93 protein-coding genes, 1 pseudogene and 1 riboswitch (2 of these 95 cut by a window edge) are annotated in these 115,343 nt (G+C 68.1%); of the genes and pseudogenes, 63 read left to right on the plus strand and 31 right to left on the minus strand.

Annotated elements, in window-relative coordinates; genetic code table 11:
* On the plus strand, nt 1–1,781 hold the 3' portion of the coding sequence (locus tag B5F79_RS03855) for a carbon starvation CstA family protein (RefSeq protein WP_087217687.1). 19 nt of this gene lie to the left of the window's left edge; 1,781 of the gene's 1,800 nt are visible here — the last part of the coding sequence; its start codon lies off the left edge, out of view; the stop codon is at nt 1,779–1,781.
* Between the two features lie 398 nt (nt 1,782–2,179).
* Here B5F79_RS03855 and B5F79_RS03860 read toward each other — a convergent pair whose 3' ends face one another.
* The 3 genes from B5F79_RS03860 to B5F79_RS03870 all read right to left on the minus strand — a co-directional run bounded on the left by B5F79_RS03860 (nt 2,180) and on the right by B5F79_RS03870 (nt 5,033).
* On the minus strand, nt 2,180–3,565 hold the full coding sequence (locus B5F79_RS03860; protein ID WP_087217689.1) for a TrpB-like pyridoxal phosphate-dependent enzyme: 1,386 nt from the start codon (nt 3,563–3,565) through the stop codon (nt 2,180–2,182).
* Between the two features lie 222 nt (nt 3,566–3,787).
* Nucleotides 3,788–4,354, minus strand: a complete 567-nt coding sequence (locus tag B5F79_RS03865) for a YgjP-like metallopeptidase domain-containing protein (RefSeq protein ID WP_143786237.1) — start codon at nt 4,352–4,354, stop codon at nt 3,788–3,790.
* Nucleotides 4,355–4,445: 91 nt separating this feature from the next.
* Nucleotides 4,446–5,033, minus strand: coding sequence for a helix-turn-helix domain-containing protein (locus B5F79_RS03870; protein ID WP_206391022.1), 588 nt, complete (start codon nt 5,031–5,033; stop codon nt 4,446–4,448).
* A 197-nt stretch (nt 5,034–5,230) separates the two neighbouring features.
* Here B5F79_RS03870 and B5F79_RS03875 point away from each other — a divergent pair, with 197 nt between their 5' ends.
* The 4 genes from B5F79_RS03875 (at nt 5,231) to B5F79_RS03890 (ending at nt 11,379) form a co-directional block, all read left to right on the plus strand.
* On the plus strand, nt 5,231–8,446 hold the full coding sequence (locus B5F79_RS03875) for an ABC transporter ATP-binding protein/permease (RefSeq protein WP_087217693.1): 3,216 nt from the start codon (nt 5,231–5,233) through the stop codon (nt 8,444–8,446).
* 54 nt (nt 8,447–8,500) lie between these two features.
* Nucleotides 8,501–8,893 (plus strand): hypothetical protein, encoded by a 393-nt coding sequence (locus B5F79_RS03880; RefSeq protein ID WP_087217695.1) that lies wholly within the window; start codon nt 8,501–8,503, stop codon nt 8,891–8,893.
* A 257-nt stretch (nt 8,894–9,150) separates the two neighbouring features.
* Nucleotides 9,151–10,338, plus strand: coding sequence for an IS110 family transposase (locus B5F79_RS03885; protein ID WP_087217697.1), 1,188 nt, complete (start codon nt 9,151–9,153; stop codon nt 10,336–10,338).
* A 177-nt stretch (nt 10,339–10,515) separates the two neighbouring features.
* Nucleotides 10,516–11,379 carry a protein phosphatase 2C domain-containing protein gene (locus tag B5F79_RS03890; RefSeq protein WP_087217699.1) on the plus strand — a complete coding sequence of 288 codons (864 nt, stop codon included), beginning with the start codon at nt 10,516–10,518 and terminating at the stop codon, nt 11,377–11,379.
* A 78-nt stretch (nt 11,380–11,457) separates the two neighbouring features.
* Here B5F79_RS03890 and B5F79_RS03895 read toward each other — a convergent pair whose 3' ends face one another.
* Nucleotides 11,458–11,943: a type II toxin-antitoxin system HicB family antitoxin gene (locus B5F79_RS03895; protein ID WP_342632973.1), complete on the minus strand. Its 486-nt coding sequence runs from the start codon at nt 11,941–11,943 to the stop codon at nt 11,458–11,460.
* Complete coding sequence (locus tag B5F79_RS03900; RefSeq protein WP_342632974.1) at nt 11,913–12,137, minus strand: type II toxin-antitoxin system HicA family toxin; 225 nt, start codon at nt 12,135–12,137, stop codon at nt 11,913–11,915. Before B5F79_RS03900 ends, B5F79_RS03895 begins: the two co-directional genes overlap by 31 nt.
* Before the next feature lie 312 nt (nt 12,138–12,449).
* Here B5F79_RS03900 and B5F79_RS03905 point away from each other — a divergent pair, with 312 nt between their 5' ends.
* From B5F79_RS03905 to B5F79_RS03925, 5 genes are all read left to right on the plus strand, one after another.
* On the plus strand, nt 12,450–13,430 hold the full coding sequence (locus tag B5F79_RS03905) for a hypothetical protein (RefSeq protein ID WP_087217705.1): 981 nt from the start codon (nt 12,450–12,452) through the stop codon (nt 13,428–13,430).
* Between the two features lie 109 nt (nt 13,431–13,539).
* Complete coding sequence (gene priA, locus B5F79_RS03910; protein WP_087217707.1) at nt 13,540–15,846, plus strand: replication restart helicase PriA; 2,307 nt, start codon at nt 13,540–13,542, stop codon at nt 15,844–15,846.
* Between the two features lie 47 nt (nt 15,847–15,893).
* Complete coding sequence (def, locus tag B5F79_RS03915) at nt 15,894–16,439, plus strand: peptide deformylase (RefSeq protein WP_087217709.1); 546 nt, start codon at nt 15,894–15,896, stop codon at nt 16,437–16,439.
* 10 nt (nt 16,440–16,449) lie between these two features.
* On the plus strand, nt 16,450–17,409 hold the full coding sequence (fmt, locus tag B5F79_RS03920) for a methionyl-tRNA formyltransferase (RefSeq protein WP_087217711.1): 960 nt from the start codon (nt 16,450–16,452) through the stop codon (nt 17,407–17,409).
* Nucleotides 17,409–18,743 (plus strand): transcription antitermination factor NusB, encoded by a 1,335-nt coding sequence (locus B5F79_RS03925; protein ID WP_158094835.1) that lies wholly within the window; start codon nt 17,409–17,411, stop codon nt 18,741–18,743. Before fmt ends, B5F79_RS03925 begins: the two co-directional genes overlap by 1 nt.
* A 482-nt stretch (nt 18,744–19,225) precedes the next feature.
* Here B5F79_RS03925 and B5F79_RS03930 read toward each other — a convergent pair whose 3' ends face one another.
* From B5F79_RS03930 to B5F79_RS03940, 3 genes are read right to left on the minus strand one after another with little or no spacing between them, the layout of a single operon-like run.
* Nucleotides 19,226–19,909, minus strand: a complete 684-nt coding sequence (locus tag B5F79_RS03930; protein ID WP_087217715.1) for an HAD family hydrolase — start codon at nt 19,907–19,909, stop codon at nt 19,226–19,228.
* A complete protein-coding gene (locus B5F79_RS03935; RefSeq protein ID WP_087217717.1) occupies nt 19,906–22,134 on the minus strand; it encodes a tetratricopeptide repeat protein in 2,229 nt (742 codons plus the stop codon). The genes B5F79_RS03930 and B5F79_RS03935 overlap by 4 nt, the downstream gene beginning before the upstream one ends.
* 44 nt (nt 22,135–22,178) lie before the next feature.
* A complete protein-coding gene (locus B5F79_RS03940; protein WP_087217719.1) occupies nt 22,179–23,465 on the minus strand; it encodes a DUF1015 domain-containing protein in 1,287 nt (428 codons plus the stop codon).
* 153 nt (nt 23,466–23,618) lie between these two features.
* On the opposite strand from B5F79_RS03940, the gene B5F79_RS03945 reads away from it, so the two are divergent.
* The 6 genes from B5F79_RS03945 (at nt 23,619) to B5F79_RS03970 (ending at nt 28,854) form a co-directional block, all read left to right on the plus strand.
* Nucleotides 23,619–24,296: an HAD family hydrolase gene (locus B5F79_RS03945; RefSeq protein WP_087217721.1), complete on the plus strand. Its 678-nt coding sequence runs from the start codon at nt 23,619–23,621 to the stop codon at nt 24,294–24,296.
* Nucleotides 24,297–24,409: 113 nt separating this feature from the next.
* A complete protein-coding gene (locus B5F79_RS03950) occupies nt 24,410–24,760 on the plus strand; it encodes a phasin family protein (RefSeq protein WP_087217723.1) in 351 nt (116 codons plus the stop codon).
* Nucleotides 24,761–24,776: 16 nt separating this feature from the next.
* Nucleotides 24,777–26,831, plus strand: coding sequence for an AarF/UbiB family protein (locus B5F79_RS03955; protein ID WP_241147245.1), 2,055 nt, complete (start codon nt 24,777–24,779; stop codon nt 26,829–26,831).
* A 342-nt stretch (nt 26,832–27,173) separates the two neighbouring features.
* Entirely contained in the window at nt 27,174–27,500 is a 327-nt protein-coding gene (locus B5F79_RS03960; protein WP_087217725.1) for a hypothetical protein, read from the plus strand.
* Between the two features lie 32 nt (nt 27,501–27,532).
* Entirely contained in the window at nt 27,533–28,018 is a 486-nt protein-coding gene (locus tag B5F79_RS03965; RefSeq protein WP_206391024.1) for an RNA polymerase sigma factor, read from the plus strand.
* The gene (locus B5F79_RS03970; RefSeq protein WP_087217726.1) at nt 28,015–28,854 is read left to right on the plus strand and encodes an anti-sigma-I factor RsgI family protein; all 840 of its coding nucleotides are present in this window, start codon (nt 28,015–28,017) and stop codon (nt 28,852–28,854) included. The genes B5F79_RS03965 and B5F79_RS03970 overlap by 4 nt, the downstream gene beginning before the upstream one ends.
* Nucleotides 28,855–28,889: 35 nt before the next feature.
* Here the strand turns inward: B5F79_RS03970 and B5F79_RS03975 are convergent, their stop codons facing one another.
* Complete coding sequence (locus B5F79_RS03975; RefSeq protein WP_087217728.1) at nt 28,890–29,660, minus strand: GntR family transcriptional regulator; 771 nt, start codon at nt 29,658–29,660, stop codon at nt 28,890–28,892.
* A 321-nt stretch (nt 29,661–29,981) separates the two neighbouring features.
* Here B5F79_RS03975 and B5F79_RS03980 point away from each other — a divergent pair, with 321 nt between their 5' ends.
* The 5 genes from B5F79_RS03980 to B5F79_RS04000 all read left to right on the plus strand — a co-directional run bounded on the left by B5F79_RS03980 (nt 29,982) and on the right by B5F79_RS04000 (nt 35,238).
* Complete coding sequence (locus tag B5F79_RS03980; protein ID WP_087217730.1) at nt 29,982–31,388, plus strand: glycoside hydrolase family 1 protein; 1,407 nt, start codon at nt 29,982–29,984, stop codon at nt 31,386–31,388.
* A gap of 173 nt (nt 31,389–31,561) precedes the next feature.
* Nucleotides 31,562–32,938, plus strand: a complete 1,377-nt coding sequence (locus tag B5F79_RS03985; protein WP_087217732.1) for a PTS sugar transporter subunit IIC — start codon at nt 31,562–31,564, stop codon at nt 32,936–32,938.
* Between the two features lie 150 nt (nt 32,939–33,088).
* Nucleotides 33,089–33,388 (plus strand): PTS sugar transporter subunit IIB, encoded by a 300-nt coding sequence (locus B5F79_RS03990; protein WP_087217734.1) that lies wholly within the window; start codon nt 33,089–33,091, stop codon nt 33,386–33,388.
* Between the two features lie 39 nt (nt 33,389–33,427).
* Nucleotides 33,428–33,763, plus strand: a complete 336-nt coding sequence (locus B5F79_RS03995; protein WP_087217736.1) for a PTS lactose/cellobiose transporter subunit IIA — start codon at nt 33,428–33,430, stop codon at nt 33,761–33,763.
* A 128-nt stretch (nt 33,764–33,891) separates the two neighbouring features.
* The gene (locus B5F79_RS04000) at nt 33,892–35,238 is read left to right on the plus strand and encodes a 6-phospho-beta-glucosidase (protein WP_087217738.1); all 1,347 of its coding nucleotides are present in this window, start codon (nt 33,892–33,894) and stop codon (nt 35,236–35,238) included.
* 226 nt (nt 35,239–35,464) lie between these two features.
* On the opposite strand, the gene B5F79_RS04005 is transcribed toward B5F79_RS04000, so the two are convergent.
* The gene (locus tag B5F79_RS04005) at nt 35,465–40,357 is read right to left on the minus strand and encodes an isopeptide-forming domain-containing fimbrial protein (RefSeq protein WP_143786239.1); all 4,893 of its coding nucleotides are present in this window, start codon (nt 40,355–40,357) and stop codon (nt 35,465–35,467) included.
* A 409-nt stretch (nt 40,358–40,766) separates the two neighbouring features.
* Between B5F79_RS04005 and B5F79_RS04010 the strand changes: the two genes are divergently transcribed.
* From B5F79_RS04010 to B5F79_RS04060, 11 genes are all read left to right on the plus strand, one after another.
* Complete coding sequence (locus B5F79_RS04010; RefSeq protein ID WP_087217742.1) at nt 40,767–41,765, plus strand: macro domain-containing protein; 999 nt, start codon at nt 40,767–40,769, stop codon at nt 41,763–41,765.
* A gap of 109 nt (nt 41,766–41,874) precedes the next feature.
* Nucleotides 41,875–42,534: a vWA domain-containing protein gene (locus B5F79_RS04015; protein WP_087217744.1), complete on the plus strand. Its 660-nt coding sequence runs from the start codon at nt 41,875–41,877 to the stop codon at nt 42,532–42,534.
* An 89-nt stretch (nt 42,535–42,623) separates the two neighbouring features.
* Entirely contained in the window at nt 42,624–42,992 is a 369-nt protein-coding gene (locus B5F79_RS04020) for a YccF domain-containing protein (protein WP_241147246.1), read from the plus strand.
* 84 nt (nt 42,993–43,076) lie between these two features.
* Nucleotides 43,077–43,673, plus strand: a complete 597-nt coding sequence (locus tag B5F79_RS11260; RefSeq protein WP_087217747.1) for a sugar O-acetyltransferase — start codon at nt 43,077–43,079, stop codon at nt 43,671–43,673.
* Between the two features lie 5 nt (nt 43,674–43,678).
* Nucleotides 43,679–44,308, plus strand: coding sequence for a DUF1294 domain-containing protein (locus B5F79_RS04030; RefSeq protein WP_087217750.1), 630 nt, complete (start codon nt 43,679–43,681; stop codon nt 44,306–44,308).
* A gap of 94 nt (nt 44,309–44,402) precedes the next feature.
* Nucleotides 44,403–44,503: riboswitch (TPP riboswitch) on the plus strand.
* A 93-nt stretch (nt 44,504–44,596) separates the two neighbouring features.
* Nucleotides 44,597–45,235 (plus strand): YkoF family thiamine/hydroxymethylpyrimidine-binding protein, encoded by a 639-nt coding sequence (locus tag B5F79_RS04035; RefSeq protein ID WP_087217752.1) that lies wholly within the window; start codon nt 44,597–44,599, stop codon nt 45,233–45,235.
* 2 nt (nt 45,236–45,237) lie between these two features.
* Nucleotides 45,238–45,846: an ECF transporter S component gene (locus tag B5F79_RS04040; RefSeq protein ID WP_087217754.1), complete on the plus strand. Its 609-nt coding sequence runs from the start codon at nt 45,238–45,240 to the stop codon at nt 45,844–45,846.
* Nucleotides 45,839–47,353 carry an ABC transporter ATP-binding protein gene (locus B5F79_RS04045; RefSeq protein WP_087217756.1) on the plus strand — a complete coding sequence of 505 codons (1,515 nt, stop codon included), beginning with the start codon at nt 45,839–45,841 and terminating at the stop codon, nt 47,351–47,353. The genes B5F79_RS04040 and B5F79_RS04045 overlap by 8 nt, the downstream gene beginning before the upstream one ends.
* Nucleotides 47,341–48,060, plus strand: coding sequence for an energy-coupling factor transporter transmembrane component T family protein (locus B5F79_RS04050; RefSeq protein WP_087217758.1), 720 nt, complete (start codon nt 47,341–47,343; stop codon nt 48,058–48,060). Before B5F79_RS04045 ends, B5F79_RS04050 begins: the two co-directional genes overlap by 13 nt.
* A 10-nt stretch (nt 48,061–48,070) precedes the next feature.
* Nucleotides 48,071–49,366, plus strand: coding sequence for a radical SAM protein (locus tag B5F79_RS04055; RefSeq protein WP_087217760.1), 1,296 nt, complete (start codon nt 48,071–48,073; stop codon nt 49,364–49,366).
* Entirely contained in the window at nt 49,354–49,863 is a 510-nt protein-coding gene (locus tag B5F79_RS04060; protein WP_087217762.1) for a hypothetical protein, read from the plus strand. The genes B5F79_RS04055 and B5F79_RS04060 overlap by 13 nt, the downstream gene beginning before the upstream one ends.
* Here the strand turns inward: B5F79_RS04060 and B5F79_RS04065 are convergent.
* Nucleotides 49,860–51,320 carry a C69 family dipeptidase gene (locus B5F79_RS04065; RefSeq protein WP_087217764.1) on the minus strand — a complete coding sequence of 487 codons (1,461 nt, stop codon included), beginning with the start codon at nt 51,318–51,320 and terminating at the stop codon, nt 49,860–49,862. The genes B5F79_RS04060 and B5F79_RS04065 overlap by 4 nt on opposite strands.
* Before the next feature lie 484 nt (nt 51,321–51,804).
* Between B5F79_RS04065 and B5F79_RS04070 the strand changes: the two genes are divergently transcribed.
* Entirely contained in the window at nt 51,805–52,833 is a 1,029-nt protein-coding gene (locus tag B5F79_RS04070; RefSeq protein ID WP_087217766.1) for a 3-deoxy-7-phosphoheptulonate synthase, read from the plus strand.
* A gap of 159 nt (nt 52,834–52,992) precedes the next feature.
* Here the strand turns inward: B5F79_RS04070 and pflA are convergent, their stop codons facing one another.
* The 6 genes from pflA to B5F79_RS04100 all read right to left on the minus strand — a co-directional run bounded on the left by pflA (nt 52,993) and on the right by B5F79_RS04100 (nt 60,425).
* Nucleotides 52,993–53,805: a pyruvate formate-lyase-activating protein gene (gene pflA, locus B5F79_RS04075; RefSeq protein WP_087217768.1), complete on the minus strand. Its 813-nt coding sequence runs from the start codon at nt 53,803–53,805 to the stop codon at nt 52,993–52,995.
* A 149-nt stretch (nt 53,806–53,954) separates the two neighbouring features.
* Nucleotides 53,955–54,197, minus strand: a complete 243-nt coding sequence (gene grcA3 / locus B5F79_RS04080; RefSeq protein ID WP_072369518.1) for an autonomous glycyl radical cofactor GrcA3 — start codon at nt 54,195–54,197, stop codon at nt 53,955–53,957.
* A gap of 131 nt (nt 54,198–54,328) precedes the next feature.
* Nucleotides 54,329–56,419 carry a formate C-acetyltransferase gene (gene pflB, locus B5F79_RS04085; protein ID WP_087217772.1) on the minus strand — a complete coding sequence of 697 codons (2,091 nt, stop codon included), beginning with the start codon at nt 56,417–56,419 and terminating at the stop codon, nt 54,329–54,331.
* 246 nt (nt 56,420–56,665) lie between these two features.
* Nucleotides 56,666–57,157: a GtrA family protein gene (locus tag B5F79_RS04090; RefSeq protein ID WP_087217774.1), complete on the minus strand. Its 492-nt coding sequence runs from the start codon at nt 57,155–57,157 to the stop codon at nt 56,666–56,668.
* A gap of 62 nt (nt 57,158–57,219) precedes the next feature.
* Nucleotides 57,220–59,706: a glycoside hydrolase family 3 C-terminal domain-containing protein gene (locus B5F79_RS04095; protein ID WP_087217776.1), complete on the minus strand. Its 2,487-nt coding sequence runs from the start codon at nt 59,704–59,706 to the stop codon at nt 57,220–57,222.
* A 53-nt stretch (nt 59,707–59,759) separates the two neighbouring features.
* A complete protein-coding gene (locus B5F79_RS04100; RefSeq protein ID WP_087217778.1) occupies nt 59,760–60,425 on the minus strand; it encodes a TetR/AcrR family transcriptional regulator in 666 nt (221 codons plus the stop codon).
* A gap of 189 nt (nt 60,426–60,614) precedes the next feature.
* Between B5F79_RS04100 and B5F79_RS04105 the strand changes: the two genes are divergently transcribed.
* The 4 genes from B5F79_RS04105 (at nt 60,615) to B5F79_RS04120 (ending at nt 66,372) form a co-directional block, all read left to right on the plus strand.
* Nucleotides 60,615–63,491, plus strand: a complete 2,877-nt coding sequence (locus B5F79_RS04105; protein WP_087217780.1) for a glycoside hydrolase family 3 C-terminal domain-containing protein — start codon at nt 60,615–60,617, stop codon at nt 63,489–63,491.
* Nucleotides 63,492–63,812: 321 nt separating this feature from the next.
* A complete protein-coding gene (locus B5F79_RS04110; protein ID WP_143786240.1) occupies nt 63,813–64,463 on the plus strand; it encodes a hypothetical protein in 651 nt (216 codons plus the stop codon).
* Nucleotides 64,460–65,410, plus strand: a complete 951-nt coding sequence (locus tag B5F79_RS04115; RefSeq protein WP_087217784.1) for a hypothetical protein — start codon at nt 64,460–64,462, stop codon at nt 65,408–65,410. The genes B5F79_RS04110 and B5F79_RS04115 overlap by 4 nt, the downstream gene beginning before the upstream one ends.
* Nucleotides 65,407–66,372, plus strand: coding sequence for an NAD-dependent protein deacetylase (locus tag B5F79_RS04120; protein WP_087217786.1), 966 nt, complete (start codon nt 65,407–65,409; stop codon nt 66,370–66,372). Before B5F79_RS04115 ends, B5F79_RS04120 begins: the two co-directional genes overlap by 4 nt.
* A 503-nt stretch (nt 66,373–66,875) precedes the next feature.
* On the opposite strand, the gene B5F79_RS04125 is transcribed toward B5F79_RS04120, so the two are convergent.
* The 4 genes from B5F79_RS04125 to B5F79_RS04145 all read right to left on the minus strand — a co-directional run bounded on the left by B5F79_RS04125 (nt 66,876) and on the right by B5F79_RS04145 (nt 71,166).
* Entirely contained in the window at nt 66,876–67,520 is a 645-nt protein-coding gene (locus B5F79_RS04125) for a DedA family protein (protein WP_087217788.1), read from the minus strand.
* Nucleotides 67,521–67,803: 283 nt separating this feature from the next.
* Complete coding sequence (locus B5F79_RS04130; protein WP_087217790.1) at nt 67,804–69,039, minus strand: iron-containing alcohol dehydrogenase; 1,236 nt, start codon at nt 69,037–69,039, stop codon at nt 67,804–67,806.
* Nucleotides 69,040–69,134: 95 nt separating this feature from the next.
* Nucleotides 69,135–69,593: a type II toxin-antitoxin system HicB family antitoxin gene (locus B5F79_RS04135; protein ID WP_087217792.1), complete on the minus strand. Its 459-nt coding sequence runs from the start codon at nt 69,591–69,593 to the stop codon at nt 69,135–69,137.
* A gap of 301 nt (nt 69,594–69,894) precedes the next feature.
* Nucleotides 69,895–71,166 (minus strand): IS1096 element passenger TnpR family protein, encoded by a 1,272-nt coding sequence (locus B5F79_RS04145; RefSeq protein ID WP_087217796.1) that lies wholly within the window; start codon nt 71,164–71,166, stop codon nt 69,895–69,897.
* Nucleotides 71,167–71,454: 288 nt separating this feature from the next.
* On the opposite strand from B5F79_RS04145, the gene B5F79_RS04150 reads away from it, so the two are divergent.
* The 9 genes and pseudogenes from B5F79_RS04150 (at nt 71,455) to B5F79_RS04185 (ending at nt 82,506) form a co-directional block, all read left to right on the plus strand.
* Entirely contained in the window at nt 71,455–71,649 is a 195-nt protein-coding gene (locus B5F79_RS04150; protein ID WP_087217798.1) for a hypothetical protein, read from the plus strand.
* A 142-nt stretch (nt 71,650–71,791) separates the two neighbouring features.
* Nucleotides 71,792–71,857, plus strand: a pseudogene (locus tag B5F79_RS11315) (zinc-ribbon domain-containing protein); the annotation flags it as partial.
* 126 nt (nt 71,858–71,983) lie between these two features.
* Nucleotides 71,984–73,900: an RsiV family protein gene (locus tag B5F79_RS04155; RefSeq protein ID WP_241147247.1), complete on the plus strand. Its 1,917-nt coding sequence runs from the start codon at nt 71,984–71,986 to the stop codon at nt 73,898–73,900.
* A 179-nt stretch (nt 73,901–74,079) separates the two neighbouring features.
* Nucleotides 74,080–74,403, plus strand: coding sequence for a metal-sensing transcriptional repressor (locus tag B5F79_RS04160; RefSeq protein ID WP_087217802.1), 324 nt, complete (start codon nt 74,080–74,082; stop codon nt 74,401–74,403).
* 89 nt (nt 74,404–74,492) lie between these two features.
* A complete protein-coding gene (locus B5F79_RS04165) occupies nt 74,493–77,072 on the plus strand; it encodes a heavy metal translocating P-type ATPase (protein WP_087217804.1) in 2,580 nt (859 codons plus the stop codon).
* A gap of 191 nt (nt 77,073–77,263) precedes the next feature.
* The gene (locus tag B5F79_RS04170; protein ID WP_158094836.1) at nt 77,264–78,508 is read left to right on the plus strand and encodes an MFS transporter; all 1,245 of its coding nucleotides are present in this window, start codon (nt 77,264–77,266) and stop codon (nt 78,506–78,508) included.
* Between the two features lie 126 nt (nt 78,509–78,634).
* Nucleotides 78,635–80,812 carry an NAD-dependent DNA ligase LigA gene (ligA, locus tag B5F79_RS04175; protein WP_087217808.1) on the plus strand — a complete coding sequence of 726 codons (2,178 nt, stop codon included), beginning with the start codon at nt 78,635–78,637 and terminating at the stop codon, nt 80,810–80,812.
* 63 nt (nt 80,813–80,875) lie between these two features.
* Entirely contained in the window at nt 80,876–81,643 is a 768-nt protein-coding gene (locus B5F79_RS04180; protein ID WP_087217810.1) for a tyrosine-protein phosphatase, read from the plus strand.
* Entirely contained in the window at nt 81,640–82,506 is an 867-nt protein-coding gene (locus B5F79_RS04185) for a MurR/RpiR family transcriptional regulator (RefSeq protein ID WP_087217812.1), read from the plus strand. Before B5F79_RS04180 ends, B5F79_RS04185 begins: the two co-directional genes overlap by 4 nt.
* 316 nt (nt 82,507–82,822) lie before the next feature.
* Here the strand turns inward: B5F79_RS04185 and B5F79_RS04190 are convergent, their stop codons facing one another.
* Both B5F79_RS04190 and gpmA read right to left on the minus strand, forming a co-directional pair.
* Nucleotides 82,823–83,659, minus strand: coding sequence for a histidinol-phosphatase HisJ family protein (locus tag B5F79_RS04190; RefSeq protein ID WP_087217814.1), 837 nt, complete (start codon nt 83,657–83,659; stop codon nt 82,823–82,825).
* Between the two features lie 292 nt (nt 83,660–83,951).
* Entirely contained in the window at nt 83,952–84,716 is a 765-nt protein-coding gene (gene gpmA / locus B5F79_RS04195; protein WP_087217816.1) for a 2,3-diphosphoglycerate-dependent phosphoglycerate mutase, read from the minus strand.
* A gap of 127 nt (nt 84,717–84,843) precedes the next feature.
* Between gpmA and B5F79_RS04200 the strand changes: the two genes are divergently transcribed.
* The 9 genes from B5F79_RS04200 (at nt 84,844) to B5F79_RS04240 (ending at nt 95,308) form a co-directional block, all read left to right on the plus strand.
* A complete protein-coding gene (locus B5F79_RS04200) occupies nt 84,844–85,044 on the plus strand; it encodes a hypothetical protein (RefSeq protein WP_087217818.1) in 201 nt (66 codons plus the stop codon).
* Between the two features lie 156 nt (nt 85,045–85,200).
* Complete coding sequence (locus B5F79_RS04205; RefSeq protein WP_087217820.1) at nt 85,201–86,541, plus strand: glutamine synthetase family protein; 1,341 nt, start codon at nt 85,201–85,203, stop codon at nt 86,539–86,541.
* A 626-nt stretch (nt 86,542–87,167) separates the two neighbouring features.
* Nucleotides 87,168–87,998, plus strand: coding sequence for an ABC transporter substrate-binding protein (locus B5F79_RS04210; protein WP_087217822.1), 831 nt, complete (start codon nt 87,168–87,170; stop codon nt 87,996–87,998).
* Nucleotides 87,999–88,066: 68 nt separating this feature from the next.
* On the plus strand, nt 88,067–88,909 hold the full coding sequence (locus B5F79_RS04215) for an ABC transporter substrate-binding protein (protein ID WP_087217824.1): 843 nt from the start codon (nt 88,067–88,069) through the stop codon (nt 88,907–88,909).
* A gap of 124 nt (nt 88,910–89,033) precedes the next feature.
* On the plus strand, nt 89,034–90,368 hold the full coding sequence (locus tag B5F79_RS04220; protein WP_241147248.1) for an ABC transporter permease subunit: 1,335 nt from the start codon (nt 89,034–89,036) through the stop codon (nt 90,366–90,368).
* Entirely contained in the window at nt 90,358–91,221 is an 864-nt protein-coding gene (locus tag B5F79_RS04225) for an amino acid ABC transporter ATP-binding protein (RefSeq protein WP_087217828.1), read from the plus strand. The genes B5F79_RS04220 and B5F79_RS04225 overlap by 11 nt, the downstream gene beginning before the upstream one ends.
* A gap of 174 nt (nt 91,222–91,395) precedes the next feature.
* A complete protein-coding gene (locus B5F79_RS04230; protein ID WP_087217830.1) occupies nt 91,396–92,070 on the plus strand; it encodes a response regulator transcription factor in 675 nt (224 codons plus the stop codon).
* A gap of 173 nt (nt 92,071–92,243) precedes the next feature.
* Nucleotides 92,244–93,746: a S1C family serine protease gene (locus tag B5F79_RS04235; RefSeq protein ID WP_087217832.1), complete on the plus strand. Its 1,503-nt coding sequence runs from the start codon at nt 92,244–92,246 to the stop codon at nt 93,744–93,746.
* Nucleotides 93,747–93,841: 95 nt separating this feature from the next.
* Complete coding sequence (locus tag B5F79_RS04240) at nt 93,842–95,308, plus strand: DUF2130 domain-containing protein (RefSeq protein ID WP_087217834.1); 1,467 nt, start codon at nt 93,842–93,844, stop codon at nt 95,306–95,308.
* Nucleotides 95,309–95,310: 2 nt separating this feature from the next.
* On the opposite strand, the gene B5F79_RS04245 is transcribed toward B5F79_RS04240, so the two are convergent.
* Nucleotides 95,311–97,068, minus strand: a complete 1,758-nt coding sequence (locus tag B5F79_RS04245) for a 1-deoxy-D-xylulose-5-phosphate synthase (RefSeq protein ID WP_087217836.1) — start codon at nt 97,066–97,068, stop codon at nt 95,311–95,313.
* Nucleotides 97,069–97,267: 199 nt separating this feature from the next.
* Here B5F79_RS04245 and B5F79_RS04250 point away from each other — a divergent pair, with 199 nt between their 5' ends.
* Nucleotides 97,268–98,122, plus strand: coding sequence for a DegV family protein (locus B5F79_RS04250; RefSeq protein ID WP_087217839.1), 855 nt, complete (start codon nt 97,268–97,270; stop codon nt 98,120–98,122).
* A gap of 9 nt (nt 98,123–98,131) precedes the next feature.
* Here the strand turns inward: B5F79_RS04250 and B5F79_RS04255 are convergent, their stop codons facing one another.
* On the minus strand, nt 98,132–99,067 hold the full coding sequence (locus B5F79_RS04255; protein ID WP_087217841.1) for a D-2-hydroxyacid dehydrogenase: 936 nt from the start codon (nt 99,065–99,067) through the stop codon (nt 98,132–98,134).
* A 166-nt stretch (nt 99,068–99,233) separates the two neighbouring features.
* Here B5F79_RS04255 and feoB point away from each other — a divergent pair, with 166 nt between their 5' ends.
* The 4 genes from feoB (at nt 99,234) to B5F79_RS04270 (ending at nt 103,736) form a co-directional block, all read left to right on the plus strand.
* On the plus strand, nt 99,234–101,588 hold the full coding sequence (gene feoB / locus B5F79_RS04260) for a ferrous iron transport protein B (RefSeq protein WP_087217843.1): 2,355 nt from the start codon (nt 99,234–99,236) through the stop codon (nt 101,586–101,588).
* 98 nt (nt 101,589–101,686) lie between these two features.
* Nucleotides 101,687–102,460 carry an LOG family protein gene (locus tag B5F79_RS04265; protein WP_087217845.1) on the plus strand — a complete coding sequence of 258 codons (774 nt, stop codon included), beginning with the start codon at nt 101,687–101,689 and terminating at the stop codon, nt 102,458–102,460.
* A 293-nt stretch (nt 102,461–102,753) separates the two neighbouring features.
* On the plus strand, nt 102,754–102,891 hold the full coding sequence (locus tag B5F79_RS10970; protein WP_158094837.1) for a hypothetical protein: 138 nt from the start codon (nt 102,754–102,756) through the stop codon (nt 102,889–102,891).
* A 77-nt stretch (nt 102,892–102,968) separates the two neighbouring features.
* Nucleotides 102,969–103,736, plus strand: coding sequence for a TVP38/TMEM64 family protein (locus B5F79_RS04270; protein ID WP_241147249.1), 768 nt, complete (start codon nt 102,969–102,971; stop codon nt 103,734–103,736).
* 48 nt (nt 103,737–103,784) lie between these two features.
* Here the strand turns inward: B5F79_RS04270 and B5F79_RS04275 are convergent, their stop codons facing one another.
* Entirely contained in the window at nt 103,785–104,039 is a 255-nt protein-coding gene (locus B5F79_RS04275) for an HPr family phosphocarrier protein (protein ID WP_087217847.1), read from the minus strand.
* 144 nt (nt 104,040–104,183) lie between these two features.
* Here B5F79_RS04275 and B5F79_RS04280 point away from each other — a divergent pair, with 144 nt between their 5' ends.
* The gene (locus B5F79_RS04280; protein ID WP_087217849.1) at nt 104,184–104,693 is read left to right on the plus strand and encodes a DNA-deoxyinosine glycosylase; all 510 of its coding nucleotides are present in this window, start codon (nt 104,184–104,186) and stop codon (nt 104,691–104,693) included.
* 335 nt (nt 104,694–105,028) lie between these two features.
* Here the strand turns inward: B5F79_RS04280 and B5F79_RS04285 are convergent, their stop codons facing one another.
* The 3 genes from B5F79_RS04285 to B5F79_RS04295 form a co-directional block, all read right to left on the minus strand.
* Nucleotides 105,029–105,979 carry a carbohydrate kinase family protein gene (locus B5F79_RS04285; RefSeq protein WP_087217851.1) on the minus strand — a complete coding sequence of 317 codons (951 nt, stop codon included), beginning with the start codon at nt 105,977–105,979 and terminating at the stop codon, nt 105,029–105,031.
* Nucleotides 105,980–106,215: 236 nt separating this feature from the next.
* On the minus strand, nt 106,216–107,739 hold the full coding sequence (locus B5F79_RS04290; RefSeq protein ID WP_087217853.1) for a glycoside hydrolase family 32 protein: 1,524 nt from the start codon (nt 107,737–107,739) through the stop codon (nt 106,216–106,218).
* A gap of 186 nt (nt 107,740–107,925) precedes the next feature.
* A complete protein-coding gene (locus B5F79_RS04295) occupies nt 107,926–108,909 on the minus strand; it encodes a LacI family DNA-binding transcriptional regulator (protein WP_087217855.1) in 984 nt (327 codons plus the stop codon).
* A gap of 369 nt (nt 108,910–109,278) precedes the next feature.
* Here B5F79_RS04295 and B5F79_RS04300 point away from each other — a divergent pair, with 369 nt between their 5' ends.
* Nucleotides 109,279–110,169, plus strand: coding sequence for a LysR family transcriptional regulator (locus B5F79_RS04300; protein ID WP_158094838.1), 891 nt, complete (start codon nt 109,279–109,281; stop codon nt 110,167–110,169).
* 73 nt (nt 110,170–110,242) lie between these two features.
* Here B5F79_RS04300 and B5F79_RS04305 read toward each other — a convergent pair whose 3' ends face one another.
* A complete protein-coding gene (locus B5F79_RS04305) occupies nt 110,243–112,195 on the minus strand; it encodes an alpha-amylase family protein (protein ID WP_087217930.1) in 1,953 nt (650 codons plus the stop codon).
* A 392-nt stretch (nt 112,196–112,587) separates the two neighbouring features.
* Nucleotides 112,588–114,696: an LTA synthase family protein gene (locus B5F79_RS04310; protein WP_087217859.1), complete on the minus strand. Its 2,109-nt coding sequence runs from the start codon at nt 114,694–114,696 to the stop codon at nt 112,588–112,590.
* A 155-nt stretch (nt 114,697–114,851) separates the two neighbouring features.
* Here B5F79_RS04310 and B5F79_RS04315 point away from each other — a divergent pair, with 155 nt between their 5' ends.
* Nucleotides 114,852–115,343, plus strand: partial view of a nitroreductase gene (locus tag B5F79_RS04315; protein ID WP_087217861.1) — the 5' portion only. 33 nt of this gene lie beyond the right edge of the window; 492 of the gene's 525 nt are visible here — the first part of the coding sequence; its start codon is at nt 114,852–114,854; its stop codon lies off the right edge, out of view.

Below are 115,343 nucleotides of genomic sequence, written 5' to 3' on the forward strand. Positions count from 1 at the left end.
TGCTCGTGGCGGCCGTGGTGCTCGTCGCCGGGTACCTGCTCTACGGCCGCTGGCTCGCGCGTGCGTGGGGCATCGACGCCGAGGCCATCACGCCGGCACGTCGCCTGGAGGACGGCAAGAACTTCTCGCCCGCCTCGTGCTTCACCGCCTTCTCGCACCAGTTCAGCTCCATCTGCGGCGCCGGCCCCGTCACGGGCACCATCGCCGCGATGATGTTCGGCTGGCTTCCGGTGCTGCTGTGGGTGCTCGTGGGCGGCATCTTCTTCGGCGCCGTGCACGACTTCGGGGCGCTCTACGCCTCGGTGCGCAACAACGGCAAGTCGCTCGCCCAGCTGATCGAGAAGTACATCGGCCACACCGGCCGTCGCCTGTTCCTGATCTTCTCCTGGCTCTTCACGATCATCGTGATCGCTGCCTTCGTCGACATGGTCGCGGGCACGTTCAAGGCGACCTTCGACGCCGCGGGCGCCGTTGATGCCGCCGTCTCCTACGCGGGCGGCGCGGCCGGCACGATCTCGATCCTCTTCACCTTCGTGGCCATCGCCTTCGGCTGGATAAACCGCCGCTTCGGCCTCTCCGGCTGGAGGGAGCTCCTGCTCGCCGTGGTCCTCTTCGTCCTGATGTTTGCCGTGGGCATGCAGTTCCCGGTCTACCTGGACAAGAACGGCTGGTTCGCCGTCATCATGGTCTACCTGCTCTTTGCCGCCGCCATGCCAATCCAGACGCTCAAGCAGCCGCGCGACTACCTCACCTCCATCATGATGCTCGTCATGATCGCGTGCGCCGTCATCGGCGTCTTCGTGCTCGGCGCGGGCGGCCAGGCCACCATGACCGCGCCGATGGTCGCCGACCTCGACGCCCTCGCCGCCAAGGGCAGCTACGTCTTCCCGCTGCTCTTCGTCTCCGTGGCGTGCGGCGCGCTCTCCGGCTTCCACAGCCTCGTCTCCACCAACACCTCCTCCAAGCAGGTGTCCAGCGAGAAGGACGCGCTGCCCGTGGGCTACGGCGCCATGGTGCTCGAGTCCTTCGTGGGCGTGCTCGCCATCGTCTTCGCGGCGATCATGTTCTCCGACCTCAACACCGCCGGCACGGGCCTGCTCAACAACGGTGCGGCGGCGACCCCGTTCCAGATCTTCTCGCAGGGCGTCGCGCGCGGCATGACGGCCTTCGGCGTGGACTCCACGCTCGCCACCGTCTTCATGACGATGTGCGTCTCCGCGCTCGCGCTCACCTCCGTCGACGCCGTGGCGCGCATCGGCCGACTCTCCTTCCAGGAGTTCTTCGCCAAGAGCAACGATGCGGCAGAGGAGGCCGGCGCTGGAGCGACCGGCGCGGCCAGGTTCTTCTCCAACACCTGGGTCGCCACCGTGCTCACGCTGGCGCTGGGCCTCGCCCTCGCCTTTGGCGGGTACAACAACATCTGGCCGCTCTTTGGCGCGTCCAACCAGCTGCTCGGCGGCATGACGATGATCATGCTCGCGGTCTTCTGCAAGTGCACGGGCCGCAAGGGATTCATGCTCTACGTGCCGGTGGCCTTCCTGCTGCTGAGCACCTTCACCTCGCTCGTCCAGAGCATCATCGGCTGCGCGAGCGCCCTCGCCGCGAGCGGCGCGGCCGTGATCGCGACCTCGGGCCTGCAGCTCGTCTTTGCCATCCTGCTCGTGGTGCTCGGCCTCATCGTGGCCTACAACTGCCTGAAGGAGCTCTTCACCAAGGATGCCGGGTCGCTCCCCGACGAGGAGCCCGAGTGGTCCGAGCTCGGTCGGGAGCACTGCGCGTAGCGGTCGCGCGCTGATAGCCCTCCCGTGGCCCCGCCGTCCCTGGGACGGTGGGGCCTTTCTCGCGTCGGGCGCCGGCCCGGGTCCTGCCGCGTTGCGGGATTCGGGGCTGTGGCAGCCGGCGGCAGGAGAGCGTTGCGGGTTCCGGGGCTGTGGCAGCCGGCGGCGGGGGAGCGTTGCGGGATTCGGGGCTGTGGCGGGGATTGCTCTGCCATGAGCCCAGATTCCGCAACGGGGGCGGAGAGATTCGCAGGTCGCCTCTCTTCTCGCATGCCACAGCCCCCAATGACGCAACGCCGCGGGCGAAGGGAGTGCCATGGCCTCCGATTCCGCGACGGCCTGCGCCCGCCGCGGGCGAGAAGGACGCGCGGCCGCAGGTCCTTCTCGCCGAGCGTCGGGCGCTACTGGATTCCCGGGACGTGCGGAATCGTGGCGAAGCCGGCCTCGAGCTCCTCGTCGGTGGGGACGTGGTCCTCCATCTCGCCGCGGTTGTATCTGTCGTAGGCGACCATGTCGAAGTAGCCCGTTCCCGTGAGGCCAAAGAGGATGGTCTTGGCCTCGCCGGTCTCACGGCACCTCTCGGCCTCGCGCATGGCCACGAGGATGGCGTGGGCGCTCTCGGGCGCCGGCAGGATGGTCTCGAGCTTGGCGAACCGCTCGCCCGCCTCGAAGACCTCCGTCTGGCGCACGGCCACGGCCTCGAGGTAGCCGTCGTGGTGCAGCTTGGAGACGATGGGGCTCATGCCGTGGTAGCGGAGTCCTCCCGCGTGGTCGGGGCTGGGGATGAAGCCGTTGCCGAGCGTGTACATCTTCACGAGAGGGCAGGTCTGGCCCGTGTCCGCGAAGTCGTAGGCGTACCGGCCGCGCGTGAGCGAGGGGCAGCTCGCGGGCTCCACCGCGACGAAGCGCGTGCCGGGACGCTCTCCGCGCAGCTTGTCGCGCATGAAGGGGGCGATGAGGCCGCCGAGGTTGGAGCCGCCGCCCGCACAGCCGATCACGACGTCCGGGTACTCGCCTATCGCGCGCAGGGCCTCGTAGCTCTCGAGGCCTATCACGCTCTGGTGGAGCACCACCTGGTTGAGGACGCTGCCGAGCTGGTAGCGGCCGCGGTTCTCCGGCACGTGGAGGGCCCGCTCCACGGCCTCGGAGATGGCGGTGCCGAGCGAGCCGGAGGAGTCGGGGTGGGCGGCCAGGATGCGCCGTCCCGCCTCGGTGGTGTCGCTCGGCGACGGCGTCACCGTGGCGCCGAAGGTCTCCATGATGTTGCGCCGGAACGGCTTCTGCTCAAAGGAGCACTTGACCATGAAGACGTCGAGGTCAAGGCCATAGTGCGCGGCGGCCTCGGCAAGCGCGGTGCCCCACTGCCCCGCGCCCGTCTCGGTGGTGATGGTGGTGAGGCCCTGCGCGGCGGCGTAGTAGGCCTGTGCGAGCGCGGAGTTGAGCTTGTGGGAGCCGCTCGTGTTGTTGCCCTCGAACTTGTAGTAGATGTGCGCGGGCGTGTCGAGCGCGCTCTCGAGGTTGTACGCGCGGCACAGTGGGCTCGGCCGGTAGACCTTGTACATCTCGCGCACGGGCGCGGGGATCTCGACGTAGGCGGTGTCGTCGTCGAGCTCCTGGTCTATCAGCGCGTCCGCGAAGACGGGCGCGAGGTCCTCGTGCGTGGCCACGGCGCCGTTTGGCAGGCGCATGGGCTCGGGCTTCTCCGGCATGTCCGCCCGCAGGTTGTACCAGGCGGTGGGAATCTGGCTCTCGCCGAGGTAGGTGCGGTAGGGGGTGGTGCCGGTCATGACGCGCTCCTTTCGCAGTGGGTTCTTCTCGCACAAGAAAAGGGCCCCCGGAACTGAGTCCGAGGGCCCTTATGCATGCGTGAGTGGCCTCGTCAGTCCGAGAGGGGAGTCGTCCTTGTCCACCACCACGCGCCAGCGCCGGCTGCGGCCGGAGCGCCGAGAAGAGCGATGTGCGCGAGACGGGACATGGGCGGCATCCTTTCGGTGACGATTGAGGAAAGGCTACAGGTCCCGTGTTTCCGCAGCGTTGCCGGGGAGAGAAGTGCCCGTTGCCGCCAGCTCCCGCGCCTCCCGGCGAAGGAGGGCCCGCGCGGCGCGCTCGTTGGGGTACGCGCGGGCGAGAAGAACGTGGAACCTCTGGTTGTGGCTCGGCTCGAGAAGGTGCGTGAGCTCGTGGGCCAGCACGTAGTCGAGGCAGGTGGGCGGGTAGGCGGCAAGGCGCACGTTCACGCGGATCCGCCCCGTGCGCGGGGTGCACGAGCCCCAGCGCGTGGACATCGCGCGCAGCTGCCAGGCGGTCGCGCGGGCGCCCACCGCCTCCTCCGCGCGCTCGACCGCCGCCGGCAGGGCGCGCGCGAGCTCGGCGCGGTAGAGCTCGTCGGGGGCGGTGCCGGCGGGAAGCGTCACGAGCGCGCCCCAGAGGGGGACGAGGCCGTCGTCCGGCGTCCCCTGCGACCGGCGCGCCACGTGGGTGCGAAGCCACGCCTCGTGCCCCTCCAGGAAGCCGCGCGCCTCCGCCAGCGAGGTGCGCGGAGGTATGGAGAGGTGGGCGGTGCCGTCCGCGCGCACGCGCAGGTTGAGCCTGCGGACGCGCTTGCGCTCGACCTCGACCTCGACGCCCCCCCACGACGAGGGTCCGGGTTGCCCGAGCTCCCACGCCCTAGCCGCCGACCCTCATGAGCGCCTCGATGGCGAGGGCGAGCGGCACGCCCTTGAGCGCCCAGCCAAGGAAGGTGAGCGGGTACTCGTTGTCATCCGGGCGCGCGCCGTTCTCGATGTAGTCGGCGACGTCGCGCGCCGTCTTCAGGCCCGCCTCGCGCTCGAGGGAGAAGGCGCGCCAGGAGAGCCACAGCGTGGGCAGGAGGAGCGCGGCGTAGACGGCCCAGTGCACCTGCCCGAGGCCGAGGATGCGAGCGATCTCGATCGCGAACACGGCCACCCAGCCGAGGCAGAGGGCCCCGTAGATGGTCTTGAGCTCCGAGCGCGACGCCTCGGCGAGCTCCGCCATGCGCCTCCTCTCGTCCTCGCCCAGAAGCTCCGGGAGGCCCATGCCCAGCGTGGATGCCGCGCCCACGAGGCTCTGGATGTCGGGGAGCGTCTTGCCGCGCTCCCAGTTGGAGACCGTCTGCCTCGAGACGTGGAGCTCCTCCGCGAGCGCCTCCTGCGTGAGGCCGCGCCCCTCGCGCGTCTGACGCAGCCGCTCGCCCACCCGCTCCCTGTCGCAGTCCTCCATGCGCACCTTGCCCACGGCGCACCTCCCTTCGTCCGCTCAGAGTATGGCACGACGGCGCGACGGTGTCTGTCAAAAGTCTTTTGCGGCGCGGGTTTTCCGAGGTCGCGTGAGAGGGACAAACCGTGCGACCGAGCCACCCGGTCGTGCGGGCAGGTCTGCGCGAGGGGTCGTTTGGGTACCATGAAGTGGTCGAGGCACCATCTGGAGGACCCATGCTCGAGCTCAAGGACATCTGCAAGCGCTACACCACCGACTCCTTCACCCAGGTCGCGCTCGACCACGTCTCCGTCGCCTTTCGCGACAACGAGTTCGTGGCCGTGCTGGGGCCCTCGGGCTCGGGCAAGACCACGATGCTCAACATCGTGGGCGGCCTCGACCACTTTGACGAGGGCGACCTCGTGATCGACGGCATCTCCACCCGCGAGTACCGCGACCGCGACTGGGACACCTACCGCAACAACCGCATCGGCTTCGTCTTCCAGAGCTACAACCTCATCCCGCACCAGACGATCCTCGCCAACGTGGAGCTCGCGCTCACGCTCTCGGGCGTGGGGCGCTCCGAGCGCCGGCGCCGCGCGCTCGACGCCCTCGCGCGCGTGGGCCTCGCCGACCATGTGAACAAGCGCCCGAGCCAGCTCTCCGGCGGCCAGATGCAGCGCGTGGCCATAGCTCGCGCCCTCATCAACGACCCCGAGATCCTGCTCGCCGACGAGCCCACGGGCGCCCTCGACTCCGCCACCTCCGTGCAGGTCATGGACCTCCTCAAGGAGGTCGCGCGGGACCGCCTGGTGGTCATGGTCACGCACAACCCCGAGCTCGCGCGCCAGTACGCCACCCGCATCGTGGAGCTGCGCGACGGCCACATCACCGCCGACTCCGACCCCCTCGACCCCAACGCCGTCCCCCGGCGCGAGGCCAAGCGGGCGCGCCGAACCTCCATGAGCTTCCTCACCGCGCTCGGGCTCTCGTTCAACAACCTCATGACCAAGAAGGGCCGCACCATCATGACGGCCTTCGCCGGGTCCATCGGCATCATCGGCATCGCCGCGATCCTGGCGCTCGCAAACGGCGTGAACGACTACATCGCCAAGGTGGAGGAGGACACCCTCTCCAGCTACCCGCTCTCCATCACCAAGCAGAGCATGGACATCTCCGGGATGCTCTCGGAGGACGGGACGAGCGAGGGCCAGGCTGCCGAGAAGGACGACGACCCCACCCAGATCCCCGAGTTCATGATGCTCACGGACATGTTCGCCTCCGTGGGCTCCAACGACCTCTCAGGGCTCAGGTCCTACCTCGAGACGAACCCCGATGGCCTTGACTCCCACGTCAACGCGATCCAGTACGACTACGGCCTCACGCCGCTCGTCTACAAGCCCGACACCTCGGGCGGCGCGGTGCAGCTCAATCCCAACGCGCTCGGCACCGCCATGACGGGAGGCGCCTCCGGTGCGGCCACGGCCGGCATGTCGACGGGGGGCATGTCCGTCTTCAACGAGATGATCGACGACCAGGAGCTCCTCGAGTCCCAGTACGACGTCGTGGCCGGCCGCTGGGCCACGGGGGCGGACGAGTGCGTGCTCGTGCTCACGCAGAGCGGGCGCATCAGCGACTACACGCTCTACGGCATAGGCGTCCTCGACCCGGCGGAGCTCACGGAGATGGTTACCTCCGCCATGAGCGGCACGGCGGGGGAGACGGACATCGAGCAGGGGGAGGTCGACTTCACCTACGACGACGCCCTGGCGCTCTCCTTCAAGGTCATCAGCCCCGCGGACGAGTACCGCAAGAACGAGGAGACCGGCGGCTGGACGGACATGTCCTCCGACGAGCAGTTCATGGTCGATGCCGTGAACAATGGCCTCGACCTGCACGTGGTGGGCGTCGTGCGCCCCAACGAGTCCTCGGACGCCAAGGCGCTCTCCGCGGGCATCGCCTACACCCCGGCGCTCACGACCGCGCTCATGGAGCGCGCGGACCAGTCCCAGATCGTCCAGCAGCAGCTGGCCAACCCCGAGGTGGACGTCTTCACCGGCAAGAGCTTCGACACCCTCCAGGAGGAGGCGCGGGCGGGCGTCGACCTCGAGAGCCTCTTCTCCGTTGACGAGCAGCAGCTTCGCTCCGCGTTCTCCTTCGACACGAGCGGGCTCTCGGCCGCGTTCGACCCGTCGGGCATCGACCTCTCCGGCGTCTCCGTCGACCTCTCGAGCGTGGCGAGCTCCGTCGACGTGGAGTCGCTCGTGGCGGGCGCGCCCTCACCGGACTTCTCCTCCATCCTCGAGGAGGCGGTGACGGACCCGCCGGTCACGCTCGAGCAGCTCGAGGAGGCGGCGCGCCTGGGCGGCGAGCTCACGAGCGGCTTCGTCCGCTGGTGGGGCGAGAACGCGGGCGCCCTCGACCCCAACGACGAGGGCTTCGTCCAGGGCGTCATAGACCTCATGGGGCAGTACCTGGAGACCGAGGAGGCCCAGGTTCTTCTCGCCCAGATCGACGAGGTGGCGGGCCAGCCGGTGCGCGAGCGCGTGGAGAAGATCGTCTCCGACTACGTGGCGGACGAGCTCGCCCCGTACCTGCAGACCTTCCTCCAGAGCATGTCCGCCCAGATAGGGGACGCCATCTCGGCCCAGCTCCAGTCCGCGATCTCGCAGATCATGGGCAGCTACGCGAGCCAGGTCTCCGCCGGCCTCTCGGGCCTGCAGGACGCGTTCTCCGTGGACGTGGACGCGCTCTCCTCGTCCATACACTTCAACATGGACGCAGAGGACCTGACCTCGCTCATGGAGAGCTACGCAAACGCGAGCCAGCTCACCTATGACAACAACCTCCAGACGCTCGGCTACGCCACGCCGGACGATCCGGCGGCCATCCAGATCTACCCCAAGGACTTCGAGGCCAAGGAGAGCGTGCTCGACATCATCGAGGGGTACAACGACGAGCAGCGTGCGGCGGGCAACGACGACGCGGTAATCACCTACACGGACTACATGGGCGTCATCATGGGCAGCGTGACCGACATCGTGAACATGATCTCGCTCGTGCTCATCGCCTTCGTGAGCATCTCCTTGGTGGTGAGCTCCATCATGATCGGCATCATCACCTACATCTCCGTGCTCGAGCGCAAGAAGGAGATCGGCATCCTGCGCGCCATCGGCGCCTCCAAGGGCAACGTCGCGAGCGTCTTCAACGCCGAGACCTTCATCGAGGGTCTCATCTCCGGCGTCTTTGCCATCGCCGTGGTGGTGATCGTGTCCGTTCCCGTGAACGCGTGGGTCCTCGCGGACTTCAACGTGGAGAACATCATGAGCCTGCCGTGGACGTCCGCGGCCGTGCTCGTGTGCATCTCCGTGGCGCTCACGCTGGTCGCCGGCCTCATCCCGTCGAGCGCCGCCAGCCGTCGCGACCCGGTGGAGGCCCTTCGCAGCGAGTAATGGCGTAACATGACAAAGGGACTGTCCCCTTGTCATGTTACGTGAGGAGCTCGCATGCTGCAGAAGGACTACATCCTTGAGATAGTCGGCCAGTTCGTGGATGGCGTGTCCGACGCGCTCAGGCGCGCCGTGGCGGGGGAGGCCTCCGGCACGGACGACGTCGAGCGCCAGATCGGCGAGCTTCTCGAGCTCGACCCGGCCACCGCGCTCGTCCTCGCGCCCGACTCGCTCGTGACGATGATGGTGATCTCCGGCATGGCGGACTCCGTGGCGAGCTACGTCTGCTACGCGCTCGACCGCCTGGCGACCGTGTACGAGCGCGAGGGCAACGACGACCTCGCCGGGCTGCGTCGCCTCCAGGCGCAGGCCGTCGCGGATTCGTTCGGGTGCGACCCCGCCGACGTCCCCCAGGAGCTCGCCGCGCTCGACTCCGAGCTCTTCTCGTAGAGGCTCGGGGGTCTCGCGGACCGCATCCCTTTTCTGCGCGTATGGGCCCTTCCGTGGTGTACGATGGAAGACCCGCGACTGCGCTCGACGGCCTTTACCGCGGGGACCGCGGATTGGTCGTTGACTCCTACCGCCAGACGGTTCTTGAAAGGCTCCGACCGCGGTCCCCCGCACTTCTCGCCCCTCCGCCCCTCACATCCTCTCCCAAACGGGAAGAGTCTACGTGTAGGCAAGACTCGGCCCCGGGAGGTGGAACCATGATCGCCGTTGGCATCGACGTGGCTAAGGACAAGCACGACTGCCTGGTCATCGGGGGAGGAGGGGAGATTCTCGCGGACTCCTTCGTCATCCCCAACAGCCAGGAGGGCTTCCTGCAGCTTCTGGGGAGGATCGGCGAGTGCGTCGAGGGGTGCGAGCGCGGGCGCGAGGAGGTGCGCGTGGGCCTCGAGGCGACGGGCCACTACGGCACCAACCTCCTGGCGTTTCTCGTCGATGCCGGCCTCTCCGTCTACGTGCTCAACCCCCTCTCCACCAACCTCTACCGCAAGAGCCTGAGCCTGCGGAAGACCAAGACCGACCGCGTGGACGCCCGCACCATCGCCGCCATGCTCATGTCGGACTCCGGACTCGTCCCGTACCGCGCGGAGGCACGCCGCACGGAGGACCTCAAGTCGCTCACGCGCTACCGCTTTGACAAGGTGCGCGAGCGCGCCAAGCTCAAGCAGTCCATCTCGCGCCTCGTGTGCATACTCTTCCCCGAGCTCGAGAGGATCGTGCCCTCGCTCCACATGCGCTCGGTCTACGAGCTGCTCGGCGCCTTCCCCGGGGCCGAGCAGGTGGCGGGCGCCAGCGTCTCGGAGCTCTCGGACCTCCTTGAGCGGAGCTCCAAGGGCCACTACAAGCGCAGCGCCGCGGAGGAGATACGCGAGGCCGCGCGAGCCTCCATCGGCACCCGCGCGCCCGCAAAGTCCCTCGAGCTCCAGCACACCATCCGCCTCGCGCGGGAGCTCGGAAGCGAGGTGGACGAGGTCGAGCGCTTCATCAAGGCGATCCTGCTCGAGATCGCCTCTCCCATCACCACCATCCCCGGTCTGGGCTTCAGGATGGCGGCGATGATCATCGCGGAGGCGGGGGACTTCTCGCGCTTCGAGTCCGCGGACAAGCTCCTGGCGTACGCGGGGATGTCCCCCTCGACCTACCAGTCCGGCCAGCTCAGGAACTGCTACCCCCACATGGAGAAGCGCGGGTCGCGATACCTGCGCTACGCCCTCTACAACGCCACCAAGCACGTCTGCCGCTACGACCCCACCTTCGCGGCGTACCTGGGGAAGAAGTGCTCCGAGGGCAAGCACTACAACGTGGCCATCTCGCACGCGTGCAAGAAGCTCGTGCGCGTCATCCTGGCGCTGGAGCGCTCCGGCGAGCCGTACCGCCCGGCGGCGTAGCGCGGGGCGCCGTGGTATCGTGGCGGAACCTGACAGTTTGCCCGGGCCCGGCCTGACAGTTTGCCCGGGTCCAGCTGTCAAGTTGGCCAACAGCTTGACAGCTGGACCCGGGCAAACTGTCAGGCCGGGCCCGGGCAAACTGTCAGGTTGGCGGCTGGCGAGAAGAACGGGGGTCCCATGGCGAGGTCGTTCTGCATCACGGATCGCGGAAACGCGGCGAACGAGGACTTCGTCCGGGTGGCGGACTCGTACGGGGTCGTGATCGACGGGGCCTCCGGACTTGCGGGCGCCCCGCTCTTCGCGGGCCGCTTCGCCTCGAACGCGCAGTGGCTGGCTCACGTCGTGGGCGCCGCCGTCTGCGAGGCGCTCGACGCGGGCGCGCGGGCGGAGGAGGCGCTCGAGGGGGCGGTCTCGCTCGCTCGGGGTGAGCTCGAGACGGCCGCGGGAACGCCCCTCGCGGAGATGGACCCCCTCGCCGTCCCCTCGGCGACGCTCGCGCTCGTGGTCGTTGGCGACGAGTCGGTCGAGCTCTACGGCCTGGGAGACTCACCCATGGCGGCCCTCATGCGGGACGGCTCGCTCGTCGTCTCCACCGACGACGTCCTCGAGGAGCTCGACGCGCGAGCGGTCGCCCTCATGTCGGAGCGCGACCCCGGCCTCGCCCTCACCGGCCCCGAGCGCCGCCGGCTCGTGGACGACGTCGTGCGCGCGCACCGGCTGCTCCGCAACACGGAGGGCGGCTACTGGAGCCTGGATCCCACGGGGGCGGCCCTCGCGCACCTGAGGCGCCGCTCGCTCCCCAGGGACGAGGTGGCTTCCGTCGCGGGCATGAGCGACGGCTTCTGGCGCGCGTTCGCGCGTTCCGGCCCCGCTGCGTTTGGCGTGGCGGACCCGGCGGCGGAACTCGCCCGCCTCACGCCCGAGAGGTCCCGCACTATCCTGGTGCGCCTCCGCGAGCTCGAGGCCTCGGACCCCGACTATCTCCGCTTCCCGCGCCTCAAGCGCTCCGACGACGCAAGCCTCTTCTGGCTCGAAGGCTGACAAAGGGGACAGGGTACTTTGTCATGTCCGGCGCCCACGCCCCCTTTTGCGAAGTTAGATTCAGGTGATCTGTCCGTACTACGAGGCGATCTTTGTGCGCGGCCTTCCCGGGCGAGCTCCCTCTTGAATCCTGCGCTCTACGCTGGTCACGGTCACGTATGTGTGACGTCCGATTCGATACCCGTCAAGCGCGCCCGATGCGATCAGGTGCGTTACGCGCCCCGCGCTTACTCCGAGTCTGCGCGCGGCTTCCGCTGCGCTCATGCGCTCCCCAGGCACCACATATGAGGCGTCCGTCTCAAAGTAGACGGGAACTGCTTCCTCAGATTCGTCAACCTTGGCAAACGTCGGCTCGGGGAGCGGACTGCCATGGAGCATGAGCGAGGCGACATAGGTCCTCATGGCGTCTGCTGCCATGGCGAGGGCGGACATGCGGTCGTCCCCAAACGAGAAGCACCCTGGAAGATCGGGCACCCTCACGTCATAGCCGCCTCCTTCTGCGGGGGAGAGCACAGCTTCGTAGATGTGTCCGGTCATCCCTTGTTGCCTCTCTCTTCGAGCCATCCCGCCGCGCGCGCTATGTTTCGCCACGTGCCAATGGGCAGCTCCCTCTTTGACGTCGGCACAACCAGTATCCTGCCCGCTCTTCGGAACACGACGTGGCTGCCGCGACCGGGCTCAGACTCCCAACCCTCTCGCGCGAGTCTGCGAAGAACCTCTCGCACCTCACGTTCCTTGGGCATGCGTGCACCTCTCATAAAAGATAAACACTTGACAGTTATCGGTCAAGTCGCATCGCGTCTCTGATGTGACTTCAAGGTCACCGATGCTAGCGGGCGTCGTCGAACGCCGTCTGCCCGTTTGCTTGCACGGAGCTCCCACGGCAGGTGGGGACATGGGGAGCCTGTGTGCTGTCGCTCGGTATTCGGTAAGTGGCCCAGTATGTCCGCTAAACGCCGTTGCACCTGACGGATTCCTCGGGTCAAACTCTCAAGTGTGGGCAAGCTCCTGACAGCTTGGCTCGAGGAATCCGTCAGATCCACGCGCGGGAGCGGACGAGGGGAGCGAACATGGACGAGCTCGAGAGGACGCGCCTGGAGGGGTTGCCGGAGACGGGGCCAGAGTACGAGGTGCCCGAGGAGTTGGCACCGCGCCCGGACGTCGTGATGGACGGGATCTATCGCTGGAGGAGGGTGCTCGCGGCCGTCCTGGTCCTTCTCGCCCTCGTGTCCGCCCTCCCGCTGGCGGAGGTCTTCTCCAGGCCGGAGACCTATGCCGCAACCATTGAGACGCTGGACGAGAAGAAGGCAAACGTCACGGCGCTCGTTGCCTCGTCCACGGGGCTCTCCGCCGCCATCACGGCCATCCCGGACGACGTGGGCACGCCCGTTGCGGACAAGCTCATGGACGTGAGCTCCGATCTGGGCATCGTCCTCATGGTCATCTACCTCGAGAAGTACCTGCTCACGATCTTTGGCCTCGCGGCCTTCAGGGTGCTCGTCCCGGTGGGCTGCGCCCTGCTCGTGGGCTCGCTCCTTCTGATGCGGCGCTCGGCCGTGACCGGCCCCCTCGCGCGCCTTGGCGTGAAGGCCCTGCTCATGGCCGTGGTGCTGTTTGCCGTGGTCCCGGCCAGCGTGGCCGTGACGGACATGGTGGACAGGACCTACGAGGTCTCCGCACAGGCCCAGGCCGCCGCCGAGCAGGGCGCGGACGACGCCGGAGAGCAGTCCCAGGAGGAGGGAGACGGCTCCATCCTGGACTTCATAACCGGTATCCCCGAGATGCTGGCAGACGGCGTCTCCAGCCTCACGGACGAGGTGCTCGACCAGGTCAACCGCCTCATAGAGAGCCTCGCCGTCATGATAGTCACCTCGTGCGTCATCCCCGTGGTGGTGCTCCTGTTCTTCCTGTGGGTGGCCAACGCGCTCCTGGGCGTGGACATGTCCGGCGCCCTCGGGGCCGCGCGGGGACGCGTGCGCGGCGCCGCCCGCTCCGCCCGCCGGCAGGCGCAGGCCGCCGTGGTCGGGCGTCATGGAGGGTCTTCCAGGTAGCCCCGCCCGGGGCGGGTGGCTCCCGTCCCTCGGCTACAATAAAAAGTTCGACAGACGGCCGCAGATCCCGCGGCCCGGAAGAACGAGCCGAGAAGAACGGGAGGCCGCCATGCGCTACGCGAGCGTCGCGCTCGACATACCAACGCGCCAGCTCGACGGCACGTTCTCCTACGCCGTGCCGGACGAGCTCGCGGACGCCGGCGTGACGACGGGCGCCACGGTGCTCGTGTCCTTCTCGCGCAGGCTCGCCGTGGGCTACGTGATGGCGGTCTCCACGGAGCCCCCCGAGGGGGTGGACCCCACGAGGGTGCTTCCCGTCGAGCAGCTCCTGGCGCCCCCCGCCTTTGACGACGCGGCGGCGCGCGTTGCCACGTGGATGGCGCGGGAGTACGCGTGCCCCCTCTGCGAGGCGGTGCGCCCCTTCCTGGCTCCCGGGCAGAAGGTGCGCGTGACCCGCGCCTCGGACGACGCCCCCTGGGAGCTCGTCTGCGAGCGCGCGGGCGCCGTGGACGCGCGCTGGGCCGCGCTCGAGCCCGCTGCCAACGACTACGTCCCGCCGCGCACGGCCTCTCGCCAGCGCGCGGTGATCGAGGCCCTGCGCGAGGGGCCGCAGCGCGTGTCCGAGCTCTCCGCCACCATACCCGGTGCCGCGAGCGCCGTCTCCGCCCTGGAGCGCCGCGGCGTCGTGGCGGTCACGCGCAGGCGCGAGCTGCGAGGGACGGGCGACACCACGCTCTCTTCCGCCTCCGCCCCGCGTCCCGAGCGCCTCACCGCGGGCCAGCTCGAGGCGCTTGCTGCCATCGACGAGGCTCGCGCCGGCGCCCGGGGGGACGTCGTGCTGGTCGACGGGGTCACGGGCTCCGGCAAGACGGAGGTCTACCTCGCCGCCATCGAGCGCGCCCTCGCGGCGGGTCGCGGCGCGCTCGTGCTCGTGCCGGAGATCTCCCTCACTGCCCAGACCGTGGGGCGCTTTCGCAGCCGCTTCGGCGACGAGGTTGCCGTGCTGCACTCGCGCCTCTCCGCGGGCGAGCGCTTCGACCAGTGGGACCTCGTCCGGGCGGGGCGCGCCCGCGTGGTGGTGGGCGCCCGCTCGGCGCTCTTCGCGCCGCTCGCGGACCCTGGCCTCATCATCATCGACGAGGAGCACGAGGGCTCCTACAAGCAGGACAATTCCCCGCGCTACCACGCCCGCGAGGTCGCGGCCGAGCTCGCGCGCGAGCGCGGGGCGGCGCTCGTCCTGGGGTCTGCCACGCCCTCCCTCGAGGCGCTCGCGCGCTGCCGCGAGGGCGCCTTTCGCGGAGCGCGCTGGGTGCGCGTGGAGATGCCGGAGCGGCCGGCGGGCTCCGTGCTGCCGCGCGTCACCGTGGTGGACATGGCGGAGCAGTTCCGCTCGGGGGGCCGCTCGATCTTCTCGGCACCGCTTGTCGAGGCCCTGCGCGGCGTGGTCGAGCGGCGTGAGAAGGCCGTCCTCATGCTCAACCGCCGCGGCTTCGCCAACTTCCTCATGTGCCGCGAGTGCGGGTGCGTGCCCGAGTGCCCGCACTGCTCCACGGCGCTCACCTATCACGAGCGCGGGCACATGCTCGCCTGCCACACGTGCGGGAGAAGCTGGCCCGTGCGCGCCTACCCCGACCCGTCCACCACGTGCCCCAACTGCGGCAGCCGCTACCTCGCCGCCTTTGGCGTGGGCACCCAGCGCGTGGAGGACGAGCTCTCCATGCTCCTGCCCGCAGACGTCGAGGTCATCCGGATGGACGCGGACACCACGCGGGCGAAGGGCGCCCACCAGCGCCTGCTCGAGCAGTTTGACGCGGCCGAGTGCGCCGTGCTCGTGGGCACGCAGATGATTGCCAAGGGGCTCGACTTCCCGGAGGTCACGCTCGTGGGCGTGATCAACGCGGACACCATGCTCAAGCTGCCGGACTTCCGCGCCGCCGAGCGCACCTACGACCTCCTGGAGCAGGTTGCGGGCCGCGCGGGGAGGGGCAGGCGCCCCGGCGAGGTCGTGGTGCAGACGTACTGGGCCTCGCACCCCGCCATGCGCGCCGTTTCCGCCCACGATCGCGCCCTCTTCCTCGAGCCCGAGCTCGCGGAGCGCGCCGAGGCCAGCTACCCTCCCTACAGCCGGCTCTCCAACGTGGTGGCGTGGGGCCGCTCCGAGCGCGACGTCCGCGCCGCCACGGCAGACCTCGCCGACGCCCTGCGCGGGCGCGTGGGCACGACCCCGGGCTGGGAGGTGCTGGGCCCCGCGGACTGCGCGCGTGCCCGTGCCAAGGACCAGGTGCGCCGCCACGTGATGGTGAAGGCCCCTCCCGGCGCGGACGTGGGTCCCGTGCTCAAGGAGTGCGTCGCATCGCTCGGGCGGCGCGCGGGTATTAACATTGCTGTGGACGTTGACGCGTACGACATGATGTGACGCCGACCCACCCGGCACGACGCCGGGGCCGGCAGAAGGAGGAACCCATGAACGAGCTCAGCCAGATCGTGCTCTCGCCCGACCCGCGCCTCAAGGAGGAGTGCGCGCCCATCGAGGTCATCGACGACGAGGTCCGCGCCCTTGCCAAGCGCATGCTCAAGGTCATGTACGCCGCGGACGGCTGCGGCCTCGCGGGCCCGCAGATCGGCGAGATGCGCCAGATCGTGGTCATCGACGTCGACTACGCCGGCAAGGGCGGCAAGAAGAACCCCTACGTGCTCATCAACCCGCGCATCATCACGGCGGACGGCCCCGAGCGCGAGGGCTCCGAGGGCTGCCTCTCGTTCCCCGGCGTCTCCGTGCGCGTGAGCCGGCCCTCCCACGTGGTGGTGCAGGCCAAGAACCTGGACGGCGACCTCATGCAGTACGAGGCGGCGGACAACCTGCTCGCCGTGTGCCTCCAGCATGAGATCGACCACGTCCACGGCGTGACGATGTTCGACCATCTGGCGCCGATGCGCCGCGCCGAGGCGGAGCGCGAGTACCAGGAGGCGCTCGCCGCGGGCGCCCGCCCCGGCGACACCGAGGTCTAGGGAGGCTCGCATGACTGCCGAGAAGAACGTGGGTACGGGGGCGGACGGCGCCAGGCTCCGCGTGGTCTTCATGGGCACGCCCGACTTCGCCGTGCCCTCCCTCGAGGCGCTCGCCGCGGCGCACGACGTTGAGCTCGTGCTTACGCGCCCGGACGCCGTGCGCGGCCGCGGGAGGGCGCTCGTGCCCTCGCCGGTCAAGGCCCGGGCGCTCGAGCTCGGCCTTCCCGTGCTCGAGGCCTCGCGCGTGACGCCCGAGGTCATGGACGCGCTGCGCGCCGCCGCGCCCGACGTGGTCTGCGTGGCCGCCTACGGCTGCATCCTGCCGGACGAGGTCCTCGAGCTCGCGCCCGCCGGCTGCGTGAACGTGCACGCCTCGCTCCTGCCGCGCTGGCGCGGCGCCGCCCCCATCCAGCGCGCCATCCTCGCCGGGGACGCCGAGACGGGCGTCTCCATCATGCGGATAGGCCACGGGGTGGACACGGGCGCATACTGCGCGCAGGCAGCCACCGCGGTCGCCGGGAAGGGGACCGAGGAGCTCACGGCCGAGCTCGCGCGCATGGGCGCGAAGCTCCTGGCGGAGACGCTGCCCTCGGTGGTGGACGGCACTGCCGTCTGGACGGAGCAGGACGAGGCGCTCGTCACCCATGCCGCCAAGGTGGGCAAGGCCGAGATGCTGCTCGACCCGGCGGACGCGGTCGAGAAGAACCTCGCGCGCGTGCTCGCGTCCGGGGACACCGCGCCGGCGCGCTGCTCCGTGGCTGGTCGCGGGGCGCGCGTGTGCGCCGCCGCGGCAGGGGAGAGGGACGTGGCCGCCGGGTCCGTGCTCGTGGCGCGCGGCCGCGTCTGGCTCGGCTGCGAGGGCGGCTCGATCGAGGTCCTGCGCGTGAAGCCGGACGGCAAGCGCGAGATGGAGGCCTCCGCGTGGGCGGCCGGCCTGCGCGGGGACGGCATCTCCTGGGAGCGGGCGTAGTGGCCCGCGCCACGGCGGCCCGTCGCTGCGCGCTCGCCCTGCTGGGGGAGCGCCGGCGCCGCGACGCCCGCGCCCGCGACCTCCTGCGGGGGTCCGAGGCGCTCTCGGGGCTCCCCGAGCGCGACCGCGCCTTCGCAACGCGCCTCGTCCTTGGCGCCACCGCCGCCGAGGACGCCCTCGACCGCGCCGTCGACGCGCACCTGCGCCGTGGCGCGCACCTGGAGCCCCGCGTGAGGGACGCCCTGCGCCTGGCCGCCTTCGAGCTCCTCTATCTGGGGGAGCGCTCGGACGTGGCGGTGAGCCAGGGGGTCGAGCTCGTGCGCGGCGTGGCGCCGCGAGCCGCCGGACTTGCCAACGCCGTGCTGCGCCGCGTGGCCGAGGGTGACGCCCCCGCGCTCGCCGCGGCGCGCGAGCGCGTGGCGAGCGGGAGCTCTGACGCCTCTGACCTCGCCCTCGTTGGCGCTCTTCCCGAGTGGCTCTGCGAGCGGGCGCTTGCCTCGCTCGGACCCGCGGACGCCTCCGCGTGGGCGATGGGCGCGCTGGGCCCTGCGGGCGCCTGGGTGGCCGCCAACCGCGCGCGGCTTTCCCTCCGCGAGGCAGAGACCCTTCTCGCCAAGGCCGGCTGCGACCCCGTCGCGGGCCCCGTGGCGGGGTCGTTCCTGCTGGGCGCGCCCGCGCGCCTCGCACCCTCCGGTCTCGTCGAGCGCGTGGACGTGCTGCCCTGTGACCTTGCGGCGCAGGAGGCTGCGCTCGCCGCCGCGCCCGAGCCCGGCAGCCGCGTGCTCGAGGTGGGGCAGGGGCGTGGCACCAAGACCGTGCTGCTCGAGGGCGCTGCCGTCGCCGCGGGAGGCCCCTGCGAGATCGTCGCCGTGGAGCTCGGCCCGCGCAAGTCCGCGCTCGCGGCGCGCCGCATGGAGGCCGCGGGGGTGGCGGAGCACGTCGCGTGCGTTGCGGCCGACGGGCGCGCGCTTGGCGGGGATGACCTGCCCGACGTTCTTCTCGGTACGTTTGACCTGGTCTTTGTTGATGCGCCGTGCACCGGCACGGGCACGCTCGCCCGCCACCCGGAGATCGCGTGGTCGCTTGAGTCGAGCGCGCCCGAGGAGCTCGCGGCGCTGCAGGGGGAGATTCTCTCGGCTGCCGCCGCGCGCGTGGCTCCCGGCGGCAGGCTCGTGTACGCCACCTGCTCCGTCCTCGCCGAGGAGGACGAGCGCGTTGTCGACGCGTTTCTCTCCAGTGCCACCGGCGCGGGCTTCGAGCTCGTGGCGGCGTCGCGCACGCCCGTCCGCCCCAACACGGACACGCACTTCCACGCCGAGCTTCGCCGGCGGTAGGGACTGTCAAGCGCGCCTGCCCGGAGGCGACGTCAAGCTTGCGTGGTGGACTTCCCCGCGGTTCTGGGGACGGGGCGTCGATCGTGCCTGTCATAATCGCCCTGCGATTGGGTGGTCCGGGCTCGCCGCGTTCCTTGTTCGCGCCCCTCCGTGCAGAATCCGGTGCGATTGGGCAATGTCTTTTATATCAAGTCCCGACGTAATCAAAGATGCTGCCCAATCGCGCCCGCTTTCTGACGAGAAGAACAAGCGGGACTTTATCTCTCCGCTTGCGCTTGCCCGCAAGATGGCGAGCCCATCAAAGATGTTGCCCAGTCGCAAGGGGATTTCGCAGGACGCCGCGTGAGAGGGGACTCCGGGGGAGAGCGGCATGCCTGCGAGGAGCGCAACGCCTGTGGGGAGTCGCCGGCGGAGGACGGGGTGCCGGTAGAGATGCGCTCGGGGCGAGAAGGTCGCGGCGCGCCTGGCCTGGCCGTCTGGCCTCAGCCCACGAGCCCCTCCCAGCCCTCGATCGCAAGGTCCGCCTCGCGGCGAAGCTCGCCCCAGGGCTGACGCGGGTCCTCGCAGCGCACGGCCACGGCGCGCATGCCCGCGCGATGGGCGGACATCACGCCGGGCAGGATGTCCTCGAAGACGCAGCAGCCCTCGGGGGCAACGCCCAGCCGACGAGCCGCCTCGAGGTAGATGTCCGGATGGTCCTTGCCGCGCGCGACCTCGCGCCCGCAGACCACCATGTCAAAGAGGCCGTAGACGTCCACGTGCCGCATCGCTCCCAGCACGTGCGGGTCGTTGGTGGTGGCAAGGGCCAGCGGGACGCCCGCCCCTCTCAGCGCCCGAAGGTACGCCTCGGCGTCCGGGCGCAGCTCCACGGAGGTCTCGTAGAGGGCCGCCCCCAGGCGATTCCACTCGTCCACGATGTCGGAGACCTCGTCCCGCAGGCGGTAGCGCTCCACGCACCACTGCGCCCCTGCGGCGAAGCCCAGCGTGGCCAGCATGGCCGAGGCGTCCTCGTCGAACTCGAGCCCCCGCGAGGAGAAGAAGATCTCGTCCACCCGGCGCCAGAGGTGCCAGGTCTCTGCAAGCGTGCCGTCGAAGTCGAGAATCGCGGCCGAGAAGGACGGCGGCCAGAGGCCCGCCCGGCGCTTCGCGCTGCTGCCCGGCGTCATCGGTCCGGCTCGTCCTCGATCGAGCGGAGCATGCCAAAGTGGACGTCGTCGCGGGAGAGGGCGCAGAGCTCGCGCATGAGGTCGCGCGCCACGGTGAAGACACCGGCGTTCGTGGCGGCGCGGGCAGCCTCCAGGAGCGCGGTGCCCACCTCCTCCGTGGGGGCGAGCGGTATGCCCGCCGCGCGCAGGACGGAGTCGGCCTGGTCCCCCTCGAGCGAGCTCCCGGCGGAGAGCCCAACGTGGCCGATGAGCGCCACGACGGCGAGTCCCGCCATGAGGGCGGGGGCGCCCAGGTGGCGCGTCGCGCGCTGGTAGCACGCCTGGGCGGCGAGCACGTGGCCGTGCTGCCACTGGAGCTGCGCCATCCCCAGGTAGCCGATGCCCAGGCCCTCGGGGTCGTGCGCGAGCGAGAGGAGGCGCCTGAGCTCCTCCTCGGCCGCCTCCGTGTCTCCCGCTGCCTCGAGGCACTGGGCGAGGTTCGCGCTCGCCTGCGAGGAGAGCGGCGCCACCTCCGCGGCGCGTCGGGCGTGCGCGACGGCGTTCTCAACCCGCCCGCGCGCGATGTCGGCCGCTGCGGCGATCATGTGGGCCTCGAGGTAGGGTGCCGGCGCGAGCCGGCACTCCTCGCCGGGGCGGGCAAGGAGCCGGTTGTAGAGTGCGCGGTCCGTGTACGATCCAAACGAGCGCCAGCTCACGGTATCCGTGTCGTCATAGGTGCCGAGCCCGTCGACAGGCAGGAGCGCCTCGGTCACGGCGCGCCCCGCGGCGTCGAGGTCGCGCGAGACGAGGGCGTCCCGGGCGCGCGAGCAGGCGCGGGCGAGGTCCGTCCCCTCCACGAGTGCCTCCTCGATGGCGAAGGGGTCGTCCGGGAGCGTGCCTTCCACCAGCATCGAGGCGCAGCGGCGGGCGGCGTCGAGCACGTCCTCGTGCCCGTCCTCGCGCGCGGCGGAGAGCAGCATGCGCACGTTCTTCTCGGTGGAGTCGCCGAGCTCCCTCACGAGCTCGGAGGCGACGCGCTGCCGGTGTGCCCGCTCGTTGGCAGAGAGCCCGTCCACGCGCGCGCACCCCAGGGCGCTCGCCGCGGCCCCTCCCAGCGTGCGCTCGGAGAGCTCCGGCGGGTCGTAGCGCTCGGGCGGGCAGAGCCGCTCGTCGTCGAGCGAGAAGGTCTGGCGGACCGGCGAGAGCGTCCTGTCGTCCTCCTCCAGGGCAAAGCCCGCCGCACGCAGCACGGCGAGGGCGTCGAAGGAGCCCGTGAGGTCCACCTCGGCCAGTCCCGAGCGCCTGAGGGTGCCGGAGTAGTAGCAGGCGTGGTCAGAGGACGTGTCCACCACGCCGGCGATCCACACCTCGGAGACCTGTGGCGCCACGGCAAAGGCGTAGCCCGCCGCCAGGACGGCGAGGCGGGCGTTGTAGTCCGTCGCGGCGCGGCGGCGCATCTCTCGCGTGGCGGGCACGATGCCGAGGCCGTCCACGTAGCACGTTGCCGCCCAGGCGTCGGGCGGCACGAGGTCGAGCTCGAAGGCGGCGGTGCCGCGGGCGACGTTCACGCGGAAGCGCGCGGTGAGGCGATAGGGGAGGCGAAAGGACTCGACGCCCAGGGCAAGGGCGCGGCGGACGTCCCACTCGCCCACGGCGGGCGCGTCGGCGTGCGAGACCACGTCCGCCACCTGCGCGGTCACGGAGCGGGCGACGCGCTGCTCGGCGCGCACGATCTCCTCCAGCGTGGCGTCGTCGGGGCTCGGCAGCACGCGGCTGGCAAGGAGCACGGAGTTCAGCGCGGCCTCTATGCGGATGACGCGGACGAGCGCGAGGTATGAGACCTGGGAATCGTCAAGGCGCAGGTAGAAGAGATCGGAGGTGCGCGGCCGGACGACGTGGAGGCTCGGGAGCTCGACGTCGGTCTCGAGAAGGCCCGCCTCCACGAGGCGCGTGGCGAGGTGGACCTCGAGCGGGCTCGGCGGCAGCACGGGGGAGCCGCCTGAGGCGTCTGCCCCGATGCGGCCCCTCACGTCCACCACGAGGCCGGATAGGAGCGCCATCGGGTCGGGCGAGGCGGCGAGGGAGCGCGAGAGGCCCTCGACGTCGAGGACGGTGGTGTTGCCGTCCGGTGCGCTCGCGCCGTCCGGGGAGTCCTCGCCCACGTTGGGCAGGGGGTCGTCGTCCACGCTCACGAGCGCGGCGAAGAGCCTGCCCAGCCTTCCGCGGCCGCTGGTCTCGTCTGACATGGCACCTCCCTCGTCCTTCTCGCCCCGCGCGTCGTGCCCGCGGCCTACCCCTGCTGCTCCAGGCGCCTCTTGGCGGCGTCGAGCACGCTCTCCCGATGGCTTACGCGCCGGATGAAGAGCCCGCTCATGAGCTTGGGCTCGAACCACGTGGACTTGGGCGGCATGAGGAGGTCGGCGTCCGCCACGTCCATGAGCTCGGCCACCGAGGTGGGGAAGAGCGTGAAGGCCACGCCCCCCGTGCCGGCGCGACGCTCGAGCCCTGCGGTGCCGGCGGTCCTGCCCACGAAGGAGACGCGCCCGTCCTCGCGCGGGTCCCCGACGCCGAGGACGGGCCCGAGCACGCGGTCCTGCAGGAGCGACACGTCGAGCGAGGCCACCGGGTCGTCCGGGCGCTCGCCGGCGAAGGAGAGCTCGCGCCACGCGCCGAAGGCGTACATGCCCAGGCGCCCGCGCACGGAGGGCTCGACGGCGGTCCCGCGGCGGGGCCCCACCACGAAGCCCGCCCCCTCGAGCGCCGCGACGAGCTCGTCCTCCGAGAGGCCGCCCGCGTCCGCCACCACGCGGTCGTAGGGCAAGACGGTGAGCTGGCTCGCGGGGAAGAGCGCGCAGAGCAGGAAGTTGTATGCCTCGGTGCCGGTGTGGCGCCCTCCCGCCTCCGTGCGCATCCGCTGGCAGACGCGCGCCGCGGAGGCGGCCCTGTGGTGGCCGTCCGCGATGTAGGCGCGCGGCACGTGCTCGAACATCATGCGCAGCGACTCCACCGCCGCCGGGCGCGCCACGCGCCAGACGGTGTGGCGGACGCCGGCCTCGTCCGTGAAGTCAAAGAGCGGGTCGGCCGTCTTGGCGGCCTCGATGAGCGCCTCGAGGACGGGGTTGTCGCGGTACGCGAGGAAGATCGGCCCCGTCTGGCAGCCCGTCGCCTCTATGTGGCGCGCGCGGTCGTCCTCCTTGCTCCTGCGCGTGAGCTCGTGGCGGCGGATGATGCCGTTGTTGTAGTCGTCGAAGGAGCACGCGGCCACCACGCCCGTCTGGGCGCGGCCGTTGCGCACGAGGCGGTAGAGGTAGAAGCACGGGGTGCCGTCGCGCAGGAGCGTGCCGTCTGCCACGCGCTCCGCCAGGAGGTCGTGCGCCTTCTGATAGACGTCGTCCGCGTACATGTCGTGCTCGGGCGGGAAGGCGGTCTCCGGGCGGTCGATCGCGAGGAACGAGGACGGGTGCTCCGCCACGTAGGCCGCGGCACCCGCGCGGTCGAAGACGTCGTACGGAGGCGAGACGAACTCCGCGACGGACTCCGGTCGCGGGCGGTAGCAGGTGATGGGCTCGACGCGCATGGTTCCCTCCAGAGGTCATGGGATGTAGCCATGATACCCCGTGCGCGGCGTCTGTCCTCATGACTCGCCGGACGGCCCCCTCGGGCCGGTGCGGCCCGCAACGGCCGCGACGTGCTACGCTTGGCACGGCAAATTCGGCGGGAAGGGGGCCTCATGGCGCTCACGGGCGAGGACGTCACGGGCCGCGAGCTCGTGATCTTTGACTTTGACGGCACGCTGGCGGACACGGTGGAGGGCATCTGCGCCACGGCGCGCACGGTGCTCTCCGCCCACGGCGTCCCCGAGGAGGACCTCGAGCGCGTGCCGCTCATCATAGGCCCGCCCTTCCCGCAGGCGTTCTCCCTCGTCTTTGGCCTCTCGTCCGAGGAGGCGGGCCAGGTCACGGCCGAGTACCGCGCCATCTACAAGGACCTCGGCATCGAGGGCTGGCCGCTCTATCCGGGCGTGCGCGAGCTCCTGGAGGACCTGCGCGCCGCGGGGCGCCGGCTCGCCGTCGCCTCGTCCAAGCGCGAGCCGCTCGTGATGCGGGCGGTGGCGGACAACGGCGTGGAGGGGCTCTTCGACGTCTGCCTCGGCAAGACGTCTGACGAGCAGGCGGACAAGTCGCAGACCATCGCCCGCGCGATCGAGGCGCTGGGCCTCGCGCCGTCCGATGCCGTCATGGTGGGGGACCGCTACCACGACGTCGACGCCGCTGCCGCCTGTGGGGTGCCGTGCGTGGGCGTCACGTACGGGGGCACGGCCGCCCCGGGGGAGCTCGAGGGCGCGGGCGCCTGCGCCGTCGCGTCAAGCGTGGAGGGGCTCAGAGAGGTTCTTCTCGGCCGCGAGTGACGCCTGCCCGGCTGAGCGCCCCGTCACCGAAATCCCGGCGCACCGGATGGGTAGAAGGGTGACCATAAAGCTGACGCGTCGGGCGTCTCCAGAACGCGAGAAGGGAGCACACCATGTCTGACTTCGATGTGACCGAGGGCCTGAAGAAGCTCTTCCTTGCCAGCGTCGGCGCCGTTGCCATGGGCGCCGAGAAGTCCCAGGAGGTGGTCGACGACCTCGTGAAGAAGGGCGAGCTCACGGTGGAGCAGGGCAAGACGCTCAACCAGGAGCTCACGCGCAAGGCCAGGGAGGTCATCGACGGCACCGCCGACAAGGCGCTGCGCTCCCGCCTCGAGGCCATGACGCCCGAGGAGCGGGCGGCCTATGCCGCCAAGGTGGCCGAGATGTCCGCCGAGCTCGACGCCCAGGCCGTGAAGGTGGACGTCGAGGAGGCCGCGGACGAGGCCGGGGACGACGACAAGTAGCCGCTAGGGGAGCCGCGTGACGCAAGCAGGACGCGAGGACGACCGGGAGCTCGGGGAGAACCGGGCCCCGGTCGCCGAGAGAGAGGACGAGAAGAACGACGGGCCAGCGGAGGGCGCGACGTCGCCCGACGCCGGCTCGTCTGCTGCCGTCTCGCCGGAGCCCGCACCCGCGTCCGGGCCTGTGTCCGAGCCGGAATCGACGGCAGCGTCCGAGCCCGAGCCCGCCGCCGCGGGCGATGCCCCCGCGTACGTCCCGCGCCCCAAGCCCGAGCCCGCCCCCGCCGAGGAGCGCCGCTCCTGGGGCAACATCATGGGCACGGAGCTGCCGCGCCGGCAGATGCCCACCACCTCCAAGACCCCTGACGACATCCTCGACGCCTGGTACGCCGCCGTGAAGAAGCGCGAGGCGCGGCGCGAGCCCTCCCAGACGATCGGCATCTTCGGGGGGCGCGCCGCCGGCGCGGAGGACTACGGGCTCACCACCGCCTCGCGCCTCGCCCGCATAGGCGAGATGGTCAAGATCGTCCGGCGCTACGACATCTTCCACGGCCTCACGCCCGAGGGGCTGCGTCGCATGCTCGAGGAGCTGGGGCCCACCTTCGTCAAGGCGGGGCAGATCCTCTCCATGAGGTCCGAGATCCTCCCGGAGAGCTTCACGCGCGAGCTGGGCAAGCTCAGGACGAGCGTGGAGCCCATGGACCGCGAGACCGTGATCGAGGCCATCCGCGCGGAGTACGAGACCCCGCTCGAGGAGATCTTCGACGCCATCGACGACCGTCCGCTGGGCTCGGCCTCGGTGGCGCAGGTCCACAAGGCGCGCCTGGTCTCGGGCGAGCTCGTGGCCGTCAAGATACAGCGCCCGCACGTGCAGGAGATCATGGCGCAGGACATCTCCATCATCCGCTCGCTCGCGCGCTACGCGAGCCGCTTCATGGGGGACGACCAGTTCGTCGACCTGCAGTCCGTGGTGGACGAGCTCTGGCAGTCCTTCCGCGAGGAGACGGACTTCCTCGTGGAGGCAAGGAGCCTCGAGGAGTTCCGCCGCAACAACGCCGGCTGCGCCTTCATCGACTGCCCCAAGCCCTATCCCGCGCTCTGCACGCGGCACGTGGTGGTCATGGACTACGTCGAGGGCATCCCCATCAACGACACCGCGCGCCTCGTGGCCGAGGGCTACGACCTCGCCGAGATTGGCACCAAGCTCGCGGACAACTACACCACCCAGATGCTCGACGACGGCTTCTTCCACGCGGACCCGCACCCGGGCAACCTCGTGATCCGCGGGGGCAAGATCGTCTACATGGACCTCGGCATCATGGGACGCCTCTCCGCGCACGACCGCCAGGCCGTGAGCGACATGGTGCTCGCCGTGGGCAGGCGCGACTCCGCCGCGCTCGCGGACGGCCTCATGCGCTTCTCGGTCTCGAGCATCGCCAACGTTGACCAGGCGCACCTGCTCGCGGACCTCGACGCCATCGTCGCGGACTACGGGACGGCCGACCTCTCCGAGCTCGACATCGGCGCCTTCATGAACTCGATCATCTCCATGGCGCAGAAGAACGGCATCGAGCTCCCCGGCTCCATCACCATGCTCGCGCGCTCGCTCGTGACCCTCGAGGGCGTGGTGCACCAGCTCCTGCCGGACGCCTCGATCGTGGACATCATCCAGAGCCACGTGCGCGCCCACACCGCGCTGGACCAGCTCACCGCCGACGAGCTCAAGCGCCTCGCGAGCGAGAGCGTGGCCGCCACGCACGGGCTTCTCGGCGCGGCGGGCGAGCTCGGCCTTGCCATGCGCATGCTCACGCGCGGCCAGCTCCGCGTGAACCTCGACCTCGCCGGCACCGAGGACCCGCTCGAGGACGTCTCGCGCATCGCCAACCGCCTCACGATGAGCGTCATCGTGGCGGGCCTCTTCATCGGCTCCTCGGTCGTCTACTACGCGCGCATCCAGCCGGTCATCTTTGGCATCCCCATCATCGGGTTCGTCGGCTACCTGGTCGCCTTTGTCCTGGGCGTCTGGGTTGCCCAGGACATCCTGAGGGAGAACCGCCGGCGCCGTCGTCGCTAGGTTTCGCGTGCGACCGCACTTCTCGTTGTTGCCCTCCGGTGCGACCGCACTTCTCGATGTCTGCCGGGAGCGGCCCCGCACTTCTCGATGTCTGTTGTAGGTGCGGTCTGGCCCGCACTCCTTGCGCGCACCTGCGCGTTTCGACCGAGAGACTGGCCGCACTTGGCGCAGCGAGGCCCCGGATTTGCCCGCACTCCTGGCGCCTCGCTCCCGGCGCGAACGCACGTCTCGTGCGGGGGCGCCCCCCGAAAAAAAGATCGTTGTCCCGTGCAAGAATCTGGCCCCCTGAATCGTGTCTGTAGTGAGGGGCGGATGCCCCGTGGACACGAGAGGGTGGTAGAGATGCTGAGAAGAGCAAGGGCGGCGCTGGCGGTTGCCGGGGCGCTTGCGCTGGCGGGGCTCGGACTCGCGGCGCAGCCGGCGCTCGCGACGGGGCGCGGCGCGGCGGGGTCGGGCGGCTCGTGCCCGACGGAGTGCTGCCCGACGGAGTGGTGCCAGACGCAGGGCTGTCGCGTTGCCGATGACTGCCGCGGCGGGGGCTGCGGATACGTCGACGCCGACGGCGACGGCGTCTGCGACAACCGGGCGGACGGCGAGGGACGCGGAGCAGGCATCTGCCATGGCGCCGGCCACCATGCCGGGCATCGCTGCGGGCGCTGCGGCTGGTAGCATGTGACGGGAGACGGACGCTAGGAGGGTGCGTGAGGGACTCGCGGGACGTGGAGCGCGCGATGGGCGAGCACGCTGACGCCGTGTGGCGCGCGTGCCTGCTCTACCTGCCCGCGTGCGACGCGGAGGACGTCTTCCAGGAGACGTTCCTCAAGCTCGCGCGTCGCGACAAGCCCTTCCGCGACGCCTCCCACGAGCGCGCGTGGCTCCTGCGCGTGGCCATGAACGGGTGCAAGGACCAGCTCAGGTCTGCGCACAGGAGGGACGTCTCGCTCGACGAGCGGCTCGAGCGCGTGGGGGACGAGGGCCTGGGTGCCGAGGCTCCCTCGGAAACCGGCCTGCGCGAGGTGCTCGCCGCGATGGACGAGCTCGGGGACCCTCCCCGGACCCAGCTCTACCTCTCTCTGGTGGAGGGGTACGGCGCGCGGGAGATCTCCAGGATCTGCGACATGCCGGTGGGGACGGTCTACTCCTGGATCTCCCGCGGCAAGAGAAGGCTCAGGGAGGTGCTGTCATGAGCGGTGCCAGGCGGAACGGGGCGGAGCGTCGCGTGATCGAGGCCTTCGAGGGCGTCCATGCCCCGGAGGACCTGAAGGCCCGGACGCTCGCCAGGGTGGAGGACGCCCGTCGCGCCGAGAAGAGCGAGGGCGCCCCCGACCTCTCGGCGGGAGGGCAGATCGTCCCCTTCGACGCCCGTGCGGCGCGTCGCCGGTGGCTCGTCCCGCGCGCCGCCGCCGTGGCTTGCCTCGTCCTCGCCCTTCTCGGCGTGGGCGGGGCGTACGTGGCCCTTACTCCCACGGCCTACGTGGACATCGACGTCAACCCCTCGATCGAGCTCGGTGTGAACCGCTTTGACGGTGTGGTGAGCGCGAAGGCGCTGAACGAGGACGGCGAGCGCGTGCTCTCGGAGGCGAGCGTGCTGTGGCGCGGCTACGAGGACGCCGTCGAGGCGCTGGGGGAGGAGCTCGAGGAGGCTGGCTATCTCACGGACGGCTCCGTGGTCTCGGTGACGGTCTCGTGCGACGACGAGCGACAGTACGCTGCGATATCGTCCGCGAGCCACGAGTGCCTGGCGGGATCTGCCGGCGAGGTTCGCTGCGACCATGCGAGCGAGGAGGAGCACCACGCGGCGCACGACGCCGGGATGGGCGTGGGGAGGTGGCGCGTCTGGCGGGAGCTCGTCGACTCCGGCGTCGACCTCTCGGCCGAGGGCGCCTCGGAGATGACCATGCGCGAGCTCCGCGACCTCTGCGAGGGATATGACTCGGCCGACACCGAGACGGATGTCGCGTCGCCCGGGGGAGCGTCATCCTCCCAGGGGCATCACGGCTCCGGTCGGGGTCACCACGACTGAGCCACTTGACAAAGGGACTGTCCCCTTGTCAAGTTTTACACCACGTTGACTTCCCTCAGCTCTCCGCGGGTGCCCTCGTAGCGCGAGACCGAGTACTCGAAGGGCGTGCCGTCGTCGAGGAAGCCCACCTGCGCGATCTCCAGCATGGGGACGCCCGGCCTGGTGTCGAGCCGCTCGGCCTCCTCCTCGGTGGCGGGGACGGCGCGCAGGATGCGGTGGAAGCTCGAGATCTTGAGCCCCAGGGTGTTCTGGATGTAGTCGTAGACCGAGGCGTAGAGCTGCGAGCGCTTGAGGCCGGGGATGAGGTCGAGCGGCATGTAGGTGTACTCGATGACCATGGGCTGATCGTCGAGGCAGCGCGCGCGGCAGTGGTGGTACGCGAAGTCCTCCGGGTGGATGCTGAGGTGGCGGGCGATGTTCGCCGGCGGGTTCACGATGGAGAAGTCGTATACGACGGAGGAGATCTTCTTGCCCTCGCCCTCGTGCTCCTTGGTGAAGCCCGCGGCGCGGTCGGAGTGCGAGAACGCGAAGGAGTCGTCGTCGACGTCCGCCGCGGTGCCGTCGATGCGCTCGATGCCGGTCTGCTCGAAGAGCTCGGTGGTGTTCTTGACGTAGGTGCCCGAGCCGCGCCTGCTGGAGATGAGGCCCTTGTCGGTGAGAAGGTCGATGGCGCGCTTGATGGTGATCTTGCTCACGCCGTAGGCCTCGCAGAGCTCCACCACGGTGGGGAGCTTCGAGTTTGGCCGCAGGGCGCCCGCCTCGATGCTGCGCTGGATGTCCGCTGCGATGGCCTGGTACTTCAGCATGGCGACCTCCCTCGGTGCTCGGGACGCCACTCCTGCCGCCCGCGAACGGTAGATAATGAGCCGTCAACGGTTCTTCTCGCCAAATCATCGAAAAAAAATGTCGAACGTTCACCGCAGTGCGCTCACGAAACAGCCAATAAACCGCTGGTAGAAACGATTTGCTAGCGCTGTTGTACCTATTATGGCCCAAGCATCGCGCTTCTATACCTAGAAAATCCCCCTCCTTAGAAATAATTAGAGCGCTATAATCATGCCAACAAAGCGTGATAGCTGAAAAGGCGTCACGCGAGAATTACAGGAGCACTGTTGAACGGAGGGCACATGTCAGAGCTTACCCTACCGGAGAGCTTCTTCTTCGGTGCGGCCATGTCTGGTCCGCAGACGGAGGGCGGATGGAACGTGGGCGGCAAGCTGGAGAACCTCTGGGACACCTGGTCCATGGAGGACATCAGCTCGTTCTACAACCAGGTCGGCTCCTACGTGGGCAACGACTTCATGCACCACTACAAGGAGGACCTCGTCCTTCTCAAGAGCATGGGGATGGACAACTACCGCACCTCGATCCAGTGGAGCCGCCTGCTCGACCAGGACGGCAACATCAACCCCGAGGGCGCGGCGTGGTACCACGAGCTGTTCGCCGCCTCCAAGGAGGCCGGGCTCGAGGTCTTTGTGAACCTCTACCACTTTGACCTGCCCACCTACCTCTACCGCCGCGGCGGCTGGCTCAACCGCGAGGTCTGCGAGGCCTACGCCAACTACGCCTACAAGGCGTTCTGTGAGTTCGGCCAGGAGGTCCGCTGCTGGTTCACGTTCAACGAGCCCATCGTCGAGCCCGAGAACCGCTACTGGCACCCCATCTGGTACCCGCAGCACCACAGCTTCCAGGAGGCCTGCACCGCCCAGTACAACATCTCGATCGCCCACGCGCTGGCAGTTGCCCGCTACCACCAGGCCGTCTCCGAGGGCCGCATGCTCCCGGACGCGCGCATCGGCATGATCTGCAACTTCAGCCCCTCCTACACCAAGGACGACCCCACGCCGGCCGACCTCGAGGCCCTGCGGATGAACGACGGCCTCACCAACCGCTGGTGGCTCGACCTCGTGACCAAGGGGGCGCTGCCCGAGGACGTCATCAAGACCCTGACCGAGGACCTCGGCATCGTGCTGCCCATCCGCCCCTATGACGACCAGGTCCTCGCCAGCGGCGTGGTGAACTGGATCGGCTGCAACTACTACCAGCCGAGCCGCGTCCAGGCTCCCTCCAGGAGCCACGACGAGTGGGGCAACCCGCTCTTCGCCGAGCCCTACATCTGGCCCGAGCGCGTGATGAACGAGTCCCGCGGCTGGGAGATCTACCCCAAGGGCATCTACGACTTTGGCATGAAGTGCAAGAACGAGTACCCCGAGCTCGAGTGGTACGTCTCCGAGAACGGAATCGGCATCGAGCGCGAGTACCTCAACAAGGACCCGAAGACCCAGCAGGTCATCGACGACTACCGCGTCGACTTCGTGCGCCAGCACCTCGAGTGGATCTCCCGCGCCATCGCCGACGGTGCCAAGTGCGTGGGCTACCACTACTGGGGCATGATCGACAACTGGTCCTGGGCCAACGCCTACAAGAACCGCTACGGCTTCGTCGAGGTCGACCTCATGGAGAACTACGAGCGCAGGCCCAAGAAGTCGGCCGCCTGGCTCACCGAGGTCGCGACGTCGCACGTCGTCAAGTAAGTCCTCCTTCTTGCGCGGGCGAGAAGGACGGTGAGGCCAGCCTCCGTCCTTCTCGCCGGCGTATCCCTCGCGCCGCCCGGCGGCGCACGACCAATCTTGTTGCAAGGGACGCGCTCTTCAGGGAGAGGGAGCGTCTGAAGTAGGCACTGTTCTAAAGGTAAGGAGTGAAAACAATGGCCAACGGTCAGAGCTTCCTTGACAAGTTCTCGGAGGTTTCCGCAAGGATCGGCAACCAGGTGCACCTCCGCTCGCTGCGCGACGGCTTCGCCACCATCATGCCGGTCTTCATCCTCGCCGGTCTTGCGGCACTGTTCAATAACGTCCTCTTCACGTTCCTGTGGAGCGTCAACCCCGCGAGCCCGGGCATCTTCCCCAACGCCGACATCCTGGCGACCGCCCAGTACTGGGGCGCCGCGCTCTCCCAGGGTGCGCTCTCGATCTCCGCGATCCTGCTGTGCGGCATGGTCGGCTACAGCCTGGCCACCAACAAGCGCTTTGACAACCCGATCTCCTGCGTTGTCGTCTCGCTCGCCGTGTTCTTCATCATGATGCCGCAGACCGTGACGGCCAACCTCGCCGCCACCTCTCCGCTCGTCACCGATGAGGTCACCTCCGCTGCGGTCACCGGTGCCTTCATCACCAACTACACGGGTACCAACGGCATGTTCACCGCCATCATCATCGGCCTGCTCGCGCCCACGCTCTTCATCAAGGTCTCGGGCGTCGAGAAGCTGCGCATCAAGATGCCCGAGGGCGTGCCCCCCGCGGTCGAGAAGTCCTTCAACGTCCTGATCCCGATGCTGCTCACCCTGGGCGCCTTCGGCGTGCTCTCGATGGTTCTCTACGCAGGCTTCCAGACTGACGTCACTGCTCTCATCAACACCTTCATCCAGACCCCGCTGCGAGCCCTCACCACCAACCCGATCGGCCTCGTGGTGATCTACTCGCTCGGTGTGTTCCTGTTCACCCTCGGCATCCACCAGTCCACTATCAACGGCGTGCTCGTCGAGCCCGTCCTCACGATCGTCCTCACCGAGGCCATGGAGCTCTACGCCACCGGCGGCATAGACGCGGTCATCGCCCGCCCGGACCTCTACCTCAACATGAACGTCATCAACGTGTACGCCCTCATGGGCGGCTCCGGCTGCACCCTGGCCCTGCTCATCGCCACCTTCATCTGCGGCAAGTGGAAGCCCTCCAAGGAGATCGCCAAGCTCGGCCTCCTGCCCGGCATCTTCAACATCAACGAGCCGGTCATCTACGGCTACCCGATCGTCTTCAACATCCCGCTGATGGTCCCGTTCGTGCTCAACACCATCATCGGCATCCTCGTCGGCTACTTTGCCACGGTCATCGGCCTCGTCAGCCCTACCTGCATCCAGGTCCCCTGGACCACGCCGATCATCGCCTCCGGCCTGCTCTCCACGGGCATGGACTGGCGTGCGGCCGTCCTGCAGGTGGTCCTCCTTGCCCTCTACGTGGTGATCTACATCCCGTTCATGAAGGCTTCCGAGGCTGCCCAGCGCAAGCAGTTTGAGATGGCGGAGTAGCGCGCGCCGCTCGATACCATCCCGGGGCCGCAGGCGAATCCACATCTCCCTGCGCCTGCGGCTCACCCTTTGAGTTAGCATTACCTTTGAACTGCACGTTTGCCCGCAAGGGCTGAGTCGGGGCGCAAGCCCCAGAGAAAGGAGCGTCCCATGAAGATCATGCTCTGCTGCAACGCTGGTATGTCGACGAGCCTGCTCGTGCAGAAGATGCAGAAGGAGGCGGCGTCCCGCGGCCAGGACGTGACCATCGAGGCCCGTCCCATGAACGAGGCCATGGACCACATCGACGAGGCCGACGTCATCCTCCTCGGGCCCCAGATCGGCTATGCCAAGGGCGACTTCGAGAAGGCCGTCAACGGCCGCTGCCCCGTCACCGTCATCCCGATGGTCGACTACGGCCGCATGAACGCGCCGAAGATCCTCGACGACATCGCCGCCCTTCTCGGCTAGTTCCGCGAGACCGACACCAAGACAGGGGGAGGGACTCCAATGGACGAAGAGATGGAGATGATCTGCTTCCAGATCATCAGCTGCGTGGGCACCGCCAAGTCCTGCTACATCAACTCGATCGCCAAGGCCCAGGAGGGCGACTTCGAGGCGGCGGCCGAGCTCGTCAAGCAGGGCGACGAGGCCTATGCCGGCGGCCACGACGTTCACATGCAGCTCCTGACGGCCGAGGCCAACGGCGAGCGCAAGAGCACCCCGCTGCTGCTCCTGCACGCCGAGGACCAGATGGCCGGCGCCGAGACCTGCAAGCTCATGGCGCAGAACTTCGCCAACGTCTACCGCGAGCTCATCGAGCTTCGCGCCAAGGTGGCCGAGTAGCCTGAGCGACGTCGGCGCCGCCGCGCCGCGACAACCGCATGCACATCGCACTTTGAAGGGCGCTGCCGGAGACGGTAGCGCCCTTTTGAGAAATCTGACAGCTTATTCCGACAGAAGGGAGCCAGAACATGGCCGAGAAGAACGTGGGCGCCCCGGAGCGCCGCCCGATCAAGATCGCCACCATCGGAGGCGGCTCGAGCTACACCCCGGAGCTTGTGGAGGGCTTCATCAAGCGCTATGACTCCTGCCCGGTGCGCGAGCTCTGGCTCGTCGATATCCCCGAGGGCGAAGAGAAGCTCAAGATCGTGGGCGGCCTCGCCCAGCGCATGGTCAAGGCCGCGGGCCTGCCGATGGAGGTGCACCTCACACTCGACCGCCGCGAGGCGCTCGCCGGCGCCGACTTCGTGACCACACAGTTCCGCGTGGGGCAGCTCGACGCCCGCATCAAGGACGAGCGCATCGCCCTCAAGCACGGCCTGATCGGCCAGGAGACCAACGGCGCCGCGGGCATGTTCAAGGCCCTGCGCACCATTCCCGTGATCTTCGACATCATCCGCGACATGGAGGAGCTCTGCCCGGACGCGTGGCTCGTCAACTTCACCAACCCGGTGGGCATCGTGACCGAGGCCGTGCTGCGCTACACCAACTGGAAGAAGATCATCGGTCTGTGTAACTGCCCGATCTCGATGCGCTTTGGCATTGCCAAGTGGATGGACGTGGACCCCGACCGCGTGCGCATGGAGCTCTCCGGCCTCAACCACCACTTCTTCGTGACCGACGTCTTCATCGACGGCAAGAGCCGCTTCGACGAGGTGCTCGAGCGCTACTGCACGCTGCCTGTCGACGAGCTGGGCACCATGAAGAACATCATGGCGATCCCCTGGTCCAACCGCCTGGTCCGCGGCCTGCACGCCATCCCGGTGTCCTACCTCAACTACTACTTCTCCACGCGCGAGGAGCTCGAGCAGCTCGAGAAGGACTATCAGGCCCACGGCGTGCGCGCCGAGGTTGTCAAGCAGTTGGAGGCCGGGCTCTTCGAGCTCTACAAGGACGCCGAGCTGCACGTCAAGCCAAAGCAGCTCGAGGAGCGCGGCGGCGCCCACTACTCCGATGCCGCCTGCTCCGTGATCGACTCCATCGTGAACGACCGCGGCGACGTCCAGTACGTGGACGTCCAGAACCGCGGCACGGTCACGAGCCTGCCCTACGAGTCCGCCGTGGAGTGCGCCTGCGTGATCACCGGGGACGGCCCTAAGCCCATCGTGGTGGGAGAGCTCTCGCCCGCGATCAACGGCACCATCCAGATGATCAAGAGCTTCGAGCGCATGGTGGCAGAGGCCGCCGTGACCGGCAACAAGGACGTGGCCGTGGCGGCGCTGGTTGCCAACAAGCTCTGCGACTCCGATGCCGTTGCCAACGAGGTGTTCGACGAGCTCTGCGAGGCCCACAAGGACTACCTCCCCGAGTTCAACTAGCGGCCTTCCGCCCGCACCTCTCGCCACAATCCGAGTGACTGGCCGCACCTCCTTCTGCGCCCTCTGAGTGCGCTCTGTCGCGCACTCAGAGGGCGCACTTGCGTGTGAAGCACGGGAGCGTGGCCGCACTTGAGCAGGGGTCGCAGGATATTAGCCCGCACTCCCGCACCGCACCTGCGCTGTTCGGTCCACGATGCTGGGGTGGAGCATGCCTGGACCGAAGCGCCTAGTGCCGTCTCCTCAGGAGATGGCGGACCCTCAGCGCCGCGCCCACGACGGCCACTCCTGCCCCGAACACGCCGAGCAGCGGCGCGGGGTCGGCCTCTCCGGTGCCGGGGAGGGATCCTCCGTCCGAGGCCGTCACCCCAGAGCCTCCCGAGGTCGGTCCGGACGGGCCGATCGTCTCGTCCGTTTTGTCCTTCTCGCCCGTCACGCGGACCTCCTCCGTGGAGGAGAGGGGCTCGTCGAGCTCCGTCGCCTCGAGCGTGGCCGTGTTCTCGAGCGTGGTCCCGGCAAGAGAGTCGTCCTCGACGGTGACGCGGTAGGAGACCTCGACCGTCTCTCCCGCGACCAGGTCTCCCAGCTCGATGGAGAATCCCGTGCCGTCCATGGACGGGGCCACGTCCTCGAGCGTCTCGCCCGCCACCGTCACGACGATGCTGTCCTCGTCTATGGCCGTGCCCTCGGGCAGGCCGGAGTCGGTCACCACCGCGTTCGTGAGGTCTTTCTCCGGGGTGACGGAGACGGTGTAGGCGACGTCCTCTCCGACGTTCGCCTCTTCCCCGTCCGCCTCCTTGGCGATGATTTCCCTCGGTTCGCCCTCGGGGTCGTCTCCCGGCTCCTCCTCGTCCCTCGTGACGTCCACCACCACGGTGTCCTCCGCGGGCTCCGGGAGGTCGGGGCTCTGGAGGGAGGCGGTGTTCGTCAGGTCCTCCACCTCCTCGGGCAGGGACTCGACCACGGCTTCGTAGGCAAGCTCCACGACGTCCCCGGCGCTCAGGTCTCCCAGCGCTACCGAGAAGTCCGTGCCCTCGAAGATGGGCTCGCACATGACCTCCTCGCCGCTCACCGTTACCCTGAGGCTCTCCGGGTCTATCGCGATGCCCCCGGGAAGGCCGGAGTCGGAGAGGGTCGCCTCGGTGAGGTCTGCGCCCGCGGTCGCAACCACGGCGTAGACGATGGAGTCCCCAACCTGAGCGCTCGTGACGGAGGCGGCCTTGTCGAGGACGGTCTCGCCCTCGTCGGCAACGCGGACCGTGGCGTCATCCTCGAGGGGCTCGTCCAGCGAGTCGCTCGTGAGCCTGGCCACGTTCGTCACGCTGGTTCCCATGTGGGACTCGTCGCGCACCTGGGCGCGGTAGGTGATGGTGACGTCGCCTCCTGCCTCGAGGTCTCCCAGGTGGGTGGAGAAGCCGTTGCCGTCCCACTCGAGCGCGTCGTGCGTGACGTCCGCGCCGTCCTTCTTGACGGTGATGGAGTCTTTGTCGATGGGCATGGAGTCCGGAAGGCTCATGTCGCTGATCACGACGTTCTTTGCCGGACTGTCGGCCACCTGGGCCCTGATGGTGTAGGTGGCCCACTCCATGAAGCGGGCCGTCTCCCTGTCGACGGACTTGTCGAGCGTGACCGTGGCGTAGGGGTCGACGACGCTGACGAGGTTGTCGTCGGTTCCGCCGACCGTGTTGGTCGCGTTGGCCTGGGCGACGTTGTGGAGCGTCGTTCCGGCCTTCTCGAAGGTGACGTCGTAGGTGACCGTGACGGACTCCTCGTCCGCGAGGTCGACGCCGGTCGCGAGCGTGAAGCCCACGATCTTGCCGGAATCGTCGGAGACGTACTCGGGCTCGACCGCGATGGGCTGCCCGTCGGGGCCGGTAGCCTTCACGGACCCGTGGACGATGGAGGCGACGTCGCGCTCGTCCATGAGGTCAGAGATTACGACGCCCTTCGCGACGTTATCCTCGCGCGTCTGCGTTGCCACGAGGGTGTAGCGCGCGGTCTCGCCCACCTGGTAGAGGTCCCTGTCGGAGGACTTGGCGATGACGAGCTTCGGCCCCTTGACGTCTACGACCTCGTCGTCGGTCGTGGAGGTGTTGGGCTCGTCGGAGACCACGAGCGCCGTGTTGTCGACCGTCTGGCCCGCGAGCTCGCCGTCGTTGATCTTGACGCGGTACTCGACCACGAGCTCGGTCTCGCAGGAGAGGCTGCCCATGCGCGGGTTCTCCCAGTCGATGCCGAGCGGGTTGGAGCCGTCGAGCCACTCGATGGCGCCGTCGCGCCAGGTGGGGCGACCGGGGACGGCCTCAGTGACGCTGTCGTGGTCCGCCCCCTTGTCGTCCTCGACGGCCTGGCGGATCTGGGCGCAGGTCTCGTCGAAGCTCGCCTCGTCCGTGCAGGCCATGAGCTGCTCGTAGAGGTCGCGCACGTCATCGGTCATGCCCGCGACGAGGTCGCGGTGCGTCTCCACGATGAAGGTCTCGGCGTCATGGGGGTTGTTCTTGTAGGAGACGGTGCAGGTGTCGGTGATGTCTCTGCCGGTGGTGTCGTACACCCTGATGGTGTCGTGCAGGAGCTCCACGCCCTGCGTGTGGGCGAGGTCGGAGACTACGACGTTGCGCCCGAGCGTGCCGGGGGTCGTGTTGGTGACCTTGACGCTGTAGAGAATCTCGTCGTTCACCTGGAAGCGGTCGTTGGACGCCTGCTTGTCGATGGCAAAGTGCGGCTGGTTCACCCATACGACAGCAATGTCATCGTCAGGTTGGGAGTTGTCCGCCGTGACCTCGGCCCTGTTCTCGATCTCCCAGCCCGAGACGGAGCCCTCCGGGTAGGCTCGGTAGACGACCTTGATGTCATGGCCGGATGCCAGGTGGTCGATCGTCATCTTCCAGCCGGTGCCCTTGGGGCTGATGCTCCACTGGGGCGTCACGGCTGCGGTCTGGTCGTGCTCGAAGTCGCCCTCGTGTGGGTCCTGGTCCGCGGCCTCGCCCACGCGGTACTGGATGTCGGAGAGCGAGCCCGAGTACCGGTCCTGGTCCTTATTCATCTGGACCTCGGCGTCGTTCTCCCTCACGGACGTGATCATGAGCGAGCCGTCGTCATTCCGACCGAGCCTCATGCCCTCGGGGAGGCTGTCGTCGGTGAGTACGACGCCGTTGGCGACGGTGCCGGCCTGGGTGTTGCGAAGCGTCACGGCGTACTCGAAGAAGCCCGGGTCCTCGTCCGAGGGGCCCACATAACCCTCGTAGCGGTCCACGTCCTTGGTGACCTCGACTTTGGCGGTGTTGGCCCAGATCTCCTCCGGGTCGTCGGCGTCCATGGCGTTGTTGGCGTGGATGCCCGCGTTGTTGACGATCTCCTCGCCGTTGCCGGACTGCCGAACGCGCGCCTGGTAGGTGACCACGAGCTCGTCCCCGAAGTTGAACTTGTCAAAGTCGAGGGACCACTCGTTGCCGCTCGTCTCGATGGGAGGGAGGTCCTTGGTCCCCGTGGCCTGGACGGTCTCCGGCAGGAGCTCGAGGAACTCGGGGAGGTTGTCGGAGACGATAGTCTGACGGGCCTGCGCGTTCTCGACGGTCTGCAGGTAGGCGACCCTGTAGGAGACGACGTCGCCGACCTCGTACTCATAGGCGTCCGCCCCCTTGTCCACCGTGAGGACCGGTTCGAGGAGGTTGGTCACGACCTCGTTGGAGTGGTTCTTCTCGGTCCTGTTGATGAGCGCATAGGAGCCGTTGGTGACAAAGAGATAGCCGTTGGCTGGGTACTCCGTGAGCACTGCCCGGAAGACAAAGCGGTAGTGCTCGCCCTCCATGGGCATCTGCTGCAGGTAGTCTGCCTCGAACTCAAAGCGCACCGTGTTCTCGGTCGGGTTCTCGTTGTCTCCCTCGTAGATGACGGTGCCCGCGCGCTCGGTGACGTCGGCGCCCGTGGAATCGTAGAGGCGTCCGGAGCCGTCCACGTAGCGCATCTCCGCCGGCAGAACGTCCACGAGGTCGAGCGCCGTATAGTGGTAGCCCCACCGGCAGTTGAAGCCCTGCTCGTGTGCGGTGTAGTCGATGGTGTACTCGACCTCGTCGTCAATGGAGATCCTGTCCTCGCCGGTCTTGTCGGCGGACTTCACAATCTCCGTTGGCTCGTCGTTGGGCGGGGGAGAGGTGATGTACTCCGTGTTGAGGAAGAACACCGACTCCGCCGTGTCCCCCGCGCCCCACGAGGTGCCGAACCAGAACAGCAGGGGCTCGTCGGCACGGTCTCCCGTGGTGTCAAAGTACGCCTCGACGAGGCCGTTCCTGTAGTCAACGGGTTCTTGGTCGTCGAGCCAGTGCGCGCCTGAGTCGACCGTGGTCCCGTTGTCCACGATCTCGAGGACGTCGTTGTCTGCGGCGATCTTTCCCCTCGTGCACGCGCCGCCAAAGGAGAATCGCTGGTAGACGTCAAGGTCGGTCGTGGTGAGGTGTCCCATCATCTCCACGGGGTCCGACGTTCCCGCATGGACGAAGCGCACGCTCACCACCAGCTCGTCAAGGCCGAGGGTATAGAAGTTCCAACTGTCTATTCCCTCTCCGGAATCGGCGAGGGTGTGCCACTCGTCCGCGATGTAGACTCCGGGTCTGAAGGTCTCCCAGTAGGAGCTCTCGCCGCCGTACTGCGGGATTGAGGAGAATCCTCCCGGCGGCTCTCGATAGGTCCAGTCCTCGAGCGTGACGATGGCATCGATGGGCGTGCCCTCGTAGCTGCCACCCGTGTAGCGCAGCGAGAAGGACCCCTTCTCCGTGTTCCCGTCGATGAACGCGGCGTAGCCCGGGGTTCCCACGTACTCGTTGCGGAACCCCTCGGACACATGGCCTCCCGCGCTGAGGTACTGCCCTATGTTCTCCTCCCGGCTGAAGCCCTCGATGACCTGAGATTCCTCGAAGCCTATGGACCAGGCGTACCCGGGGTCCTCGAACTCGTCCTCGGCAATCTCGTCGATGGTGACTGCCGGAAACGGGCTCGTCACCGCACGGGCGTCCCGGGGCAGCGCCATGCCCATCAGACAGCTGAGCACGAGCACCAGCGTCGCGATCACCCAGCTCGGATGCTCGCCGCGCCTCTTGCGGGGGCGCGGATCCCTTGTCGCTCTCATTCTCCTTCTCATGTCCCTTCCTCTCGCCGCGGGCGGACGCAATCCGCCCCTGCCGTTTTCTTGGATCTGCCTCCTTTCCAAAGAGGTGCGTGTCCGATCGCCTGTCCTTCGACGGGGCGCTCCGATGCGGGCGTGCGGCGTCTGTGCTTCGTTTTGGCTGGGACGTTGGTGCGGCAGGCTGCTCGCCTCGGGTGGCAGGGGAGCGTATCACGGGGCAGCTTGCGCGCGTCTCCTTCCATGCGTACACGGAGCTGCCGCGGCCGCTCTCGGGATGGGCGAGCCGTGAAGGTTTCGAACTCTATCGGCGGGCGGTGTCTTTCCGCCCGCGGGCGCGTGCCGTGAGAGGGGTCGTCCACGCAGGGGATACCATTGGTGCCCAGACGTGACCGGAGGCAACGGAGGCCCCGCTATGCCCTTCTCGATAGTCAGGAACGACCTCGCGCGCGTGCATGCGGACGTGCTCGTAAACGCCGCCAACGAGCGGCTGGCTCCCGGGGGAGGCGTCTGCGGGGCGATCTTTGCCGGCGCGGGCTACGACGACATGCTCCGTGCGTGCGAGGAGATTGGCGGCTGCCCCACCGGATCGGCGGTCACCACGCCGGGCTTCGCCCTTCCGTGCTGTTGGGTCGTCCATGCCGTGGGGCCTGTCTGGCGTGGGGGAGGGCACGGCGAGGAGCGGCTTCTCAGGGGCTGCTACCAGAGCGTCTTTGCCGAGGTCGATCGCCTTGGGGCGGCGTCCGTGGCTCTGCCCCTCATATCCGCCGGGATCTTTGGCTACCCGGCGCGAGAGGCGCTCGAGGTGGTTCGCGAGGAGGCGGACGCCTTCCTCGGCCCCCACCCGGACGTCGACGTGACCCTCGTGGTGTTCTCCCGGGACGTCGTTGCCGCGGGCGTGGGCCTCATGGGCGCGCTCCGCGAGTTCATCGGAGACGCCTATGTGGACGAGAGCCCCTTCATGTACGACCGCCGCGTGGAGCTCGAGCGCATGGCGCCACCTGCGGGCATGGCTCTCGGAGCCCCGCGTCTTGCGGAGAGGGACGACCTGGCGGAGCGCCTCTCCCATCTCGACGCGTCCTTCTCGCAGGCCCTTCTCGCCCTCATAGACGAGCGCGGCCTCACGGACGCAGAGGTCTACCACCGCGCCAACCTGAGCCGCCAGCTCTTCTCCAAGATTCGCTCACGCGCAGACTACAGGCCGAGCAAGCCCACCGCGGTGGCCCTTGCCATGGCGCTCGGGCTCACGCTGCCGGAGACCCGCGAGCTTCTCGCCCGCGCGGGCCTCGCGCTCTCGCGAAGCAGCAAGTTCGACGTGATCGTGGAGTTCTACCTCTCTCGCGGCGTGCGTGACGTCATGACGGTGAACGAGGCGCTCTTCGCCTTTGACCAGCCGCTCCTTGGCTCCTCCTAGGCCCTGGGGGTCCGGGTCGGTCGCAGATGTCGCCTCTCGGTTTACCTCTTGCCGCACGGGACCGCGTAACCTTCCAGTCGTACCGCAGGTCACGACCGAGGAGGCAGACATGGGCAAGAACGTGCAGCGGGCGGAGATCGTCTTCATCCTGGATGCGAGCGGCTCGATGGCGGGCTTGGAGGACGACACGGTCGGGGGCTTCAACAGCCTCGTCGAGAAGAACCGCGAGGAGCCGGGGGAGGCCACGGTCTCCACGATTCTCTTCTCCAGCGAGTCTCGCGTGGTCCACGACCGCCTGGACATCCGTCGAGTGCCGCGCCTCACGCGAGACGACTACCGCTGCTGCGGCTGCACGGCGCTGCTCGACGCCGTGGGTGGCGCCATCAAGCACGTCGACCTGGTGCAGAGCGTGCTGCCCGAGGGCTATCGCGCGGACAGGGTGCTCTTTGTCATCACCACGGACGGCATGGAGAACGCCAGCCGCCGCTTCACGTACTCCAAGGTGAGGCACATGATCGAGAGGAGGCGCCAGAGGGGGTGGGAGTTCCTCTTTATTGGCGCCAACATCGACGCTGCGGCAGAGGCGGGGCAGCTGGGAATAGCCCCCGACCGCGCCGCGGACTACCTCGCCGACGCCCGCGGGACAAAGGTCCTCTACGACGCCATGGCTACGGCGGTGGCACAGGTGCGCGCCTGCGCGCCTGGCGCGGCGTTTGGCGACGCGTGGCGCGAGGGGATAGACGCGGACGTCCGGGCGCGCAGACGGTAGCATGTGCGGCAGCCATTCTCAGCTGGCGGCTGAGGTCCGGGCCGCCCGTGTGGCGTACCATGACGTCATCTCGATTGGGGGAGGGAGCCATGGGCTGTCTGGGGACGCTTTTCAACATCATCTGGATCCTGACGGGCGGGTGGATGACCGCGCTCGCGTTTCTTGTCGCCGGAGCGCTCTGCTATCTCACCGTCATTGGCATCCCGCTGGGGCGCCAGGCGTTCAAGATGGCGTCGCTCACGCTCGCACCGTTTGGAAAGACGATCTCCTACGGCGGCGGCGCGCCCTCGCTTGTTGCCAACGTGATCTGGGTCGTTCTCGTTGGTCTCTGGACCGCGATCGGTTACGCCATCGAAGGCGCGCTCTTCTGTTGCACCATCGTTGGCATCCCCTTTGGCCTGCAGCTCTTTAAGATGGCCAAGCTCGCCCTGTGCCCGTTTGGCGCCACGGTGCGGTAGGGGCAACGCCAGCTCGTCGCGCTGGCTCGCTCGTCACGCTACACTGTGAGCTCCCTGCTCTTTTCACCGACGAAACGGAGCCACATGACCGCGCTCGACCTCATGCGCTCGGACGAGCCGTACGCCATCCACTACCTCGACATGCCCAACCACCTGCAGGGCGCAGCACAGGAGCTCTGCTGGCGGTTCAACCAGCTGCGGCCCTCAGACGTGGAGGGCCGCTCGGAGATTCTTCGGGAGCTTCTGGGCACCTGGCATCCGCGTGCGACGGTCAAGCCCGTCTTCCGGTGCGACTACGGCTTCAACATCCACTTTCGCGGCTTCGCGCTCGTGAACTACAACTGTGCGTTCCTGGACACCTCGCCCATCCGCATCGGCGAGGGAACGTTCATCGCCCCGGGCTGCGTGCTCGCGTGTGCGGGACACGCCGTTGACCCGGCGCAGCGCGCCGAGGGCGTGCAGACGTCGGCGCCCATCACCATCGGTGACAACGTCTGGCTGGGCGCCAACGTCACCGTGTGCGGCGGCGTGACCATTGGTGACGGTGCGGTCGTGGCGGCGGGGAGCGTGGTCACGCGCGACGTGCCCGCGTGCGTGCTCGCCGCCGGGGTGCCGTGCCGCGTGATTCGCGAGGTGGGGCCGGACGACCGCGTGACGCCCGTCGTCCCGGACGGGGAGTAGGGGCCGTGCACGACCTCCTCTCCGCGGCAGCGCCCGAACCGCTGCCGGTCTACCTCGCGGTCATGAGCCTCGCGACGCTTGCGGTTTCTGCTCTGGACGGGTGGCGGCGAGGCCGTCGCGGACAGGATGCGGGCGTCTCCCATGCGGCGCTCTCGCTGCTCTCGTTCGCCGGCGGGGCTGCGGGCGGCGTCCTTGGGTTTCTCCTGTTTGACCGGCGCAGCAACAAGCGCAACGTCACGTGGCACGTCTTCTCGCTCGTGGCCCTCATGGCCTGGGCGCTCGTGCTCGTCTCCCTCTACGTGGGGCCGCTCGACGCCGGCGCGCTGCGCGGGGCGCTCGCGCGCGACCACACCGTCCTTCTCGCCTATCTTGGCGGGGCGAGCGCCGTGACCTTTGTCGCCTTCGTGGCGGACAAGCTCGTGGCGATGCACAACGGCCGCGGGCATGACGCCTCTCGCCTGCCGGAGATGCTGCTCCTGCTGCTGGCGCTCGCGGGCGGGGCGCCGGGAGGGCTGCTGGCCATGCTCCTTGCGCGGCACAAGATCAGAAAGCCCGCCTTTGCCGCCGGGCTTCCCATGATGCTCGTGGTCCAGGCGGGCGCGGTTGCGTACCTGATTCAATTTGGGCTGGCGTAGGGCGCGCCCCGTGTTTCCGACGTCGAAAAAATGTCGCAACCAACCCTCCCAGCTGTCCTATAATGCAGGCCGGCGCTCATCGCGCTGACGTTGACAAGCAAGCTGGGGGTGCTCGCACGAGCTGAGAGGGACGTCTCCCAACCCCTTGAACCTGATCTGGTTTGTACCAGCGTAGGGAAGCTTTCTCGCGCCCGTCTCCTGACGGGGCGGGGGTTTGGGGCGTGCCCCTTCAAGTGGCGGAGACCATCGCGCGGCTGGCGCGGCATCCCGCCGGACGAAGGGGAAGCCATGACGCAAAGCTGCTCGTGCTCGTGCAACCGCGACGACCTGCCGTGGGCCGGTCGCGGCACGGACCTCGACATCTCGGGGTGCCGCTTCACGCTCTATCCCATGAGCGACGACTTCATCGACATCATCCTCGGCGCGCTCGAACAGACGGACACCTCGTACGTCTGGAGCCAGACCGACGCCCTCTCCACCGTGTACCGCGGCAAGCTCCCCTACGTGATGGACGCCGTCGCGGCCCTCTTTGCCAACGCGTGGCGCGAGGGGGTTCACATGGCCATCGAGGGCCAGATCTCCAAGGGCTGCCCCGGCGACATCTCGGGGGACTCCGTCCTCACCTGCACGGGTGACGCCCCCAACGCCCGTGTGGTGGCCGAGCGGGGAGACCATCCCGTCCACGCCAAGTTCGCCCTCTACCCGCTGGGGGTCGAGGACTACATCGACGACATCGCCCAGGTCTGGCGCCTGGCCGAACAGCGCGGCCTCGAGCCCACGAGCGTCCACTACTGCACGCGCCTCGAGGGAACCATCTCCGAGGCCTTTGCGTTTCTCCAGGAGGTCTGCGAGCTCATGGAGAAGACCGTCTCGCACTACGTCGTGCACTTCACGATGAACGTCAACAGCCCCACCGAGGAGGAGTAGCCATGGCACAAAGCAAGGGCGCGGAGAAGAAGGACTACGGCTGGAAGCTCCAGGAGATCGTCTTCGTGGCGATGAGCTGCATCGTTTTGGGTGTCGTCTACCTGGCGGCGGTCTACCTCTCCGCCTTCATCAACACCGCGGGGACGCCCGTGGGGCTGGGCTTCCTCGGCAACGAGCTGCTCTTTGGCGTGTGGTTCATGGCATCGACCTTTGCCGCCTACATCATCCAGAAGCCGGGCGTGGCGCTGGTCTCCGAGATTCTGGCCGCGCTCATCGAGGTGCTCCTGGGCAACATGTACGGCCCCATGGTCATAGTCACCGGACTCGTCCAGGGCATCGGCTCGGAGATCGCGTTCGCGGCGTTCCGCTACCGTCGCTTCGACTGGACGACCATGACGCTCGCGGCCTTCCTCTGCTGCGTCATCAGCTTCGTCTGGAGCTTCGTTCGCTCCGGCTACGGCGAGCTCGCCTTTGGCCTGCTCGTGCTGTTCTTCGTCATCCGCCTCGTGAGCTCCGTCGTCTTCTGCGACGTCATCTGCAAGGTCGTGGCGGACAGGCTGGCGGGCACGGGTCTGCTCAAGGGCTACGCTCTCGGCCGCTCGCATGAGTAGGGCGGACGAGAAGAACGAGGGCCTCGCAGCTGCCGGGACGGGCTCCGCCGCCCCGGCGCTCGCGTGCCGCGATCTGACCTTCCGCTACGCCGAGGGGGACGAGCCCGTCTTCGAGCGGGTCTCCCTCACGGTGGGGAAGGGGGAGGTCGTGCTCGTGATGGGGGCCTCCGGCTGCGGGAAGTCCACGCTCGCGTACTGCCTGGCCGGGCTCTACCCCGACTACGCGGGCGTGCTCGAGGGCTCCGTCGAGGTCGAGGGACACCCCGTCGCCGAGCTCGGCCCGCAGGAGCGATCGCGTGCGGTCTCCATCCTCTTCCAGAACCCGGACAACCAGTTCTGCATGGACACCGTCCGCCACGAGGTCCTCTTTGCCCTGGAGAACGTGGACTACGCCGGCGACCTCGAGGGTCGGGCGGCGGAGCTCCTGCGCGAGGCCGGCCTTTGGGAGTATGCCGAGCGCCCCGTGCGCGAGCTCTCGGGCGGCACCAAGCAAAAGCTCGCCCTGGTGACGGCCCTTGCCACCGGAGCCCGCACGCTCGTCCTGGACGAGCCCTTCGCCAACCTCGACCCCATCTCGTGCAGGAGGCTCGCGGGCGAGCTGCGCACCCTCAACGAGCGGGGAATCACCCTGCTCGTGGTGGACCACCGCCCCGGTTGGTGGCTCCCCTTCGCGGACCGCGTGGTCTTCATGGAGCGCGAGGGCTCTCTCGACGAGAGGTCCTTCTCGCCCTCCGGGGTCGCCGCCCGTCGTGACGAGTTTGGGGAGCGCGGACTTTTCCTGGGGTCGGAGTGGCTGCGGGGCTACGCGCCTCCAGAGGTCTCAGCGGATGCGCCCGCGGCCCTGCGGGCGCGCGGGCTCTGCGTCGGGCACGGCAGGCGGGACGTTCTCTCCGGGGTCTCCCTCGAGCTTCCCCGCGGAAGCGTCACGTCCATTCTCGGCACGTGCGGCTCCGGCAAGTCGACGCTGCTCATGGCCCTTGCCGGTGCCGCCAGGAGCACGGGGGACCTCAGGGTCTCCGGGCACGTGGGGCTCGTCTTCCAGAACCCCCGCTTCCAGTTCCTCGCGCTCAGCGTGCTCGAGGAGGTCATGGTGACGCTCCGCGCTGCGCGGCCCGGCTCCCCGGACGAGGAGCTCGAGCCCGAGGCGCGGGAGCTCCTGGAGGAGTTCGGGCTCTCCTCGCGCGCCGCGGCCTCGCCCTACGAGCTCTCCCAGGGCCAGCAGCGTCGCCTGGCGCTTCTCTCCATGCTCGCCGCATCCTGCGACGTGCTGCTGCTCGACGAGCCCACCTACGCCCAGGACGAGCGCTCCACGCGCTTCATCCTCGACCTCCTCATGGAGCGCGTGGCCCGCGGGCTCGCCGTCCTCGTTGCCACGCACGACGTCGAGCTCGCCCGCGCCATCTCCAACCAGGTGCTCCTTGCCGAGGACGGCGCTGTTCGCGCGCTGTCCCCGGCCGAGCTGGACCGCTACGTCGGCGAACGAGAGGAGCCCGCATGCGATCTCTGAACCCGGGCCTCAAGCTGCTTGCGACGGTGATAGCCTCGCTCATGCTGTCGCTCACCTACAACGTGCCGGTGAACCTTGTCGTGGCGGCGTCCTGCCTCCTGGTGACGCTCCTCACCCCCGGCGTCAATCGCAGGAGGCTCGCGCTCACGATGGTCCCCTTTGCGCTCACGGCGCTCGCCTTCTTCACCACGGGGCTCTTCTTCGGGACGGCGGGCGATGCCTCGGGCGTCCAGACGAGCGCGTTTGGCCAGCGCACCCTCTACGCCACGGACTGGACCACCGCCATGCAGCTTGCGAGCCGCGTTCTGGCGTACGGCGGCCTGGGCGTGCTCTTTGCCTTCACGAGCAACGCGTTCGAGCTCGTCATGAGCCTCATGCAGCAGTTCAGGCTCCCGCCCAAGTTCGCCTACGGCGTCCTTGCCGCGTACCACTTCTTTCCCGTGGTGACGGAGGAGTTCACCGTCGTGGGTGCGGCGCTCAAGGTGCGCGGCGTGAGGGCGTCGCCCTTCTCGACAAAGCGGCTGCTGCCCATGCTGGCGCATGCCCTCGAGCGCTCCGAGAGCCTCGCCATGGCGATGGAGTCTCGTGGGTTCGAGGACGGAGCGCCCCGCCGCGTGGCGTTTCGCGTGCCGGTGAGGGCGCGCGACGTCTTCTTTCTCGTTGCCGTTCCCGCGGCGATAGCCGCGGGGCTGATCCTTCTTCGCTAGGGGTTGACAGATGGCTCAGGGCAAACTGTCAAAGGTGGGGGAGATGGAGCGGCTGCTCTCCGAGCACCCGTCCTTCTCGCCCTTCGCGCTGCTCAAGATTTCGATGACATGCCACGGTGCCCGGCTGTCCCGCCGCGCGCTCGAGCGGCTCCAGGAGCCTGACTATCGCTTCGGCACGCCCGAGGCGGCATCCCCCGGAGGCGCCGCTTCCAACTCCTTCGACATCGAGTTCGAGGGGAGGCCCGCCGGCCTCGTCATGCCGGGGGCGGTGCTGCTGCGCGACTCGACCTTCGTCTACGTCAACTGGGGAGAGACCTACGAGGATCCCTTCCTCGTGGACTACGACCCGGAGCTCGGGGCGTTCCTGCTCAGGGAGTCCCTCGAGGGGGACCCTGCCATAGACGTGGTGGACTTCGTGCCTCGGCCGGCGATCTTTGGGCGACGGACCTCGCGCGGGACCCTCATGGACTCGCTCGTTGACGTGAGGCCGCAGAAGCTCATCTTCACCGCGTACCGCCGCTGCAGGTTCTGGGAGGGCGGGGAGCAGTGCCTCTTCTGCGCCTTCTTCACCAAGGACCCGGCCGACCCCGCCGTCGACCCCGAGGACCTCTACGAGACGGTCCACGCTGCGCTCGAGGAGCCGGGGAGGTACTCCGAGCTCTACCTCTCCGGCGGGACGGACTACTCCGGCTCCGAGCCCTTCGAGAACGAGGTGGAGCGCTACATCCGCTGCCTGCGCGCGATGGGCCGGGACTTCTCCGGCGGACGCTTCCCCTGCCAGCTCATGGCGCCCGCCTACCCGCGCCACCTGCTCGAGCGCATCCGGCGCGAGACGGGGATAACCGCCTACGGCGCGGACATCGAGGTCTGGGACAGGCGGCTCTTCGAGTCGCTCTGCCCCGGCAAGGCCCGCGTTGTGGGCCGCGACGAGTGGGTGAGAAGAACCGTCGACGCCGTGGAGGTCTTTGGCCGGGGGAACGTGTACACGCAGGTCGTGGCGGGGGCCGAGCTCGCGCGCCCGGGCGGGCTGCCGAGCGAGTCCGCGGCGCTCGCGTCCAACCTCGAGGCGTGCGAGTTCTTTGCGGAGCATGACGTGAACTGCATGTTCATCATCTGGCGACCGCACCGTCGCGCGCTCCTGGGCTGGCAGGAGATCCCCTCCGTGGACTACTACGTCCGGCTGGCGGAGGGCTTCCACGACATTCGCGCCGCGCACGGGCTCTTCTCCGCCGACGACGACTACAAGACGTGCGGGAACCACCCCTGTGCGGACCTCGAGAGGACGGACGAGAGATGCTGGGCGTAGGGGACTTCCTCCCGGTGGGCGAGGAGCTGGCGGCGGCGCTGGGCGATGGGGTGGCGCGCGCGGCGGTGACGGTGCCGGGGCACGATGGCGCGATTGCCTGCGACCTGCTGCTCGTTCGCGCGAGCGACGCCGGGGCGGGAAAGCTCGCGCTCGTGCTGGCCGTTCGCGAGGAGAGGACCGACCTCGGCGCCGGGCTCGTGCGCGGGCTCTGGTACGACGCTCCCGTGGAGGTGCGGGCGTGCCTGGGGGACGGAACGTCCTGGCTCGTTGTGGCGCGCGTGTGGCGCTGCTGCATCGCGGGGAGGCTCTTCTCGGACGTCCTGGGGCGCGAGCGCACGGCGGGCACGGAGGATGTGGCCTCCGCGTGGGAGCTGCGCGTGCTCGGCGCGAGGAGGGTCGAGGGGTCCGACGTCCCTGCGGCCGTCGAGCCGTCCCGGGCGCCGCGCGAGGAGCTCCACCTGGACGTCCTCGCACGGCGCGGCGGGCTCTCTGGCTAGCCGTCGCTCCTGGAGAAGGCGTTTCTCATGCGCATGCTGGCCTCGTAGAGGACCTTGTCGAGCAGGTCCTCCGTCTGGCGGCGGCACTCGTCCGCGATCGCGGCGTTGCACGCCTCGAGGCTGCCGCCCTTTGCGTCGCACGCGCGGATGAGCGCCGCGCAGCGTGCGGGGAGCGCCTGCTGATAGCGCTCCACGTGCGGCAGGCACGCGCCGTAGGCGGCGTCGGCGAGCGCGCCCACCAGGCGGTTTGCCCAGTAGAAGCTCTCGCTCGTCACGCGCGTGGTGGTGTCCTCGAAGTACGCCGGAGTCTCCGTGACGCTGGCGTAGAGCGGAACGAGCGCGTTGAAGGCGTTGGAGCCGTACGCGATCCACTGCAGAGCCGCGCGCTCCGGGGCGACGTCGGGGCGCAGCTGCAGGACGGCGAGCTGGCTGTTGCGGTTGATGCCGATGGGCCGGTAGCGTCCGCGCACGCCTGCGTGAGCGGGGTTGGTCCCGTACGGGTCGTAGGGCGTGCCCTGGTAGTGGAGGGAGAGGACGTACTTGACGTCCTCGATGGTCACCTTGCGCTCTGGCTCGCGGCACCAGGGGATGCGGTCGCTCTCCGGGCCGAAGTCCGCCGCCGGTGCCGCCGTGTCCCAGGGGCCTGCGTGCGGGCTCAGGAAGCGCTGCATCGCCCAAGCGCGCGGCGTGTTGTAGACGTGGTCGGAGTCCGAGTGGCTGCCAAACGCCTCGCGCGGGTTGAAGTGGGAGCCGCGCACGCCGAGCGTGAGGTCGAGGTGGTTGGCTGCCATCCACTCGCGAAGGTCCGCGGAGCAGAGGTGCTCCCCCTGTGCTCCGAAGGCGTCATCGAGATCGAAGTCGTCGATGCCGAGCTGGTTGGGCATGGTGACGTAGGAGTCGTCCGGGACGCGGCGCGCGATCCAGTGGTGGCCTCCCACGGTCTCGAGCCACCAGATCTCGTCCGCGTCCGAGAAGGCGACGCCGTTCATCTCATAGGTGCCGCAGCGCTCCAGAAGCGCGCCCAGGCGAAGCACGCCGTCGCGGGCGCTCGTGGCGTAGGGCAGGACCAGCGTGACCATGTCCTCCTCGCCGATGCCGCCGGGGGTGCCGGTTGCGGCGTCGTAGCGCACGAGCGGGTCCGCGGCGAGCACGCGCTCGTTGGTGGTGATGGTCTCCGTGGCGCTCATGCCCACGTTGCGCTCGTTGAAGCCGGCCTCCTCCCAGAGGCCCTCCTTGAGGTCGGCGTTGGGCATGGCGGTGTAGCGCATGCCGGGCTCGGAGAGCTCGATCTCCAGGTGCGAGATGACGCTCCTGTAGACAGCGCCAGCCTTAGGCGCCTCGCGCGCCACGAAGCGCTTGGGGCAGAACTCCCCGTTGGAGGAGTCCTCGTTGCGGGCGACGATCGTTGAGCCGTCGTAGCTGGCCTTCTTGCCAACAAGGATGGTGGTGCAGGGCATGGTGCCTCCTTCGTGCGCGCCGTGGGCACGGCACGCCGTCGTTTGCTTCGGCATCATCTTAGCGATTGACCGGACTCGTGGCACGGCGATACCCTGCGCGCAAAACCATCGTTCGGGTCAGTGGTCCTGCGGCGCAAAAGCAAAACGGGCCTTCGGGCCGGTGGATTTTGGGCTCTGTGGCGCCCCACTCATGGGGATGCTTTTCATAATCCAGGCAGAACGTTGTGATCTAGGCCGTCGAGGACGAGACGTTTCGCCAGAATCCACCGACCCGAAGACCCGTTTTGCGGCGGAGTCTCCCATCCGCCGGCCCGAACGCGTTATCTGCAGAAGAATCTGGGGACGCCAGCCCCGTAGAAGGCTGGCAGCCCGGAAGAGGCCGTCATGTCCCGATTCGTCTTTAACATCGGTTTTCGGCGTTGTGCGTCCGCTGCCCGACGCGCGATAATACAACGCGCACGTCCCACACGCCCGGAGGTAACACATGGCAATGAAGTTCAAGCGTCTCCTTCCCATCCCCAAGGACATCCGTGCCGAGATGCCTCTCTCCGAGGAGATGGCTGCTCGCAAGGAGGCCTTTGACGGGAGCGTGGCCGACGTTCTCACCGGGCGCGACGACCGCCTGCTGCTGATCATCGGCCCGTGCTCGGCGGATCGCGAGGACTCCGTGCTCGACTACGCCTGCCGGCTCGCCAGGCTGGCAGAGACGGTCAGGGACAAGATCGTGGTCATCCCGCGCGTCTACACCAACAAGCCGCGCACCAAGGGCACCGGGTACAAGGGTCTGCTCCACAACCCCAACCCCGAGGCGGCCGACGACCTGCTCGAGGGCGTGAAGGCAATCCGTCGCATGCACCTGCGCGTTGTTGAGGAGACGGGGCTCTTCACCGCGGACGAGATGCTCTATCCCACGAACTACCAGTACCTCATCGACGTGCTCGCCTACATCGCGGTGGGCGCGCGCTCGGTGGAGAACCAGGAGCACCGCCTCGTGGCCTCCGGCGTGCCCATGCCGGTTGGCATGAAGAACCCCACGGGCGGCTCCACGGACGTCATGCTCAACTCCATCTACGCCGCCCAGCAGCGCCAGACCTTCATCTTCCGCAACTGGGAGGTCAACACCACGGGCAACCCGCTCGCGCACGCGGTCCTGCGCGGCTACGTGGGCCTGGACGGCATAAACTACCCCAACTACCACTACGAATACCTCGAGCGGCTGGCGGAGAAGTACACGTCTGCGAGCTTCGAGAACCCGGCCGCGATTATCGACTGCAACCACGACAACTCGGGCAAGCGGCCGTTCCAGCAGATCCGCATCATCCACGAGGTACTCGACTCGATGAGCCGCTCGGATACCATCCGGGGGCTCGTGCGCGGCTTCATGGTGGAGTCCTACCTCGTGGACGGAAACCAGCCCGTGGGCGGCGGCACCTACGGGCAGTCCATCACGGACGCCTGCATAGGATGGGAGAAAACCGAGCGTTTGGTGAGGGAGATCGCCGAGCGGGCGTAGGCCCTGGCCTTCCTGGCCCTGTCAAGAATCCCGAGCTGCGCGTTCTTCTCGCCACGCGTAGCTCGGGTTTTTTCCCAAGCGGGCACAAATCCCGAGTTAGGCGTGCAAAACTTCAAACCACGTCATACGTAGCTCGGGATTCTGGGCGTACGGCACGCGCTACTTTCCGCGCTCGGCCCGGCGCGCGGCGCGTGCGGCGAGCGCCACCTGGCGCAGCTCCTTCGCACGCGCGGCGTTCATTGCCTTCACGCCCTTGAGGGGGTAGTCGATGCCGAGCTTCTCGTACTTGGTCTTGCCGAGCGTGTGGTAGGGGAGGAAGTCGAGCCCCACGACGTTGTCCCAGTCGCCGATGATGCGGCCCACGGCGGCGCACTCCTCCTCGGAGTCGGTGAGGCCGGGCACGACCACGTGACGGATCAGCGTGGGGATGCGCCTGCGGGCAAGCTCCTCTCCGAGCTCGATGGCATGGCTCGCGGGCAGGCCGCAGAGGGTCTCGTGCAGCGCCGGGTCCGAGGTCTTGATGTCAAGGAGCACCATGTCGGTCGCGTCCAGCAGCGCGGAGAAGCGGTCGGCGTGCTCCGCGGAGAACGTGGCCGCCGAGGTGTCCAGGCACGTGTGGATGCGCCCGGCGGGCGCGGCGTGCGCGGCGCGGAACAGGGCGGCCACGAAGTCGGGCTGCGCCATGGGCTCGCCGCCGGTGACCGTGATGCCGCCGGTGCGGTAGAAGGGGCGGTTGCGCTCGTAGCGCTCGAGGAGCTCGCCGACGGTCACGCTCGTGCCGGGGCCGGTGCCGTCAGCGCGGGCGAACTCCCAGGTGTCGGGGTTGTGGCAGTACTGGCAGCGCATCGGGCAACCCTGGCAGAACACGACGAACCGCGTGCCGGGCCCGTCCACCGTCCCAAAGCTCTCGGTGGAGTGAACCCGCCCGATCACGTCGACGTCCCGCACGTTCTTCTCGGTATCCACAGTCACATCCGCACCTTCCACCCAGACATGCAACAAGACGATGATAGACAGAAGCGGGCCGGGAGATTGCGAAGCAGAGCTTCTGAGCGCCGAAAGGCGCGAAGCGCTCTGCGGAGCAACCTCCCGGCCCGCCCTACGGACAGGTCAGGTTGACCTTACATCGCCTCGTGGAAAGTACGGGAGATGACGTCGTCCTGCTGCTTCTTGGTGAGGGAGTTGAACTTCACCGCGTAGCCGGAGACGCGAATGGTGAGCTGGGGGTACTTCTCGGGGTGGGCCTGGGCGTCAAGCAGCGTCTCCTTGGTGAAGACGTTGACGTTGAGGTGGTGGCCACCCTCCTCGACGTAGCCGTCGATCATGCTGACGAGGTTGTCGACCTGCTCGGCAGAAGCGCTCATGTGAGTTCCTTTCTCGTATGGGTCGCCCGCGAGGGGCGACCCGCTGTTTCTCACAGTGTACCCGATAATTGCCACCATGCTAGTAACAATTACCGAATCTGCAAATTGGGGACTGTCCCCAATTTGCAGGACTAGCAGCAGCCGCAGTCGGGGGCGGGGTTCTCGATCTGGATGTCCACGCCGAGAGCGTCGAGGTCGAGCTCGCCGAACATGACCTCGCCGTCCTTGCCGAGGGCGTTGGGCACGATGGAGAACGTGTTGGAGATGCCGTCCTGCGCGTCCTTGAACGGGAGCTTGGCGACGGAGGCCAGCGAGGCGACGGCGCCGTGGGTGTCACGACGGTGCATCGGGTTGGCGCCCGGGGCGAAGGGCTCGCCGGCGCGACGGCCGTCGGGCGTGTTGCCGGTGGCGTTGCCGTAGACCACGTTCGAGGTGATGGTGAGGATCGAGGTCGTGGGCACGGAGTTGCGGTAGGTGTCGGTCTCGCGGACGTACTTCATGAAGACCTCGACCACGTCGTGGGCGATCTGGTCCACGCGGTCGTCGTCGTTGCCGTACTTGGGGAAGTCGCCCTCGACCTGGTAGTCGGTCACGAGACCGGTCTCGTCACGGACGACCTTGACCTTCGCGTACTTGATCGCGGAGAGGGAGTCGGCCACGACGGAGAGGCCAGCGATGCCCGTGGCGAACCAGCGGTGGACGTGCTCGTCGTGCAGGGCCATCTGCAGGCGCTCGTAGCAGTACTTGTCGTGCATGTAGTGGATGATGTTGAGGGAGTTGACGTAGACCTCGGCCAGCCACTGCATCATGTCGCGGTACTTGGAGACGACGTCGTCGTAGTCGAGGTAGTCGCCCTCAACCGGACGGAACTTCGGGCCCACCTGCTCGCCGGTCTTCTCGTCGCGGCCGCCGTTGATGGCGTAGAGGAGGCACTTGGCGAGGTTGGCGCGGGCGCCGAAGAACTGCATCTCCTTGCCGATGCGCATGGAGGACACGCAGCAGGCGATCGCGTAGTCGTCGCCGTGGTAGACGCGCATGAGGTCGTCGTTCTCGTACTGGATGGAGCTCGTGGTGATGGAGATCTTGGCGCAGTAGCGCTTGAAGGCCTCGGGCAGGCGGGTGGACCAGAGCACCGTGAGGTTGGGCTCGGGGCTGGTGCCCATGTTCTCGAGGGTGTGGAGATAGCGGAAGGCGGTCTTGGTGACCATGGAGCGGCCGTCGACGCCCATGCCGCCGATGGACTCGGTGACCCACTGCGGGTCGCCGGAGAAGAGCTCGTTGTACTCGGGGGTGCGGGCGAACTTGACCATGCGCAGCTTCATGACCAGGTGGTCGATGATCTCCTGGGCCTCGGCCTCGGTGATCTTGCCGGCCTTGAGGTCGCGCTCGGCGTAGATGTCGAGGAAGGTGGAGTTGCGGCCGATGGACATGGCGGCGCCGTTCTGCTCCTTGACCGCGGCGAGGTAGCCGAAGTACAGCCACTGCACGGCCTCCTGGAAGGAGGCGGCGGGCTTGGAGATGTCGAAGCCGTAGATCTTGCCGAGCTGGTTGAGCTCCTGGAGGGCGCGGATCTGCTCCGCGAGCTCCTCGCGGTGGCGAATGGTGGCCTCGTTCATGGTCTTCTGGGTGCCGGCGTGCTCGGCCTTCTTCTCCTCGATGAGGCGGTCGACGCCGTAGAGGGCAACACGGCGGTAGTCGCCGATGATGCGGCCGCGGCCGTAGGCGTCGGGCAGGCCGGTGATGATGTGGCTGTGACGGCAGGCGCGCATCTCGGGCGTGTAGCAGTCAAAGACGCCCGCGTTGTGGGTCTTGCGGTAGTTCGTGTAGATGTTCACGATCTCCGGGTCGACCTCGTAGCCGTTCTGCTTGCACGCGGCCACGGCCATGCGGATGCCGCCGTTGACCATGAGGGCGCGCTTGAGCGGCTTCTCGGTCTGAAGGCCCACGATCTTCTCGAGGGGCTGGTCGATGTAGCCCGCGGGGTGCGAGATGATCGTGGAGACGAGGTCGGTGTCCATGTCGAGGACGCCGTTGTGCTCGCGCTCCTGCTGGAAGAGGTCCATGACCTCGTCCCAGAGCTTGGAGGTGTTCTCCGTGGGGTCGGCGAGGAAGGACTCGTCGCCGTCATAGGGGGTGTAGTTCTTCTGGATGAAGTCGCGGACGTCAATCTCGTGCTCCCAGTTACCGCCGACAAACCCTTCCCAAGCTGCTACCTGACTCACTTGTCACGCTCCTTTGACGTGGTCGTTGCGTAGCCGTTGCTGTAACGGCACCCTACAAACTACCAGATATGTGAAGCGTTTGTGAGACAAATAAGTTAGAAAAGGTTGTCACCTTGCAAACTACACAGTGAGACACAGCATGTTGTGTCATGCCTCGTCATGTGACTCAACTTGTAGTGGTATGCGTGACAGGGGGACGGGGCTTTGTCACTGCTCCGTCCCCGCCGCCTCCTGTCGCACGCCCCCTTACTTGCCCGGCGCGATCCAGAGCTTGAGAACCGGGAAGCTCACCACCACCGCGAGCAGCGTGTTGACCACGGAGGCGATGGTCCCGGCGAGCGTGGCGTCGATGCCGAGCGTCTGCTGGCAGAAGCTCATCACGTAGTTGGGAAGCAGCAGGTTCACCACCACAATGACGACGGCGAGCACGGCGTACTTCCACGCGGTCTCGCGGTAGGATGCGTCGGACTTGAAGACGAGCTTCATCTGGACAAAGAAGTTCACCACCTGCGCCATTACCTCGGCAATGAGAAACGCGATGAACGCGCCTAGGCCCGTGTCGCGGTAGTCGAAGATGAGAAACTGGAACGGCTGCGTCATCTTGAGCGCCTCGACGAAGATCGCCGTTCCCGCCGCCGTCAGCGCGATGCGGGTGATGGTGGAGATGTTGGAGAGCACGTTGAACTTGATGAACTCCCAGAGGCCCTGGTGCTCCTCGGTCCACGTCTTGAAGCTCATGATGCGATCCTTTCTGCGGGGTGTGCAACGGGCGTGCAAAAGTGCCTGTCTCCTTTGCACGGCTAGAGCTTGCTGGCGAGCGCGCGGTTGCGGATGAGGTTGGCGAGAAGCGCCCAGAGAATCGGCGCCACGATCCATGCCAGCCAGAGCAGGAGCCCCGCGACGGGCCCCCAGCCCAGGACAAGCGACAGGATGAGAAGAGCGATGCCGCCCCAGCCCCATCCGCGTGCCTCGCGCAGGATGGCGTCCACGACGCCCATGTCGGTGATGCCGCCGGTCATGATGCCCATGGCGCGCAGGGGCATGTTCCAGATGAACAGGACGTTGATGTCCGAGACCCCGCTCTTCTCTATGGCGCGCACGCGGGAACGTAGGACCAGCCACACGAGCCAGAGGATGCCCGAGCGCCCGTGATTGAGGTCTCGGAAGCACATGTTGGGGCCGATTTGTGGCGCGGCGTCGGGCACGGGTCGGCCGAGAAGCGCGGCGAAGTGCGCGTCGCTCACGTTGGTCACGTCGGCAGTCTCGTATGGCGCCACGTCGACGCCCTCGTAGGGGTTCGGCGCACCGGTACCGGCGAGCTCGACCGTCCCCACAAGACGGACGTCCTCGCTCGAGGCGCCCACGCGGACCTCGTAGGTCCCCGACTCGATCTCCCAGCGGGCGGTCGCCACGTTGAAGTAGGAGAAGGCACGCTCGTCGAGCGCGATCTCCACCGTTCGGGACTCGCCCGGGGCGAGCTCCACGCGGGCGAAGCCGCGCAGCTCCTGCTCGGGGCGGAAGACCTTGTGGTCGGGCTTTGCCACGTAGAGCTGCGCCACCTCGGCGCCCGAGCGCGTTCCGGTGTTGGTGACAATGAAGCTGGCACCGTGCTCGGTGGCCTTGAGGTCGGAGTAAGAGAAGGAAGTGTAGGAGAGGCCGAAGCCAAAGGGATAGGCCACCGGCACGTGCGCCGTCTGGAAGTAGCGGTATCCCACGTAGATGCCCTCGCGGTACTCGGCGTGCAGGTCCTCGGCGGGGTAGTTGGCGGAGGAGGGGACGTCCTCGAGGCGGACGGGCCAGGTCTCCGTGAGCTTGCCCGACGGGCAGACGGCCCCCGTCACGACGTCGAGCGCCCCGCCCGCGCCTGCCTGGCCACCAAGCGCGCAGTAGAGGAGCGCGGGGGCGTCGGACGCCCAGTCGCTCTCGACGCAGGAGCCCGCGCAGAGCAGCACCACGATGCGCGGGTTGACCTGGGCGAGCGCGTGGAGCAGCTCGACCTGGTTGGCGTTGAGCGCCATGGTGCGGCGCTCCGCCCCCTCGGTCTCGGCGGCCTCGTCGAGGCCAAGGGCAAGAAGCACCACCTCGGCGCGCGCGGCGAGGTCGAGCGCGGCCCTGAGCTTGGCGCGGTTCTCGCCGCCGTGCCGCTCGAAGCCGGGCTCGTACCCCACCAGCTCGAGGTCCGTCTCGCCCATGAGGCCGAGCAGGCTGTCCACCTTGGTGCTGTTGACCGCGGAGGAACCCGCGCCCTGATAGCGCGGGGTCTCGGCAAAGTCGCCAATCAGTGCAACGCGGGTGCGCGGAGCGAGCGGCAGGAGGTCGCCCTCGTTCTTGAGCAGGACGCAGCCCTCCGTGGCAGCCTTGCGGGCGAGCGCGTGGTGGGCCGCAGCGTCGAAGGTGGCCGGTGCCGCCTCGAGGCCTGCGCGTGTGGAGAGCACGAGCTCGATGGCCTCGTCGACGCGCTCGTCCACGTCCTTCTCGGCAAGCCGTCCGGAGCGTACGGCTTCGATGAGCTCGCGAGCCTCGCCCAGGCCGGGCGCCGGCATCTCAAAGGTGGAGCCCGCCGCCACGCCGGCGGCGTGGTCGTTGGAGCCGCCCCAGTCGGTCACGACGGCGCCGTCGAAGCCCCACTCGTTATGCAGGATGTCCTTGAGCAGGTGCTCGTTCTCGTTGGCGTAGGTGCCGTTCACGAGGTTGTAGGAGGTCATGATTGTCTTGGGAGCGGACTCGCGCACCACGGTCTCAAAGCTGGCAAGGTAAATCTCGCGCAGGGTCCGCTCGTCGATGACGGAGTCCGACGCCTGGCGGCGCGTCTCCTGGCTGTTGACGGCAAAGTGCTTGGGGCACGCCGCGATGCCGTTTGACTGCACGCCGCGCACGAAGGCCGCGGCCATCTTGCCGGACACCAGCGGGTCCTCCGAGAAGTACTCGAAGTTGCGGCCGCAGAGCGGGTTGCGCTTGATGCAGAGGCCGGGAGCGAGCAGTGTGCCCACCTTCTGGACGGCCGCCTCCTGGCCCATGGCCGCGCCCACGCGCTCCTCGAGCTCCTCGTCCCAGGTGTTGGCCATGGTGACGGCAGTGGGGAAGCACGTCGCGGGCTCCGAGCCGGAGAGGCCGAGGTGATCTGCGTGCTCTCCGGCCTGGTGGCGCACGCCGGACGGGCCGTCGGAGAACTCCATCTGCGGGATGCCCGCTTTCTCGAGCGGCCAGGTGCCGAAGGGCGTGGCGCCCTGCAGCAGGACGCACTTCTCCTCGAGCGTGAGCTTGGCGATGATGTCTGCGTGCTTCATGCGTCCTCCTCGACGGCGTCTGAGTCAGATGATACGGGGCGATGGAGCCCCGCCTACCTCTCTGTCACAACCGGCGCGCTGCGCGGCACAATCGGCGTTCCTCTCACGGAATCGAGCGCACAGAGGGTCGCGCGCGTAGCCAGGATGTGCATGCGGTACCAGTAGTCGTCCTTGTGCCAGCGCAGGGCTCGGTTGAGAAAGAAGGTGCCGTAGAGATCGCGAAGGTACATGAGCTCCGCCTCGCGACGGGTGAGTCCCCCGCGGCCCATGTAGAGCGGAACCGAGTTCTCGATCTCGGCCTGATAGATTCGGTGAATGACGTGCTCGGCAAGAGACTCGTCCATGAGAAGCGGCAGGTACTTCTCGTCGTTTGCCAGTCGTTGGCAGGCGGGCAGCAACGTCTCGTGGGCGCGAAGCTCGTTGGGTTCGGTCATTGCGGCGACGCGTCGGGCGTTGTCGAGCGTGCCCCCCGGCCCTCCGCTGCGGGTGTTTCTGCTTGAAACCTCGAAGCAGGCGTCAATGAGCTCGTCCACCACATCGGATAGGTTCGCGAAGTGCCTGTAGAACGTGGAACGCGTGACCCCCGCCTCGCGACAGAGCTCGGAGACGGAGAGCTCGTTGAACCCGCGGGAAGCAAGAAGGACGAGCAGAGCGTCCTTGATGCGACCCTTTGTCCTGCGCGACCTCTGGTCCTCCGCACGCGTCCTCTGTCCTCTCATGGCACGCCTCCTCCAGTCCAGAGGGGACCGCCCCCTCACAAATCATTGTGTTCCATCTGCGCGCTCGGCGGTGAAGCACAATCGGACAACCTGTAGCGGAACTCGCCCGCTGGCGGAGGTGCGGGCGGTGCAGGTGGGGCAGCGGTGCGACCATTGCCCCAGGAAGTTCGTGAGAAAGGGGAGAAGAACATGCTGCAGATCGACATGGAGGACGTCTACGCGGTCCTTGGCCTCTGCCTGCCCTACCTCGTGGCAATCGGCGTCGCGCTCGTGGCGCTCGTCGTGGCCTTGGTGGCGGTCCGCGGCTTGCCCGGGCCCAAGAGATTCCTTGCGCGCTCCCAGGCCGCCATCGCCTGCGTGCTCGTGGTGGCAGTCTCGCTGAACCTGCTCTGCCTGGGGCCCATGGCAACGCTCATCGGGCTTGCCACGAGCCCGGCGCTCACCGTCAGCGAGGAGACCGCCCAGGAGGCCCGCGACCTCACCGAGCGCATCACCGGGGAGGGCTTCGTCCTGCTGGAGAACGAGGGCGGCGCGCTGCCGCTTGCCCCGGACGCGAAGGTCAACCTCTTTGGCTACGCCTCCGAGAACCCCGTCTACTCCGGCGTGGGGTCCGGTGGCATCAACGACCTCTACGAGAAGGTCTCCATCAAAGACAGCCTCACCGCCGCCGGCATCGAGTACAACGAGGAGCTCAGCCAGTTCAATGCGGACTTTGGTGCGGGCCCGGAGGTGAGCGAGCTCTCCCAGAGCTGGGACCTGCCCCAGCCCACCGTTGACGAGTATCCCGATGAGCTGATCTCCGGCGCGCGCGACTTCTCTGATACCGCCGTCATCGTGATCTCGCGCCTGGCAGGCGAGGGTCACAACGACATGCCCACGGACATGACGCAGGTGGCCTACGACAACAACTCCGACGAGTACGCCGACTTTGAGGCCGGTGACCACTTCCTGCGCATCTCGCAGACCGAGAAGAACATGGTCGAGATGGTCTGCGACAACTTCGACGAGGTCATCGTGGTCTACAACGGCTCCAACCCGATGGAGCTCGGCTGGGTGGAGGACTACGACCAGATTGCCGCCGTGATCTGGGCCGCCGGTCCCGGCAACACCGGCTTTGCCTCGCTTGGTCGCATCCTCACCGGTGAGGTCAACCCCTCTGGCCGCACTCCCGACACCTTTGTCTACGACATCATGGAGGCCCCGTACTGGGAGAACGCCGTCAAGGCCGACTACACCAACATGGCGGACATGGGCGTTGAGGGCATGAACAACGGCGTGCCGCAGACCTACTACCCGGCCTACATCAACTACGCCGAGAGCATCTACGTGGGCTACAAGTTCTACGAGACCGCCTACGCCGAGGCAGAGGCGGGGCGCATGGACTTTGACTACGACTCCTCCGTGCAGTACCCGTTTGGCTACGGTCTCTCCTACACCGCTTTCGAGCAGGAGATGAGCGACCTCACCGTCGACGGGGACACCGTGAGCTTCGACGTCACCGTGACCAACACCGGCGACGTCACTGGCAGGGACGTGGTGGAGGTCTACTACACCCCGCCCTACGTCGACGGCGGAATCGAGAAGGCCGCGGCAAATCTCATTGACTACGACAAGACCGAGCTGCTCGAGCCCGGAGCGTCCGAGACCGTGCACTTTGAGCTGGACGTGGAGGACATGGCCTCCTTCGACGTTGACGGTCGCGGCTGCTACGTGCTCGACGCCGGCGACTACGAGGTGAGCATCCGTGCGAACAGCCACGATGTGCTGGACAGCCGGTCCTTCTCGCTTGCCGAGGCCGAGGTCTTTGACGAGTCCAATCCGCGCGAGGGTGACGAGGCGGCGGCGACCGCGCGCTTTGCCGATATCGCCGGCAACGTGACCTATCTCTCTCGTGCGGGCGGCTTTGCCAACTACGACGAGGCGTGCGCGCCTGCCGCGAGCACCGAGATGACCGACGAGCAGCGCGCCGCGTACCATCTCAACTCCACCTTCGACTACACCACCTACCTCGACCCGGACGCCGAGATGCCCGTCACGGGCGCCGACAACGGCCTCGTGCTCGCCGACCTGCGCGACGCGGACTATGACGACCCGCGCTGGGACCAGCTCCTGGACCAGATGACTGTGGACGAGATGGTGGAGCTCATCTCCATGTCCGGCTACCAGACCCCTGCCGTCGACTCCGTTGGCAAGGTCCAGACCATCGATGCGGACGGTCCCACCGCAATCAACCAGAATTTCACCGGCGAGGGGTCCATCGGCCTGCCGATTCCGGTGGTGCTTGCCTCCACGTGGAGCCCCGACCTGCAGCACGAGTACGGTGAGGTCATGGGCAAGATGTGCCGCGAGATGGGCATCGAGGGTTGGTACGCCCCCGGCGTGAACATCCATCGCTCCGCCTTCGGCGCGCGCAACTACGAGTTCTACTCCGAGGACGGTACGATGTCCGGCCTCGTCGCGGCAGAGGCCGTCGCGGGTGCGCAGACCCAGGGCGTCTATGCCTACGTCAAGCACTTCGCGCTCTACGACGGCAACGCCAAGATGGTCTGCGTCTGGGCGGACGAGCAGGCTGCGCGCGAGATCTACCTGCGCGCCTTTGAGATTCCCGTGAAGGATGCCGGGGCGAACGCGGTCATGGTGTCCTGGAACTTCCTCGGCACCCGCTGGAGCGGTGAGAACTCCGAGCTCATGAACGGCGTGCTGCGTGACGAGTGGGGCTTCCGCGGCATGGCGCTCACGGACTTCTTCCGCAACAACGGTCACGGCTTCATGAACGCGGACGCGGCTCTTGCCAACGGCGTCGACGCGATGCTCTCCACCTACGGCGGCGGCCCCAACGTGCCGGCCGACGTGACCGACGCCTCCACGGTCGCCTATATGCGCCAGGCATCCAAGAACATCATGTACACCGTGGTGTCGAGCTGGGCGTACGAGGGTGACGGGACGCAGGACGGCCTGCCCGCGTGGCAGATGGCGCTCATCGGCGCAGATGTGGTGCTGGCGGCCGCTCTCGTGGGCTGCGAGGTACTGGTGCTTCGCGGCTACAAGAGGCGCATCTCGTCATAGAGGCGGATGAGATTCCCATGGTCCTGCGGCGGTTCCCTCTCCGCCGCAGGGCCTCCCGCCTTGCGGAGAAGCGTCCGCTGCCCGTGCGCTGCGGGCATCCGATGTGGCGGGCTTGGCGAGACGTTTTGCTGTTATGGATAAAGTACCAGTTTGTAGGTTTATGGGCCGAGAAGAACTGGCGAGGTCTGCGCGCTGCTTCGCGATGCTGACGCCGTCATCATTGCCGCGAGCAATGGGCTTGACGTCGCCGACGGCTACAACCAGTTTTCCTGTGATCGGGAGTACCTGCGCGTCTTTGGCGACCTGCGACAGAGGTACGGCGTGGGAAGCATACTCATGGGCCTTGCGTCCACCTGGGCGAACGAATCGCATCGATGGGAGTTCCTCAAGAGGCTTATCACATATGGGTACCGCTGCTATGTGCCGTCGCCGGCCATGCGGGCGCTCGACAGGCTCACGGCGAGCGTTCCGCGCTTCGTGGTGACGTGCAACTGCAACGGTCGCTTCGAGCGCGCGGGCTTCTCGTCGGACGGCATCCTGGAGACCGAGGGCAGCTACGCGCGCCTGTGCTGCTCGGCCGGCTGCTCGGACGAGACGTACGACGCCCTTGCGTTTTTCGGAGCGTCTGATGTCCCCCGTTGTCCGCGCTGCGGGGCGGCGCTCGACGTTGCTGTTGACGACACGGGACGCATCTCCCGCCTCGAGCCCTTTCACTCGCAGGAAGCGAACCTCCGTGCGTTTCTCGCCAGGCACGCAGACGAGCGCGTCTGCGTTCTCGAGCTTGGCGTGGGCCAGCGCAATCAGGCGATCAAGGCGCCGCTCATGGCGTGGGCGGAGTCGGCTCCGCTCGCGAGCTATGTCGTGCTCAATAGAGAAGACCCCATTCTCCCGTCTCTTTCGTCCGAGCGTGTCGCCTCCGCGTGCGGTGACCTTGGAGAGGCCCTTGTTGCCCTGGCGGAAGGAGCGCGATGAGTCGCCTCATGGGGCTCTATGCCCAGCATCTTGGAGCCGAGCAGCGAAGCCCCTATGCAAGCAGGGGTGAGTACGAGGCTGCCGTCGCGCGCGCAGCCGAGCTTCTTGAGCGGGCGGACTACGTGGTTGCGGGCATCGGCTCGGGCATGTCGAGCGCGTGCGGGTACGACCACTATCACCCCATTAGGGACTTTGAGGAGGGCGGTCGCCTCGAGCGCTTCCGACGAGCCCACGGTTTCGAAACCCTCATGGACGGCTACTACCATCTCTACGCCTCGAACGAGGAGCGATGGGGCTTCATCGCGGCTTACGTCGACTACGTGGAGTCGGCTCCGGTTGGCCGACCATATCGCCAGCTCGCCGGGCTTCTCGCCAAGAAGGAGCACTTCGTGCTCACCACTAACGTGGACGGTCAGGTCCGTCGCGCTTTTGCTCCGGGGCGCACCTGGCTCTTCCAGGGTGACCTTGCGTTTCTGCAGTGCTCCCAGCCCTGCTGCGACGAGCTGTGGCCGGCAGACGGGTTTGTGCGGCGCGCCCTCGATGCCATGGGGGAGGGCCACGTCTCGGCGCCCTCCGAGCTTCTGCCGCGCTGTCCTCGCTGCGGTTGGCTCATGGCCCCCTGGGTGCGCGACGAGACGTTCCTCGAGGGGAGCCTCTGGCAGGAGCAGCGCAAGCGCTACGAGGCCTTTGTCGGGGAGGCCCTGGCGAGCGGCGGATGCGTGCTCTTTTTGGAGCTTGGCGTGGGAGGAATGACGCCTGGCGTGATAGAGCTGCCGTTCTGGGACATGACGGCACACAACGACAATGCGTTCTACCTGCGCGTCAACCTGGGGAAGATCGATGAGCCGCGTCAGCTGGGGGAGCGCTCGCTCACGGTGTGCGCAGACATCGCGGATGTGACGGACGGGATGTGCGCGCTTCTCGGCGTGCGGGAGGAGGAGCGATGACCCCGTATGAGCAGCTGGTTACGGCAACCCAGATGAACTTCGAGCGCTACCACGCCGCCTATGCGGCGGGCAGCGCACCCTACGAGCTCGCCGGCCCCGCGTCGCTCACGTACGACCAGCAGGTGCAGCGCCTGGTGCGCGAGATTGCGGAAGCTGACTGCGTGCTCGTGGGCGGCGCGTCCGGGCTCTCCGCTGCGGGCGGCGGCGACTTCTACTACGGCGACACGCCGTCCTTCCGAGAGCACTTCGGCAAGTTTGCCGAGAAGTACGGGGTGCGCGGCGCCTTCGACGGGAGCTTCCGCCGATGGGAGACGCCCGAGGAGAGGTGGGCGTACCTCTCCACGTTCCTTTACACCACGCAGACGGCACCAGTGCGCGCGCCGTATCTGGATCTTGACGCCCTTCTCGCGGGCAGGGAATTCTTCGTGCTCACCACCAACCAGGACACGCAGTTCGTGAAGCTCTACCCTGAAGGACGGGTCGCCCAGATTCAGGGAGACCACCGCTTCTTCCAGTGTGCGCGCTGCTGCGTGGACGACACCTGGGACGCCGTGGAGCCTGTGCGTCAGATGGTCGAGGCGCAGGGAGACGACACGCGCATCCCCACCGAGCTCATCCCGCGCTGCCCGCACTGCGGCGGCGAGGCCTTCCCGTGGGTGCGCGGCTACGGCAACTTCCTGCAGGGAGAGAGGTACGAAGAGCAGTACCGCAAGGTCTCCGACTGGCTGGCAGCGCATGCCGAGAGACGCCTGCTGCTCCTGGAGCTGGGAGTCGGCCGCATGACGCCGATGTTCATCCAGGAGCCGTTCTGGAACCTCACGCTGTCGCTTCCGCACGCGCGTTACGTGGCGGTGAACGACAAGCACGACCTGCTGCCCGCCCAGATTGCCGACAAGGGCATGGTCATCGTTGCCGACATCGCGCGCGTGCTGGCGGATGCACGTGCGATGACGGGCGCGTAGGGGGAATTGCCGCCCTACGCGTTCTTCTTGGCCTTGCCCTCGCGCAGTGCCGGATAGCTAGGCTGCGCTCTCTCTGAGCTTGGCCCCGGGTCGCGGAATGGCACGGCCCGGGGCCTTGCGTGCTCGCAGTCCGCATTGTTTGTCGGCGTTGTCTCATTTGGGGCTATGGCAGCAAATCGCGTCAGGGCGTTATCGAATCTCGGGTCATGGCAGCTGGAGGGGGAGGGCCTTCCTTATGCGGGGCTGCCATGACCAGAGATTCGACAACATGCGCGGAGCTCACGGCTGCCGCAGCTGTCAAATCCGCAACTTTCCGGCGCCCTTGCAGCCGTCATACGGAATCCTCGCCGCCATGGCTCGAATTATCGCAACGCGCTTTCGCCAAGAGCTGCCCTGGCCGCGATAAACGCAACGCCAGCGGCCCGCCGCACGAAGAAAGCCGAGAAGGACGTCTGACGGAGGCCCTTCTCGGCTGTTTGGTGTGGGACAGATGGGAGCGGCGGCTACGCGTCCTTCTCTTCCTTGCCCTCGCGCAGTGCCGGCAGGATGCGCTTGACCACCCAGAAGATCACCGCCACGATCACGATGGCGATGATCACGTACTTGACCACGTCGGAGACCCACTCGGCCTGCTCGGTGACGGTCTCCCAGGCGCTGCCGGCTGCGGCGCCGAGCGAGCAGAGGATGGTGTTCCACACGGTGGAGCCCAGTAGCGTGTAGAGGGAGAACTTGAGGACGTTCATCTTGGCGGTGCCGGCGGGGATGGAGATGAGGCTGCGCACCACGGGGATGCAGCGGCAGATGAGCACCGTGACCTGGCCCTTGCGGTCGAACCAGTCCACGGCGCTGGAGATGTCCTCGGGCTTGAAGCCCAGGAGGCGCATCGGGCGCGTGCCGAAGAAGGCCATGAGGCGCTCGCGCGAGAGGATGCGGCCCACGCCGTAGAGGATGTAGGCGCCGGTGACCGATCCGATGGTGGCGGCGATGATCACGCCCGGGAGCGTGAGGTCGGTCGTGGTGGTGAAGAAGCCCGAGAGCGGCAGGATGAGCTCGCTCGGGATGGGCGGAAAGACGTTCTCGAAGAAGATGAGGAACCAAACGCCGATGTAGCCGAACTGGCTGATGAGGTTGGTGAACAGGTCCTCCATGGGACTCCCTTGTCTCGGAGACACAACGTTCCTATTATCGCCGCGCCACCGCGCTGCGGGGGAAAATCAAGGATTGCACAGAAGTGGGGCGCGGGCCGGGCGGCCGGCGGGCCGAGCCCTGGGTGCGAGCGGACGGTTTTGGCGAGAAGAACGTCCGCGCGCACCCAGGACGCCGCTGGCAGCGGGGGTCTTGGGCGCACGCGGACGCCTCCGAACACGAAAACGTCCCGCCGCGCCCAGAGCCGGGCGCGGCGGGACGTCGTGACGTGCGGGCGGGACTTGCCTACAGGCAGGACTCGTAGATCGCGCGGGCGTCTTCCATCGTGAGGCGCTGGAGCTCCCCGAAGACGGCACCCTTGTTCTGCTCGAGGGTCCCCAGCAGCGCGGGGACGTCCTCCGCGGTGACCCCGAGCTCGCCGAGCGTGCACGGCATGCCCATGGAGACGAAGAAGGCCTGGAGCTCGTCGATCGTGGCGGCAACGGCGTCGGCGACGGCCTCCTCGGGCGTCACCTCCACGCCGTCGGCATCGGCGTCGACCGGCTCGATGCCAAAGACGTCGCGCCCGAAGGAGAGGAAGCGCTCGGGGGCGCTGTGCCACACGTAGCGCATCCAGGCGGGGAAGACCACGGCGAGACCGGCGCCGTGCGTGATCTGGGTGTGGTGCGCGGAGAGCTCGTGCTCGAGGCCGTGGCTCTCCCAGCCGCCCGCGCGCCCGCCGGGCTTGGTGTTGCGGCCGAGGCCGGCGATGTCGTTGTGCGCGAGGGCGCCCGCCCACATGATGTTGGCGCGCGCGTCGTAGTCCTCGGGGTTCGCGAGGGCGCGCGGGGCCTCCTCTATGAGGGAGCGAATGATGCCGCAGGCGATGTTGTCCGTCACGGGGACGGGGCCCACGCCGGAGAAGTAGCGCTCCATGATGTGGGCGATCATGTCCGTCACGCCGGCGGCCGTCTGGTACGCGGGCAGGGTGTAGGTGAGCTCCGGGTCCATGAAGGCGATCACGGGGCGGTGCAGCTCGCTCGAGAGGCCGCGCTTGAGGCTGAGCTCGTCGTTGGAGATGACTGCGGACGCGCTGGACTCGGAGCCGGCGGCGGGGATGGTGAGCACGCACGCCACGGGGAGCTTGCCCTCGGCAACGGGCTTCGCGGCGCCGGAGAAGAGGTCCCAGACGTCGCCCTCGTACGGAACCCCGAGCGCGATGGCCTTGGCGGTGTCGATGACCGAGCCCCCGCCCACGGCGAGCACGAGGTCGGCGCCGCAGGAGCGCGCGAGCTCGACGCCCTCGCGCACGAGGCCGACCTCCGGGTTGGGGCGCACGCCGGAGAGCTCCGTGTGGGCGATGCCCTCGGCGTCGAGCGTGGCCGTCACGCGGGCGAGCGTGCCGGTGCGGACGACGGAGCCCTGGCCGTAGACGACGAGCGCGTGGCGGTACCCGTCCGCGGCGAGCTCGGAGCCCACGCGGTCCGTGACGCCGCGCCCAAAGACGAAGCGGGTGGGTAGCTGGAACAAGAAGTCGTTCATGGTGGTCCTTTCGACGGTTGCCGAGAAGAGCTTACCGCGTCGAGGGCCGGACGGACGTCACTTTCGAGCTCTGGGGTGGGCGACGGGGGCCATTGTCAGCCCAGGGCGGTGCTCCTGGCGGGCCTGCCGGCGGGATGGGGCGTGTTGAACCGCTCGATGACGTCGGAGGCCGAGATCATCCTGGCATTGCCGCTCTTGACGCTTCGAAGCTTTCCTGCGGCGACGAGCGCGTGGATGCGGGCTCGGGTAACCCCGAGAACGTCTGCCGCCTCCTGAACGGACATGGTCTCGTCGAAGATGCTACCGGGTTCGGCGAGCGTCAGGATGCCCACCGTCATGCCTCCCGCGGGGCATTCGCCGCTGAACCCGCCCCTTTCGGGGACGTTTTTTCCCTCGGCAAGAAGCGTCGAGATGCGCAGCGCCAGCGCGTCCTGAGCCATGTAGGCGGCGTCCGCGACGTCCTCTCCCTGTGTGACGATACCAAGGCTCGGGACGCGCGCCTCCCAGCCCTTCTCGCGGGGCTCAAGGATCGCCTCGTAGAAGTATCTTCCCATGTCAGCCTCCTTCGCGCCGAGTTCCTTGGACCTTTCTCCTGATGTCTTGCTCGACTCCGGAAGAGAGGTCTCCGCGATGCCGGGGGACCATGACCCTGTCTCCCCAGGGCATGGTGAACTCGTCGTGCTCCCTGTCGTGACCGGTGAAGACGCCCCCGCGCGCTCTGATGAGCTTCACGGCAGAGCGGTATATCAGGGGCATCGCGCCCCGCCTCCCCGTCGCTCTGATTCATGGTACCGCACCTTTCATAAATATGACTCGTGGATATAATTTCAAGGGCACGGGGGACGAGCGTGTGCGCTAGATCGGGATGCCGTCGTAGTCCGCGTAGTCTTCGTAGTCCTCTTCATCCGGATCCCCGCAGCCCTCGTAGCCGTCGAAGCGGCTGAGGTCGTCGTCGGGGTCCGCCTCCGGAGGCTCGGGCCCGTTCTTCTCGGCCTGTCCGTCGAGCACGGTCTGCCAGCGGACGCGGTCGTCCTCGAACTCGGAGAGCCGCTCGCGCGCCACCTCTATGTTGAAGGGGAAGAAGCCGGTCGCATCCGCCCGGGAGAGCGCCCGGATGACGTTGCGGCTGCTGCCATAGAGCTCGTTCTCGAAGGCGTCGAACCCCTCCACGCCCACGACCCACTCCGGCGGCGCGTCGCCCACGCCGTCGACGAGCTGCGGTCCCATGCCGGAGACTCCCTCGTGTACCTCGAGCACCGTGACGAGGACCTCCCAGGGCGTGCCGTCGCCGTAGCTGTACGTTGCCTCCTGCGTCCTGGGGAAGACCTCGCCCAGGCGAAGCTCCGACGCTCGCCTCTCAACGAACTTCTTCCTGCGGGTCTTGGGCAGGGGGATGGCGCCGAATGCGCCCCGCTCGCCAATGAGCAGGTTGCCCCTGCTGTTTGAGAGCAGGAACCCAAACGGCCTGAGGTCCCTCCAGCAGAGGCAGCGCTGGATTATGAGGTGCAGGTCGAGGAAGGTGAGGCCCGCGGGCACGAGGACCTTTCTCCAGCAGGTCCGGTCGCGCTCGCCCGAGGGCGAGTACCCGTAGTAGTTGCTGAAGTGATATCGCTGCGGCGTCCCCTTGCCAAGCTTGAGCTCGAGGCGCATGAGAAGCGACCGGGCGTCCTGCGTGTCGCGGTGATAGGAGGCGGGAGGGTCAGGGAGCGCGGTGGGCAAGAAGGACGGGCGCGGCTCCGGGCTCAGCCGCCCGGACTCCCTCACCGCTGCCACGAACTCCGACATGGTGAGAGGGCCCGCCCCCGCGGCGGCCTCGTCGGCGAAGAGCCTCGGCCAGGCGCACCTGATCTCGTCGTGGGAGGCGCCCACGGACGGTCCCAGCGCGAGCTGGAGATATTTGAGCGCCCCCATGGCCTCCCGCTCCCCCTCGGCGGTGATGCTGAGGTGGTTGCCCGCGTCCGAGTACTCGACCAGCCCGTAGCTGCGCAGCGTCGCGAGGACGCCCTCGTCAAGCGATCGCGTGGACTGGCACGCGCCGTGGCGGGCCGCCTCCTGGTCCAGGTTCAGGTAGGCGACTACCAGCGTGAAGAGGCAGTTGAGAAACTGGTTGAGGTCTTGGTGCTGCATGGCGGCTCCTTCTCTCGGCGACTGCGGTGAGGCGAGCCTACCCGTTGGGAGCCGGCGTTGTCTGCCCGCTGGCGTACACGGGGCTGCCGCCGCAGGCAGGTGCGTGACGATGTGGTGATGGTTGAGAGATGTATCGGCGGGCGGTCGCGGTGGGGCCGCGGGCGAGCGGCTGGCGCCCCAAGGCGAACGGGGGCGTTCGCTCCGCGCACAAAGCTGTCAGAGCGCTTACCTGGCGCTGACGCGCGCGACGTAGCGTGGTGATAGGTAAATGAGATGCGGAGGTGTGCCATGCTCGAGCGCGTGATCGGTTCCGAGGCCTCGTACCTCAGGAGGCTCGGTGCGCTGAGCGCCCTTCTCTGTGGGGCGTGTGCCCTTATCGGCGTCGTGCTCGCGATTGCCCAGCCCTGCGCGTCCAACCTTGCCGCCACGGCCCTTGCGGCGCTGATCGCCCTTGCCGGGGCGTTGGTCGCCAGGCGCTCGTAGCTGCCGCCCCTCAAGCCTGCACTCGTTCTTCTCGCCGTACGAATCGCGGCGCCTGCGTAAATGCCGCCTCTCTCGCTTCTTCTGTCTGGGAGAATCGTCTGTGACGGCCCGCGCCTGATGGGCCTGCGTGCGAGGAGCCATCATGTTCTGTCCAAGCTGTGGTTCACCGGTTGAAGATGACGCGCGGTTCTGCACCTCATGCGGGGCAGACCTTGCTGTCCCGTCGCCTGCTCCTCCATCCTTGGAGTCCATTCCTCCGGCCCCGTCGCCCGCTCCTCCCGCCTCGGCGCAGGGTGGAGGAGCTCCGCGGCAGGGGGGCGTCCGCTGGCAGATCGTGGCAATCGCGCTCTCGCTGGTGGTCATCATTGTGGCGGGTGCGGGCATCGCCATGCGACTTTTGGGAGGGGAAGACGGCTCGTCCTCGCCCACGTGCGTGTTTGGGGCGCGTGAGTCCGTGAGCGTCTCGCGTGTGACGCGCATCGTGCCCGCCGCATCCGAGGCCAATCCGCTGCAGAACTACGTTGTGTGCGTGCGTGAGGCTACTGGTCTGGATGGCCGGGCCATCGACGTCTCGGGCATTCCCCGGCTCGACGTCGAGGGCGAGACCGGCTTCTCCATGGCTGACTTTGGGGAGATCGCCGAGGGGATCTATGAGGTGACGGTTACTCCTGACGACGGCGCTCCGCAGTTCATCCCTCCAGTCAGCGTCGTCGACGGGGAGCCTGGGGGCGACGCCGGCGGGGAGGCGAGCGGGGGAGATTCCGATGCGGTAGAGCTTCCTGAGGAAATCATCGTGGTGCCGCCCGATCATTCAGAAGGCTCCGGGCATGATCTTTCCGTTCCGATGCGCCTGGGGCGCTACGGCGCCTACCTCGACAAGGTGAGGGAGCTTCAGCTGGTGCACGGGGAGGTGAGCGTGGTCACCACCTCCGATGGAGGGGACGTGTGGCTCTCGGGTCTCTGCTACGTTGGCCTGGTCGACTTTGGCGACGGCGCCGAGCGTCTTGTCGTGGCATACGGCGATTCCGAACTGGTGAGCAGGCACCCCTATCTTGACGAGTCCTATGCAGTCGAGGTGTGGGGCTATGACGTGGAAAGTGATGAGGCCGTTCTCGAATGGTCTGGAAAGCCGAGCTACACCAACGGAGGGTATGCCCACCTCTCCTTCTGGTATCCCGTGGACGGGACGGGGCCGTATCTCGTCCAGGAGTCTCCTGACAGCAGCTTTGTGGTCACGGGTGTTTCCGAGGATGGCGCGTTTGGGGTGGCGTACGAGCTTGCGCAGACCTTCTCAGATCCGACGGACGCCCTCACCCTGGTCAATACGGTCAACGGAGAGGCGGTCGAAGGTGCAGCGTTCTCCCGGATCATGACCGAGCTTGGCTTTGATGCTGCGACGCGCGTTTTTCTCATGACGTCCTCGTTTGATGGTTCCATGGGGGATCCGTCGGACGTTGCGGGCATCACGCAGGAGACTGTCGCCCTTCTTGAGAGCCTGGCGGGAGACATCGTTGACGCTGCCTTGAGGGAGGACGGGGACCGGACCGGCGAGGCGGAGGAGCCCGTCAACCCCGCGACGCTCACGTATGCGGGGGAGGAGGTCACCGAGGTCGTGAGCGTTCCCGCTTATAACAACGCGGACCTGGCGCCCATGGACCCGATTGAGCGGACGTGGGGCTACCTGGTCTTCTCCGCAAGTGGGGAGGGGTCTGCGGTAGACAGGGTCAACGCGCGACTCAAGGGTGACTTTGACGAGGAGCTCGCCGCAACGCTCGCATGGACGTATGGCTCCGCAGAGCCCGAGTGCCTCCGGCAGCGTTCCTCACTTGACTACCTTGCTGGCTCGGTTGCTGGTTATCGCATCTATCGCAACGTCACGCTGTGGGGCGCCCATGGCAACTCTGAGACCGAGGGGTACGTCATCGACCTCGCGACGGGCGAGGAGCTGGAGCCCTGGGAGGCGCTCGGAGTTGATCGCTCGGAGCTCGACGAGGCCGCAGCGGGCCTTTTGCGGGACTACGTGCTCTCCACGGAGGGCGCCCTTTATGACGAGGGGACCATCGGGAACACTCCTGAGGAGTTCCTCGCGGGAGACCACTACATGCTCACGGAAGACGGAATTACCCTCTATCTGGGCGATTACGACTTCTTCGCGTATGCCGCGGGACACCACGAGATTTTGGTCTGGCCGACGGGCGAGAAGGCGGCTGGGACGGACGTCACGGCGGCCTACGCGTTTCCGTATGAGTGATGGTGACGTCATCTCTACTACAGATGCTCCGCTGGGTTCTGTGCACTTGAAGAGATGGTCTCCGTCCCGTGTCTGGGCTGTTTGAGCTTCTTCTCGGGGCACGGTTTGACGCGTACCCCCACGGGGTATATAGTCGAGACAAGAAACCCCTAGGGGGTATCAAGCAAAAGGAGTCTCGAATGGACGAGAAGAACCTCGACACCGTCGCCTGTCCCCGCTGCGGCTCGCTCAAGCACACGCCGCGCTCGCCCGAGCTCAAGGCTGACGTCACGCGCCGTATCAACCGTGCCGTGGGGCAGCTGAACGGCATCAGGGCGATGGTGGAGGAGGACCGCTACTGCGGAGACGTCCTCACGCAGCTCGCGGCGGTGGAGTCCGCCGTGAAGGCCATCTCGCGCGAGGTCATGCGCGACCACCTGGAGACCTGCGTCGTCGAGCGCATCCAGGCGGGCGACACCGAGGTGACCGACGAGGTCATGGACCTCTTCCGCAAGTTCATGTGACCTGTGAATTGGGGACAGTCCCCAATTCACATAAAACTTTTCTGCAAATTGGGGACTGTCCCCAACTTGCAGAACCCGGGAGGGCAGCGATGAGGGAGACGTTTGACATCACGGGCATGACCTGCGCGGCGTGCTCGGCGCGCGTGCAGAAGGCGGCGGGCGGCGTGCCCGGCGTCGCCTGCGCCAACGTGAACCTGCTCAAGAACTCGATGGAGCTCGACTACGACGGCTCCCCGGAGACCGCGGCAGCCGTGGTGGAGGCCATAGAGGAGTCCGGCTACGGGGCCTCGCGCCGCGCCCGCACGGGCGAGAAGGGCGCCGTGCCGGCAGAGCGCCCCGGCGCCGCGGCGGAGCGGGCCATCCGCGAGAAGCGCAACCAGCTCATCGTCTCCGCGATCTTCTCGGTCCCGCTCTTCTACGTGGCCATGGGCCCTATGTTCGGCTGGCCGCAGCCGGCCGCGCTCGCGGGCGCGGCCAATCTCGTGGCCCTTGGCCTCACGCAGCTCCTGCTCTGCGCGCCGATTCTCTTTGTGAACCGCCACTACTTCATCACCGGCTTCAGGACGCTGGCGCATCGCGCGCCCAACATGGACTCGCTCATCGCGCTGGGCTCCGCCGCCTCGGCGGCCTGGAGCGTCGCGCAGCTCTATCGCATGGCGTGGGCGGTGGGCGCAGGCGACATGACCACGCTCCACGACGCGGCACACAGCCTCTACTTCGACTCCGCTGGCATGATTCTCACCCTCATCACGCTGGGCAAGTTCTTCGAGGCCCGCGCCAAGGGCCGCACCACGGACGCCATCGCCGCCCTCATGGACCTCGCGCCCAAGACCGCCACGGTCGTGCGCGACGGCGGGGAGACGGAGGTCCCCACCGAGGACGTTCGCGTGGGGGAGCGCGTGATCGTGCGCGCCGGCGAGTCCGTGCCGGTTGACGGCGTGGTGCTGGAGGGCGCGGCCGCGGTGGACGAGTCTGCCATCACGGGCGAGCCCGTGCCGAGGGAGGTGGTCCCGGGAGACCGCGTGACCGGTGCCACCGTCTCCATGCGCGGCTGGTTTGCGATGGAGGCGCGCGCCGTTGGCGACGACACCACGCTCGCGGGAATCATCCGCCTCGTGGACGAGGCCACGAGCTCCAAGGCCCCCATCGAGCGCATGGCGGACAGGATCGCCGGCGTCTTCGTGCCCGTGGTCATCGCCATTGCGGCGGTGACGTTCGTGGCGTGGCTCGCGCTCGCGGGAGACGTGGCCACGGCGCTCACGCACGCCATCTCCATCCTCGTGATTTCCTGCCCGTGCGCGCTCGGCCTCGCCACGCCCACCGCCATCATGGTGGGCACCGGCCGCGGCGCCGCCAACGGCATCCTCATCAAGTCCGCCGAGGCGCTCGAGACCGCCTGCAACGTGGATGCCGTGGTTCTGGACAAGACCGGCACGGTGACCGCCGGAGCCCCGCGGGTGACGGACGTGCGCCTCGTCGAGGGCGTTGCCGAGAAGGACCTCCTGCGCGCGGCCGCTGCGCTGGAGCGCAAGAGCGAGCACCCTCTGGCCGGCGCCATCTGCGCCTATGCCGACGAGCGCTTCCCCGGCGCGGACGCCGGCGCCGCCGTGGCGGACTTCGAGCAGGTTCCGGGCGGCGGGCTCTCCGCCCTCGTGGGCGGCGCGCCCGCTCTCGCCGGCAACGCCCGCCTCATGGAGGCGCGCGGCGTGGGGCTCGGCTCCCTCGCGGACGAGGCGGCCGCCCTCGCGGACGACGGTAAGACCCCGCTGTTCTTCTCGGCCGGCGGGCGGGCCCTGGGCATGATCGCGGTGGCGGACCCCGTGAAGCCCACGAGCGCCCAGGCGATCGCGCGCCTGCGTGCGATGGGCGCGCGCACCGTCCTTCTCACCGGCGACCAGGAGCGCACAGCTGCCGCCGTGGCCCGTCGGGTGGGCGTGGACGAGGTCATCGCCGGCGTGCTGCCCGCGCAGAAGGAGGCCAAGGTGCGCGAGCTCCAGGAGGCGGGGCACGTGGTCGCCATGGTGGGCGACGGCATCAACGACGCCCCGGCGCTCGCGCGCGCGGACGTGGGTATCGCCATCGGCGCCGGCACGGACGTGGCCATCTCCTCGGCCGACGTGGTGCTCATGCACTCCGACCCGGCTGACGTTGCCACCGCGATGGAGCTCTCCCGCGCCACGATGCGCAACATCAAGCAGAATCTCTTCTGGGCGCTCTTCTACAACGCCATCTGCATTCCCGTGGCCGCGGGCGCGCTCTCGCCCTGGGGCGTCACGCTCAACCCGATGATCGGGGCGGCTGCCATGGGCTTCTCGTCTGTCTTCGTGGTGTCCAACGCGCTGCGCCTGCGCACCTGGAAGCCGGCCGAGCGGCCCGAGTCAACGGCAACGCCGGTTGCGGAGGTGTCCGTGACCGTCGAGGACGTGCCGGTCCCGGCACGAGACGAGAGAGAGGAACCAACCATGACCAAGACCCTGAACGTCACCGGCATGATGTGCCAGCACTGCGTCGCGCACGTGAAGAAGGCCCTCGAGGGCGTCGAGGGCGTGAGCTCGGTGAACGTGGACCTCGAGGCGGGCACCGCAACCGTGGAGGCTGCCGAGGGCGTGGCCGACGACGCCCTCGTGGCCGCCGTCGTCGACGCCGGCTACGAGGCCTCGGTGGCGTAGCCGCGCGAACCGTGCCGGGTGCCCTTCGCGTCTCGGCAGCGAGTCAAGGATCATCGAGAAAGAGCTTCTGCCAACAATCCGGCCCGATCGGCCGCGAAAAGTGGCAGAGGCTCTTTTTCGGCGTCGCCGCCGGAGCGCGCTCCGGTACTACAATGGGTCGGCTCTGCAACTACCGCCCGAAGGACCCGCCCATGAGCTTCACGCCCGACCAGAAGCGCGCCATCTACACCCTCGGCTTCTGCGGCCTCGTCTCGGCCGCGGACAACTGGTTCGTCTCTCCGGCGCTGCCCGCCATCGCAAGCGCGCTGGGGGTCGCCGCGTCCGCCGCAACGATCGTGCTCACCGCCTACCTCGTTCCGTACGGCCTGCTCCAGCCCGTCTGCGGGACGCTGGGCGACCGCTTCGGCCGCCTGCGCGTGCTCCGCGTGATCGTGGCGGGGCTCGCCGCGGGGACGTTCCTCTGCGCCGTGGCGCCAACGCTCCCGCTCCTGGTGGCGGCGCGCGTGGTCACGGGCTGCTTCGCCGCCGGCATCATCGCCGTCTCGCAGGCGCACGTGGGCGACGTCGTGGGGTCCGAGCGCCGCGGCGCCGCGGTGGGCGTGCTCATGGGCATCACGTTCACCGGACAGGGGCTCTCCTCCGGTCTGGGTGGCATCATCACCGACCTCATGAGCTGGCGTGCGGCCTTCGCGTGCTTCGGCGTGCTGGCGCTCGTGGCGCTGGCGCTGCTGTGGCGCCTTCCGTCGGTTGGCGCGCAGGGCGAGAAGAGCGCGCGGGGCGAGAGGTGCCACGTGCCGCCCGCCGTCCCCGCCGCGACCGTCGCCACCGTCCCGAGCGGCTCGTTCTTCTCGCGCGCCGCCCGCATCTTCTTTGGCACCCACCGCGCCGTGTACCTCGTGGCCTGCTCCACCGGTCTCGTCTTCCTGGGTGTCTACGGCTTCATGGGGACCTTCCTCTCCGAGCGCTGCGGCCTCGGGTCCACGCAGGCGGGGCTCATCATGATGCTCTACGGCGTCATGTGCCTCGTGGGCGGATCGGTCTCTGGGCGCATAGGAGCCGCGCGCGGACCTCGCGGCGTCATTTACGTGGGCGAGGCGTCCGGGCTTCTTGCCATCGCGTCGCTGGCGGCGGTCTCTGTCACGGGCTCGTGGGCGCCGGCGCTGCTCGCCGCGGGTGCCCTGGGCTTTGGCTACATCCTCACGCAGCCCACCCTGGTCTCGCTCTCCATGGATGCCGACCCCGCGCAGACGGGCCTCTGCACGGGTCTCATCGGCCTCGGTGTCTTTGCGGGCGGGGGCGTGGGCTCGGCGCTCGGTGGGCAGCTCGTGGCGGCGGCGGGATACCCTCTGCTGTGGGGCGCAGCAGCCGCGCTCCTGGTGGCGCAGCTGGTTCTGGGCGGTCGCGCCCTGGCCGCGCTGGAGCGCCGCAAGGGATAGGCGTGCCGTCCGTTCTTCTCGGCGTTCCCGGGGGCTTCCGCCGTTTCCGCGCGGGATCGGTCATCGTCCGGCCCATGCGCTACCATGGTGGGCCGAGAAGAACCGCGAGGCTGGCAAGGAGCTCCCATGGCAGACGAGAAGAACGTGCAGGTCCAGACGTCGCTCTTTGGCGACGACGTTCCGACGGAGCCTGTGGAGGCGCCGCAGGAGCCGCGCGTCTCAGGGTCCCCGCGCGCACGGCACGCGGAGCTCAACCGCATCCTCTCCCACGCTGCCTACGCCTACTACGCGCTCGACCGCCCCGAGATGTCCGACGCGGAGTTCGACCGCACGCTGCAGGAGCTCCTGGCCCTCGAGGCGGGACACCCCGAGCTCGTGACGCCCGAGTCCTACACCCAGCGCGTGGGCGGCTATGTGTCCGAGCAGTTCGAGCCCGTCACGCATGCGGCGCGCATGTACTCGATGGACGATGCCATGGACCTCGCCGAGCTGGACGAGTGGCTCGCCCGCACGGACGAGGCCCTGGGCGCCACGCCGGAGCGCCCGGTCGCCTACACCTGCGAGCTCAAGATCGACGGCCTGGGCGTGGCACTCACGTACAACGACGCCCAGTTCGTGCGCGCCGCCACGCGCGGTGACGGCACCACCGGCGAGAACGTGACGGCAAACGTGCTCACGGTTCGCGACGTCCCGCGCGCGCTGGCGCCCGCCGGCCTCGCGCGCCTGGCCGAGGGCGGCCTCGGCCGCTCCGTGGAGGTTCGCGGCGAGGTCTACATGCCGCGGCGCTCCTTCGCGCGCCTGAACGAGGACGCGGACGCCGCCGGCACCGCGCCCTTCGCCAACCCGCGAAACGCCGCCGCGGGCAGCCTCCGCCAGAAGGACCCCAAGGTGACGGCCCACCGCGACCTCGAGACCTTCATCTACGCCGTGGCCGATGAGGCGCCCATCGACGTGCACACGCAGTGGGACTTCCTTCGCTGGCTCGCGGACTGCGGCTTCTCCGTGAACGACCACGCTGCGCGCTGCACGAGTGCCGCCGAGGTCCATGCCTACTGCGAGAATGCCCTCGCGCACCGCGACGAGCTGGACTATGACATCGACGGCGTGGTGGTGAAGGTGGACTCCTTCGCAAGCCAGGCGGCGCTTGGCTTCACGGCGCGTGCGCCGCGCTGGGCCATCGCGTTCAAGTTCCCGCCGGAGGAGAAGCGCACCGTGCTGCGCGAGATCCGCGTACAGGTGGGCCGCACGGGAGTTCTCACGCCGGTGGCCGAGTTCGACCCCGTGACCGTGGCCGGCTCCACCATCGCGCGCGCGACCCTCCACAACGTGGACGAGATCGAGCGCAAGAACGTCCGCGTGGGGGACACGATCGTGGTACACAAGGCGGGTGACGTCATCCCCGAGGTGGTGGGCCCGGTGCTGGAGCTGCGTCCCGAGGGCTCGCCGGAGTTCCGCATGCCCGAGACCTGCCCCTCCTGCGGCAGCCCCGTGGTGCGCGAGGAGGGTGAGGTGGCCTACCGCTGCGTCTCCATCGACTGTCCGGCACAGGCCGTGGAGCGCCTCATCCACTGGGGCAGCCGCAAGGCCATGGACATCGACGGCCTGGGGGACGAGATCGTCGCCCGCATGGTCGAGCAGGGGATCCTTGCCGACGTCGCGGACTTCTACGACCGCCTCACCGAGGAGGCGCTGGCAAACGTCTGGACCGGGCGCCAGACCGTGGAGGGCGAGGACATCGTCGTGGGACCCGTCATCGCGGCCAAGATCATGGCGCAGGTGAGCGAGTCGCGCGGCCGCGGCCTCGCGCGCGTGCTCTTTGGCCTGGGCATCCGCCACGTTGGCGAGACGGTGGCGCGACAGCTCGCTGCGCACTTCGGCAGCATGGCCGCGCTCGCCGCCGCCACGGAGGAGGAAATCGCCTCCGTCGACGGCGTCGGGCCCAAGATCGCGGCCAGCGTGCGCGGCTTCTTCCAGGTCCAGAAGAACGTGGCCGTGGTGGAGCGCCTGCGCGAGGCGGGCGTGGTGCTTGAGGAGGAGCGCACGGAGCCCGAGCGTCCGCAGTCGCTCGCGGGCCTCACCTTCGTGCTCACGGGCACGCTCGAGCGTCTCAAGCGCGATGAGGCCAAGGCGGCACTCCAGGCGCTGGGCGCCAAGGTCACGGGCTCGGTCTCCAAGAAGACGAGCTACGTGGTGGCGGGCGCGGCGGCTGGATCCAAGCTCGCGAAGGCGGAGAGCCTGGGCGTGCCCGTCCTCGACGAGGCCGCGCTCGAGCACATCCTCGCGACCGGCGAGGCGCCGGCATAGCTGCTGTTCTGTGAATTGGGGACAGTCCCCAATTCACAGACCACCTCTTTGGAAGGGACGCACATGGCGTGTCATGACGCGCGGCCCAATCACGGCCGCATTGACTTCGAGGGCCTGCCCAACACGCGCGACCTGGGCGGCCTTCCCGCCGCCGGTGGAAAGCGCGTTCGGCGCGGGTTGCTCCTGCGCTCGGGCACGCTCTACTTCGCCACGTCAGCCGACTGCCGGCGACTGATTGAGGACTATCACCTTCGTACGGTCGTCGACCTGCGCGGGGAGGACGAGCTCGTGGAGTACCCCGACGGCATGGAGCGCCTTCCGGGCGTGAGCTACGTGCATGCGGACGCCCTCAAGGACGCCATCGCCGGCATCTCGCAGAACGCGGAGGCGCGCGCCCGACTGGAGGCCGCCCGCTCCAACACGGACGACCCGGCGCTCTTCATGGAGACGGTCTACCCGCACATCCTTCTGGGAGAGTCCGGCGTCTCCGCCTACCGCACCCTCCTGCGCCGCGTGCTCGAGACCACGGACGGCTCCGTCCTCTGGCACTGCCACTTCGGGCGAGACCGCTGCGGCATGGGCAGCATGCTGATCGAGGCCGCGCTCGGCGTGACCGACGAGGCGATGGGGGAGGACTACCTCGCCACCAACCTCTTCAACCCCGACCCGCCGGATGAGCGGACGGACGCCAACCCGCGCTTCATGCGCGCAGCGGTTGCGGCGGTCACGCACGAATTCGGCGGCGTCATGGACTACCTGCGCGAGGCGCTGGGCCTGGACGACGCAGACATCTCCGAGCTGCGCGGGCGCTACCTGGAGCCGGCGTCGTGAACGTGCTCGCGCGCATGAGGCTCGGCGAGGGCTTCTCGTCAGGTGAGAGGGCGCTGGCGGACGTCATTCTCGCCAGCCCCGACGCGTTTCTCTCCAACGGGTCCAAACAGCTCGCCGCACGCGCCCACGTCTCCAAGTCGACGGTCTACCGCCTCTGCGAGAAGCTCGGGCGCTCGGGCCTCTCCGAGCTCAGGGTCCGCGTGGCGTCCGAGCTCGAGGCCTATCGCAGCGAGAGCCCCGCCGTGGACGCCAACTTCCCGGTGCGTGCCGGTCAGACATCTGCCGAGGTCATCGTTGGTATCGAGAAGGACCTGGCGCAGACGCTCGCCGCCACGGCAAACGTTCTCGACCCCGCCGGTCTCGACCATGCCGCCGAGCTCGTGCGCTCCGCCTCGCACGTGGACATCCTCGCCACGGCGGGCAACGTGGCCTTCGCGCAGAACTTTCGCTTTCAGATGGCGGAAATCGGGCGCACCGTCTCGGCGCCCGTGGACGAGTACGAGCAGCGCCTCCTCGTGGCATCTGCGGACGAGAGCCACGTTGTGATTCTCGTTTCCTTTGGCGGGCGCGGGTTCCTCTCGCGCCCGGCGGCGCGGCAGCTCGCGAGGAGGGGAGTGCCTCTTGTGCTGGTTGCCTCCGCCGAGGCGACGCCGCTCGACGAGTTTGCCACCGTGAAGCTCGCGCTCTCCCCGCACGAGGACCACGCGCGCAAGGTCTCTCCCTTCGGGACGGGCGTCTCCGTGCTCTTTGTCCTAGACGCCCTCTTCGCGCGCTGCTTCGTCGAGGACTACGACGCCAACCTCGCACGTCGGTTCGCCTATTACGAGCGCATCGTAGACTCAGGCGGATGCTCCGGCAGGTGAAGGTACGGCCACCTTGTTTGGCTCAGGAGATTTTGAGATCGGCCCCGAGTCGCTTGCTTGCAAAAGTCGTCTTCGGGACAGTGGCCCCGGGCCCGCGCTGCAAAAACCGGCTTCGGGTCAGTGGTTTTGCGTCCATTAGGCGCAAATCCGTCGATATCGATACAACTATTGATATTACTATCAGGGATAACGCAACTATGCTCTCGGATGGCTCACGAAAATCCACTGACCCGAAGGCGAGAATTGCATCCGAGCGAGAGAATTACCGGCCCGAAGGGCATTTTTGTCCATTGACCACGCGCGGAAGCTAGGTCTGCTAGAACCGCATCGGCCTAGGCTCGCCCTTCTCGTACGTGCACACGCCCTCGAAGCCGAGCTCTGCGAGCTCGCGATAGGCGAGGCGCAGGTAGGAGCCCAGGTGCTCGGGCGCATGGGAGTCCGATCCCACGGTCACCAGCGTGCCGCCGAGGTCCCGATAGAGCTCGAGGATCTCGCGGCGCGGCTGGAAGTCCCCCAGGCCGTAGCGGATTCCCGAGGTGTTGACCTCGATGCCCTTCCCGTCCGCGATCACGCGCCGCAGAATCTCCGCCACGACGTCGCGCACCCGCTCGAAGGGGTAGTCGCCAAAGGGGTCGTAGCGGCGGATGAGGTCCAGGTGCCCCAGCACGGAATAGCCTCGGAACGCCTCGACTACACCGAGCATCTCCTCGTAGTAGGCGGCGTGAATCTCCTCCTGTGCGCGGCCGCGCTGGAATTCGCCGTTCCAGTACTCGAGGTTTCCCACCTGGTGGATGGAGCAGATGACAAAGTCGAGCCTCTTCCCGAGGCGTTCCACAAGCGCCTTGTTCTGCGCGAGGGTCGTCGTCTGCACGCCCAGCTCCAGGCCAGCTCGCAGCGTGATGCGCCCGTCGAGCTCCTCACGCATGCGATCGAGCTCTTCGAGGTATGCCTCATAGGGGCAGTTGGTCACCGGGTGCCCGTCCTCGAAGCGCGCGCCCTCCGGCTCGTTCCACTCGGGCTTCACCCCGTAGTCGACGTGCTCGGTGAAGCAGAGCTCATCGAGGTTAAGGCGAACCGCGTCAAGAGCGACCTGCTCGAGCGGGTAGGTGGAGTCGTCGGAGAATCCGGTGTGGACATGGTAGTCGGCGAGCATCTGCGTCCCTTCGTCGCGGCGGTACGGTTCAGAGGATAGCCTCTGCCATGTATTCCGGTGGCCTGGCGGACCATCCTGGGAAGCAATTCCCCTTGGCGTGTCTCACGCGGGCCTTTGGCTGAGACGGACGTCTCGCGCCCGCGCAGAATCGCCGCTCGCGCAAAGTCCCGCGGTCGGCGACCAGCGACCTCGACACGCGAAGGCCCCCGGATTTCCGAAGAGAAGTTTCGCGAAGCGCACTTCTCGAAGGAAATCCGGGGGCCTTCCCCACGCGTTCGAGGGCGAACGCAGCCTACTTCTTGACCTTGCCCTGGTTGGCGACGGCGTTGATCTTGGCCTCGATGGTGGCCGGATCGCCGATGTAGTGCTTGTCGACGACGTTCCAGTCCTTGTCGAAGGTGTAGGAGCACGGCACGCCGGTCGGGATGTTGACCTCGAGGATCTCCTCGGGGGTCAGCTTCTCGAACTGCATGACGAGGGCGCGCAGGCTGTTGCCGTGAGCGGCGATGAGGACGCGCTTGCCGGCCTCCATCTGCGGCTTGATCTCCTTCTCAAAGTACGGCCAAGCGCGGGCGATGGTGTCCTTGAGGCACTCGGTGTAGGGGAGGTCCTCCTTGGGGACGTCGCGGAACATCTCGAGGACGTGCGGGTCGCGCTCGTCACCGGGCTCGAGGGCGGGCGGGCAGACGTCGAAGGAGCGACGCCAGATCTTGACCTGGTCCTCGCCGTGCTCGGCGGCGGCGTCGGCCTTGTTCAGGCCCTGGAGGGCGCCGTAGTGACGCTCGTTGAGCTGCCAGGCCTTGTGGACGGGCAGCCAGTTGCGGTCGAGCTCGTCGAGCACGCAGTTGAGCGTGTGGATGGCGCGCTTGAGGAGCGAGGTGTAGCAGACGTCGAAGTCGTAGCCGGCCTCCTTGAGGGCCTTGCCGCCGGCGTGCGCCTCCTCGCGGCCGGTGTCGGTGAGGTCGACGTCGGTCCAGCCGGTGAAGAGGTTGAGCTTGTTCCACTCGGACTCGCCGTGACGGACGATGACGAGCTGCATGGTCTGATCGTCGTTCATTGGAGACACGTCCCTTCTTATGCGGAGTTTGTGCGGCCCCTGTTGCCGCCCAACAACTACAGTATGACGCATTGGGTATAGTTGCCTATGGTTAACATCGAACTTTTCGTTACGGCGGGGTGATTTCGTGGGACCGGTGGACGTCGTCATTCTTGTTGCGGTTCTGGCCCTCGTGGCGCTCGCGATTCGCTCGGTGGTCCGCTCCGGGGGCGACTGCTCGAGCTGCGGGAGCAGGGGATCTTGCTCCGCGCACGCGTCGGGCGGCACGTGCACCGCCGCCCAGCGCATGCTGCGCGACGCGGAGCGGGCGCTGGGCAAGCGGGAGTAGGCCCCGCGCGTCCCCGCGGCGCCCGCGCGGAGGGGCGCGCGGCCCGCGGTTCTTCTCGCCGTGGACCGCATAACAGAAACAGGCGTGAAACACTCATGTGAGAACCTATCTCGGACTATGAACTGACGGCCCCCGGAGAACCGTGGAGGTTTCTGCATGAGCAGCGAGAAGGACATTGACTTCGTACTGCGCACTGTCGAGAAGCGCGACATTCGTTTCGTGAGGCTCTGGTTCACCGACGTGCTCGGCAACCTCAAGTCCTTCGCGATTTCCCCGGAGGAGCTCGAGGAGGCCTTCGAGGAGGGCATCGGCTTCGACGGCTCGGCCGTGGACGGCTTCGCCTCCCTCGAGGAGTCCGACATGCTCGCGTTCCCGGACCCCGACACCTTCGCGCTGCTCCCGTGGCGCCCCAAGGAGTCCGGCGTGGCGCGCGTGTTCTGCGACGTCTACACCCCGGCGCGCGAGCCCTTCGAGGGTGACCCGCGCCGCTGCCTCAAGAACGTCTTCGCCCACGCGGAGGAGAAGGGCTACGTTCCCAACGTCGGCCCCAAGATGGAGTACTTCTACTTCGACAACGACCTCGATCCCGTGCCGCTGGACAACGCCGGCTACTTTGACCTCACCCCCATGGACACGGCCAACGACCTGCGTCGCCAGACCACCCTTACGCTCGAGAAGATGTCCATTCCGGTGCAGTACTCCTATCACGCCGCAGGACCCTCCCAAAATGGTGTGGAGCTGCGCTTCACGGAGGCCGTGAGCTGCGCGGACAACATCATCACCGCGCGCCTGGTGATCAAGCAGGAGGCCGCGGCCCAGGGTATGTACGCCTCGTTCATGCCCAAGCCCATCGCCTCGGTGCCGGGCTCGGCCATGTTCCTCTACCAGTCCCTGCTGGACACGCACGGCGAGAACCTCTTCTGGGCCCCCAAGGAGCACCACGAGGCGCACCTCTCCGACCTCGCCCAGCACTACGTCGCGGGCATCCTCAAGTACGCCCCGGAGTTCACGCTGGTCACCAACCCCACCGTCAACTCCTACAAGCGCTTCATCTCCACCGGCGAGGTGCCCAACTACGCCACGTGGGGCCGCAAGAACCGCTCCGCCCTCGTGCGCGTGCCCACGCACAAGCCGGGCAAGCACATCGCAACGCGCATCGAGCTGCGCAGCCCGGACGCCACGGCCAACCCGTACCTTGCGCTCGCCGTCACCATCGCGGCCGGCCTGCGCGGCATCGAGGAGGGCCTGGACCTGCCGGAGGAGGTCGGCAACGAGACGCTGCAGCTCTCCGAGCGCGAGCTCGCGGCCCGCGGCATCGAGCGCCTGCCCCGCACCCTGGGCGAGGCGGTCGACCGCTTCGAGTCCTCCGAGCTCATGCGCGAGGTCCTCGGCGAGCACATTTTCGACTACCTGGTGCGCGAGAAGCGCCAGGAGTGGTACGAGTACTGCACCGCCGTCACGGACTGGGAGCGCGAGCACTACTACGGCGGCTTCTAGCGCAAGCGCGTCGGACCCGCTCCCTCGGACAGGGGCGGCGGGGCGATAAGAACCTGGATGCCGTCGGGATCGGCCGATCCCGACGGCTTCTCTTTTGCTCGCGGATTCCTTCGGGCTCCTGCGTGTCGCGTGGGACCGCGCCTTCGCGTTTAAGGGGTCGTCCCCGTTCCCAAAAGGCCCGCGCTCTCCGACAAGTTTGAAACTGCGAAAAGCGTTTGCGATTGGGCAACATCTTTGATGATTCGGAAGGTCTCACGTCCTCCTTTCAAAACGAGTTAAAGCAAAACTTGTTTTTCTCGCCCCCACGCGCGTCCTTCTCGCCAAGAAATGGGGACGACTGGGCAACGTAGTTGATTACGTAATCGCTTGATATAAAGGATGTTGCCCAATCGGCCACGGAAGTCGCCGGGGAGTCGTCCGCCATGCGCGCGGGAGGCTCAAGTCGAGAGCCCGATACGTGTCAATCCTGTTAAGAAAGTCCATGACCTGCATATTTCGCTGCCGCTTGAACCAAACTGAACACTTGGCGACGGGCGGGGCTGCGGCCTCGACACGGGGAAGACCCCGTGCCCTCCGTCGGGAAAGGGCGTGACCACGCGCCAAAGCATTGGGGGAAGGACCCAGACATGAAGCTCTCCAGCCGTTTTGCGGGCGGCCTTGCCGTCGCCTGCGCGCTAGCCGTGACTATTGCGGGATGCAGCGGGGGAGGGCAGACAAGCACCCCCTCCACCACCGACGACGCCACCGAGGCGTCCTACACCCTCGTCGAGGACGGCACGATCACCGTTGCCTCCGACCTGGCCAACGCCCCGCTCGACTTCGTGGACGAGAAGACCGGCGAGGCCCAGGGCTTCGAGATCGACCTCATCAACGCCGTAGCCGACAAGCTCGGCGTCGAGTGCGAGGTCCTGCCCGCGATGAAGTTCGACACCATCGTCCCGCTCATCGAGCAGGGCGGCAAGGCCGACGTGGGCGTCTCCAACATCACCATCACCGACGCCCGCATGGAGCAGGTGGACTTCACCGACTCCTACATGGACTCCAACCAGGGCCTCGTGACGCTTGCGGCAGATGCGGACGTGACCGAGGACGACCTCAACGTCGAGGGGACCAAGATCGCCGTGCAGGCCGGCACCACCGGCGCCTCCTGGGCCGAGGAGAACCTGCCCAACGCCGAGATCGTGGCGCTCGACGACCCCGTGGTTGCCGTGACGGGCGTGCAGACCGGGCTCTACGCCGCCGCCGTGGCGGACCTGCCCGTTATGACCTACCTCTGCTCCAACTCGTTCACCGACTGCGCGGTGGCAATCGAGATCCCCACCGGCGAGCAGTACGGCATCGCCGTAAACAAGGACAACCCCGGCCTCACCGAGGCCATCAACGGCGCCCTGGCCGAGCTCGAGGAGGAGGGCTACATCTCCGAGCTCGAGGTCAAGTGGCTCGGCGCCGAGCTCTAGCAACCTAACATGACAAAGGGACAGTCCCTTTGTCATGTTATGTGACAAACGATACGGGAGGAAATGAAATGACCAGCATGAACAGGCGCAACTTCGTCGCCACCCTCGGCATCGCCGGCACCGCGCTGCTCGCCGGCTGCAACGGCTCCGAGGAGGCCACCCAGACCACCGACGACGCCCAGACCACCGACGACTCCGCCGAGGAGGCCTCCTACACCCTCGTGAAGGAAGGCGTGCTCACCAACGTGGCGGAGCTCGGCTTCTCGCCCTTCGAGTACATCGACGAGGACGGCAACACCGTGGGCTTTGACGTCGACCTCTCCAACGCCATCGCCGAGAAGATGGGCCTCACCTGCGAGTGGCTGCCCAACCAGGCCTTCGACACCCTGGTTCCCACCATCAAGCAGGGCGGTAAGGCCGACATCTCCATCGCCGGCGTCACCATCACCGACGAGCGCCTCGAGGACGTGGACTTCTCCGACCCCTACCTCAACTCCAACCAGGCCCTCATCGTAGCCGCCAGCTCCGACTACGCCACCGAGGACCTCGACGCCGAGGACATCCAGATCGCCTGCCAGACCGGCACCACCGGCGACGCCTGGATCCAGGAGAACCTGCCCAACGCCACGCGCGTGCCGCTGGCTGACGTCACCGCCGGCATGATGGGCGTCTCCACGGGCTCCTACCAGGCCATGGTCATCGACCTGCCCGTCGCCCAGAACATGCTCGCGCAGTCCTTCTCGGACCTCACGATTCTCGAGGAGATCCCCACCGGCGAGCAGTACGGCATCGCGGTCTCCTACGACAACCCGGGCCTCAAGGACGCCATCAACGCCGCCCTGGCCGAGATCGAGTCCGATGGCACGATGGACGAGCTCAAGCAGAAGTGGTTCGGCACCACCGACATCTAGGCGAGAAGAACGAGCGGCCGCGGTCTGTCAGTTGGGGGCAGGCACCTTTTTGCAGGTAAAACCTGCCAAAAGGAGCCAGTCCCCAACTGACAGGCCCCTTTGCACGACTGGAAACGGAGGAAGCATGCAGCACAGACGGGGGGCTCTTCTCGTTGCCCTCGCGCTGGCGCTGACGGGCGTCTTTGCCACGACGCTCGCGGTGCCGCAGCCCGCCCAGGCGCTCACCACCGAGAAGGCCACCGCCCGCCCCAACGAGGACGGCGGCGACGGCGTCATCGGCGGTCTGGACACGCGCCTCACCTGGGAGGGCACGGTCGAGCCTGGCGAGGAGGTCACCTCGGTCACGCTGACCCTGCCGGAGGGCTCCACGTTCGACGGCTCCACGACGCGCATCACCGCGCTCGAGGGCCTCAAGCGCATGGACGTCACCGGCGAGGCCGCCCCCGCGGGCGAGTCCATCACGGTGAGCTTTGACCAGCCCGTCCCCGAGGGGTCGCTCCTGCGCCTTGAGATCACGAACATGCAGTTCCCCTCGGAGGGAGGGGAGTGCGTCGTCTCCGGAACCTATGTGAGCGGCGGTGAGACCCACGACCTCACGGCATCCAAGCCCATCGAGACCATCGCCAACACCCCGCTGCAGTCGATCGTCAACTGGCTCGACGAGCAGCCCTGGGTGGAGGCGTGGAACTCCAACCAGTTCCTCGGCATGTTCCTCAAGCCCCAGCTGCTCGTGACGTCCTTCTCGTCCCTCGCGCCGGGCTGGATCTTGTGCCTGGGCATCGTGGTGGCTGCCTACCCGTTTGCCATTGCGCTCGGCCTGCTGTTCGCCATGCTCAAGATCTCCAAGTGGCGAATCCTGCGTGCCGTCGCGGTGATCTACATCAACGTGCTGCGAGGCACGCCGCTCTTCCTGCAGATCTACATCATGTTCTTTGGCCTGCCGATGCTCAACATCAACATCGACAACAACATCCTGGGCATCATCGTCATGGCTATCAACTCCTCGGCCTACCTGGCCGAGATCTTCCGCGCGGGCATCCAGTCCATACCGCAGGGTCAGTACGAGGCTGCGAGCTCGCTCGGCATGAACTACGTGCAGACGATGTTCACCATCATCCTTCCGCAGACCGTGCGCCGCGTGATCCCCACGGTGACGAGCGACTTCATCACCGCGTTCAAGGACACCTCGCTGCTCTCCTCGGTGGGTGTCATGGAGCTCATGATGTTCTCCAAGAACCTCACCACGGTCTCGGGCAACATCACGCCGTACGTGGCCGCCGGCATCTTCTACCTCATCGTCACGCTGCCTCTGATCAAGGTCGTGAGCATCGTGGAGGAGAACATCGCCCGTTCCGAGCGCGGGGGCGGCCCGCGCCCCAAGCGCCGCGCCGACGTCGCGGACAACGCCGCCGCACAGATTGCCGCCCAGTCCAAGGAGGTCGCCGCCGATGTCTGCTAAGCTGCGCCACCGCGCCCCGGCCATCGAGGTCCCGCCCGCGCTGCCGGCGGAGGAGGCCGCACGCATCGCCTACGCCAACGACCAGGGCCTCACGAGCCACCACTTCACGCCCGGCGAGCACCCCATCGTGCGCATCGAGCACCTCAACAAGAGCTTCGACGACACGCTCGTGCTCAAGGACGTCAACCTCAACGTCTGGCCCGGCGAGGTCGTGGTGGTGCTGGGTCCCTCGGGCTCCGGCAAGTCCACGATGCTGCGCTGCATCAACCTGCTCGAGACGCCGAGCGCCGGCCACATCCTCATCGAGGACGACGAAATCACCAACAAGAGCTCCGCGGAGGTCAACAAGCTCCGTCGCGACGTGGGCATGGTCTTCCAGCAGTTCAACCTCTTCCCGCACCTCACGGCCAAGGAGAACGTGATGATTGGCCAGACCAAGGTGCTCAAGCGCTCAAAGGAGGAGGCCGAGGCCGAGGCGCTCAAGCAGCTTGCCGCGGTTGGTCTGGCGGACCGCGCCGACTTCAAGCCCGCCCAGCTCTCCGGTGGCCAGCAGCAGCGCGTGGCCATCGCCCGCGCCGTTGCCATGCATCCCAACGTGCTGCTCTTCGACGAGCCCACCTCCGCCCTCGACCCCGAGCTCGTGCGCGGCGTCCTCGACGTCATGCGCGACCTCGCGGAGAACTCGGGCATGACCATGATCGTGGTCACGCACGAGATGGGGTTCGCCCGCGACGTGGCCGACCGTGTTGTCTTCATGGAGGACGGCGTCGTGGTGGAGCAGGGCCTGCCCGAGAAGGTCTTCGACAACCCCGAGAACGCCCGTACGGCGGAGTTCCTCGGCAGTATCAACTAGGCTCCCCAGCTGCCGCTCGTTTGAAACCTTTCATTTCAGAACTGTTAACCGCGCTTTCGAGACCGTTTCCGAGCTGCGGTTCGTTTACGAAGTTCTGACAACGCCCCCGTATCATTCGGGGGCGTTGTGCTAATCTTTTCCAATACATGTGCACATTATCCGGGAGGCCAGAGGATGCACCACAAGAACATCCTGCTCATATCCGCCACCACGCGCCTGCACGATCGCATGCGCGAGCTCTCGCATGCCATTGACGTCTCCATCGCTCTCGCGACCGAGGAGACCTTCTCCCAGGCCGTCTCGTCCGGCCACGAGTTCGACCTCGTCATCCTCGACGGCGAGGGCATGAGCCAGGACATCCTCAACGCGGTGGACTCGTTCGTGGCGGAGAACGGCTTCGTCCCCATGCTGCTCGTCCAGGACCCCGACAAGCTCTCGACCCTGCGCATGCCCATGCAGGGCAAGAACGACTTCATCCTCTCCACCGCTGGCGTCGCCGAGTTCGAGGTGCGCTGCTCGCTTCTGCTGTGGCCCGGCGAGGAGAGCGCGCCCGCGGACATCGTGACCGTGGACAACATGACCATCAACCTGGCCACCTACCAGGTCTACATCGACGAGAAGCCCGTTGACTTGACCCTCATGGAGTACTCGCTGCTCTCCTTCCTGGCCACCCACCCCTCCCGCGCCTACTCGCGCGAGACGCTCCTCCATCGCGTGTGGGGCTTCGAGTACTGTGGCGGCACGCGCACGGTGGACGTGCACATCCGTCGCGTGCGCTCCAAGGTTGGCCCCCAGGTGGCGAGCCACATCGTCACCATCCGCGGCGTGGGCTACCTCTTCCGCGTGTAGCCCCCGCATGGCCCGGGGCGCGCCCGCTTCAGGGTCTTTCAGTAAACCGAAAGCGTCGTGCCGGGAAGATGGTCTTCCCGGCACGCTTGCTATCGGGTCCGCGCACAGGGGTACATTCCCACTTGGAAGGCAACCCCGCGCCGCCCGGCGCGAGTCTTTGAAGGAAGGCAGACATGAGCGACTATCCGTTTGACTCCTCCAACCAGGGCTCCCAGAGCCCCCAGAGCCCGTACGAGCGCACCGACGGCGCCCACGCGGGCCAGTCTGGCTCCGGCAGCCCCTCGAACGGCTCCTCCGGCAGGGTCCCGCCCTCGCCCTTCGAGTCCGTCCCCGGCTTTGATGACGACGCCCAGGGTGCCGGCCAGACCCGGAGCGGTCATGCCCAGCACGCCCAGACCCAGGCGCAGCCCAAGGTGAGCGTCGAGGGCCCGCTGGCGCCCGCGCCCGAGCCCCCCAAGGAGAAGAAGCCCCGTCCCGGCCTGCACGCTGCGCTCGCCGGGCTCCTGGGTGGCGTCGTGGGCGCGGCGGCGCTCACGGGCGCGCTCTATGCTGGCGGCGTGATCGGCCCCACCACCGTCGTCCAGCAGACCGGGGCCTCCGGTCAGCAGGTGACCATCAACCCCAGCGATGAGGACACCACCGTCGCCAACGCCGTCGCCGCGAAGGCGCTGCCCTCCGTGGCCACCGTCTACTGCACCTACGCCAACGGCGAGGGCATGGGCTCAGGCGTCATCTACGACACCGAGGGCAACATCATCACCAACAACCACGTGATCGAGAACGCGGAGAGCATCACCGTCACCATCAACGGCAAGAGCTACAGCGCCTCCCTCGTGGGCACCGACCCCTCGAGCGACGTCGCCGTGGTCAAGGCGGACCTCCAGGGCGACTCCGTGACCCCCATGGAGATCGGCAACTCCGATGACCTGCAGGTGGGCGACTGGGTCATGTCCGTGGGCAGCCCCTTCGGCCTCGAGAACTCCGTCTCCCAGGGCATCGTCTCCGCGCTCTCGCGCAACACCCTGCTCGAGAACTCCGAGGGCAACACCCTCTACACCAACCTCATCCAGACCGACGCCACCATCAACCCCGGCAACTCCGGCGGCGCGCTCGTTGACGCCGAGGGCAAGCTCGTGGGCATCTGCACGCTCTTCTCGTCCGACACCGAGAGCTTCGCGGGCATCGGCTATGCCATCCCGGGCAACTACGCCACGGAGATCGCAGACAAGATCATCGCGGGCGAGACGGTCACCCATGCCTACATCGGCCTCACGATGCAGACCGTGAACGCGCAGAACGCCTTCCGCAACAACCTGTCTGTCGACCAGGGCGCCTACGTGGTCGAGGTTGCCGAGGGCGGCCCCGCCGCCGCGGCCGGCATCCAGACGGGTGACGTCATCACCAAGATCGGCGACGAGAGCATCTCCTCCGCCGACGCGGCCATCCTGGCCGTGCGCTCCCACAGCGAGGGCGAGACCGTGCCCGTGACCGTCATGCGCGGTGACCAGGAGATGACCTTCGACGTGACGCTGGGCTCCGACGAGGCGCTCCAGGAGCAGCAGGAGCAGCAGAACCAGACCGTTAACGTCAACGGCCAGGACGTCTCCCTCGAGGACCTCATCGACCTCTATCAGCAGTACCAGGAGCAGCAGTACAGCCCCTTCGGCGGACGCTAGCGCCCAACAGGACCGGCGACTCGGGGACCCGCGGAGCACCTCCGCGGGTCCTCTTTTTGGGCTACCCTAGAGGAAGTCAACGAAACGGGGGAGCCATGGCAGAGATCAGGTGCCCGCACTGCGGCGAGGTCTTCCAGGTGGACGAGACCGAGTACGCTCAGATCGTGCGGCAGGTGCGCGACGCCGAGTTCAGGCGCGAACTCGAGGCTCGGGAACGCCTGGCGGAGCGCGAGCGCGCGAGCGCGGTGGAGGCGGCGGAGGCGCGCGTGCGCCAGGAGGCCGAGCGCGGCATGGCCGAGAAGGACGCCGAGCTCGCGCGCCTTCGCACCGAGGTCGAGCGCGGGAAGGACGCCCTCTCCCTGGAGCGCGCGGCCGCCGAGAAGGACCTCGCTGAGCGCCTGGCCGAGTCCCAGCGGCGCATATCCGCCCTCGAGGCCCAGCTCGAGGCTCGTGACGCCTCCTTCGCCACCGAGAAGGAGCTGGCGGTCACCAGGGCCACCGGCGAGCAGGGCCAGCGCATCGCCGAGCTCGAGGGCGACCTCCGAGCGGCGAGGCTCGAGCGCGACCAGGTTGAGGCCTCGCTTCGCCAGCAGCTGGTGGAGCAGGCAAACCACAAGGACCAGACCATCCGCGACCGTGAGGACGAGATCGAGCGCCTGCGCAACCAGCGCGCGCGGCTCACGACCAAGCTCATCGGCGAGACGCTGGAGCAGCACTGCGAGATGGAGTTCAACCGCTGGCGGTCCCTGGGCTTCCGCGACGCCGAGTTCCACAAGGACAACGAGGTCGTGGGCGGCTCAAAGGGCGACTACGTCTTCCGCGAGACGGGCCCAGACGGCGTCGAGGTCGTCTCCATCATGTTTGAGATGAAGAGCGAGGAGGACGCCTCGACCGAGCGGAGCCGTCACAAGAACGAGGACTTCTTCCGCAAGCTCGACCAGGATCGCCGCAACAAGGGGTGCGAGTACGCGGTGCTCGTGTCCCTCCTCGAGCCGGAGAGCGAGCTCTACAACGCCGGCATCGTGGACGTCTCCTACGAGTACGAGAAGATGTACGTCATCCGCCCGCAGTTCTTCATCCCCATGATCACGCTGCTCAGAAACGCCGCGCTCAACGCCGTCGAGTACCGCAGGGAGCTCGCTGAGATTCGCCAGCAGAACATCGACATCACGCGCTTCGAGGACGCCCTCGAGGACTTCAAGGACAAGTTCGGAAGGAACTACGAGAGCGCGAGCCGCAAGTTCAGCGCCGCCATCGAGGAGATTGACAAGGCCATCGCGCGCCTCCAGAAGGTGAAGGAGAACCTCACCTCGTCCGAGAACCAGCTGCGCCTGGCCAACAAGAAGGCCGACGAGCTCACCATCAGAAAGCTCACGTGGAAGAACCCCACCATGCGGGAGAAGTTCGCCGAGGCCAGGGCGGAGGCCGCGGGCGCGACGGCGGGGAAGGACGAGAAGACCGAGAAGGACGAGAAGGACGAGAAGGACGAGAAGGACGAGAAGGACGAGAAGGACGAGAAGGACGAGAAGGACGAGGCCCTGGAGCCCGACGCCGTGGAGTAGGCTTACGTGCGAAGCAATCCCAGGACGTCCGCGGTGACGCCCTCGACCGTCATGCCGCAGCGGCCGAGAAGGACCTCGGGCTCGTAGCGGTCCTCGAACGCGAGCGGCAGGCCGTAGCAGCGCACGCGCACGTCGTGGCAGGCGAGGGCACGGGCGACGCGCTCCCCGAAGCCGCCCTCGAGGACGCCGTCCTCGAGCGTGACCAGCAGTCCGTGGTCGGCGGAGAGCCGGCTGAGCAGGCCCTCGTCGGCGGTTGTGGCCTGGCGCGGGTTCACGAGGGTCGCCCTCACGCCGCGCTCGGCCAGCGCATCGGCGATCTTCTCGCCCAGCGGAAGGAGGTCGCCTAGGGCGAGGATCGCCACGTCGCCGCCGCGCCGCACGATCTCCCAGCCGCGTGCGTAGCCGGCGGCGGGCCGCTCGAAGTTGGGGCGAGACTCCACGCTCGCCACGGGCACGCGAATGGCCACGGGTCCGTTCTCCTGCTCGAGCGCCCACGAGAGCATGTCGAGGTACTCCTCGCGGCAGGTGGGGGCGAGGTAGGGGAGGCCCGGCATGGCGCCGAGCATGGGGATGTCAAAGAAGCCGAGGTGCGTGGCGTCGGTGGTGCCGTACGCCGAGGCGCCAAAGACCAGCAGCACCGCCGGCATGGCGTTGAGGCAGAGGTCGTGCCAGAGCTCGTCGTACGCGCGCTGGAGGAACGTGGCGTAGACGCCCAGCACGGGGCGGGCGCCCCCACGGGCGAGCCCGGTCACGAAGGTGACGGCGTGCTCCTCGGCGATGCCCACGTCCACGAAGCGGCTGCCCGCGCGCTCGCGCATCTCGGGCGTGAAGCCCATGATGTAGGGAGTGGCGGCGCTCACGGCAACGAGGCGGGGATCGCGCTCCATGCGCTCAGCAAGATACGCACCCGTGATCCTGGCGTAGTCCTCGCTCGCGCCGGGGACGGCCGGGGCGCCGGTGGCCACGTCAAAGGGGACGGCGTGGTGCCAGCTCTCGGGGTCGGCCAGGGCGGGGGCATAGCCGCGGCCCTTCTGCGTGTGAACGTGGAGCACCACGGGGCGGCCGCAGCCCCGCAGCTCGGAGAGGGCCGCCTCGATGGCGGAGACGTCGTGCCCCTCGCCGAGGTAGCGGTAGTCGAAGCCCAGGGCGCGGAAGACGTTGTGCGCCGCGGCGCCCCGGGTGGCGCGGAGCTCGGCGAGGTTGCGGTAGATGCCGCCGTGGTTGGGGGCGATGGACCACTCGTTGTCGTTGATGACCACGATGATGCCGCTGCCCAGGGCGGCGGCGTTGTCGAGGCCCTCGAAGGCAAGCCCGCCCGAGAGCGCGCCGTCGCCGATGACGGCCACCACGTCGTACTTCTCGCCCGCGAGGTCGCGCGCCGCGGCGAGGCCGCAGGCGAGGCTCACCGAGGTCGAGGTGTGCCCCATGGCAAAGAGGTCGTGCTCGGACTCGCGCGGGTTGGAGAAGCCGGAGACGTCCTCGTAGTGCGCCGGGTCGAGAAACGCGAGCGCTCGCCCGGTGAGCATCTTGTGCGGGTAGGTCTGGTGGGAGACGTCAAAGACCACCTTGTCGCGGGGCGTCTCAAAGACGCGATGGAGCGCCACGGTGAGCTCCACGACGGCGAGGTTGGACCCCATGTGGCCGCCCACGGCGGCGGAGCTCTCGATGACCGCCCGGCGAATCTCCTCGCAGAGCGCGGGGAGCGCGGAGGAGGGGAGCGCGCGAACGTCACTCGGGGCATTGATCTGCTCGAGGTACATGCTCCCCCTCTCGTTCCCTTCCACTATCAGTTGCAGCTTACTAGCTTCTCACATTTGAGCCCCCAAGTTGTGTTGCGTCTGCGGAAAGGGGGCCAAAGGCGACTGCTCGCCGAAACGCTCGGGCCGCCCGTGGGAGAGGGCTGCGCGCGCAGGTACACTTTGCATACTTGAGCGCCGAGACCCGAGAGGAACAGACAACATGGCAGACATCGTCATCACCGCCGAGACCGGCTGCGACGTCCCCGCCGCTGAGGCCGCCGAGCTTGGAATCGTGCTCGTCCCCATGCACGTCTCCATGGGGAGCAGGACCATCGACGACGGCGAGCTCTCCGCCGCCGAGATGCTCGAGCAGTGCCGCCAGCTCGGCGTGCTGCCCAAGACGAGCGGCTGCACCCCAGGTGACTTCCAGGTGGTCTTCGACCGCATCCACGAGGAGCGCCCCGACGCGCAGATCCTTCACCTCGCGTACTCCGCGGTGACGACCTGCTCCCTGGAGTCCGCCATCGCAGCCTCGCAGGGCCGCGACTACGTCACCGCCATCGACACCGCGCACGTGACCATTGGCCAGGGCCTCGTCGTGCGCGAGACGCGCCGCTGGGTGGCGGAGCACCCCGAGGCAACGGTGGACGAGGCGCGCGCCTTTGCCGAGGACCTCTCCTCCCGCGTGCGCATGGCGTTTCTCCCCGGGGACCTGGGCTACCTGCGCGCCGGGGGGCGCCTCTCCAACGCGGCCTTCCTGGGGGCCACGCTCCTCAAGATCAAGCCGGTCGTCGAGCTTCTGGAGGGCAAGCTCGTGGCCACCAAGAAGCTGCGCGGCTCCATGTCCTCAGCGGCACTCGCGCTGGTGGACTACCTCGTCCTGCGCGAGGAGTTCGACCCCGCGCGCATCGTCTTCGTGAAGTCCCCGGGCCTGCCGGACCAGGTGCGCGACCTTGTGACCGACCACGCGAGCGACCTGGGCTTCCGGGAGATCGAGTGGTACGACACCGGTGACGTCATTACCTCGCACTGCGGGCCGGGCGCCCTTGGCGTGGCCTTCGCGGTGAGGGGGTAGCGACGCCGCCTACGCAACCCGCACGAGGTTGCGGAGCTCCTCGCCGGCCTGGAGGCGCCGCAGGTTCTCCGCGGCTATGCCCACGATGTTGTCGAGCGTGACCGCGAGGTGGAACCAGCCGGAGACGTGCGGCGTCACGAGGGCGCCCGGCGTCTCCCAGAGCGGGTGGTCCGCCGGAAGGGGCTCGGGGTTCGTGACGTCGAGCGAGGCCCCCGCCAGGTGCCCGGACTCGAGCGCCTCGATGAGGTCCTCCGTGACCACGAGGTCGCCCCGGCCGCCGTTGGCGAAGTACGAGCCCGGCTTCATCGCGCCAAAGAACTCCGCGTCCGCGAGGCCGCGCGTCTCGGGCGTGCTCGGCAGGAAGGCGACCACGACGTCGGCCTCGGGCAGGAGCGCGGGGAGGTCCTCCATCGTGGCCATCCGCTCGAAGGGGGCCCTCGCCTCCACCGGCGTGCGCCTCACGCCGGTGACGCGCGCGCCGAGCGCGGACGCGAGGTCGGCGAAGTGCGTGCCGATGTCGCCTGCGCCCAGCACGAGGACGCTCGAGCCGCGCAGCGTGGTGACGCTGCCCTCGTCCGTCCAGGTGTGGGCGTGCTGGTCGTCGTGATAGGAGGGGAGGCGCTTGATCTGGGAGAGCACCATCGCGAGCATGTGCTCGGAGACCGCCTGCCCGTACGCCCCGGAGGCGCAGGCCACGCGCGCGCCCGCCGCCATCGGGGCCGTCACGTAGTTGTCGTAGCCGGCGGAGTGGAGCTGCAGGAAGCGCAGGCGCGGCGCCTCCACGAGGCGCGCCGGCGCCAGGTTGCCCACGATGACCTCGGCCTCGGCCACCTGCTCGGGGGCGACGGCGCGCTGGTCCGCGTAGATGAAGCTCGCCTCGGGCGCCGCGGCCTCGAGCCTCTCGCGTTGGGCGTCGTCAACGGGGAGCAGCACTAGGACGTTCATGGGGCCTCCTCGGGCTCGTGCCGCGGAGCGCCGTCGGAGCGGCGCGGTCTTCCTGGCATCTTGTTCTTCTCGCCCATTCTAGCCCGGGGTTCGGCCAAATGCGTTGTGCCAGGGACCATGTCTCGGGCTACAATGGCGTCCGAACGGAGTCACGGAGAGGAACCCCATGAATCTTGACCAGCTCGAGATTGGCAAGGACGCGGTCGTGGCGTCGGTGGACTGCGACGAGCCCTCGCTGCGCCAGCACATCCTGGACATGGGGCTCACCCCCGGCGTGGAGGTCACGCTGATGAAGCGGGCCCCCATGGGCGACCCGCTGGAGATCCGCCTGCGCGGCTACGAGCTCACGCTGCGCCGCGACGACGCGGCGCACATCGCGCTCACGCAGGTGCACGACATGCACGATGCGCCGCGCGGCAACGAGCGCCTTGAGGCCGCGCCCCACCCTGCCATCGGCGAGAGGTACGCGCCGCGCAGCGCGGGCACGGCAATCCCCGAGGGCCGCCCGCTCAAGCTGGCGCTCGCCGGCAACCAGAACTGCGGCAAGACCACGCTCTTCAACGCGCTCACGGGCTCCAACCAGCACGTGGGCAACTTCCCGGGCGTCACCGTGGACCGCAAGGACGGCCAGATCAAGGGTCATCCCGAGGTCACGGTGACGGACCTGCCGGGCATCTACTCGCTCAGCCCGTACACGAGCGAGGAGGTCGTCTCCCGCCGCTTCATCCTCGAGGACAACCCGGACGCGATCATCGACATCGCGGACGCCACCAACATAGAGCGCAACCTCTACCTCACGCTCCAGCTCATGGAGCTCGACCGGCCGATGGTGCTCGCCCTCAACATGATGGACGAGCTCACGGCCAACGGCGGCACCGTGAGCGTGAACCGCCTGGAGGCGGCGCTCGGCATCCCCGTGGTGCCCATCTCCGCCGCGCGCGAGGAGGGCATCTCCGAGCTCGTGGAGCACGTGCTGCACGTGGCGCGCTTCCGCGAGCATCCGGGGCGCGTTGACTTCTGCGCGGCGGACGGGCCGGACCACGGCGCGCTCCACCGCTGCATCCACGGCATCTGCCACATCATCGAGGACCACGCCGCCGCCGCGAGCCTTCCGGTGCGCTTTGCCGCGACCAAGCTCATCGAGGGCGACCAGCTGGTCATGCGCGCCCTCGGCCTGCAGCGCAACGAGCTCGACGCCGTGGAGCACATCATCACGCAGATGGAGGAGGAGTCCGGGCGCGACCGCATGGCGGCGCTGGCGGACATGCGCTTCTCGTTCATCGAGGGCGTCTGCGCCGAGTGCGTGGTCAAGCCGCACGAGAGCCGTGAGCACGCGCGCTCGGTGGCGGCCGACCGCATCCTCACGGGCAGGTACACCGCCATCCCCGTGTTCGTGGGCATCATGGCGCTCGTCTTCTGGCTCACCTTCGACCTCATTGGCCAGCGGCTCTCCGACCTCCTGGCGCTGGGCATCGAGTGGGTGACCGCGCAGGCGGACGCGGCGCTCACGGCCTTTGGCATCAACCCCGTGGTGCACAGCCTCGTGATCGGCGGCGTCTTCGCGGGCGTGGGCAGCGTGCTCAGCTTCCTGCCCATCATCGTGGTGCTCTTCATCCTGCTCTCCATCCTCGAGGACTCCGGGTACATGGCGCGAGTGGCCTTCGTTATGGACAAGCTGCTGCGGCGCCTGGGCCTCTCCGGCCGCAGCTTCGTGCCCATGCTCATAGGCTTCGGCTGCAGCGTGCCCGCCATCATGGCCACGCGCACCCTGCCCTCCGAGCACGACCGCAAGATGACGGTCATGCTCACGCCGTTCATGAGCTGCTCGGCAAAGGTCCCGGTCTACGCGCTCTTCTCGGCCGCGTTCTTCCCGGAGGCGGCCCCGCTCGTGATGATCGGGCTCTACCTCATGGGCATCGTGGTGGGCATCCTCGTGGCGCTCGTGCTCAAGGGCACGGCCTTCAAGGGGGACCCGGTCCCGTTTGTGATGGAGCTCCCCAACTACCGCATGCCCGCGCCGCGCACCGTGGCGCGCCTGGCCTGGGACAAGGCCAAGGGCTTTGCCACCAAGGCGTTCACGATCATCTTCGTGGCGAGCGTGGTGATCTGGTTCCTGCAGAACTTCGACATCCGCCTCAACGTGGTCACGGACCAGAGCGCGAGCATGCTCGCCGCGCTGGGCGCGCTCCTGGCCCCGCTCTTCGCCCCTCTGGGCTTTGGCTCGTGGGAGGCCGCGGCGGCGCTCGCGGCGGGCTTCGGCGCCAAGGAGAACGTGGTGGCCACGCTCACGGTGCTCATGGGCGGATCCACGGCCGGGCTCTCCACGCTCTTCTCGCCCCTCACGGCCTTCACGTTCCTGACGTTCACGCTCCTGTACACCCCGTGCGTGGCCGCCGTCTCGGCCGTCAAGGGCGAGCTGGGCACGCGCATGATGTGGGCCGTGATTGCCATGCAGTGCGGCGTGGCATGGGTCGTGGCCCTGGTGGTGCGCCTCGTGGGCCTGGCGCTCGGGCTCTCGTAGGGCTCGTGGCCCAAAACGGGTACACAAAGGCTATGGCGCAGCTTACCCGCAGCTGACGCCGGGCGCGTAACGTAGAGCGCCCGACCAGAGGAGGCACCATGGCAGACGAGAAGAACTTCGACCTCACCGCCCCGCACGACGAGCCCCTGGGCCAGACCTACCACCGCGGCCCCGTGATTCTGCGCGGGCCGATGATTCCCAGCAACACGACCACGGGCAACCTGCTCGCGCCCGAGGGGGACACGGACTGGCTGCACATGGACCCGTGGCGCGTCCTGCGCATCCAGGCCGAGTTCGTGGACGGCTTCGGCGCGCTCGCGGAGCTGGGGCCGGCGGTGAGCGTGTTCGGCTCCGCCCGCACCCCGCGCACGGACCCGACGTATCGCGCAGCGCGCCACGTGGGACGAAAGCTCGCCGAGGCGGGCGTGGCCGTGATCACGGGTGGCGGCCCGGGCATCATGGAGGCTGCCAACTGCGGCGCCGCTCGCGCGGGCGGCACGTCGGTGGGCCTGGGCATCGAGCTCCCGCACGAGCAGGGCATCAACAAGTGGGTCAACCTGGGCATCACCTTCCGCTACTTCTTCGTGCGCAAGACGATGTTCGTCAAGTACTCGAGCGGCGCGATCATCTTCCCGGGCGGCTTTGGCACGCTGGACGAGGCCTTCGAGCTGCTGACGCTCGTGCAGACGCACAAGGTCACGCGCGTGCCCGTGGTGCTCTTTGGCTCGGAGTACTGGAACGGCCTCATGGGGTGGCTCGAGGAGACCGTGGCAGGCTTCGGCAACATCTCGCCGCTCGACCCCGACCTCGTGATGGTCACGGACGACGAGGACGAGGCCGTGCGCGTGGCGCTCTCCGTCATCCGCGGCTAGCTTCCGTCGGTAGAAACCTTACCAAAGCGTCACCCGACAGTAAGCCCAATCGATGGGCATGTGCCCTCCTAGCTGGGAGAATGGGGTCAACCCAGAGCGGGGGGCACGCATGACTCGGACGTGCCCCTCTCGCTCGGGGTCCTGCGGATCCAACGAGAGGGGCACGCCATGTCGCATCACCTGTCAGAGAGGTCCATGCTCGTCTGCTGTCTTACGCTCTCGCTCTTCCTGGGCGGCGCGGCGTTTGCGATGCTCGTGCACGCGGCGCGCGCGGCGGGGCTGTAGGGGCGCCCATGCTGGCCATGGGGCACGCGCTCGCCGCCGCGGCGCGGCTTGGCCACCTGGCGCGCATCGCGGCGCTGGGCGTCGCGCTCTTGGTGGTGGCTCGGCTGCCGCGGGGCGGTGCCCGATCGGGCGGGCTCCTCACGTAAGCGTCCTGCAAGCGTTGGCTCAGGGCGTGGCGCAGGAGCGCCGCTCATGGCACTATGTTCTGGCGAAGGGAGACGGCGTGAGCAAGAGGACCGCTGACAACGAGATTTCCGCGCGGGGCGACGCGCGCGCCACGGCCGAGAAGGACGCGGCCGCCGCGGGCGCCGACGGGAGCCTCGCGCGCCGCCGTGCCATCGTGCTCGCGGTTGCCGCAGCGGTGCTCGCCGTCCTCGCGGCGTGCTGCGTCATCTGGATGCCCGAGGTCTACGCGTGGGCGTCCGACCCGGCGGCCGTGCGCGCCTTCGTGTCCGAGCACGCGGTCCTCTCGCGCCTTGCCGTGGGCGGCATCAACGCGCTCCAGATCGCCCTTGCGTTTCTCCCCGGGGAGCCCGTGGAGCTGGCGAGCGGGTACGCCTTCGGCTTCTGGGAGGGGACGCTCGTGTGCATGGCGGCGAGCGCCGCTGCCTCGAGCGCCATCTACTGGGCGGTGCGCCGGTGGGGCTGGTCGCTCGTGGGGCTCTTCTTCGACCGCAGCCACCTCGACCGCTTTGCCTGGCTCCATGACGCGCGCAAGCTCGAGCTCGTCATGCTGGTGGTGTTTCTCATCCCGGGCACGCCCAAGGACTTCCTCACGTACTTCGCCGGGCTCACGAGCATGCGCTTCCCGGCCGTGCTCGCCATCACCACGCTCGGGCGCATCCCGTCGATCGTGACCTCCACCGTGGCGGCGTCCGCCTTCGGCAGCGGCAACTACGGGGTCGCCGTGGGCTCGGTCGCGGTTGCCGTGGCGCTTGCCGCTGCGGGTGGCGCGCTGTACCGGCGCTTCGAGGCGCACGTCCGCGGGTAGGGTGCGAGCCCGCGTTCTTCTCGCCCGCCGCGCGCGACCATCTCATCGCTAGAACGTCTTGAGCAACTTCTCTATGGCAACGCTCGCCGTTGCCTCGTCCGCGCCCTCTACGCGCACGACCACGTGCTGCCCCGTGCGCACCCCGAGCATCATGAGCTCGAGCGTCTGCTTGGCGTCCACCGTGCGCCCCGCGTGCTCGAGGGTGACCCGGCTGCGCCACCGCGCGGCCTCGCTGGCAAGGAGCACCGCGAGCTGCACGTGCAGCCCCAGCGGGTCCGTGATCTCACAGGGTAGCTCTACCATGGGGTTCCTCTCGGGGGAGGGGCGGTCATGCCCATGACTACGTTACGCTCGCCCGGGGTGCGCTCACCCGGAGAACTCGCCGAGCGCGCGGCGCGCCGTCGGCGGACGGTAGCTTTGGGGCCGCGAGCGCGCTACCATGGGCCCATGGCAGACTACCAGCGCATATCCCACGGGTTCGACCCGGTCTTCGACGAGCACAGCCGCGTGCTCGTGCTGGGGTCGTTTCCCTCGGTCCTCTCGCGTGAGAACCGCTTCTACTACGGCAACCCGCGCAACCGCTTCTGGCGCGTCATGTCAGACGTCCTGGGCGAGCCGGTGCCGGCGGTGGATGACGTGGACGCCAAGCGCGCGCTCCTCCTGCGACACGGCGTCGCGCTCTGGGACGTGATCGAGTCCTGTGACGTGCGGGGCTCCTCGTACGCCTCCATCAGAAACGTCGTCCCCGCGGACGTGGCTCGGATCACGGGCGCGGCGCCCGTCGGTGCCGTCCTCTGCAACGGGGGCACGGCGGGTCGGCTGTATCGTCGCTGGCTCGAGCCCGTGACGGGCATCGCCGCCGAGGTGCTGCCCTCCACGAGTCCGGCCAACGCCTCGTGGTCGCTCGAGCGTCTGGAGGCGCGCTGGCGCGAGGCCCTGCTCGCCGCGCTTGGGTAGGGCCAGACCGGGGGACGGCTCCCGGTTGGCTGGCCGGCGGGCGCGGGGCCGCTCTCGGGCGGCGCCCGGGCACGTTCCCGGACACGTTTTCGGGCACGTTCCCGGACACGTAACAGTCACCGTTTGAGTTTCTCCCGATTTTTATCTCGTGATATAGAACACTAAATCAAACGGTGAGTGTTACGTGATGAGTGCGGGCACGGGCGCACGCGGGCGTGACGGGCGCACGTGGGCGTGACGGGCGCCCGCGGGCGCACGCCGCGCGGGACGGCGCAGCAAAAAGCCCCCGGCGCCGCGAGGACGTCGGGGGCAGGGGGAGAGCCGTGGCGCGCCGCCTAGGCGAGAAGGGCCTCGACCTCGGTGCGCTCGGGCATGGCGGGGATGGCGCCGCGCTTGCGGACGCAGAGCGACGCCACGGCGTTGCCCAGGCGCGCGAAGCCCGCGGCGTCCTCGAGCGTGACCTCGCCCGCGGCCTTGCCGCTCTCGCAGAAGCCCGCGAGGAAGCCGCCCCAGAACGAGTCGCCGGCGCCCGTGGCGTCCACGGCGTCCGCGGGGAAGCCCGGGACCTCGGCGCCGCCCTCGGAGGTGCGCACGTAGGCGCCGCCGGCTCCGAGCGTCACGGCTACGACCTTGGGACCCTGGGCCAGGAGCGCCTCGGCCGCCGCGGCCGGGTCGGCCTCGCCCGTGAGCAGCGCGCACTCCTCGTCCGAGAGCTTCATGAGGTCCATCTGCGGCACCACGGTGCGCATCTGCTCCACCGCGGCGTCGACGGAGGGCCAGAGGTTGGCGCGGTAGTTGGGGTCGTAGGAGAGGGTGCAGCCGGCCTCGCGCGCGCACGCGAGCGCGGCGAGCGTGGCGGAGCGGGCGGGCTCGTCCGTGAGGGAGAGCGAGCCCACGTGGAAGACGCGCGACGCGGCGATCACGTCACGAGCCAGCTCGTCGGCGGTGATGCGGGTGTCCGCGCCGGGCTTGCGGGCGAAGGAGAACTCGCGCTCGCCGTCGGCGGAGAGCGCCACGAAGGCGAGCGTTGTGAAGGCGTCCGGGTCGCTGATGAGCCCCGTGGTGTCGATGCCCTGCTCCTCCAGGGTGGCGCGCAGGAACTCGCCGTGCATGTCCTGGCCCACCTTGCCCAAAAAGGCGGTCTTGTGCCCGAGCTTCTGCAGCGCCACGAGCACGTTGGCCGGCGCGCCGCCCGCGTTGCGCTCGAAGAGGCGCTGGCCGCCTGCGGAGGTGCCGGCGTCGGTGAAGTCTATGAGGAGCTCGCCCAGTGCAGAGACGGAGAACATGAGGGGTCCTTTCGGTTGCGGAATCGATTTCACCTTCCAGTATGACGCTCGCGCCCCGGTCGCGCGGCTCTTCTCGGCAAACGGTCCTCCCTGCCGCCCGCCGGCCTGTTGGTGACGCAGGCATGGCGTCGGGGGCCGTGGGGGCGATGCCGGGCCGGCACGGGCCTGGGCCCGTCGCGCCAGGCGCGGCCGGCACCCGCCCTGCGAGCCCCCGTTGGGAAGCGGCTTCGGCCGCGCTACCCGCGCGGTCGGCGCACGGCCAGCCGGCTCGCTCGCAGCGTGCCGCCCTCGGCAACGAGGGCCAGGGCGCGCGGGCCTGGGCCGGGCAGGCTGTAGGCGCTCAACATCTGGGCGCCGTCCCCAACAAAGACCTCGACCGACCCACGGTCGAGAAGGACGCGCAGCGTAAGCTCTCCGCCGGCGAGCTGGCTCTCCGCGACCGGAGCCGCGCGGTAGCCGCGCTCGCCCGCGCGCGCCGCCAGGCGGTCGAGCGCCACGCGGCGGGTCTGGTCGTCGTAGCCCACGTAGGTGAAGCCGCCGTCCGCGGTGGCGTGCACCTTGAGGCCGCAGCGCTCGGCCGTCGAGGCCCCCAGGTCGAGCGTGACGTCGACGCAGCCAACGGCGAGGTCCCCCGCGACCACCAGCTCCTCGTTCGCCGCGAGCTCGAGCGCTCCGAGCTCGCTCGCGGGGCCCCAGAGCGCCTCCAGCTCGCGCGCGGGCGCGCACCGCAGCGCGCCGTCCGCTCCCAGCGCAAGCTCGCGCGGCACGGTGAGCTGGCCGCACCAGCCGTCATCCTGCGTGGGCAGCGCGCCGCCGTTGGGGCTCATCCACCCCATGAGGATGCGGCGGCCGTCCGGCGCCTCGAGCGTCTGCGGCGCGTAGAAGTTCTGGCCCCAGTCGAGCGGGCGAAAGTCCCCCTCGGGCACGAAGGGCCCGCCAGGCCGCCACGTGCCCACCAGATAGCCGGCATTGTTGAAGTTGCGGAAGCGGTAGCCGCTCGGCCGAGCGCCCATGGCGGAGAAGCAGAGCACCCAGCGGCGGGCTCCGTCCGGTGCCTCGAGCTCAAAGAAGTCGGGGCACTCGAGCATGTAGACGCTTGGGTCGGGGTGGCGGTAGAGCACGCCCGCGGGGCGCCAGGAGAGCAGGTCCTCCGAGCGATGGAGCACGATCTCCCCGCGGCCGTCCGGGGAGCGACGGCCAACGACCATGAGCCACGCGTCACCCTGGCGCCAGACCTTGGGGTCGCGGAAGTCCCGCAGGCCCTCGGGGTTTCCCACGACGACGCCGCGCTTCTCGAAACGGATGCCGTCCGCGGAGGTGGCCAGGCACTGGACCTCGAGGTTGCCGTCGTCCTCGTTCACCCCGTTGCGCCATCGGTGCGCGGTGTAGAACGCGTAGAGGAGCCCGTCCGGGCCGGTCAGGGCGGATCCCGAGTAGACGCCTGCGCGCTCCGCCTCAAGGCTCGGCGCCAGGGCGACGGGCTCCGGGCGCCAGTGGGCGAGGTCGGCGCTCGAGGCGTGCCCCCAGTGCATGGGGCCCCACTGCGTTCCAAAGGGGTGCAGCTGGAAGAACGCGTGCCAGCGGCCGTTGTAGTGGCACAGGCCGTTGGGGTCGTTGATCCAGCCGCCGGGGGAGGTCACGTGGAAGGTCGGGTACCAGCGGTCGAGCCTCGTGGCGGCTTGCTCGGCCACGCCCTGGTCGGCGCGGGCGAGCGCCTGCTCGTGCGACGTGAAGGGGGCATTGGGATCGTCCCGAACCATGGGACCTCCTCTGGGGCGCGCCCGTCGTGCCGGGCTGGATCGTTTTTCGAAGTCGTCTCAACCCCAGTATGACGCATGCGAGAAGGACGTGCCGCCCGCGGGGGGGGGCGACCATGGGGCGCCCGAGCGCACGCGAGGCAGGTGGGGCGCCCCCCATGACGTGCGCGGGTGCCGGAGCGTGGCGGCCTAGCGCGTGGAGTTCCTCGTGACCACCTCGTAGCCCATCTTGATCTTGCGGGAGACGTACTCCTCGCCGGTCATGAAGCCCACGAGCATCCGGGCGGCCTCGGTGCCGGAGGTCTTGTAGTGGTTGTGCACGGTGGTGAGCGTGGGCGTGACGATCTGGGAGATCTCCGAGTCGTCTATGCCCGTGACCACCACCTCGTCGGGCACGCGGTGCCCGTACTCGCGCAGGCACGTGAGCGCCCCGTAGGCGATGGAGTCGGTGGCGCAGACGATGCCGTCGAGCTCGGGGTACTCCTCCAGGAGCGCCTCCGCCTGCTCGTAGCCCGAGTCCACGGTGAACTCCGCCACGCGCATCGCGCGCTCGGGGACCTCGACCCCGGCCTCGACGCAGGCGGCGAGAAAGCCCTTCCGGCGCATCTGGCCCACGGCCACGTCCGCCTCGAAGACGCCGATGTAGGCGGGGTGCCGGGAGGTGCGCAGGGCCACGGAGGCCACGTCGTGCATGGCATCGAGGTCGTTCTGGAACACGCAGGAGCAGCACTCCACGTTCTGATCGAGCACCACCACCGGCACGGGGAGGGAGGCGATGGCCTCCTCGTGCTCGGGCGTGACCACGGTGGCTATGAGGATGACGCCGTCCACCTGGTTCTTCTCGGAGAAGAGGCGGAGAAACTCGACCTCGCGCGCCGCGTCGTTCGAGGTGTTGGCAAGCAGCACCTGGTAGCCGGCCTCGTTGAGCACGGGCGTGATGCCCGCGACCATGCGGCTGACCGATGCCGAGTTGATCTTGGGTATGATGACGCCCACGACGTTGGTCTTGCCGGTGCGCAGCGTCTTGGCCTGGCGCGACGGCACGTAGCCGGTCTTCTCTATCACGCGGCGAATGGCCGCGCGCTTCTCCTGGCTCACGTAGCCGTCGTTGAGGTAGCGCGAGACGGTGGCGCGCGACACGCCTGCCATCTGGGCAATCTGGTTGATGTCCATGTGTAACTCCCCCTTATCCAGAGTGTATCTCAGACGACTCTGGGGAGGTGAGAACAATCCCGGGTGACAAGCCACGATTGGGGCGGCGAACATCCTTGGGCGGTCTGGCGGCGCCGGAACGTTGGAAGGGTACCATGGTGGCGAGAAGAACGGCGTGCCTGCAGGTTCAAGCACGTGTGACGGGATATGTGACGGCGTGGGGGAGCGCTGGCGGGGATGCCACTGGCGCGCCGATTTGCCGTGGGAGCTGCGATTCTAAACCGTGCCTTGAGGGAAGCCCGATGAGCTGGGACTGATTTGGCCCTGTGGGATAATACTAAGGCTATTCATGTCAACAATGTGTTGCCTACAGGTTTCGAGGGACCGTTCGTGAACATTAAGCAGCTCAGGTACGTTACCGCGATTCTATCCACGGGGAGCTTCTCCTCCGCAGCAGCATGCGAGGGCGTCTCCGTGCAGGCAGTCTCCAAGGCAATGTCGGAGCTCGAGGGAGAGGTGGGCGAACCGCTCTTCATCCGAACGAGCAGCGGCGTGAGCCCCACCCCGCTGGGGGAGGCCTTTGGCTCGCGCGCGAACAAGGTCCTCGCCGAGTTCGACTCCCTCGAGCGTTTCGTCCGCTCGCACGACCGCGGCTCCGGCATGGGCGGACGCTTCTCCATGGGGTTTTGCATGCCGCCCTTTCAGGAGGTCGACCGGTACTGCTCGCTCGTGAAGGTCGTCGCGGAGCGCGCGCTCGGCTGCCAGGTCGAGGTCCTTCTCACCAACGGCGACGACTGCGTTGAGGAGCTCAGGGCCGGCCGCTTTGACGCCCTCATCACCGTCGGGCCCATCAAGGCGGACGGCGTGGTCTGCGGGAGCCTGGGCACCATGGCCCCCATGGTGGTCATGTCCCAGGACAACCCGCTCGCCAAGAAGAGCGAGCTCACGATCGAGGACATCAGCACCTGCCCGGTGCTCCTTGCCCCTGACTTCGAGCACTTCAACGAGAGCGTGTGCATGGCCTACGTCTGCCGGGGCGTCACCTCGGAGCTCGTGGAGGTCTGCGACGGCGAGGCCTATCGCACCTTCCTGTTTGACCGCAACGGCCTCTCCTTCATAATGGGCAGCGAGTTCCTCGGCAAGCTCGAGGGGTGCGTGGTGCGCCCGATTGCCGCGCGCGACAGGCTGGCGGTTCCCATCTGCTTCTCCACGCTCGCGGGGTCCGGCCTGAGCTACCTCGAGTTCGCCCGGGCGCTCGTGAAGATGAAGATTCTCTCGTAGCGGGCGTCCATCGAACGAGGAAACCGGGACAGGGGGACGGAGCGGTGACAAACCCTCCGTCCCCCTGTCACGTCTAGACGAGGAGCCAGGCGAAGCCCCACCCGGGGAGCTCGAAGCTCGCCACGTCGTCCTTCTCGCCCGTCAGCAGGTCGGTGCACGTGGTCTTCCAGGGCATCCAGAGCGTCTTGCCCTCGTCCGAGAAGTTGAACACGGCGTGGAGCTCGCGGCCGCCCTTGCGACGAATGACCCAGAGCACCGAGGGGTCGTCGTAGTCCTTGGTCCAGACGGTGGCGTCCGCGTCGAAGACGGGCTCCGAGGCGCGGGTCTTCTCGATCTGCGACAGGGACGAGAAGAGCCTCTGCTGGACGCTCCCCGGCTCGTCGATCTTCTCCGCGAGGGACCAGTCGAACCTGCCTCGGTGGACGTAGCGCGAGTCCTCCGCCTTCTCGGGGTCGTCGTGGTACGAGTAGTCGTTCACCTGGCCGACCTCGTCCCCGCTGTAGAGCATGGGGATGCCCGACTGCGTGAGCACGAAGGCGTGGAGCGTGACGTCCTTGCGAATGGCGTTTGCCATCGCCTCATCGTCGCCCTCGAAGCCGGCCGCCTCGATGCCACACATGGAGGCCGTGGTGCCGCAGAAGCGGGCGTCGCCGCTCACGGGGTCCGCGTTGTAGAGCTCCCCGCGGGAGACGCTTCCCGGGGTGAGGCCGCAGAAGTAGTCGCTCAGGTACCTCTTGTGGGGGACCTCCTGCATGCCCCACTGCCTGAGCGTGGCGTAGTCGAGGCCCCAGCCGATGTCGTCGTGGCAGCGCAGGTAGTTGAGGAACGTGTACTCCTTGGGCAGGCCGGAGACGATGTCCGTCTGCCTGCGGAGGAGCCGGGCGTCGCGCGTGGCCACGGTGCTCCAGGTGGTGCACATGGTGGTGGCGTTGTAGAGCATGTGGCACTCGGGCTTCTCCACGGGGCCGAAGTAGGGGGCGAGCTTGTCCGGCTCCATGACCACCTCGCCCAGCAGCACGATGCCGGGGCACACGATCTCTCCGATGAGGCGCATCATGCGCACGATGGTGTGGACCTGCGGGAGGTTGCGGCAGTTGGTGCCGAGCTCCTTCCAGATGTAGGGGACGGCGTCGATGCGGATGACGTCCATGCCCTGGTTGGCCAGGTAGAGGAAGTTGTACATCATCTCGTTGAAGACGCGCGGATTGCGGTAGTTGAGGTCCCACTGGTAGGGATAGAACTGCGTCATCACGCTCTGTCCGAGCTCCGGGAGGTAGGTGAAGTGCCCCGGCGCCGTGGTGGGGAAGACCTGGGGCACGTCGCGCGTGTAGCGGTCGATGACGGACTGGTCGCGCTCGAAGAAGTAGCGGCTCATGTACTCGCCCTCGCCCGCACGGGCGCGGCGCGCCCACTCGTGCTCCTCGGAGGTGTGGTTCATGACGAAGTCCATGCAGACGCTGATGCCGCGCTCGTGGCACTTCTCGGCAAGGCTCGCGAGGTCCTCCATGGTCCCCAGGTCCGGGCGAACGCGGCGGAAGTCGCGCACCGCGTAGCCGCCGTCGGAGCGGCTCCTGTCCGCCGGCGTGTCGAGGAACGGCATGAGGTGCAGGTAGCGCACGTTGCAGCGCTCGAGGTAGCCGAGCCTGGACTCCACGCCGCGCAGGTTGCCGGCAAAGTTGTCGATGTACATCATCATGCCGATGGTGTCACGCGTGCGGTACCAGTCGGGGTCCTTCTCGCGCTGCGCGTCGAGCACGCGCAGCTTGGCGCCGCGGGCCTCGTGGTAGGCGCGCATCTGGTCGCAGAGCTCGGCGAACATGTCGCCGTTGTCGTAGAGCTCCATGTAGAGCCAGCGGAGCTCGTCGTGGTTCTTCTCCAGGCGGCGCCGGAACGTCTCGTCCGCGCGCGCCTGGGCGGCAGCGGCCTCCAGGGGCTGGGTGCGGGGCGCCCGGGGTGCTTGGGGTGCTTTGGGTGCGGCGGTCTTCCTGGCGGGCGACGCCTTGGCGGCGGTCTTCTTGGTGGGCATGTCGAGGATCATCTCCCGATTTGCGCGGGCCTTCGCATTCCGGAAGCATTCTAGTCGCGCAACGGGGCGTCCCCCATGTGCAAACCGCCGAGCGGGCGGATATGGGGTGGGAGCGTTCTCACATGCTGTGCGCTGCGGCGCGTTCGTACGGGAAGAGCGCTGGGTCGTCCGTTCTTCTCGTTCCGATGTTGCCCCGCGCCGGCACGCGCGGGTCGGGATTCCGGTTTTCCGGGCTTACGCGTGCAAAGGCTTTATCTATCGCACGCGCAAGTCTGGATTCGTCGCTCAAATGCAAGGAATCCCGACCTACGCATGCCGAGAAGAACGCGCAAGTCGGGAAAACCGGAATCCCGGCCTGCGCGTGCATCGGGCGGGGAGCCGCGCGGCTGGCCCTAGCGCACCGTCCTGCCAAACTCGAGGTAGGCCATGCTGGCGAGGTCCGCGTAGGAGCCTGGCAGGGCGTCGTCCTCGCCGTAGGCCACCCACGTGCCGTCTGCGAGCTGCGTCCCGATGAGGCTCAGCGAGGGCAGCTCCTCCCGCACGGCGAGCTCCGCCCTCTGGAAGGTCGTGAGGGGCATGCCAATGGTCTCGGCGAGCGAGGCCCCGAGGTAGCAGACGCTCGTGTCCCGCACCTCGCGCGTCGTGCCGCCCGCCACGTCGTAGTTGGCCCACATGAGGTAGACGGTATCGTGCGTGCGCAGGTTGTGCGCGAGGTCGTCCTCACCGGAGAAGAGCGCGTCGTTCACGATGGTGGAGAGAGCGGGCTGGTGGTCGCCAAAGAAGAGGAGCGCGACGGGGCGGTCCAGCGCCTCGAGCTCCTCCACGAACGCCGCGAGCGCTCGGTCGGACTCCTCTATGCAGGCCAGGTACTCGGAGAGCCGGTCGTTGTCGTACTTGCTCATGCCGTCGACCGCGTACTCCGGGACCTCGCCGATGTTCTCCTGGTCGTAGGCGGAGTGGTTCTGCATCGTCACGTCGAAGATGAACTGGGGGCCGTCTTCCTCCTCCAGGAGCTCGAGGATCTTGTCGTAGGTGGCCGCGTCCGAGACGCCGCTGTGGAAGCGCTCGGCGCCCTCGAAGTCGTCTATGGAGAGGAACTCGTCGAAGCCCAGCGCCTCGTAGACACGGTCGCGGTTCCAGTTGGTGGCGTAGTTGGGGTGCATGGCCGTGGTGGAGTAGCCGAGCTCGGAGAACTGCCGGGCGAGGCTCGGCGCATCGGAGAGGTCGTAGAGCGAGTAGGGGTACTTGCCGTCGCCCACGTAGGAGAGGGGGACGCCGGTGAGGAACTCGAACTCCGAGTTGCAGGTGCCGCCGCCGATGACCGAGACGGCGAGGCTTCCGCTGGCGAGGGTGCCGTCGAGCGAGTCGTAGCGGCTGGGCCCGTCGTAGCCCCAGGCGTCGCCGCCCAGGACGGAGAGGTCGGCGAAGGTCTCGTTCATGATGCAGATGACGGTGGGCTGCGTCTCGGCAAACTGCTCCTCGGCCGCCTCGCGCGACGGGGCCGCGCCGAGCGTCTCGTCGTAGCGCGCGGCGTAGGCCTCCTCGGTCTCCTGCGCCGCGGAGTCCGAGTAGCTCTCGGGGACGTCAATGGGGAGGTCCTGGGCCACGGCCACGAAGGTCGTGAGGAAGCCCTGGCGCTTGTAGTAGTCCATGGAGTACCAGTACTCCATTCCCACGCCCAGGTCGTCGAAGTAGCTGGGCAGGGTGACGCCCGCCCAGAGGCCCGTGAGGGCAACGAGCGCACAGGAGAGGTTGACGAGCGTGCGCCTCACGAGCGAGCTGGAGGACTCGGCGCGCGCCGCCGCGACGAGCGAGCTCACGGCGGAGGCGAGCATCACGCAGGAGAGGCCCAGCAGCACGGCCCCGTCAACGGAGTAGACGTAGCTGGAGCTCACGGCCGCCGCCGTCTGGAGCACGAAGAGGTCGTTGGGCAGGATGGCGGAGGCCTTGAAGCGCGCGACGAAGAACTGCGCGAGGCCAATCGCCCAGCATGCGCCCACGCCCAGGACGAGCCCCGCCCCGTGCCGCTGGAAGAGGAAGAAGAGGACAAGAAGGGCGCCCAGGATGAGCCCCATCTGGATGGCGGCGTAGTTGAGCGCGATGGAGAGCGCCTGGGGGTTGTAGGGGAGCTCCATCGCCAGGAAGCCCAGCACCACGCAGGCGAGAATCGCCACGAGGGCGAGAAGGGCGCGCACGGGCGGGCCCGCCTCGGGGCTGCGGTCCGCCAGCCGGTCGACCCAGAGGGTCGCGCGCCCGCGCAGGAGGGCCGCCCCGCCGGCAGCGAGGGCGGAGGCGCACAGGATGCCCAGTTCCGTCGGGCCTCCCTCGTAGAGCCCGAGCGCGCACCACGCGGCTGCGCCCACGAGCGCGGCAACGGGGACGACGAGCCAGGCGAGCGTCCGCACCGAGGGGCGCGCGTCGCGCGAGCGCCTGCGGCTCACGTAGAGCGCGGCGCCGGCGGCGAGGAGGGCGAGGGCGACGAGGGGCATGGCGAGGAGCATGGAGGTCCTTATCCTTACGTTGGGCTTACATGGGTATGGTACCCCCTTGGGGCGCCCGTCACAGATTGCCCGCGAAGACAAGGCCGGTGGCGGCGAGGGGAGGGGCGCCGAGGTGTACCATGTTCTGAGTACGAGCCGCGACGGAGGAGGAAACCATGAACGAAGTCCTCAGTGCCATCAGGAGCCGCCGGAGCGTCCGCGCCTACACGGACGAGATGCCCTCGCGAGAGCTCATCGACCAGGTGATCGAGTCCGGCATCTGGGCGGCGAGCGGCAAGAACCTGCAGGGCCCCATCGTCGTGGCCGTGACCAACCGCGAGCTCAGGGACAGGCTCTCCCGGATGAACCTCGAGGTGCTGGGCACCCCCGGCGGCAAGGACCCGTTCTTCGGGGCTCCCGTGGTGCTCGTGGTGCTCGCCCCGCGCGAGCAGGCAAACCGCCTCTACGACGGCAGCCTCGTGATGGGCAACCTCATGCTCGCCGCGCACTCGCTCGGCCTGGGCAGCTGCTGGGTCCACCGCGCCCGCCAGGAGTTCGACACCGAGGAGGGCGAGGCCATCCTGGCCGAGCTCGGCATCGAGGGCGACTACGAGGGCATCGGCCACTGCGTGCTCGGCTACCCCGCCGAGGAGCCCGCCGACCGTCCG

The organism is Olsenella sp. An285, assembly GCF_002159625.1.
GTDB classification, from domain to species: domain Bacteria; phylum Actinomycetota; class Coriobacteriia; order Coriobacteriales; family Atopobiaceae; genus Thermophilibacter; species Thermophilibacter avicola.

Coding starts and splice junctions, on each gene's coding strand:
- B5F79_RS04060 (WP_087217762.1), top strand. CDS start 49,354: ATGCTGGGCGTAGGGGACTTCCTCCCGGTGGGCGAGGAGCTGGCGGCG.
- B5F79_RS04015 (WP_087217744.1), top strand. CDS start 41,875: ATGGGCAAGAACGTGCAGCGGGCGGAGATCGTCTTCATCCTGGATGCG.
- B5F79_RS04235 (WP_087217832.1), top strand. CDS start 92,244: ATGAGCGACTATCCGTTTGACTCCTCCAACCAGGGCTCCCAGAGCCCC.
- B5F79_RS04045 (WP_087217756.1), top strand. CDS start 45,839: ATGAGTAGGGCGGACGAGAAGAACGAGGGCCTCGCAGCTGCCGGGACG.
- B5F79_RS04095 (WP_087217776.1), bottom strand. CDS start 59,706: ATGAAGCACGCAGACATCATCGCCAAGCTCACGCTCGAGGAGAAGTGC.
- B5F79_RS04135 (WP_087217792.1), bottom strand. CDS start 69,593: ATGGGAAGATACTTCTACGAGGCGATCCTTGAGCCCCGCGAGAAGGGC.
- B5F79_RS04125 (WP_087217788.1), bottom strand. CDS start 67,520: ATGGAGGACCTGTTCACCAACCTCATCAGCCAGTTCGGCTACATCGGC.
- B5F79_RS04070 (WP_087217766.1), top strand. CDS start 51,805: ATGGCAATGAAGTTCAAGCGTCTCCTTCCCATCCCCAAGGACATCCGT.
- B5F79_RS03980 (WP_087217730.1), top strand. CDS start 29,982: ATGTCAGAGCTTACCCTACCGGAGAGCTTCTTCTTCGGTGCGGCCATG.
- B5F79_RS04145 (WP_087217796.1), bottom strand. CDS start 71,166: ATGCAGCACCAAGACCTCAACCAGTTTCTCAACTGCCTCTTCACGCTG.
- B5F79_RS04290 (WP_087217853.1), bottom strand. CDS start 107,739: ATGGTTCGGGACGATCCCAATGCCCCCTTCACGTCGCACGAGCAGGCG.
- priA (WP_087217707.1), top strand. CDS start 13,540: ATGCGCTACGCGAGCGTCGCGCTCGACATACCAACGCGCCAGCTCGAC.
- B5F79_RS04065 (WP_087217764.1), bottom strand. CDS start 51,320: ATGCCCTGCACCACCATCCTTGTTGGCAAGAAGGCCAGCTACGACGGC.
- B5F79_RS04150 (WP_087217798.1), top strand. CDS start 71,455: ATGCTCGAGCGCGTGATCGGTTCCGAGGCCTCGTACCTCAGGAGGCTC.
- gpmA (WP_087217816.1), bottom strand. CDS start 84,716: ATGAACGACGATCAGACCATGCAGCTCGTCATCGTCCGTCACGGCGAG.
- B5F79_RS03875 (WP_087217693.1), top strand. CDS start 5,231: ATGCTCGAGCTCAAGGACATCTGCAAGCGCTACACCACCGACTCCTTC.
- B5F79_RS04180 (WP_087217810.1), top strand. CDS start 80,876: ATGGCGTGTCATGACGCGCGGCCCAATCACGGCCGCATTGACTTCGAG.
- ligA (WP_087217808.1), top strand. CDS start 78,635: ATGGCAGACGAGAAGAACGTGCAGGTCCAGACGTCGCTCTTTGGCGAC.
- B5F79_RS03995 (WP_087217736.1), top strand. CDS start 33,428: ATGGACGAAGAGATGGAGATGATCTGCTTCCAGATCATCAGCTGCGTG.
- B5F79_RS04205 (WP_087217820.1), top strand. CDS start 85,201: ATGAGCAGCGAGAAGGACATTGACTTCGTACTGCGCACTGTCGAGAAG.
- B5F79_RS03975 (WP_087217728.1), bottom strand. CDS start 29,660: ATGCTGAAGTACCAGGCCATCGCAGCGGACATCCAGCGCAGCATCGAG.
- B5F79_RS04225 (WP_087217828.1), top strand. CDS start 90,358: ATGTCTGCTAAGCTGCGCCACCGCGCCCCGGCCATCGAGGTCCCGCCC.
- B5F79_RS03860 (WP_087217689.1), bottom strand. CDS start 3,565: ATGACCGGCACCACCCCCTACCGCACCTACCTCGGCGAGAGCCAGATT.
- B5F79_RS04100 (WP_087217778.1), bottom strand. CDS start 60,425: ATGAGAGGACAGAGGACGCGTGCGGAGGACCAGAGGTCGCGCAGGACA.
- B5F79_RS04245 (WP_087217836.1), bottom strand. CDS start 97,068: ATGTACCTCGAGCAGATCAATGCCCCGAGTGACGTTCGCGCGCTCCCC.
- grcA3 (WP_072369518.1), bottom strand. CDS start 54,197: ATGAGCGCTTCTGCCGAGCAGGTCGACAACCTCGTCAGCATGATCGAC.
- B5F79_RS11260 (WP_087217747.1), top strand. CDS start 43,077: ATGACCGCGCTCGACCTCATGCGCTCGGACGAGCCGTACGCCATCCAC.
- B5F79_RS04000 (WP_087217738.1), top strand. CDS start 33,892: ATGGCCGAGAAGAACGTGGGCGCCCCGGAGCGCCGCCCGATCAAGATC.
- B5F79_RS04280 (WP_087217849.1), top strand. CDS start 104,184: ATGGCAGACTACCAGCGCATATCCCACGGGTTCGACCCGGTCTTCGAC.
- B5F79_RS03945 (WP_087217721.1), top strand. CDS start 23,619: ATGGCGCTCACGGGCGAGGACGTCACGGGCCGCGAGCTCGTGATCTTT.
- B5F79_RS04090 (WP_087217774.1), bottom strand. CDS start 57,157: ATGAGCTTCAAGACGTGGACCGAGGAGCACCAGGGCCTCTGGGAGTTC.
- B5F79_RS04005 (WP_143786239.1), bottom strand. CDS start 40,357: ATGAGAGCGACAAGGGATCCGCGCCCCCGCAAGAGGCGCGGCGAGCAT.
- fmt (WP_087217711.1), top strand. CDS start 16,450: ATGACTGCCGAGAAGAACGTGGGTACGGGGGCGGACGGCGCCAGGCTC.
- def (WP_087217709.1), top strand. CDS start 15,894: ATGAACGAGCTCAGCCAGATCGTGCTCTCGCCCGACCCGCGCCTCAAG.
- B5F79_RS03960 (WP_087217725.1), top strand. CDS start 27,174: ATGCTGAGAAGAGCAAGGGCGGCGCTGGCGGTTGCCGGGGCGCTTGCG.
- B5F79_RS03900 (WP_342632974.1), bottom strand. CDS start 12,137: ATGAGAGGTGCACGCATGCCCAAGGAACGTGAGGTGCGAGAGGTTCTT.
- B5F79_RS03930 (WP_087217715.1), bottom strand. CDS start 19,909: ATGACGCCGGGCAGCAGCGCGAAGCGCCGGGCGGGCCTCTGGCCGCCG.
- B5F79_RS04040 (WP_087217754.1), top strand. CDS start 45,238: ATGGCACAAAGCAAGGGCGCGGAGAAGAAGGACTACGGCTGGAAGCTC.
- B5F79_RS04275 (WP_087217847.1), bottom strand. CDS start 104,039: ATGGTAGAGCTACCCTGTGAGATCACGGACCCGCTGGGGCTGCACGTG.
- B5F79_RS04255 (WP_087217841.1), bottom strand. CDS start 99,067: ATGAACGTCCTAGTGCTGCTCCCCGTTGACGACGCCCAACGCGAGAGG.
- B5F79_RS04190 (WP_087217814.1), bottom strand. CDS start 83,659: ATGCTCGCCGACTACCATGTCCACACCGGATTCTCCGACGACTCCACC.
- B5F79_RS04295 (WP_087217855.1), bottom strand. CDS start 108,909: ATGGACATCAACCAGATTGCCCAGATGGCAGGCGTGTCGCGCGCCACC.
- B5F79_RS03935 (WP_087217717.1), bottom strand. CDS start 22,134: ATGTCAGACGAGACCAGCGGCCGCGGAAGGCTGGGCAGGCTCTTCGCC.
- B5F79_RS04265 (WP_087217845.1), top strand. CDS start 101,687: ATGGCAGACGAGAAGAACTTCGACCTCACCGCCCCGCACGACGAGCCC.
- B5F79_RS04130 (WP_087217790.1), bottom strand. CDS start 69,039: ATGAACGACTTCTTGTTCCAGCTACCCACCCGCTTCGTCTTTGGGCGC.
- B5F79_RS04165 (WP_087217804.1), top strand. CDS start 74,493: ATGAGGGAGACGTTTGACATCACGGGCATGACCTGCGCGGCGTGCTCG.
- B5F79_RS04240 (WP_087217834.1), top strand. CDS start 93,842: ATGGCAGAGATCAGGTGCCCGCACTGCGGCGAGGTCTTCCAGGTGGAC.
- B5F79_RS03940 (WP_087217719.1), bottom strand. CDS start 23,465: ATGCGCGTCGAGCCCATCACCTGCTACCGCCCGCGACCGGAGTCCGTC.
- B5F79_RS04050 (WP_087217758.1), top strand. CDS start 47,341: ATGCGATCTCTGAACCCGGGCCTCAAGCTGCTTGCGACGGTGATAGCC.
- B5F79_RS04120 (WP_087217786.1), top strand. CDS start 65,407: ATGACCCCGTATGAGCAGCTGGTTACGGCAACCCAGATGAACTTCGAG.
- B5F79_RS03950 (WP_087217723.1), top strand. CDS start 24,410: ATGTCTGACTTCGATGTGACCGAGGGCCTGAAGAAGCTCTTCCTTGCC.
- B5F79_RS04230 (WP_087217830.1), top strand. CDS start 91,396: ATGCACCACAAGAACATCCTGCTCATATCCGCCACCACGCGCCTGCAC.
- feoB (WP_087217843.1), top strand. CDS start 99,234: ATGAATCTTGACCAGCTCGAGATTGGCAAGGACGCGGTCGTGGCGTCG.
- B5F79_RS03990 (WP_087217734.1), top strand. CDS start 33,089: ATGAAGATCATGCTCTGCTGCAACGCTGGTATGTCGACGAGCCTGCTC.
- B5F79_RS03970 (WP_087217726.1), top strand. CDS start 28,015: ATGAGCGGTGCCAGGCGGAACGGGGCGGAGCGTCGCGTGATCGAGGCC.
- B5F79_RS03885 (WP_087217697.1), top strand. CDS start 9,151: ATGATCGCCGTTGGCATCGACGTGGCTAAGGACAAGCACGACTGCCTG.
- B5F79_RS04055 (WP_087217760.1), top strand. CDS start 48,071: ATGGCTCAGGGCAAACTGTCAAAGGTGGGGGAGATGGAGCGGCTGCTC.
- B5F79_RS04020 (WP_241147246.1), top strand. CDS start 42,624: ATGGGCTGTCTGGGGACGCTTTTCAACATCATCTGGATCCTGACGGGC.
- B5F79_RS03985 (WP_087217732.1), top strand. CDS start 31,562: ATGGCCAACGGTCAGAGCTTCCTTGACAAGTTCTCGGAGGTTTCCGCA.
- B5F79_RS10970 (WP_158094837.1), top strand. CDS start 102,754: ATGCTGGCCATGGGGCACGCGCTCGCCGCCGCGGCGCGGCTTGGCCAC.
- B5F79_RS04210 (WP_087217822.1), top strand. CDS start 87,168: ATGAAGCTCTCCAGCCGTTTTGCGGGCGGCCTTGCCGTCGCCTGCGCG.
- B5F79_RS04285 (WP_087217851.1), bottom strand. CDS start 105,979: ATGTTCTCCGTCTCTGCACTGGGCGAGCTCCTCATAGACTTCACCGAC.
- B5F79_RS04250 (WP_087217839.1), top strand. CDS start 97,268: ATGGCAGACATCGTCATCACCGCCGAGACCGGCTGCGACGTCCCCGCC.
- B5F79_RS03890 (WP_087217699.1), top strand. CDS start 10,516: ATGGCGAGGTCGTTCTGCATCACGGATCGCGGAAACGCGGCGAACGAG.
- B5F79_RS03880 (WP_087217695.1), top strand. CDS start 8,501: ATGCTGCAGAAGGACTACATCCTTGAGATAGTCGGCCAGTTCGTGGAT.
- B5F79_RS03905 (WP_087217705.1), top strand. CDS start 12,450: ATGGACGAGCTCGAGAGGACGCGCCTGGAGGGGTTGCCGGAGACGGGG.
- B5F79_RS04220 (WP_241147248.1), top strand. CDS start 89,034: ATGCAGCACAGACGGGGGGCTCTTCTCGTTGCCCTCGCGCTGGCGCTG.
- B5F79_RS04305 (WP_087217930.1), bottom strand. CDS start 112,195: ATGCCCACCAAGAAGACCGCCGCCAAGGCGTCGCCCGCCAGGAAGACC.
- B5F79_RS04010 (WP_087217742.1), top strand. CDS start 40,767: ATGCCCTTCTCGATAGTCAGGAACGACCTCGCGCGCGTGCATGCGGAC.
- B5F79_RS04215 (WP_087217824.1), top strand. CDS start 88,067: ATGACCAGCATGAACAGGCGCAACTTCGTCGCCACCCTCGGCATCGCC.
- B5F79_RS04105 (WP_087217780.1), top strand. CDS start 60,615: ATGCTGCAGATCGACATGGAGGACGTCTACGCGGTCCTTGGCCTCTGC.
- B5F79_RS04115 (WP_087217784.1), top strand. CDS start 64,460: ATGAGTCGCCTCATGGGGCTCTATGCCCAGCATCTTGGAGCCGAGCAG.
- B5F79_RS04035 (WP_087217752.1), top strand. CDS start 44,597: ATGACGCAAAGCTGCTCGTGCTCGTGCAACCGCGACGACCTGCCGTGG.
- B5F79_RS03895 (WP_342632973.1), bottom strand. CDS start 11,943: ATGGCTCGAAGAGAGAGGCAACAAGGGATGACCGGACACATCTACGAA.
- B5F79_RS04160 (WP_087217802.1), top strand. CDS start 74,080: ATGGACGAGAAGAACCTCGACACCGTCGCCTGTCCCCGCTGCGGCTCG.
- B5F79_RS04170 (WP_158094836.1), top strand. CDS start 77,264: ATGAGCTTCACGCCCGACCAGAAGCGCGCCATCTACACCCTCGGCTTC.
- B5F79_RS04310 (WP_087217859.1), bottom strand. CDS start 114,696: ATGCTCCTCGCCATGCCCCTCGTCGCCCTCGCCCTCCTCGCCGCCGGC.